The sequence below is a fragment of the Frondihabitans sp. GW821-FHT04F02 genome (assembly GCF_059420045.1).
The window spans coordinates 55349-168891 of sequence record NZ_JBWKSZ010000003.1 but is presented as its reverse complement, the minus strand read 5'-3'; the positions used below and the strand labels follow the sequence as shown (position 1 = coordinate 168891).

The following is a 113543-nucleotide window of genomic DNA, read 5'->3' as shown; positions in this document are numbered from 1 at the left end:
CCGAGCTGGGCTGGACGCCGGAGTTCGAGACGGACGCGACCCCGTGCATCCTGGACCCCCGTGTCATCGGCGACAGCCGTCGCAACGTCATCTCGGTGTACTCGCTGTCGAAGCAGTCGAACCTCGCCGGCTACCGCGCGGGCTTCATCGCCGGCTGCGGAGAGATCGTCGGCCAGCTGCTCGGCGTCCGCAAGCACGCGGGCCTCATGCCGCCGGCACCGGTGCAGCAGGCGATGATCGCCGCTCTCGCCGACGAGGAGCACGTGCGCGCCCAGAAGCGGCTCTACCGCGGCCGTCGCGACCGCCTGTCGGCCGCGCTCGTCGCCGCCGGCTTCCGCATCGACCACAGCGAGGCGGGCCTGTACCTCTGGGCCACGCGCGACGAAGACGCCTGGGCGACCGTCGCGTGGCTCGCCGAGCGCGGCATCCTCGTGGCGCCGGGCACCTTCTACGGCACTGACGGCGCCCGTCACGTGCGGGTCGCACTCACGACGACCGACGAGCGGATCGACGCAGCGGTCGAGCGCCTCTCCGCCTGAGGCGTGTCGTTCCGGCCTGCGCGCCTATTAGGCTGGACAGGTGACTGACACTGCCAATGACGCTCAGAAGGCCACGCTCTCTTTCCCGGGGGGATCAGCCGAGTTCCCGATCATCCCCGCGACCGCCGGGGCTTCGAGCGTCGACATCTCGACGTTCATGAAGCAGACCGGCTTCTCGACGCTCGACTCGGGCTTCGTCAACACGGCGGCCACCAAGAGCGCCATCACCTACATCGACGGCGACAAGGGCATCCTGCGCTACCGCGGCTACCCCATCGAGCAGGTCGCCGCGAACTCGACCTTCCTCGAGACGGCCTGGCTGCTGATCTACGGCGAGCTCCCGACGGCCGACGAGCTCGCCCGGTTCGACGCCCGGATCCGCCGCCACACGCTCCTCCACGAAGACCTGCGCCGCTTCTTCGACGCGCTCCCCGCGTCGGCGCACCCGATGTCGGTGCTCTCGTCGGCCGTCGGCGCTCTGTCGACGTTCTACGAGGACGACACCAACGTCCACGACCCGGAGCAGGTCGAGGTGCAGATGATCCGCCTGCTCGCCAAGCTCCCGGTGATCGCGGCCTACGCGCACAAGAAGAGCCTCGGCCAGGCGTTCCTCTACCCCGACAACAGCCTCTCGTTCGTCGACAACTTCCTGCGCCTCAACTTCGGCACCATGGCCGAGCCGTACGTCGTGAACCCCGTGCTGTCTAAGGCGCTCGAACGCCTGCTCATCCTGCACGAGGACCACGAGCAGAACGCCTCCACCTCGACCGTCCGGCTGGTCGGGTCGACCGAGGCCAACATCTACTCCTCGATCTCGGCCGGCATCTCCGCCCTCTACGGCCCGCTCCACGGCGGCGCGAACGAGGCGGTGCTCACGATGCTCGCCGAGATCCGCGACTCCGGCCAGGGCGTCGCCCGGTTCGTCGAGCGCGTGAAGAACAAGGAGGAGGGCGTCAAGCTCATGGGCTTCGGCCACCGGGTCTACAAGAACTACGACCCGCGCGCGAAGCTCGTGAAGGAGAGCGCCGACGAGGTGCTCGCCGCCCTGGGCGTGAAAGACGAGCTGCTCGACATCGCCCTCGAGCTCGAGCAGGTGGCCCTGTCGGACGAGTACTTCATCTCGCGCCGCCTCTACCCGAACGTCGACTTCTACACCGGCATCATCTACAAGGCGATGGGATTCCCGCCTCGCATGTTCACCGTGCTCTTCGCCATCGGGCGTCTGCCCGGGTGGATCGCGCACTGGCGTGAGATGAACCTCGACGCGTCGACGAAGATCGGCCGCCCGCAGCAGCTGTACACGGGCTCGCCGGCGCGCGACTGGCCCGAGGGCCGCTAGCGCGGCCTCGCTCGGCGCCGTCAGGCGTGCAGCGCCTCGTTAAGCGCGACGCCTGTGCCCTTGCGGGTCAGTACCTCGACGGCACCCGTCAGCGAGTTGCGGCGGAACAGCAGCCCCGGCCTGCCCGACAGCTCGACGGCTTTGACGGTCTGCGCCTTGCCGTTGCTGTCCGACGCCGAGCCCACGACGACGACCTTGGTGCCGGCGGTCACGTAGAGGCCGGCCTCGACGACGGTGTCGTCGCCGATCGAGATGCCGATGCCCGAGTTCGCGCCGAGCAGCGCGCGGTCGCCGATCGAGACGCGCTGGGTGCCGCCGCCCGAGAGCGTGCCCATGATCGACGCGCCGCCGCCGATGTCGGAGCCGTGGCCGACGACGACGCCCTGCGAGACGCGCCCCTCGACCATGGACTCGCCGAGCGTGCCGGCGTTGAAGTTGACGAAGCCCTCGTGCATCACCGTGGTGCCGGGCGCGAGGTGCGCGCCGAGGCGGACGCGCGAGGCGTCGGCGATGCGCACGCGCTCGGGCGTCACGTAGTCGAGCAGGCGCGGGAACTTGTCGATGCCGCTGGTGACGATGCCGGCGCGCTGGAGCGTCATCCGCAGGCGGCTGAAGTCGTCGGGGTGCACCGGCCCCGCGTTGGTCCAGGCGACGATCGGCAGGTGCCCGAAGATGCCGTCGAGGTTAATGGTGTTCGGCTTGACGAGCAGGTGGCTCAGCAGGTGCAGGCGGAGGTACGCATCCGGGGTCGAGGTGGGAGCGGCATCGAGGTCGATGCGGACGGTGAGCGGTTCGAGACGGACGGCCCGGCGCTCGTCGCGGCCGGCGAGCTCCTCGACCCAGGCGGGGGCGAGCTCGGGGTCGCGCTCGGCGGGGAAAGCGCCCAGGGTGGGCTCGGCGAACCAGGTGTCGAGCACGGTGCCGTTGTCGGCGACGGTGGCGAGGCCGTAGCCCCAGGCGCGGGTGGCGGCAGTGTCGTCAGGACTCATGGCAACGACTGTACCGGTGGAGGCAGGCTCTTCAGGTTCGTTGTCGGGCCCCGCAGGTTCGATGCGGGGAGCCCCGGATAGGCTGTGCCCATGGCAGCTCTCGACCTCTCCGTCTCGTCGACCGACCTCACGCGCCAGCTGTGCGACATCCCCTCCGAGTCGGGCGACGAGAGGCGCGTCGCCGACGACATCTGGGACGTCCTGTCGGGTGTCGCGCACCTCGAGCTGTTCCGGGACGGCGACGCGATCGTGGCCAAGACGAACCTCGGTCGCGACAAGCGCGTCGTGATCGCCGGGCACATCGACACGGTTCCCATCAACGACAACGTCCCGACCCGCTACGAGACGATCGACGGCGTCGACTACCTCTGGGGCCGCGGCACGGTCGACATGAAGGCCGGCTGCGCCGTCGCGCTCACGCTGGCCGTCGAGCTGTCCGAGCCCGCCGTCGACGTGACCTGGGTCTGGTACGACCACGAAGAGGTCTCCGACGCCCTCAACGGCCTCGGGCGCCTCACGCGCGAGTTCCCCGACATGCTGCTCGGCGACTTCGCCATCCTGATGGAGCCCTCGAACTCCAGCGTCGAAGGCGGCTGCAACGGCAACCTCCGGGCCGAGATCCGCACCTTCGGCCTCCGATCGCACAGCGCCCGCTCCTGGATCGGCGACAACGCTATCCACAAGGCCGCCCCCATCCTCGACCGACTGGCCGCGTACGAGCCCCGCCAGGTCGAGGTCGACGGCCTCGTCTACCGCGAGGGCCTGAACGCCGTGGGCATCTCCGGCGGCATCGCCGGCAACGTGATCCCCGACGAGTGCATGGTCCACATCAACTACCGCTTCGCCCCGAGCCGCACGGCCGACGAGGCCGTCGCGCACATCCACGAGGTCTTCGGCGAGTACGACGTCACGATCGTCGACCTCGCCCAGGGTGCCCGGCCCGGTCTCGACGCGCCCCTCGCGCAGGAGTTCCTGGCCGCCGTCGGCGGCGAGGCCAAGCCGAAGTACGGCTGGACCGACGTCGCGCGCTTCGCCGGCCTCGGCATCCCGGCCGTCAACTACGGCCCCGGCGACCCGATGAAGGCGCACGCCGACGACGAGCGCGTCGCAGTGGAGCAGATCGTCGAGTGCGAGCGCGGGCTGCGGGCGTGGCTGACGGCCTGATCACCGGACGGCCGGGGGTGGCCGACGAGGTCGAGGCGCCCGAGCGGCCGATGCGCGAGAAGGCGGGCGAGTTCCTGCGCGCGCTGCCGTGGTGGGTCCGCGTGCTAGCGATCTTCGCGGCCTCGCGGCTGGTCAGCACGGCGCTGCTGCTGGGGTTCGCACGGGTTCAGGCCAACAACGCGTGGACCCTGGCGCACCCCGTCTACGCCGACTACGCCAAGATCTGGGACGGCCAGTGGTACTACATCGTCTCGCAGGTGGGGTATCCGACGACTCTGCCGCTGACCGACGCCGGCCAGGTCGCGCAGAACGCCTGGGCCTTCCTACCTGTGTTCCCGATGCTGATCAAGGGGCTGATGGTGCTCACGGGCGCCGCGTTCGCGCCGACGGCAGTCGTCGTCTCGGTCGCGGCGGCGGCGGTCACGTGCGTGGTGTTCTTCCGGATCCTGCGCCGGTTTCTGCCGGCGTCGACCTCGTACTTCGCCGTGCTGCTGTTCTGCGTCGCTCCGCTGTCGCCGCTGCTCCAGGTCGCCTATGCCGAGTCGCTCTTCCTGCTGCTGATCGCGGTGGCCCTCTGGCTGCTTCTCGAGAGGCAGTACTGGCTGATGCTGGCCGTGCTGGCCGTCGCGTCGTTCACCCGGCCGGGCGTCGTCGCCTTCGCGCTGGCGCTGGCGCTGCACTGGGGGCACCGGTGGCTGGTGCGCGAGCGCGAGCCGTTCCCGCCCGCGGAGCGCCTGAAGGTGGGCATCGTCGCCGTGGCGACGGGCCTGCTGGGCTTCGCCTGGCCGGTCGTCGCAGCGCTCGCCACAGGACGCCTCGACGCGTACACGGCTACCGAGCTCTCGTGGCGGGCCGACTACGTCGGGTACGGGCACCTGCTGCCGTTCACGCCGTGGGTGCAGGGTGCGAACTGGTGGGTGCCGGGCGGCGCGGGCATCGTCTTCCTCGTGGTGGCCGTGGCGTTGTTCGTGCTGCTGATGCTGTCGCCGTGGGTGCGCCGGCTGCCGCTCGACCTGCGCTTCTGGATCGTCGCCTACGTGGTCTACCTGCTCGCCGTCTTCTTTCCGCAGTCGTCGACCTTCCGCGTGCTGATGCCGATCTTCCCGCTGCTCGGAGCCCTGGCGATCCCGCGCTCGCGCGTCTACCGGGTGCTGATCGTGGCCGGCGGCATCGTCGGCCAGTTCGCGTGGCTGTACATCTGCTGGTGGGTGAACGGCTACGACTGGACCCCGCCGTGAGCGGGCGGTTCCGCCGAGATCACCCCCTTCGTTTAGGGATAGTCAGCTAAATCATCGATAATGGTACGAAGCATTCCGCGAAAGGGGACTATCTGATGGCAGCCATGAAGCCGAGAACCGGCGACGGACCAATGGAGGCTGTCAAGGAGGGTCGGCTCATCATCGTGCGGGTTCCGCTCGAGGGTGGTGGGCGACTTGTGGTCTCGGTCAACGACGACGAGGCCAAAGAACTGCACGACGCCCTCGCCGGCGTCGTGAAGGCCGCCTCCTAGGCATCCCACCGACGCCCCGTCTCTCACCCTCGCGGGTGGGCGGCGGGGCGTCGCTCGTTGAGGCGACGTGAGAATCGGGCGCCGGAACTGCCCGACCATCGCCCGGCTCAGCGCTTGACGAGCTGCAGCAGGCCGTCGCCCGCGGTCGCCAGGGCGCTGAACACGGCGGGTGACGTCGACACCTCCGTGAGGAGGGTCCGGAAGCCCGTCGTGGTGGCCTCGCGCGCCGCCGGGTTCGCGACGCGGCCGTTCCACAGGGCGTGCGCGACGAGCACGACGCCGCCGGTCCGGGCCAGGCGGAGCCCGTGCTCGACGTACTCGATGACGCCGTCGGGGTCGGCATCGATCAGCACCACGTCGTAGGCGCTCTCGTTCATTCGCGGGAGCACCTCGGAGGCGCGGCCGGTGATCATGCGCACCCGGTTGGCCGGGATGCCGGCGAGCACGTAGCTCTCGCGGGCGGTCTGCTGGTGGTCGACCTCGATGTCGATCGAGGTGAGGGTCGCGCCGGGCGCGCCCTGCATCAGCCAGAGGCCCGAGACGCCGAGACCGGTGCCGATCTCGATGATGCTCTTGGCCGACACGAGGGCGGTCGTGAGGGCGAGCTGAGCGCCGACTCCGGGGGAGACCGCGTCGACGCCGGCCTCCAGGGAGTGCTGCCGCGCGAGGCCGATCGCGTCGACCTCGGTGACCAGTTCTTCGGCGAACTTCCAGCTGGACTCTTTGTGTGGCACTCGTCACTCCTTGTCGCCCAAGTCTAGGGCGCGTTTTGAAGCGAAAGCGGTTACTCTCATCACGTGCCTGCCGGATTCGACAAACTGATAGTGATCGCGCTGATAGCGGTCCTGCTCCTCGGTCCGGCGCGCCTTCCGATCTACGCGTCGAAGCTGGCGCAGCTGGTCAAGACCGTCCGCGGCATGGCCGACACCGCCCGAGCCCGCATGCGCGAGGAGATGGGCGACGAGTTCGACGACGTCGACTGGCAGAAGCTCGATCCGCGCCAGTACGACCCGCGGCGGATCATCCGCGACGCTCTGCTCGAAGAGCCCACGACGGCCATCAGCACGCCGGCCTCGGCGGCTGCCGCGGTGAGCGCCGGGCTTCCGGCCTCGGCGCACGTCCGGTCGGCCATGGTGCCGCTCGCCGCGGGCGAGACGCCGCCGTACGACAACGAGGCGACGTAGGGCAGTTCCTGCGCTGTGGCTCGGCCGTCTGGCCGCTCGGCGAGATGCCCGGACCTGGGTGTTCTCGGCGGCGAGATGGCCTGATCTGGGGAAGTGGCGCGGTCAGATGGTGCCGTGCAGCGCCGCCACCCGCGTGGCCTCGGCCCGGAGGGCGTCGACGACGCGCCGGACCGACGGCCGCTCCGCCCGGTCGGGCCGCATGAGCACCGACAGATAGCGGACGGCGCGGATCCCCTCGAGCGGCGTGAGGACCATGTCGTCGCGCACGCCGGACGACGTGAAGCGGGGGAGCACGGCGATGCCGAGGCCGGCCCCGACGAGCGACTCGGTGATCCGGGTGTCGCTGAACCGCTGCGACACCCGGGGTGCGGAGCCGGTGACGCGCTCGATCTCTCGGTAGATCCAGTCGTAGGGGTAGCCGTCGGGCACGCCGACCCAGGTCTCGCCGACGAGGTCGGCGGGCGTGAGAGCCGGTCGGCCGGCGAGGCGGTGGTCGGCGGGCAGGGCGACGTCGAGAGGCTCCCGGAGCAGCGGGACGACCATGAGGTCGCGGCTCTTCCAGCTCCGGTCGCCATCGGGGGAGTGGGCGATGACGACGTCGTGATCTCCGGTGAGGTCGGGGAACGCGGCCGTCGCGGGGTCGTGGTCGGTCGCCCGCACGACCAGGCCGGGGGTCTCGGAGACCGTGCGCAGCAGGCCCGGGAGCAGCATCTGGCCGGCCGTCGGGAACGTGGCCAGGGTCACTTCGCCCTGCGGCGCCACCACGAAGTCGTCCCACACCGCCTGTGCGCGTTCGAGGGCGACTGCGACGTCGGTCGCCGTCTGAGCGAGCACGCGCCCGGAGCCGGTCAGCACGATGCCGCGCCCCACGCGCTCGGTGAGGCGCGTACCGGCCTCGCGCTCGAGCACCTTGAGCTGCTGCGAGACGGCCGACGGCGTGCGGTGCGTGGCCTTCGCGACGGCGGCGATGCTGCCCCGCTCGGCGAGCTCGCGAAGCAGTTCGAGGCGCTTGACATCCATGAAGTAAAACTACATTATCGGGCGAGAAAAGATCGATTGTTCTTTATTGTCGATGAATTCATACTCGTATTACACAGTTTGAATCAACCCCCAGGAGCACTCATGTTCATCGGTCTCGGCATCTTCATCGCCGCTGCCGTCGCTGCCGTCGCCGGCACCGTCGTCAGCACCGCCCGCGACGGCTACCACCGTCAGCCCACGCGCCTCTTCGACTGAGAGGTCGGCGCGCGCCTGGCCCGTTCGGGTCGGCGCACCAGCATCAGGCGACCCTCGCATCTGCGGGAGGTCGCCTTCGCTGTCTCCCGGCGTCTGCCGGGGCGCGCGGTCAAGTCGGCAGACCGATGGGGCGCAGGAACTCCGGCTAGCCGACGCTCAACCCGAGCTTGCGACCGGCCAGGCCCCGCTCGCGCACGGACAGACGCGCCGCCAGCCGGTCGATGGCCTGCGCCGCGGGGTCGGCAGGCTCTCCGAGGACGACGGGCACGCCCTCGTCGCCGCCGGTGCGGAGCCCCACGCTGAGCGGCACGCTCGCGAGCAGCTCGACGGGGGCGTCCTGTCCCGCCGAGAGGCGACGGGCCGTCTCGGCGCCGCCTCCGGTGCCGAACAGCTCGAGAACGCTGCCATCGGGCTGGACGAGCCCTGCCATGTTCTCGACGACGCCCAGGATCTTCTGGCCGGTCTGGCGAGCGACGAGGCCCGAGCGCTCGGCCACGTCGGCGGCGGCCGGCTGCGGGGTCGTCACGACCAGCACCTCGGCGTTGGGGAGCAGCTGCCCGACCGAGATGGCGACGTCGCCGGTTCCCGGGGGCAGATCGAGCAGGAGCACGTCGAGGTCGCCGAAGTAGACGTCGGTCAGGAACTGCTGGATGGTCCGGTGCAGCATCGGCCCGCGCCACGCCACCGCCGTCGACGTGTCGTCGACGAACATCCCGATCGAGATCACCTTCACCCCGTGCGCGACCGGGGGCAGGATCATGTCGTCGACCTGCGTCGGCTTCACGCTGGCGCCAGAGGCATCGACGAGGCCGAGCAGGCCGGGGATCGAGAAGCCGTACACGTCGGCGTCGACGATGCCGACCGCGAGGCCGCGTGCGGCGAGGGCGACGGCGAGGTTCGCGGTGACGGTCGACTTGCCGACGCCGCCCTTGCCGCTGGTCACGGCGTAGACGCGGGTCAGCGAGTCGGGGCCGAACGGCATGACGCGGCCGGCGCGACCGCCCTTCAGCTTCGCGGTCAGCGCGGCCCGCTCGTCGCGGGTCATGACGGTGACCCGGACGTCGACCTCGCTGACGCCCTCGACCGATGCCGTCGCGTCGCGGACGTCGCGCTCGATGGTGTCGGCGGCGGGGCAGCCCACGATGGTGAGCTTGACGCCCACGGTGGCGGTGCCGTCGGCCGTGACCTCGACCTCCCCGACCATGTCGAGCTCGGTGATGGGCTTGCGGATCTCAGGGTCGATGACGCGGGCGAGCGCCGTGCGGATCCGCGTGGCGACCGCGTCAGGCACGGGCCGGGCTCTCGCCTCCGGGCTCGTCGCGGCGGTCGAGCTCTTCGAGGAGGGAGCGGAGCTCGTCGCGGATGAAGTCCTTGGAGGCCATGTCCTTCATCGCGAGGCGGAGCGCGACGACCTCGCGCGCGAGGTACTCGGTGTCGGCGAGGTTGCGTTCCGCCCGCTGGCGGTCCTGCTCGACCTGGACCCGGTCGCGGTCGTCCTGGCGGTTCTGCGCCAGCAGGATGAGGGGAGCGGCGTAGGAGGCCTGCAGCGAGAGCACGAGGGTGAGCGCCGTGTAGCCGTTGGCGGCGGAGTCGAAGCGCACGGAGAGCGGAGCCAGCGTGTTGAAGGCGATCCAGACGAGGCAGAAGAGCGTCAGCGCGATCAGGAAGTACGGCGTCCCCATGCCGCGGGCGATCGCCTCGGTGGCTCGACCGAAGCTGTCGCGACTCTGGCGGCCACGGCCTGGAAGCACGCGGACGCGGAGGCCCTTGGGGGAGTCGAGACGGACGTCGCTGCGGCTATCGCGTGCCATTGGGCGTCCTCCTTCCGGTTGGGGTCACGGGTGCTCTTCTGAGGCGGGGCCGCGTTCGGCCCAGCGGTTGCTCGGGATCCTGGCTGCGCCAGTCGTCGGGCAGCACGTGGTCGAGGACGTCGTCGATTGTCACCACCCCGACCAGTCGGTGGTTGTCGTCGACGACGGGGACGCTGACAAGGTTGTACCGCGCCATGACGCGCGTCACCTCGAGCGCGGAGGCCCCCACGTGGACCGGTTCGGTCTGGGCGTCGAGAAGCGTGCCCAGACGCTCGTTCGGCGGATACCGGAGCATCCGCTGGAAGTGCACCATGCCCAGGAACCGGCCGGTGGGCGGCTCGTAGGGCGGCAGGACGACGCACACGGCCGCGCCGAGCGCGGGAGCGATCTCATGCCGTCGGATCATCGCGAGCCCCTCGGCCACGGTGGCGTCGCCCGACACGATCACCGGCTCGGTGGTCATCAGACCGCCGGCGGTGTCGGAGTCGTAGCTGAGCAGCATGCGGACGTCTTCGGCCTCGTCGGGCTCCATGAGGCCGAGGAGCGCCTCGCCGCGCTCGTCGGAGAGCTGGGCGATCAGGTCGGCGGCGTCGTCGGGCTGCATCTGGTCGAGCACGTCGGCCGCGCGGCTGTCGTCGAGCCGGTTGAGGATCGACACCTGCTCGTCTTCGGGCATCTCCTCGAGCACGTCGGCGAGCCGGTCGTCCGAGAGCTCCTCGGCCACCTCGAAGCGGCGCTCCTCAGAGAGGTCGAGCAGCGTGTTCGCGAGGTCGGCCGGCAGGAGATCGGAGTAGGCCGCGATCACGTGCTCGGCGCTCTGCGCCTCGCCGTCGGCGGTCTCTTCGGTGACATCGCTCCAGGCCGCGAACATCGTCGGACCCTTGCCGAACGGCGACGGGCTGGTCTTGGGCTTGCGGACGAAGACCTGGCCGATCTCCCAGCCGCCGTCGGCGGTCTCGTCGATCGCGACGTCCTCGATGGTGGCGCGGGCGTTGTCGTGGCGCAGTCGGACTCGTCGGCCGAGGAGCTCGGCGATGACTCGCACCTCCCCGCCGCGCTGCTCGAAGCGGCGCAGGGTGATCGTGCCGGTCGTGATGATCTGGCCGGAGCCGATGCTGGTGACGCGCCCGATCGAGACGAAGACGCGGCGTTTGCCCGGGACCTCGACCACGAACCCCACGACTCTCGGGGACTCGTCGGCCCGGTACACCACGAGGACGTCGCGCACCTTGCCGACCCTGTCGCCCGCGGGGTCGAAAACGGAGCACCCGGCGAGCCGGGCGACGAAGACTCTCGTGGCGCTCACGGAACCAATTTAGCCTGTGCGGGAGGGCGACCCGCGCAGATCGTCAGGTTGAGCCGACTTAATGGCGCCCGGCGATCCACGCCTCGACGTCGGACGCCGTGCGGGGGATCGACACCGAGAGGTTCTCGGCGCCGTCGGCGGTGACGAGGATGTCGTCCTCGATGCGGACGCCGATGCCTCGGAACTCGGCGGGCACGCTCAGGTCGTCGGGCTGGAAGTAGAGGCCCGGCTCGATGGTGAAGACCATGCCCTCCTCCAGGACGCCGTCGAGGTAGAGGTCGCGGCGGGCGGCGGCGCAGTCGTGAACGTCGATGCCGAGGTGGTGGCTGGTGCCGTGGACCATGTAACGGCGGTGGAACTGGTTCTCGGGCTTGATCGATTCGGCGGCGCTGACGGGCAGGAAGCCCCACTCGGCCGTCTTCTCGGCGATGACGGCCATCGCGGTGGCGTGGATCTCGCGGAACCTGATTCCGGGCCTCACGATGGCGAAGGCGGCGTCCGCCGCCTCGAGCACGGCGTCGTAGACGAGACGCTGGATCTCGGAGAAGCGGCCCGAGACCGGGAGGGTGCGGGTGATGTCGGCCGTGTACAGGCTGTCGAGCTCGATGCCGGCATCGATCAGGATCAGGTCGCCGGGGCTCACGTGACCGTCGTTGCGCGTCCAGTGCAGGATGCAGGCGTGGTCGCCCGACGCGGCGATGGTGTCGTAGCCCACCGTGTTGCCGTCGGCACGGGCGCGCCGGTTGAAGGTGCCCTCCACGATCCGCTCGCCGCGGGGGTGGGCGAGCACCTCGTCGAAGTCGGCGATGATGTCGCGGAAGCCGTCTTTCGTCGCGGCGACGGCGGCCCGCATCTGCGCGACCTCGTACGCGTCTTTCACGAGGCGGAGCTCGCCGAGGTCGCGGGTCAGGACGTCGAGACTCGCTGCGCGGTCGGCGACGGTGTCGACGCTCTCGTCGGCGGGCTCTGTGGGCAGAAGCGCGTCGAGGCGGCGGGTCAGGTCGGGGTCGGCGTCGCGGACGAGCATCGTCTCGGCGTCCGAGGTCGTGACGACCTCGTCGAAGTCGGCGAGGTCGCGCGTGGCGACGCCGAGGTCGACGGCGACGTCGGCGAGCGACGGACGAGGCCCGATCCAGAACTCGCCGATCTCGGGGTTGGCGTAGAACTCGTCGGAGTCGCGGCCGGCGCTGGCGCGCAGGTAGAGGGTGGCCTCGTGGCCGGAGTCGGCGGGCTCGAGCACGAGCACCGAGCCGGGCACGGTGTCGGAGGCCCAGCCGGTGAGGTGCGAGAAGGCGGAGTGCGCGCGGTAAGGGTAGTCGGTGTCGTTCGACCGGACCTTGGCCTGGCCGGCCGGGATCACGAGGCGCTTTCCCGGGTGCAGGACCGAGAGCGCCGCCCGGCGCTGGGCGGCGTACGGCGACTGCTCGCGGGGCTCGGTGACGGTGTCGGGACGCTCGGCCCACTGCGACGAGATGTACTCCTTGAAGGCATCGGAGCCGGGAGTGGTGGAGCGGTTCGAAGTGGCGCGCGGTGCCTTCTGATCAGCCATGCTCACCATTATGCAGGCGCCGCACTGAACGAGCCGTGGCTGATCCTGCCGGCTACTGGTTCTTCGAGACCAGCTGCGCCAGCACGGGCCGGTGGTCGCTGCCGGCATCGTCGCGGCCGCCGATCACCTTGAAGCCGGTGACCTTCCAGTCGGGGGTCGCCATGACGTGGTCGATCGGCGTGGCGAGGAGCTCCGGAACGTTCGTCGGCCACGTGCCGACCGCGGCGTTGCCCGTCGCCTTGGCGGCGTCGCGGCAGCTGCCGAGGGCCGACGTCGCGTCCTTGCCGAGGCCGGACTCGTGGTCGAGCGTCGAGTTGAAGTCGCCCGCCATGATCATGCTCTCGCCGGAGCAGAGCTTCGCGAGGTACTTGAGGTCTTTGCTCCAGGCGGCCATGTGCGCCTTGACGGGGGCTACCGGGTGCGCGGCGACGATGACGGGGCCCGTGCCGTCGGCGGGTCGGGCGACCACGGTGGGAAGCACATCGGTCGTCGTCTTGTCGGTGGAGGTCGTGTACGAGCCGAGCTTCGTCGAGATGAGGAGCGACGTCGAGTCGGCCGACGACGTCTGGTCGTAGGCGAGCACCAGCACTCTCATCGGGCGCCCCGCCTTCTTCATAGCGGCGGCCACAGCTGCGGCGGTCTTCTTCTGCGTCTCGGGGAGGCTGACGATGTCGGCCTTGGTCGAGATGGCGAGCGAGGCGATCGCGGCGGCGCCGGGTGCCGCACCGCGCGTGTTCCAGGCGAGGACGCGCAGGTCGCCGGTCTGGCGCTTCGCGAACTCCGTCGACCCCGTGCCGCGCTCGATCAAGACGCCCGCCGACACCGCCGCGAACGCGACGAGCAGCACGGTGACGCCTGTGAAGAGGCGGCGGAGCGGGCGCGCGGCGAGCCCGACGACGAGCAGGATCACCGCCAGGACGAGCGCCACCACGCCCATGACGCCCCGGAAGGCGATGATCTGGGCGACGTAGTAGTGCTGCTGGAGGCCGAGGGCCTGGGGGAATGCGGCCACAGCGAGCACCGCCGCCACAGCGAGCAGGAGGACGAGGGTCACGAATCGGCGAAGCACAGTGGACCGATCCTAACGGCTGCGGCCCCCGGGACTCGCGGCGCTTACGATGGGGGAATGTCTTCCGGTCCGATCGACCTGCACACTCACAGCAGTGTCTCGGACGGCACCGAGACCCCGCGCGAGCTCGTTGACTCGGCGGTCCGCGCGGGGCTCGGCACCGTCGCACTCACCGACCACGACTCGACCAGCGGCTGGGCCGAGGCCGCCGAGGCGGTCGAAGGAACCGGTCTCACGCTGATCCGCGGCATGGAGCTGTCCACCCGCGTCGGCTACAACAGCGTCCACATGCTCGCCTACCTGTTCGATCCGACTGCCTCGGGTCTCGTCCGCGAGACCGAGCGGCTTCGCGAGGACCGCCTGCACCGGGCCGAGCGCATGGTCGCGCGCATCGGCGCCGACTACGACCTCGAGTGGGGCGACGTGCTCGCGCAGGCGACCGTGGGCGCTACGCTCGGCCGCCCCCACATCGCCGACGCACTCGTCGCGAAGGGGTACGCGCGCGACCGCAGCGCCGCCTTCGCCGGCATCCTCCACTGGCGCAGCGGGTACTACGAGCCGCACGAGGCGCCGAGCCCGCTGACCGGGGTCCGTCTGATCCGCGAGGCCGGCGGCGTGCCGGTCCTCGCCCACCCGGCGACCCGTGGTCGGGATGCGAACCTGCCGATGACCGACCTCCTCGAGCTGATCGAGGCGGGGCTCGGCGGGGTCGAGGTCGGCCACCGGGAGAACACGGATGCGGGCCGCGAGTTCCTGCGCCGGCTTGCTCGCGAGCACGATCTCATCATGACGGGCTCGAGCGACTACCACGGCGACGGCAAGCCGAACCGGCTCGGCGAGAACTCCACCGAGCCGTCGCAGCTCGCGCGCATCGTCGAGCAGGCGACCGGCGCCGCGCCCGTCGTCGGCTAGCAGGGCCCGCGGCGCATGCGAAAGCCCCGCACCCCTCGTGGCGAGGAGATGCGGGGCCGGCAGGACTGCGACTAGGCCTGAGCCGGTGACGAGCCCTCGCCGGAGGGCCGGCGGCGACGGTTGCGGCTGCGGTTGCGGGGCGGCCGCGACTCGCCGTCGGCGGTCGACTGCGACGGGGCGGTGGTCGACGCGGAAGCCTCGGACGACGAGCCCGTCTCCGACCCCTGGCCGCCGCGGGTGCGACCCCGGCCGCCACCGTCACCGGCGGAGCGCTGGCCGTCGCCCGATGAGCGCTGGCCCTCGCCCGATGAGCGCTGGCCCGAGCGGCCGGACGACGAGCGGCCGGAGGAGGCGGGTGCCTGCGTGCGGGGAGCGGCCTCGCGCGAGGTCGGCTTGAGGCGGCCACGCGTGCCGGCCGGGATGTCGAGGTCGCTGAACAGGTGCGGGCTCGACGAGTAGGTCTCGACGGGCTCCGGCATGTTCATCTCGAGCGCGCGGTTGATGAGGGCCCACTTGTGCAGGTCGTCCCAGTCGACGAAGGTGACCGCGATTCCGGTCTTGCCCGCGCGGCCGGTGCGGCCGGCGCGGTGCAGGTAGGTGTCGTGGTCGTCGGGCACCGTGTGGTTGATCACGTGGGTGACGTCGTTCACGTCGATGCCGCGAGCCGCGACGTCGGTGGCGATCAGGATGTCTTTCTTGCCGGCCTTGAACGCGGCCATGGCGCGCTCGCGCTGCTCCTGGTTGAGATCGCCGTGCACGGCGGCGGCGTTGAAGCCGCGGTCGTTCAGCTCTTCGACCAGCTTGGCCGCCGCGCGCTTGGTCCGCGTGAAGATGACGGTCTTGCCGCGGCCCTCGGCCTGCAGGATCCGGGCGATGACCTCGTCTTTGTCGAGGTTGTGCGCGCGGTAGACGACGTGCTTGATGTTCGCCTGCGTCAGGCCCTCGTCGGGGTCGGTCGCGCGGATGTGGATCGGCTTCGACATGAACCGGCGAGCCAGGGCCACGATCGGGCCGGGCATCGTGGCCGAGAACAGCATGGTGTGCCGGGTCGGGGGGATCTGAGCGAAGATCTTCTCGATGTCCGAGAGGAAGCCGAGGTCGAGCATCTTGTCGGCCTCGTCGAGCACGACCTCCGTGACCTTCTTCAGGTCGAGGAGGCGCTGGCCCGCGAGGTCGAGGAGACGGCCGGGCGTGCCGACGACGATCTGGGCGCCGTCTTTGATCTGCTCGACCTGGCCCTCGTAGGCCTTGCCGCCGTAGATGGAGACGATCTTCACGTCGGGGCGGTTGGCGATGGCGGTCTGCAGGTCTTCCGTGACCTGGACGCAGAGCTCGCGGGTCGGGACGACGACGAGCACCTGCACGCCGGTCGTCGGGTGGAGGCCGATGCGCTGGATGATCGGGAGGCCGAAGCCGAAGGTCTTGCCGGTGCCGGTCTTCGCCTGGCCGATGATGTCCTGGCCGGAGAGGGCGAGGGGAATGGTCTGGGTCTGGATGGGGAAAGGCTCGATGATCCCCTTGGACGCCAGTGCGTCGACGATGTCTTCGTCGATCGAGAGGTCGCTGAATGTCAAGTGTGGCCCTGTTTCAAATAGAGGGGTAAGCCTGTAGTTTAGCCGGTCCTCGTCCGGGGCCGACTGTCCTCGCCCGGCCGACCCTCTAAGGTGGTGCCGTGGTGTCGTGGAAGGGGTTCCGAGTCGGTCGTTCGAAGACCGCTGGTTCCCGCCCCCGGCAGACCCCCCGCCCGCTCCCCGTCAGCCGGGTCGAGCTGGGCGACTTCACTCCGGATCTCGACGTCTACCTCGGTCTCGTGGCCTACCTGCAGCTCGCGCTCTTCGAGTCGCTCGGCCGCGCGTCGAGCATCACGCCGAGCACGCGCGCCAAGGCCCTGACCGGGGTCGTCGCGACCTCCACCCTCGAGCGCCACAAGGCCCTGCTGGCCGAGATCGAGCGCCAGGGCGGCGACGCGGCCGACGTCATGCAGCCGCACTCGGCGCTCATCGACGACTTCCAGCGGCGCACCGGGGGAGGCGACTGGCACGAGTCCATGCTCGCCACCTACGTGGCGGCCGGTCTCCTGAACGACGTCTTCATCCGTCTCGCAGCCGGGCTCTCCGGCGACTACCGGGAGCGTGTCGTCGCTGCCCTCGAGCTCGGTGCCGAGACCGACGAGAGAGAACTCGTGGCCGAGCTGTCCCTCGCCATCGGCGCCGACCCGAAGCTGGCGTCGCGCCTGGCGCTCTGGGGGCGCCGTCTCGTCGGCGACACCCTCCTCGTGGCGCGGGCGGCGATCTCGGCGTCGCACCAGTCGGCCGACGACGAGCGCCTCGAGCCGGTCTTCACCGAGCTGATCGCCGCCCATACGCGCCGCATGGACGCGCTGGGGCTGACGGCGTAGCGAACCGCCGCGCGCGGCGAGGCTGCGTAGGGAACCGCCGCGCTCGGCGTGGCCGCGGAGCGGGCCGCTCTACGCGGCCTGGCCGCGCAGCAGCCCGTCGAACAGCTCGCGGTCCCGGTCGGCACGGCGACGAGCGCTGATCCGGGCCACGGCGGCGCCGGTGAGGGCGGCGACGACCAGGGTGACGGCCCAGATCCATCCCCTGTCGGACTTCCACTCGAGCCAGGTCAAGGCCTCCCACACGACGATCGCCGCGCAGGTCGCCCAGCCGGCCGTCCAGAACAGCCCGCGGCTGTCTTGGCCCGGGAGGGCGAAGTGGACGATCAGGCCGAGGATCGCGCCGCCGAGCGCCGCGAACAGGAGTTCCATGTCGTGCCTAGTTGACGAAGCCGACGCGGCCGCGCTCGACGCTTCCGACCTCGACGTAGGCGAGGCCCGCGGTCGGGATCAGGTAGACCTTGCCCTTGTTGTCCTTCAGGGTGAAGTAGGTCTTCGAGCCGTCGAGGGCGTCTGCGATGACCTTCTCGACGTCTGCAGGCGAATCCGTCGACTCGATTGCGATCTCACGGGGGCTGTTGGCGATACCGATGCGAATGTCCACGTCATGACGATATCCGACTTCGCGAAGCGCGTGCGCGGGCGTTCACTGTCGGCAGATTTTCGTCGGCTACCGGGCGCAGGAACTCCCTGCCGGCTCCCCCGAGCGACGGTGGCTCCGACTAGCGTCGTTCCCGTGACGCCGACACCTGCCGCCCTCGACCCCTTCCAGCGCGCTGTCGTCGCTCTCGGCGACGGCGAGTCGGCCGCCGTCATCGGGGCACCCGGGTCGGGCAAGACCACGGCCCTCGTCGCCTTCGTCCTCGATCGGGTCCACCGCGAGGGATGGGGGCCGCAGGCGGTCGTCGCCCTCGCGCCGACCCGTGCCTCGGCGACGGCGCTGCGCGACGTGCTGGCCGCCGGGGTGGCTGTGCCGACGCCCGGCCCGCTCGCCCGCAGCGTGGCCTCGCTCGCCTTCGACATCGTCGGCCACGCCGCCCGCCTCGCGTCGGCCCAGGCGCCGACGCTCCTGACCGGCGGCGAGCAGGACACCCTGATCCGCGACCTTCTGCAGGGCCACCTCGACGAGGGCGCGGGGCCGGTCTGGCCCGAGCACCTCGGCGCGTCGGTCCGCGAGCTGCGCGGCTTCCGCACCGAGCTGCGCGAGCTGATGATGCGTGCCACCGAGCACGGAATCACGTCCGACCGGCTGCGGCAGCTCGCCGTCTCGGCAGAGCGGCCCGAGTGGGCGGCCGCCGCCGACTTCCGCGACGAGTACCTCCGCGTGGTCGACGGTCTGCAGGGCGCCGCACTCGACTCGGCCGAGCTCGTCGACTTCGCCGTCGCCGCACTGGACCGCGGCGAGTCGTCGCCGCTCGTCGAGCCGCTCCGCGCCGTGGTGGTCGACGACGCGCAGGAGGCGACCGAGTCGACGCTGTCGCTGCTGCGGGCTCTCTCCCGCCGAGGGGTGACAGTCGTCGCGTTCGGCGACCCCGATCTGGCGACGACGGCCTTCCGCGGGGGATCGCCGGACGTCCTCGGCCGTCTGGCCGTGCGCCTCGGCCTGCCGTCTGTCACGACCCTGCACCTCGGCGCCGTGCACCGCCACGGTCCTGCGGTGCGGGCGCTCGTCGGATCCGCGACGGAGCGCATCGGCGCCGCCGGAGCCGGCCGCCAGCATGCCGCGGGATCCGCCGTGGCCGACGTCGGCGGCGTTCAGCCGATGGTGCGGATCGAGTCCGACAGCCCGGCGCACGAGACCGCCGCCGTGGCTCGCCTGCTGCGCGAGCACCATCTGTTCCGCGACGTGCCGTGGTCGCGGATGCTCGTCGTGGTCCGCAACGGCGCCCTCGTGCCGACGGTGGCCCGGGCGCTGCAGCTGGCCGAGGTACCCACGCGCACGCCGGTCGCCGGCCGCGCGGTCCGCGACGAGTACGGCGCCCGTCACCTCCTGCTCGCGGCGTCCGTGGCGACCGGTCGCGTCGAGCTGACGGCCGACGTCGCCGGCGACCTCCTCTCGGGGCCGCTCGCCGGCTTCGACTCTCTCTCGCTCCGCCGACTGCGCCTCGCGCTCCGTGCCGAGGAGCTCGCCGGCGGCGGCTCGCGCTCCAGCGACGACCTCCTCGTCGAGGCGCTCGCCGGCCCGGGGCGCTTCGCCACCATCGACTCGCGGTTCGCCGCGCGCGCCGGCCGCTTCGCCGCGAGCCTCGACACCGCCCGGGGCGACGCCCAGGGAGGCGCGACCATCGAGGAGATCCTCTGGGGCCTGTGGGAGCGCAGCGGGCTGGCCGACGAGTGGAGCACCCGCTCGGCCGGTCACGGCATCCTCGCGGCCGAGGCCGATCGCCACCTCGACGGGGTCGTCGCCCTCTTCACGTCGGCGAAGCGCTTCGTCGAGCGCTCGCCGGAAGCCGAGCCGGAGGAGTTCCTGGCCGCGATGCTCGACGCCGACGTGCCCGAAGACACGCTGTCTCCGCAGGCGCTGGCCGAGTCCGTGCTGGTGTGCACGCCGAACGGCGCCATCGGCCTGGAGGCCGACGTGGTGGTGGTGGCTCGCCTGCAGGACGGCGTGTGGCCCAACCTCCGGGTCCGCGGCGGCCTCCTCGGCCCCGACGATCTGGTCGATGCGGCGGACGGCCTCGTCTCCGACCTCAGTCCCGTCGACCGGCGCGCCGGGGTCCTGTCCGACGAGCTGCGCATGTTCACCCTCGCCGTCTCGCGGGCGACCACCCAGGTCGTGCTGGCCTGCACGGCGAACGACGACGAGTCGCCGTCGATGTTCCTGCGCCTGCTGCCCACCGACCTCGAGCCCACCGAGGTACGGCCGCCGCTGTCGCTGCGCGGGCTCGTCGGCCACCTCCGGCACGTGGCCACCACCGCCGAGCCCGGCGGCGTCCGCGGAGCCGAGGCGGCGGGCGGCTTGGCCCGACTAGCCGAGGCCGGCGTGACCGGGGCGTCGCCCGACGACTGGTACGGACTCCTGGAGCCGACGACCGTCGACCCGCTCGTCGACCTCGCCGCCGACCCCGAGGCCCGCGTGCGCGTCTCGCCGTCGGCCATCGAGTCGTTCGAGACCTGCCCCCTGCACTGGTTCCTCGATCGCTTCGGCGGCACGCAGGCCACGTCGGCCATGGGCATCGGCACCGTGATCCACGACGTCATGGAGCATGCGACCGACATCGACCCCGATTCGCTCTGGGCCCAGGTGGAGGCGCGCTGGGGCGAGCTCCAGTTCGAGTCGCCGTGGATGTCGGCGGCCGAGAAGCGGAAGGCGCGAGTACTCACCGAGGGTCTCTCGGGCTACCTGCGCGACTTCCGAGCGGCCGGTGCGACCCTGCTCGGCGCCGAGACGGAGTTCACGCTGTCCGTCGGCCAGGCCGAGCTCCGCGGCAAGATCGACCGCGTCGAGCAGCAGGCCGATGGCAGGGTCGTCATCGTCGACCTGAAGACCGGCCGCAAGACCTTCACTGCGATGGAGATCGAGGAGCACGCTCAGCTGGCCGCCTACCAGCTGGCTCTCGCCGAAGGGCAGGTCGACTCGGCCCCGGAGGTGCACGAGCCCGGCGGCGCGAAGCTCGTCATCGTGTCGTCCGGCGTCAGGGGCAAGGCGTATCGAGAGCCCGCCCAGGCCACCTACGGTCCCGAGGAGCTGGAGGCGTTCCGCATCCGCGTGCAGGGTGACGCGGCCGGGATGGCGGGGCGCACCTTCGTCGCCCGCGTCGAAGACCACTGCCTCGGCCGCCTGGGCGGCTCATGCCGAATCCACGTCGTCGGAGAGGTGACCCAGTGAGCGCGACCCCGATGGCGCCCCGTGCGGCGCTCTCGGCCCTCGACATCGCCGAGGTGCTGGGCCTGCCCGCACCCACGCCCGAGCAGCAGGCCGTCATCGAGGCGCCGCTCGAGCCCGCGCTCGTCGTGGCCGGTGCCGGGAGCGGCAAGACCGAGACCATGGCCGGCCGCGTCGTCTGGCTCCTGGCCAACGGCCACGTCTCGGTCTCCGAGATCCTCGGTCTCACGTTCACGCGCAAGGCCGCCGGCGAGCTCCAGAAGCGGATCGAGAAGAGGATCGCCCTCTTGAGCGAGCGCGGACTGGTCGGTGCCGACCCCGACCCGTTCGACGCGCCGACGGTGTCGACGTACAACTCGTTCGCGAGCACGATCTTCCGCGACAACGCCCTGCTCGTCGGCCGGGAGAGCGAGTCGCAGGTGCTGAGCGAGGCGTCCGCCTGGCAGATCGCGCGTGCCCTCGTGGTCACCAGTGGCGACGAGCGCCTCGCGTTCCTCGACCGCTCGGTCGACGCCATCACTCAGGCCGTCATCGACCTCAGCCACGCGCTCGCCGAGAACGTCGCGTCCTCCGACGACGTCCGGCGCATGGCGCGGCAGTTCGAGAGGCTGATCGACCTCCCCGCGACCAAGGCGTCGCCCTACAAGAGCGTCGTCGACGCGGTGGCCGACGTCGGCTCGCTGGCGCCCTTGCTCGACCTCGCCGACGCGTTCGCCCGCGAGAAGGCCCGCCGCGGGCTCGTCGAGTTCAGCGACCAGGTCGCGCTGGCTCTCGCCGTCTGCGAGACGGCGCCGCGCGTCGTCGAGGAGCTGCGCACCCGCTTCCGCGTCATCCTGCTCGACGAGTACCAGGACACGAGCGTCGTCCAGACGCGTCTCCTGGCACGGCTGTTCGCCCGCACCGGGGTGATGGCCGTCGGCGACCCGCACCAGTCGATCTACGGGTTCCGCGGTGCGAGCGCCGCCAACCTGGGCCGCTTCCCGGTCGACTTCGGCGCCGGTGCCGGTGCGCACTACACGCTGTCGACCAGCTGGCGGAACGCGAAGGTCATCCTCGACTCGGCCAACGCGGTGGTGCACGAGCTGGCTGCGGGCGCCGGCGTCGGCGCGCTCACCGCGCGGCCGGGCGCACCGGACGGCCGCATCGACATCGCGTACGAAGAGACCCTCGTCGACGAGGCGGCCGCCGTGGCCGACTGGTTCGCCCGCGAGCTGGAGACCCGCACCGCCGAGGGCCACCTCAAGACCGCGGCACTGCTGTTCCGCTCGAAGAAGACCGTGTCCGTGTTCGCCGACGCCCTGCGCGATCGCGGCGTCCGCTACCGGATCCTCGGGGTCGGCGGCCTGCTGCAGCGCCCGGAGGTCGTCGACCTGGTCAGCTGCCTGCGGGTCCTCGGCGACCCGGCGGCCGGCTCGGAGATGATCCGCCTTCTCGTGGGGGCTCGCTGGCGGGTCGGCCTGCGCGACATCGCGGCGCTCCGTGATGTGGCCTCCTGGCTGTTCCGGCACGATCACGCCCAGAAGCTCCTCGACGACGACGTGGCCATGGCGCTGCGGTCGTCGGTCGCACCCGGCGAGCAGGGCTCGATCGTCGATGCGGTGGACTTCGTGGCGACCGCGCCCGCGACGCACCGTCAGCTCGCCGGGTTCACCCCGGCGGGGGTCGAGCGGATCCGCACGCTGGGGCGGCACCTCGCGTTCCTGCGCAATCGCATCGGGCTGGACCTCGTCGACCTCGTCACCCTCGTGCAACAGGAGATGCTGCTCGACGTCGAGGTGGCTGCGGCCGGCGGATCGCTTCGCGGAGGCGCCTACCTGCAGGCGTTCGACGACGAGGTCGCGGGCTACGTGGCCACCGACGAGTCGGCGAGCCTGCAGGGGTTCCTCTCGTGGCTCTCGGCCGCCGAGCGCCGCGACGACATGGGCCCGCGCTCGGACGAGGGCGAGGACGGCGTCGTCCAGCTGCTCACCATCCACGGGTCCAAGGGGCTCGAGTGGGACCTCGTCGGCGTTCCGCGGCTCGTCGCCGACGAGCTGCCGGGAGCCTCGCGCGCCGGCAGGGGCTGGCTCAACTTCGGGCAGCTGCCCTACGAGTTCCGCGGGGACTCCGCCGAGCTCCCGGCGCTCGCCTGGCGCGGCGTCGACGACCAGAAGCAGTTCGACCAGGGCAAGCAGGCGTTCGAGGCCGAGCTGAGGGCGCGCCACTACGACGAGGAGCGCCGCCTCGCCTATGTCGCCTTCACCCGCGCCAAGGAGGCTCTGCTGCTCAGCGGCTCGTTCTGGGCGACCCAGTCGAAGCCGCGGGCACCCAGCCGCTACCTCGTCGACCTTGTCGAGGCGGGCGTCGTGCTGCCCGACGCCCTGCCCGACGCGCCCCGCTCCGACGAGAACCCGCTGAGCGAGAGCAGCCTCACCCTGAGCTGGCCCGTCGACCCGCTGTCGACCCGGCGCGACGCGGTCGAGTACGCGGCGGCCCTCGTCCGCACGACGGGCGCTGCCGGTGGTGCGCGGTCGGCCGACATCGACCTGCTGCTCGCCGAGCGCGACTCCTCTCGCGACCGCGCCCTCCAGGTCGCGCTGCCGCAGCGCATCCCCGCATCGCGCTTCAAGGACTACGTCGACGACGCCGCCGCCGTGGCGAGGTCGCTGCGGCGGCCGCTGCCCGAGCGCCCCTACCGCGCCACCCGGCTCGGCACGCTTTTCCACGCCTGGGTCGAAAACCGCTACCAGCCCACGGGAGCCGGCGAGACGCTCGACGCCGCCGCGTTCGACCAGGAGGCCGCCTTCGCGCTCGACTACGACGCCGACGAGGCGGCGCCTCTGGGCGGCGGTCGGAGCGGGCCGGTCGACCCGGACGACGCGCGACGCCTGGCCGAGCTGCAGGCGACCTTCGAGGCGTCCGAGTGGGCCGACCTCGATCCGGTCGACGTCGAGCTCGAGATCCACCTGCCCCTCGGGCCGCGCACGGTCATCTGCAAGATCGACGCCGTGTTCGTGCGCGACGGGCGATACCAGGTCGTCGACTGGAAGACCGGCAAGGCGCCGCGCGACGCCGACGACCTGCGGCTGAAGCAGCTGCAGCTGGCGCTGTACCGCGAGGCGTATGCGTCCTACCGCTCGATCGACCCCGCGATCATCGATGCCGTCTTCTACTTCGTGGCTGACGACGAGGTGGTCCGGCCCGAGAACGTCAGCAGCCGGGCGGAGCTGGAGCGGCTGTGGGCCGGGGTCGAGGGCGGCCTGGCTGGGTAGCCCTGCCGGTCCGGGCTGGCCCCGCCGGTCCGGGTTGGCCCCGCCGGTTCGGGTTGGCCCCGCCGGTTCGGGTTGGCCCCGCCGGTTCGGGTTGGCCCCGCCGGTTCGGCACCGCCGATTCGGTTCAGTCCCGCCGATTTGCGCGGGCGACCCGCCGAATCGGCAGGATCCCGCCGAACCTTCTGCGGGGTTGTGCCGATTCGGCGGGCGTGGCGGAGGCGGGTTCCGCGGCGGCGGGTACGGCGACGGCGGGCCGGCGACGGCGGGCCGGCGACGGCGGGCCGGCCGCCGGCAGCGGCGAACGGCGGCGACGCCGACCCGCTACGGCCGGTGGCGCTCCGTCGCCGCGAGCAGGTCAGCCACCCCGTCGACGTCGAGCGCCTCGGTGGTGCCGACGACGAGCGGGCGCTCCTCGTCGTGCTGGACCGCGTCGACCAGGCGCGACATCATCTCGACGGCGTCGTCGACGACGTCGGCGTTCTTCGTGTGCGTCCCGTGGAGCAGCCACTTCGCGAGGTCGAGCTCGTGGTAGAGCGTCGCGCGGTTCCGGAGCTGCCGCTCGCTGGTGCCGCGGGCCGCGGCGTAGGCGTCGAAGACGGCGTCCACGGCGTCGGTCGTCGGGGCGCCGAGCACCCAGGCGAGGTCCTTGGCAGGGTCGGCGATCTGGAGTTCCTGCCAGCCGAGGATCCCGGTGATGCGATCGCCCGACACGAGCACCGACGACGACTCGAGCGAGCCGTTGATGACGGTGGGCTGGAACTGCCACAGCTGGGAGTCCTGGATCGCCGTCTCCCAGCGCTCGAGGAGAGCCGCCGGGAGCAGGCCCGTGGAGGCGGCGCGGTCGACGACGCTGGCCGACGACCGCATCGCCTCGAACGGCGTGTGGCTGGTCAGTCCGGCGTCGGTGACGAAGCTCGTGGGCAGGGAGTGGATCGCCGCGACGGCACCGCCGACGGCGGACGGCAGACCCGATCCGACGACGACGTCGGAGACCGACAGGGGCGAGCCGTCGACGAAGTCGTAGAGGATCGCACGGGTCTGAGCGACCGGCGCCTGGCCCCGGTACGCCGGCACCTGGAACGACAGGCGACCGCGGACGCCCGGGCTGAGAGCTCGGAGGGCGACGAGGTCGGCCGACTGGACCGCCTCGGCACGCTGGGTGCGCGGAACGCGGATGATCCACTGCTCTCCGGCGCCGCCGGCGAGGCGCGCGGAGTCGAAGTCGCCCGCGCCGACTGAGCCGTGCGGCCCCGTCGATCGGACGTCGAGGTCGGCGACGGCTGCGGTCGCCAACGCGGCTAGAGTGAGGTGGGATCTGGCCATGCCGCAAGGGTAGGTCGGAGGACGCGATCTCCGGGCCTCCGCCACGCACGATCATCAAACAAGCACAGCCTCAAACAAGCACAGCTCGCGAATACAGCGAATCCCAGACGATTGGTGGTCGGATGCCTGCACGCCCCACGGTTCCGCAACGTGACTCCGGCTCCCAGGCGTCGTTCTCGGCGAAGCTCCCGCTCTCTCGGCACCAGATCGACCGCGACTACCTCGCGCGCGACGACGAGGAGCTCTTCGCCCGCCTGCTCGGCGACTCGGCGACGCGAGTGCTCCCGGTGTGGAAGGGACGAGCGCTGTTCCGCGGCGACGACGCCCTGGCCCTCCTGGCGCCGGCCGACGTTCCTGCGACCGCGCACTTCATCTACCTGGGGCTGTCGACGGCTGACGATGCACCGGAACCCGTGGGCACGCCGATTCTCGCCGCGATCCTCACCGACGAGCAGGCCGAGGCGGTGGCATCGGCCGACGAGTGGGGCAACCTGCGCATGTTCGCGACCGAGCTGAGCGACCGCGACGCCGGGCTCGCCACCGAGGCCATCGCGATCGCCAACTGGCACGCCTCGCACCGCTTCTCGCCGCGCACCGGGCGCCCGCTCGTCTCGACCAAGGGCGGGTGGGTGCTCGTCGACGCCGACGACGGCCACGAGATCTTCCCGCGCACCGACCCGGCGATCATCGTCGGCGTGACCGACGCCGACGACCGCCTGCTGCTCGGGTCGAACGCGATGTGGGAGAAGAACCGCTACTCGCTCCTCGCCGGGTTCGTCGAGCCCGGGGAGTCTCTCGAGCAGGCCGTCGAGCGCGAGATCTTCGAGGAGTCGGGCGTGCGCGTCCACGACGCCGTCTACCTCGGGTCGCAGCCGTGGCCGTTCCCGGCGTCGCTGATGCTGGGCTTCCGCGCCACCGTCGACGCGGCGAACCCCGGCAGCCTCGAGCCCGACGGCGCCGAGATCGTCGACCTGCGCTGGTTCACCCGCGACGAGCTGATCGCCGCCGGTGACGAGGTGATCCTGCCCGGCCGGTCGTCGATCGCCCGCGCGATCATCGAAGACTGGTACGGCTCCGAGATCGCCGACTGACGTGGAGGCCGCCGATCTCATCGCCGGCCTCGACGAGCAGCAGCGCCGCGCCGCCGAGACGCTCCTCGGGCCGGTCTGCATCCTCGCGGGCGCCGGCACCGGCAAGACGCGGGCCATCACGCACAGGATCGCCTACGGCGTCGCGACCGGCGTCTACGCGCCGAACCGCGTCATGGCGCTCACGTTCACCAAGCGGGCGGCGGGGGAGCTCCGCAGCCGTCTCCGCGCGCTCGGCGCCGGGGGTGTGAGCACCCGCACGTTCCACTCGGCCGCGCTGTCGCAGCTCGCCTACTTCTGGCCCGACACGATGGGCGGCACCATGCCGCGGCTCGTCGACGGCAAGGCCAAGCTCATCGCCCACGCCGCCGAGACGCTGCGCCTGCGCCTCGACACGGCGACTCTCCGCGACCTGGCGGCCGAGATCGAGTGGCGCAAGGTCTCGCGCCTCACCTACGAGGAGTACGAGGCGGCCCTGCCGACGCGCAGCCTGCCCCAGAACGTGTCGGTCGACCAGGCGGTGGCGGTGCACAAGGCCTACGAAGACCTGAAGGACAGCCGACGCCAGCTCGACTTCGAAGACGTCCTCCTCGCGACCGCCGGCATGCTCGAGCTCGAACCTCGGGTGGCGCAGCAGGTGCGCGAGCAGTACCGCTTCTTCGTCGTCGACGAGTACCAGGACGTCTCGCCGCTCCAGCACGACCTCCTCGACCTGTGGCTCGGCGATCGCAACGACCTCTGCGTCGTCGGCGACGCCAGCCAGACCATCTACTCGTTCGCCGGCGCCTCGGCCGACTACCTCCTCGGGTTCGGCTCGCGTCATCCCAACGCCGACGTGCTCCGCCTCGAGCAGAACTACCGCTCGGCCCGGCCCATCGTCGAGACCGCCAACCAGCTGATGCGGGGGAGGCCCGGTGCGCTGCACCTGCACCCCGTCGACACCGAGCCGGGGCCGGCGCCGCGAGTCACCGATCACGTCACCGACTCGGCCGAGGCACGGTTCGTCGCCGAGAGCATCGCGGCCGAGATCCGCGCCGGTGCCGCTCCCGAGAGCATCGCCGTGCTGTTCCGCGTCAACGTGCAGGCACCCGCTCTCGAGCGCGCCCTCGACGACCTGGGCGTCACCACCCGCCTCCACGGCAGCGCCCGCTTCTTCGACCTGGCCGAGGTCAAGCAGGCGATGATGATGCTGAAGGGCGCGGCGATCAGCATCGTCGACGAGCCGCTGTTCAAGACGGTCAGCGACGTGCTTCGCTCGCTGGGCTGGCTGCAGCAGGCTCCCGAGCAGCGCGGTGCCGTGCGCGACCGATGGGAGTCGCTCAACGCCCTCATGGGCCTCGCCGAGGCCGCCGGCCCGCAGACCACCCTCCGCCAGTTCGTCGACGAGCTCTTCGCCCGCCAGGCCAGCCAGCACGAGCCGACGATGGCGGCGGTCACGCTCGCGACCCTGCACTCGGCCAAGGGGCTCGAGTGGGAGAGCGTCTACATCGTCGGCCTCACCGAGGGGCTGCTGCCGATCAGCTACGCCCAGACGTTCGAGGCGGTCGACGAGGAGCGACGCCTGCTGTACGTCGGGGTCACGCGAGCGCGCCGGCGGCTGAGCCTGTCGTGGGCGCGGCAGGGGCAGAGCCGAGCGACGATGGAGCGCCGGCCGAGTCGTTTTCTGGAAGAGCTGCGCATCCGCACGCCGGATGGGGTCGGCTCGTCGATTGCGTGACACGGCCCGTGTCGAGCTCGACCATCTCGAGATCGGCGCGATCCACGTCGGGCGGCCCGTCGCCATCGCCCACCTCGGCGAGAACGCGCCGCGCGATCTTCGACGAGAGCTCCCTCCGCAGCACTGGCCCCGGCGCGGTGCCGCGTCGACCCCAGAGCTGAGCGGCGATCACGCCCCACCTGTCGTCCACCTCGGCGCGGAAGAGGTCGAGGCAGTGGGCGCAGGCCGTCTCGCCCGGCACGACGACCGGGCCGACGCGGCACAGGGAGTCGCCGACCACGACCTGCAGGTGCGGGACATCGCGCCGTAGCCAGGCCCCCGAGACCACGGGGTCGTGCACGTGGTCGCCGATGGCGATTCCGAGCGCAGGAACGGGCCACCCCTCACCGAGGTCACCCGACCGGCGACGTACCTCCAGGCCGCACTCGCCCAGCACTTCCGCGACATCGTCCGCCACGTCGCCGGCGCCGGCGAGCTCGACGACCGGCGCCGGCACCGCGCGCGTCGTGACCAGCGCGGGCGCCAGCTGCTCGAGCAGCTCGACGACCGCGCGTCGTGACCAGCGCGGGCGCCAGCTGCTCGAGCAGCTCGACGACCTCGCGTTCCAGGCAGCCGATCTGCTGGGCCAGAACGGCTGTGCCGGCTCGCCCGTGGCCGGACGCGATCGCGGCGACGATCCGCTCGTCGCGCGCGGTCAGGTCGGCGACGACCACGCGGGGGCGGTCGACGCCGATCTGCAGGGTCTGCGGGTCGCGCCAGACGAGGGTGAGGCGGGGGTCGAAGCGGATGTCCATCCGAGAATGGTGGCCCGGATCCTGCCCGCGCCGCTCCGTCTGTCCACAGGCCCCGCGGCGTGCGCTTGGGCTACGCCTTGGGCTCCTCGGCCGATCCGTCGTCGCCTTCGCGCGGTCGGTCGTCGCTGACGTCGTTGAGGAGGTCCTCGATGGCGCGGTCGACGTCGTCGAGTGCCGGCTCCGTCGAGGTCAGGCGAGCGATCAGACCGGTCGGCGAGTCGATGTCGTCGCTCGTCGGCACGATGTCGGGGTGCGCCCAGAGGGCGTCGCGCGCCTCGCCGCCGACGGCGTCGGACACGGCCTGCCACATGGCGGCCGCCTCGCGCAGGCGTCGCGGCCGCAGCTCGAGGCCGACGAGCGTGGCGAACGCCGACTCGGCGGGGCCGCCGGCCGCGCGGCGGCGGCGGACCATCTCGGCGATGGCGTCGGACTTCGGCAGTCGCTCGGTCGCCTTGGCCGTGACGACGTCGACCCACCCCTCGATGAGAGCGAGGGTCGTCTCGAGGCGCGCCAGGGCAGCCATCTGCTCGTCGGTCTTCGGCGGGATCAGCGCACCGGAGGCCATGGCCTCGCGCAGCTCCTCGGGGTTCGAGGGATCGAAGTCGGCGGCCAGCTCTTCGAGTCGGCTGGTGTCGATCGAGATGCCCTGGGCGAACTCGCGGATCGACGAGATGAGGTGCAGGCGCAGCCACCGGGCGTGGCGGAAGAGCCGAGCGTGGGCGAGCTCGCGCACCGCCAGGTAGAGCTGCACCTGGTCGGAGGGCACGTCGAGGCCCTCGCCGAAGGCGAGGACGTTCTGGGGCAGGAGCGCGGCCTGCTGGTCGTCGAGGAGGGGGATGCCGACGTCGCCGCCCGAGACCACCTCGGTCGACAGCTGCCCGACGACCTGGCCGAGCTGCATGGCGAACAGGGCGCCGCCCACGTTCCGCATGACCTGGCTGGCGCCGGTCAGCATCTCTCGCATCTCTTCGGGGGCCTGGTCGCGGAGGACGGTCGTCAGGGAGTCGGCGATCGAGTCGGCCACCGGCTCGGAGAGCTGGCTCCACACGGGCATGGTCGCCGCGGCCCACTCGGCGCGCGTCATGAGTCGGGGGGCCACGGTGAGCTCGGCCACGTAGGCGACCTCGTCGAGCCAGAGGGCCGCGACGTGGAAGGCCTGCTCGAGTGCCGAGGTGGTGCCGGGCGCGGTGGCCACGGCGGACTTCGAGCCGATGCCCGAGGCCTGCTCGGTCGCGAGCGACCAGTCGATGCCGTCGCCCGACCGGCTCACCGCGGCCTGGAGCTGGCTCATCAGCCGGGCCATGAACGCCGGGTCGTTGGGCAGGCCCGCCGCCCCGACCAGCTTGGCGGGGTCGATCTCGGAATCGCCGGACAGGAACTGCCGCAGCATGTCGCGGAACTCGTCGTCCGGCCCCGGCTGCGCATCTTCAGACATGGCAACTACGCTAGCCTCTGGCCACTCGATGAGCCTGGGATTCCACCGCTTCTCGGGGCCCGAGACTGCGCCCACGGCGAACACGCCGGAGCCTCCCGAGGCGGGCCACAGCTCGTCTCGAACCCGTGTGTCCTGAAAGGCAGCATCCGACTTGGCTCGTTTCACCGCCCCCGCCTCCGCTCCCAGCGCCCCGCGGCGTCGTCGGGGAGTCCTGGGGCCGGCGCTTCTGGGCGGCGCCGTCGTGCTCGCGGTCGTGCTGTCCGTCCTGCCCGCGCCCTACCTGATCGAGCAGCCGGGGCCGGTCTTCAACACCCTCGGCACCAACGAGTTCGACGGCAAGCAGACTCCGCTGATCTCGGTGAGCGGCCACCCGACCTACCCGACCGGCGGCACCCTCGACCTCCTGACGGTGAGCGTCGTCGGCAACCAGACGCAGCGCCCCAACTGGGCTGAGATCGTCGGCGCCTGGTTCGACCCCAGCAAGGCCGTCATCCCGGTCGAGGCGATCTACCCGACGGGCGTCTCGAACACGCAGGTCGACCAGCAGAACACCATCGACATGGAGCAGAGCCAGAAGTCGGCCGTCACGGCCGCCCTCGTCCACGAGGGCTACGACGTCGGCACCTCCATCTCGGTCAGCACCGTCTCGAAGGGCAGCCCCGCCGACGGCGTCCTGAAGAAAGGCGACGTGATCCGCTCGATCAACGGCGTCGACCTGACCGAGAACAGCGACGTCGACAGCCTCCGTGCGCTCGTCGCGAAGAACAAGAGCGCGAAGGCGACGATCACCTACACGACCGGGGGCTCGACCGACCCCGGCCCGGTCAAGACCGTAAAGATCGCGCCCGAAGAGGTGCAGGGCAGCTACCTGCTCGGCATCGGCGCCACCGTCGCCTACACCTTCCCCTTCTCCGTGACCCTCAAGCTCGCCGACGTGGGCGGCCCCAGCGCCGGCCAGATGTTCGCCCTCGGCGTCATCGACAAGGTCACCCCCGGCGAGCTCAACGGCGGCAAGAAGGTCGCAGGAACGGGCACGATCACCGCCAGCGGCACCATCGGGGCGATCGGCGGCATCCGCCAGAAGATGTACGGCGCCCGAGACGCCGGCGCCACCGTCTTCCTCGCTCCCGAGAGCAACTGCAACGAGGTGACCGGCCACATCCCGTTGGGTCTGTCGGTCTACGCCGTCAAGACGCTCGACGACTCGGTGACCGTGCTCGAGACGGTCGCCTCGAAGGGCGACACGTCGAAGCTGCCGACCTGCCCCGCGTCCTGACACACGGCTCGTCCAGGGGTTGTCCACAGGCTGACGTACGCCCGGACTGACATGGAGGTTGGGCACATAGGATGACAGCTCATCCTCTCCACCAGCCAGGAGCACCCTCTTGACTTCCTCTGCATCAGCTCCGTCCGGGCCTGCGCGTTCATCGTCGACGCGACCCGGGCGCCGCTCGCCCCGGGTCCCCGTCCTCGTCACCATCGCGATCCTCGCGGCGTTGGTGATCCTCTTCTTCATCTTCTCGGGGCTGGCCACCGACTACCTGTGGTACCAGCAGCTCGGCTACACGCGCGTCATCATGACCCAGTGGATCACCGGCGTCTCGCTGTTCTTCATCGGCTTCCTCGGCATGGCCGTCCCGGTCTACGTGAGCATCGACATCGCGTTCCGCTTCCGCCCTGTCTACGCGAAGCTGAACTCCCAGCTCGACCGCTACCAGCAGGTCATCGAGCCACTCCGCCGCACGGTCATGCTCGGCATCCCGATCATCCTCGGCCTCTTCGGCGGCATCGCCGCCTCCAGCCACTGGTCGATGATCCTGCAGTGGATCAACCGCACGCCGTTCGGCAAGGTCGACCCGCAGTTCCACCTCGACATCGGCTTCTACGTCTTCTCGCTGCCCTTCTACCAGGGCATCGTCGGCTTCGCCTCGGCCGTCGTGCTGCTCTCGGCGATCGCCGCGCTCGCGACGAGCTACCTGTACGGCGCGCTGCGCTTCTCGGGTCGCGAGGTCCGCATCTCGAAGGTGGCGCGCATCCAGATCGCCGTCACGGCCGGTCTGTACCTGGCCCTCCAGGCCGTCAGCCTCTGGCTCGACCAGTACGCGACGCTGACCGACGGCTCCAACAAGCGCTTCGTCGGCGCCACCTACACCGACGTGTTCGCAGGCATCCCGGGCAAGCAGATCCTGGCCTACGCCGCCGCCGTCGTCGCGATCCTCTTCATCGTCACCGCGGTCATCGGCCGCTGGCGCCTGCCCGTCATCGGCACCGCGCTGCTGATCATCATCAGCCTCATCATCGGCGCGATCTACCCGTGGATCGTCCAGCGCTTCACCGTCGACCCCTCGGCCAAGACGGTCGAGTCGTCGTACATCCAGCGGAACATCAACGCGACGAGAGACGCATACGGGGTCTCGGACGTGAAGGAGGAGACCTACCAGGCGAAGTCCGACGCCACCGAGGGGGCTCTGGCGAGCGACGCCGTCACCACGGAGAACATCCGTATCATCGACCCGTCCCTCGTCACGGAGACATTCGCCCAGCTCCAGCAGCTGCGCCAGTACTACTCGTTCCCCGACGACCTCGACGTCGACCGCTACACGATCGACGGCAAGGTGCAAGACACCGTCATCGGAGTCCGCGAGCTGAACACGCAGGGCCTGGGCTCGGCGAACAACGCCTACAACTCGACCTTCGTCTACACCCACGGCTACGGAGTCGTCGCGGCCTACGGCAACGAGCGCGCCTCGGACGGCACGCCCGTGTTCCTCGAGTCCGACATCCCGGTGAAGGGCAAGCTCGGAGACGCCTCCGACTACGAGCCCCGCATCTACTTCGGCGAGCAGAACCCGGCCTACTCGATCGTCGGCGGCAACTCCAAGAAGCAGATCGAGCTCGACTACCCCTCGGGTACGTCCGACGACACCGGCAACCCGACGACGAACTACACCGGCGACGGCGGTCCGAAGCTCGACAGCATCTTCAAGCGCCTCATCTACGCGATCAAGTTCCAGTCGGAGCAGGTCGTGCTGTCGAACGCGGTCAACAACGACTCGCAGATCCTCTACGACCGCGACCCCAAGACGCGCGTGCAGAAGGTCGCCCCGTACCTCACTCTCGACAGCGACCCGTATCCTGCGGTCGTCAACGGGCACGTGGTCTGGATCGTCGACGGCTACACGACGTCGAACGACTACCCGTACTCCGACCAGCAGAGCCTGACGAACACGGTCGCGGGCACGACGACCGCGCAGAGCGCGTTCGCGTCCGATCAGATCAACTACATCCGCAACTCGGTGAAGGCGACCGTCGACGCGTACTCGGGCAAGGTGACCCTCTACGCGTGGGACAAGACCGATCCCATCCTGAAGACGTGGGAGAAGGTCTTCCCGACCACGGTCAAGCCCATGGCCGACATGAGCGGCACGCTGCTCAGCCACGTCCGGTACCCCGAAGACCTCTTCAAGATGCAGCGGTCGATCCTCGCCACGTACCACGTGACCGACGCCGGGTCGTTCTTCTCGGGCGACGACGCGTGGGCAATCCCCAGCGACGCGTCCGACTCGACGAGCACCGCCTCGGCCGAGCAGCAGCCGTACTACCTCACGATGAAGCTGCCCGATCAAGACGCCGCGTTCCAGCTGTATACGACGTATATCCCGCAGCAGTCCTCTGAGGCGAACGCGCGGAACGTCTTGACGGGCTATCTCGCGGCCAACTCCGATGCCGGCAACACCAAGGGCAGCGTCTCGAGCGACTACGGAAAGCTCACGCTCCTGACCCTGCCGAAGGACGACAACGTCGCAGGCCCCAACCAGGTGCAGGCGAGCTTCAACTCCGACACCGACGTGGCGAACGCGCTCGCGCTCCTGCGCCAGGGCGACACGTCGGTCAAGAAGGGCAACCTGCTCACACTCCCGGTCGGAGGCGGGCTGCTCTACGTGCAGCCGGTGTACGTCCAGTCGAATTCGAGCGGGTCGTACCCGATCCTGCAGAAGGTCCTGGTCTCGTTCGGTGGTCAGATCGAGTTCGAGGACACCCTGCAGGAGGCGCTCGACAAGCTGTTCGGCGGCAATGCCGGTGCGTCGGCCGGTGACAGCGGCGTGCCGTCGGCTGGCGACGGCACGGGCACAGGGACGGGGAGCGGCTCGAACACCGGCTCTGGCACGGGCTCAGGCTCCGGTTCGGGTTCTGGCACCGGCTCCGGTTCTGGCGGCACGTCCAGCGCGGCCCTCAAGGCGGCCCTGGCGGACGCGCAGACGGCTCTCGACGATCGTGCTGCGGCCTACAAGGCCAACGACCTGGTGGCCGCCGCCGAGGCCGACAAGGCGCTTCAGACCGCCATCGAGGCCGCAGTGAAGGCGTCGCAGTAGGCCTCGATTAGACCGAATCCAATCCGCGTGATAGAGTCATTTCTTGTGCCGCGGGGTGGAGCAGTTCGGTAGCTCGCTGGGCTCATAACCCAGAGGTCGTAGGTTCAAATCCTGCCCCCGCAACAAGAGAAAGGCCCCCTGATCAGGTGATACCTGATCAGGGGGCCCTTCGTCTTTCCCCGCCGCCGCGCTCATCCGGAGCGCGGAGCGCGGTGGTCAGACGATGTCGACGGTCGGGTCGGGGCCGTCGAACTCGAGTCGCGTGGTGGCCAGATACCAGGTGCGTCCGTCGTCGGGATTGCCTTGGAACGTGAGGTACTCCTGGCCGTCGTGGTCGCGGAGGTACCCGGGGTGGCCTGACTCCGAGCTGTTCCACTCGCCGTCTCGGCCGGCGGGGATGAGCGGTTCGTCAGAACCGCGGGTCCACGTGCGGCCGTCGGGGCTCGTCGCCCAGCCGATCTGCTGGGGCCGGTTGTTGTAGGCGCCGGCGTAGAACATCGTGAAGGTCGTGCCGTCCCACCGGAGGGCGGGCGCCTCGATGCACTCCTGCTCCCAGGGCAGCTCGGGGGCGAGAGCGGGCCCGTCGACGGACAGCTGCTCCCAGTCCTCCGGCCCGTATGCGCTGCCGAGCGGTGCTCTCGCGGTTCCGACCATCTGGATTCGCATCTCGGGATCCCGAGTGACCCAGGCCATCAGGAGGTGGTCGCCGGCTACTACCAGGTCGGCGTCGATGGCGCGCCCGCAGGTCCAAGCGCCCGTGGGGGAGAACACGGGGTTCTGCGGGTTCGCGGTGAAGACGGTTCCGTCGTCGCTCGCGGCATGGCAGATCGCGTCGTCTCGGCCGTTTCCGTAGGTCTGGAAGAACAGGTGGACCCTGCCGTCGATGACGACCGCTCCGGGAGCCGCAGCACCGGTGGCGTCGTAGTCGCCGAACGGGGGCAGGACGGCGATCGTGTTCCAGGCCACGAGGTCGTCGCTCTCAGCCACGGCCACTGACCATCCCTCAGCGCGGTCGTCGTCCTGCGACGGCAGCGAGAAGTACATCAGGTAGCGGCCCTGGAAGCGGACGACCGACGGGTCCTTGGCGTAGGGGCGTCCTCGTCGTGAGCTGTCGCCCCAGGGAGCCCCCAAGATCCGAACGGATCCAGCCCGGTTGAAAGTCGCCTCGTCGTCGATGTGCATGCCTTCCAGCATGCGCCGGCCCCTCGCAGAAAGGCCCTCTCAACACGAGTCGTCTCGGTGAGGGGGCCTTTCTCGTTCTCGCGGGGTCGACGCCGCGCCCGTCTCAGGACTCAGGCGGCCTTGCCGTCCAGGTACCCGTTGGGGTTGAGCACGTACTTCGTCGCGGCTCCCGCGTCGAACTCCTTGTAGCCGCGGGGGGCGTCCTCGAGGGTGATCGCCGTGGCGTTCACGTTCTTGGCGATGTGGACGCGATCGTGCAGGATCGCGTTCATCAGCCCGCGGTTGTACTTCATGACGGGGCACTGGCCGGTCGTGAACGAGAGAGACTTCGCCCACCCCGTGCCGAGTGACAGCGAGAGGGAGCCCTTCTTTGCCGCCTCGTCGGACGCACCCGGGTCGCCGGTCACGTACAGCCCGGGAATGCCCATCGCACCGCCGGCGGCCGTGATGTCCATGAGCGAGTTCAGGACGGTCGCCGGCGCCTCCTTGGCGTCGTGTCCATGCCCCTTCGCCTCGAACCCGACCGCGTCCACCGCGCAGTCGACCTCGGGTACCCCGAGGATCTGCTCGATCTGCTCGGCCGGGCCGCCCTGGCTCAGGTCGACCGTCTCGCAGCCGAAGCTCCTGGCCTGGGCGAGCCTGCCCTCGTTCATGTCGCCGACGATGACGGCTGCGGCGCCCAGGAGCAGCGCGCTGGTCGCCGCGGCCAGGCCGACGGGACCGGCGCCGGCGACGTAGACGGTGGAGCCCACGCCGACACCCGCGGTGACAGCGCCGTGGAACCCGGTCGGGAAGATGTCGGACAGCATCGTGAGGTCCATGATCTTCTCGAGCGCCTGGTCCTTGTCGGGGAACTTCAGCAGGTTCCAGTCGGCGTACGGCACGAGCACGTACTCGGCCTGCCCGCCGACCCACCCGCCCATGTCGACGTAGCCGTAGGCACTGCCGGGTCTGTCCGGGTTGACGTTCAGGCAGATGCCGGTCTTCCGCTCGATGCAGTTCTTGCAGCGCCCGCACGAGATGTTGAACGGCACTGAGACGAGGTCGCCGACCTTGATGAACTCGACTCCCGGCCCGACCTCGACCACTTCGCCGGTGATCTCGTGCCCGAGCACGAGGTTCGCAGGTGCTGTGGTGCGACCTCGGACCATGTGCTGGTCCGAGCCGCAGATGTTCGTGGCGACCGTGCGCAGAATGGCGCCGTGCGGCACCTTGCGGCCCACGTTGGCCGGGTTCACCCCCGGTCCGTCCTTGAGCTCGAACTCGGGGTAGTCGGTGTCGATGACCTCGACCTCGCCCGGGCCCTTGTAGGCGACTGCTCTGTTTCCTGACATGAATCCTCCTTGATCCATCGGCCTCTGACGGCCGTCGCGCTGATGCTACGTCCGCTGCCGACATGTTCGCCGGTTTCCTCCCAGGTCCGCTGGCAGACGGATGGAGCCAGACAGCGAGCCTGCAGGCGAGCAGGATGGGTCACATGTCCCTCGCGTTCGACGCCGTCCTCCTCGCCGGAGGCCGGGCGTCCCGCGTCGGCGGTCTCGACAAGACGGCATTCACGACCGGCGGGTCGACTCTGCTCGATCTGGCGGTCGAGGCGGCGGGTGCTGCGGCCGCTCGAGTCGTCGTGGGGTTGCGCGACGGCCGCGAGACGCCGGCCGGTTCGGTGGCGACCCGGGAGCACCCGCCGTGGTCGGGCCCGGTCGCCGCCGTCGCCGCGGGTCTCGCGGCGGTGCCCGAGGCGGCGTCGGAGTTCGTCCTCGTGCTGGCGTGCGACCTGCCCCGCGCGCCGGAGGCGGTACGGGTGCTCCTGGACGGCGCGTCTGCGGGATCCGACGGCGGGATGGCCGACGGCTGGATCGCCGTCGACGACGATGTCCGCCGTCAGCCCCTCCTCGCCCTCTACCGCCGGGCTGAGCTCGACGAGCGCCTCGCCGCTCTGTCCAGCTCGGTCGGCCTCGCGAACCTCTCCCTTCGTCGCATGCTCGACGGCGTCGGACTGATCGACGTCGCGGTGCCGACCGAATTGTGCGCCGACGTCGACACGGTCGACGATGCCCGGCGATGGGGTGTCGTGGGCGCGCCCGAGTCGACGGCTGGTTAGGTGGAGGCCATGACCGAGACACCTGCCGAGCTCGAGGCGTGGGCGAAGACGCTCACCGAGGCTCTCCCTCTGCCGCCCGGCTTCGCCGCCGACATCCCCGCCGTGCTCGACCTGGCCCGGGATGCAGCGCACGGCGTCGCGCGCCCGGCCGCACCTCTGACGACATTCCTCGTCGGTCTCGCAGCCGGTCTGGACGGCGGCTCACCGGAGGCCCTCGACCGCGCGTTCGCGACCGCGCGGCGCCTGGCCACGGCCGACCCGGAGTGACGCTGGCGGGCGGTACGTGGAGCGAGGTTCGCTGCGCGGCCTTCGATGCAGGATCAGCCCTCCGGGCCACCGCCGAGACGGTTCCCCTGACCTCAGCGGCCTTCCGCACCCTCGCCGCCCCTCTGCGCTCGCCCGGGCTCGTGCCGGGCTTCGATGCCGCCGCCATGGACGGCTGGGCCGTCTCGGCTGCCGGGCCCTGGATTCTCGGCGAGCCGATCGTCGCCGGTCCCGTGATCGACTCCCGACCGCTGGCGCCTGGCGTCGCTCGCCCCATCACGACAGGAGCAGCCGTTCCCCTCGGCGCGGAACGCGTCCTGCGTTCGGAGTCCGGACGGATAGCCGACGGCCGTCTGGTCGACGACGGCCCTCCCGCGGCTCCGCGCCACATCCGCGTCGCGGGCGAGGAGACCACGCCCGGCGATCTGCTGTTCGAGACGGGTGTCGTCCTCACGCCTCCGCGCGTCGCGGTCGCCGCCGTCTGCGGGCTCGACACCGTGACCGTCGCGACCCCGCCTCGGGTGGGCATCGCGGTGCTCGGCGACGAGATCGTGTCTGAGGGCGTGCCCGCACCCGGTACCGTCCGGGACGTCTTCACCGTGCAGCTGCCCGATGTCCTGCGCCGTCTCGGCGCCGTTGCGGACTCGGCCGTCCGGGTCGCCGACGACCTCGATGCCACCGTCGCGGCTCTCGACCGCCCCGATCTCGCACTCGTCATCACGACCGGGGGCACGGCGCACAGCAGCACCGACCATGTCCGAGCGGCCCTCGCACGCCTCGGCGCCGAGCTCGTCGTCGACCGCGTCGCGATGCGCCCCGGCCAGCCGACGATGATCGCGCGCCGAGGCTCGACCCTGCACCTCTGCCTCCCCGGCAACCCGATGGCGGCCATGGTCGCCCTTGTCGTCGTCGGCGTACCGCTGATCGACGGCCTGCTCGGCCGTACGGTGGCCGTGCCGAGCACAGTGGACCTCGCCGCCGACGTCAGCCACCCGCGAGGGGGAGTGCTCGTGCAGGCCTACCGGCAGACGCTCGCAGGTGCGCTTCCGCAGCCCCGCCAGTCGTCGGCGATGCTCCGGGGGCTGGCCGACGCCGACGGGATCCTCCTGGTCCCCGAAGGCGGGGCCCGCGCGGGTGATTCCGTGCCCTCACTGGATCTTCCCTGGTGAGCCGTCTTCCCAGACCGTGCCCCGGAGGGGTAGACCATGAGTCATGGGACGCATCACCGCACGCAAGCACGTGACACGCCTGACCGTCGGCGGCGAGAGGCGTTCGACGACGGACACTCTCGCGGTCGAGGAGCCACTCGAGATCCGCGTCGGCGGGCAGTCGCTGGCCATCACCATGCGGACGCCCGGCCACGACTTCGACCTGGCTGCGGGTTTCCTGGTCTCGGAAGGCGTCATCTCGCGCGGAGACGAGTTCTCGGCGGCCCGCTACTGCGCCGGCGCGACCGACGAGGGCCTGAACACGTACAACGTGCTCGACGTGACTCTGGCACCGGGCGTTCCCGCCCCGGATCCCTCCCTCGAACGGGCCTTCTACACCACGAGCTCCTGCGGGCTGTGCGGCAAGGCGTCGATAGACGCGGTGCGGACGAAGTCGCAGCACGGCGTGCTGCACGACCCGCTCGTGGTCGACCCTGAGCTGCTCGCCACGTTCCCGGACCTCCTCCGGGCCGGTCAGGACGTGTTCGAGAAGACCGGAGGCCTCCATGCGGCAGCGCTCTTCGACGGGCGGACCGGACGCCTGCTGGTTCTCCGCGAGGACGTCGGCCGGCACAACGCTGTCGACAAGGTGGTCGGCTGGGCCGTCAAGGAGAACCTGCTGCCGCTGACCGGCATGGTGCTCATGGTGTCGGGACGAGCCTCGTTCGAGCTGACGCAGAAGGCGTCGATGGCGGGCATCCCGATGATGGCGGCTGTCTCCGCACCCTCGTCACTGGCCGTCGATCTGGCGACCGAGCTCGGCGTGACCATCGTCGGGTTCCTGCGCGGTGCGAGCATGGTCGTCTACTCCCGCCCCGATCGACTCGCCGCCACGGCGACTGCTGAAACTCGACCGATGGAGAGCATCGCATGACCGAGAAGCCTCCCGTCCACGACGTCAGCGACGACCACCTCGAAGTCGGGGAGCCCCGCGAGTGGGCCGCCGGAGTGCCGGGGGTGCTCCACTCGATGGAGCCGGCGATCAAGCAGCTCGGCCTCGCCCGCACCGTGAAGCTGATGACGTCCTTGAACCAGAAGGACGGCTTCGACTGCATGAGCTGCGCCTGGCCCGATCCTGCGCATCGCAAGGTGGCGGAATTCTGCGAGAACGGGGCCAAGGCGGTCACCTGGGAGGCGACGCCCGTCCTCGTGCCTTCGTCTTTCTGGGCGGAGCACTCCATCGACGACCTGCTCGACAAGTCGGAGTACTGGCTCGGGATGCAGGGACGCCTGTCGAAGCCGGTCTACAAGCCGGCCGACAGCGAGCACTACGAGGAGGTCAGCTGGGAGCGCGCCTTCGAGGTCATCGGCGAGAAGCTCAACTCGCTGGCGAGCCCGGATGAGGCTTCCTTCTACACCTCCGGTCGCACCTCGAACGAGGCCGCCTTCGCCTACCAGCTCTTCGTCCGCGCCTTCGGCACGAACAACCTCCCCGACTGCTCGAACATGTGCCACGAGTCGACGGGCACGGCGATGAGCGAGGTCGTCGGCATCGGCAAGTCGACCATCGCCTACGACGACTTCGAGAAGGCCGACCTCATCATCGTGATGGGCCAGAACCCGGGAACGAACCACCCGCGGATGCTCACCGCGCTCGAGGACGCCAAGCGGAACGGCGCGAAGATCGTCGCGGTGAACCCGCTCCCCGAGGCAGGTCTCCGCCGCTACAAGAACCCGCAGCGAGTGGCCGGCGTCCTGGGCCGCGGCACGGAGATGGCCGACCAGTTCGTGCAGATCCGGCTCGGAGGCGACATGGCCCTCCTGCAGGCCGTGTCCAAGCGCGTGCTCGCCGCCGAGGCGGCAGCGCCCGGGACCGTGCTCGACCACGACTTCATCGACGAGTACTGCGGAGGATTCGATGCGTTCGCGGAGCACATCGCCGCGGTGGACGACGACGAGGTGCTTCTCGCCACCGGCCTCTCGCTTGCGGAGATCGACGAGCTCGCCGACCGCTACATCCACTCGGAGCGCGTGATCATCACCTGGGCGATGGGCATCACCCAGCACCGGAAGGCCGTCGACACGATCAAGGAGATCCTGAACCTCCTGCTGCTCCGGGGCAACATCGGCAGGCCGGGCGCCGGCGCGTCGCCGATCCGCGGGCACAGCAACGTGCAGGGAGATCGCACGATGGGCATCTGGGAGCAGATGTCGGACACCTTCCTCGACGCCCTCCGCGACGAGTTCCACTTCGAGCCCCCGCGCAAGCACGGCGTCGACGCGCTCGACGGGATCAAGGCGATGCGCGACGGCGACATCAAGTTCTGGATGGGCCTCGGCGGAAACCTCGTCGCGGCCATCTCCGACACGCAGCTGGCCGAGAAGGCCATGCGGGGCACCGAGATGACCGTCCAGGTGTCGACGAAGCTGAACCGCTCGCACGCCGTCGTCGGTGCGGAGGCGCTCATCCTGCCCACCATGGGACGAACGGAGATCGACATCCAGAAGGCGGGCCCGCAGTTCGTGTCCGTGGAGGACACCGTCTGCTCCGTGCACGGCAGCCACGGCCAGGTGCCTCCGGTCGCGGCCGGCCTGCTCTCCGAGGTCGCCATCGTCGCCCGCCTCGCGCGGGCCACGCTCGCGGACCGCGTACCGGTCGACTGGCAGTCGTTCGAAGACGACTACGACGTGATCCGCGACCACATCAGCCGTGTCGTGCCCGGCTTCGAGCGGTACAGCGAGCGTGTCCGCAGCCGTGACGGCTTCGTGCTGCCGAACGGCCCGCGCGACTCCCGCACGTTCACGACCGCGAGCGGCAGGGCAGAGATCACGGTCAACCACCTCGAGCACGTCGAGCGGCCCGAGGGGCGGCTGCTGCTCCAGACCCTGCGGTCGCACGACCAGTACAACACGACCATCTACAGCCTCAACGACCGCTATCGCGGCATCAAGAAGGGCCGCGAGGTCGTGTTCGTCAACCCCGCCGACCTCGCCGACCTCGGCCTCGTCGACGGACAGCGCGTCGACGTCATCACCGACTGGCCCGACGACGTCGAGCGGGCTCTCCGCGGCTACCGGGCGGTCGCCTACCCGACCGCCCGCGGGTGCGCGGCCGCCTACTTCCCCGAGGCGAACGTGCTCGTGCCTCTCGACAGCGCCGCTCTCGGCAGCAACACCCCCGTGTCGAAAGCCGTGCTGGTCAGCGTCGTGGCGTCCTCCGACTAGACGGGCTCCGGCCGGGCCGGCCCGAGGGCGACCGGCGATCCGGCCGTCGCCTCAGCGCGGCCGCGAGGCCGATGCTCGGCCGCCAACGAGTTCGGGAAACTGGCCGTCGCGCCACTCGTCGGCCAACGGCTCGCCACCGGCTAGCGCCGCCTGCTCTTCGCGGTCGCGCAGCTCCACTCGGCGGATCTTGCCCGAGATCGTCTTCGGCAGCGGCCCGAACTCGACCCGCCGCACCCGCTCGTAGGCGGGGAGGGCCGTCCGGGCGTGGCTGAGGACTGCGAGAGCGGTCTCCGCGCTCGGTTCCCAGCCCGCCGCCAGAGTCACGTACGCCTTTACCACGTTCAACTTGACGTCGTCGGGTGCGGGCACGACCGCCGACTCGGCCACCGCGGGGTGCTCGAGCAGGACGCTCTCCACCTCGAAGGGCGACACCTTGTAGTCGGACGACTTGAAGATGTCGTCGGTGCGGCCGATGAACGTGATGAATCCGTCCTCGTCGCGTGACGCGACGTCGCCGGTGTGGAAGAACCCGTCGCGCATCGAGTCGGAGGTGCGCGCAGGATCGCCGAAGTAGCCCGCCATGAGGTTGAGGGGCCGATCGGCGAGATCGAGGCAGACCTCGCCCTCGTCGCCGGGCTCGCCGGTGAGCGGGTCCAGGAGGGTCACCGTCACGCCGGGGAGCGGGAGTCCCATCGAGCCGGGCTTGACGGCCGACCCCGGCGGGTTGCCGATGATGGCGGTCGTCTCGGTCTGTCCGTAGCCGTCGCGAATCGTCAGACCCCACGCGTCGCCCACGCGGGCGATGACCTCCGGGTTGAGGGGCTCGCCGGCCGACACGATCTCGCGGAGAGCCGACGGGCGGGGGCCCAGGTCGGCCTGGATCAGGAGGCGCCAGACCGTCGGCGGCGCGCAGAACGTCGTCACCTGCGCGCGCTCGAGCTGCGCGAGGAGGCCCTTGGCGTCGAAGCGGCCGTAGTTGAAGACGAAGACGGTCGACTCGGCGATCCAGGGCGAGAAGAAGCAGCTCCACGCGTGCTTTCCCCAGCCGGGCGAGCTGATCGCCAGCTGCACGTCGCCCGGCGCGAGCCCCAGCCAGTACATGGTGCTGAGATGCCCCACGGGATACGACGTGTGGGTGTGGACGACCATCTTCGGCTTCGAGGTCGTGCCCGAGGTGAAGTAGATCAGGCACGGATCGTCGGCTCGGGTCAGGACGCTCGGGCGTGCGGGCCCCGCCTCATCCGGCTCGACGAGCGAATCGGGATAGTCGCTCCAGCCGTCGACTGCGCCGCCGATGACGATGCGGCCGAAGTCGCCGTCGACGGCATCGAACTTGGGGGCCTCGCCGACGGTGGTGATGACGTGGGCGACGCTCCCGCGGACGACGCGATCCTGCAGATCGTGCGCCTCGAGCATCGTCGACGTGGGCAGGATCACGGCGCCCAGCTTCATGACGGCGAGCATGGTCTCCCAGAGCTCCGCCTGATTGCCGAGCATCAGCAGCACGTGGTCGCCCTGAGCGACGCCGAGACGGCTCAGGTGCGTGGCCAGCCGGTCGGAGCGCCGGGCCATCTCGGCGAACGTGTTCGTCGACTCGGTGCCGTCCTCCTCGACGATCCAGAGCGCGACTCGGTCGTTGCCGTCGGCGATGACGTCGAACCAGTCGGTGGCCCAGTTGAACTCGGGGCCGACGTCGGGCCAGCGGAAGCTCGCGGGCGTGCCCTCGTCGAGGGCGCGGAGGAGCTGATCTCGGGCGGCGCGGTAGGCATCGGTGCTCGGTACGGAACGCATGGAACGATCATGCTCCAGGAACGATGGGAGCTCGCGAGCCCGACGAGGTCGTAACCTGATCCGATGCTGCCGACCCGATCCGCCCGCCTCGTGACGGCCGCGCTCGCCGCCCTCGTCGTTCTGACCGCCGGCTGCTCCAGCGCCCAGGCCGCCACCCCGCCCCAGGTCGTCGGGTACGCCGAGGCGGGCTCGACCAGCACGGCGAAGCTCGACGCGAGCCGGTCGGCGCTGACGACGATCGGCATCGACGGCGTGAACGTCACCTCCGACGGGGGCTCGATCACGCCGGTGTCGACCGAGGCGCTCGACCTCGTGAAGGCCGCTCACGCCCGCTCCGAGAAGGCCGAGCTGCTGGTGGGCAACTTCGACGGCGATCTCGGAGACTTCTCGCCCGCCATCGGCGACGCCCTCCTCGGCTCCCGCACGCACATCGACGCAGTGGTCGGCGACCTGGCGGCCGAGGTCAGGGCCCACGGCTGGGACGGCGTCACGGTCGACCTCGAGAGCCTCTCCGACGCGCACGCGGCCGGTCTGACGCGGTTCGTGTCCGAGTTGAACAAGGCCCTGGGTGCCGGCACGAGCGTCTCGGTCTGCATCATGGCGTCGACCGGCGGGTACGCCGCCCTCGGCTACGACATGGCGCCCCTCGGGCGCGCCGCCGACCACATCGTGCTGATGGCCTACGACGAGCACGGACCCGGCTGGTCGGGCGCCGGCGCCGTCGGCGGCCTGCCGTGGGTGAAGGAGTCGCTGGCGCCCCTCCGCAAGGCCGTGCCGGCCTCGAAGCTCCAGCTCGGCATCGCGGGCTACGGCTACACCTGGCCGAAGCATGGCGACGGCGAGCAGCTCTCGGACGCCCGCGCCCGCGCCATCGTGAAGCGCGACCGCGCCACCGCGAAGTGGAGCGCCGCGCAGGCCGAGTGGCACGCCACGCTGTCCAGCGGCACCACGATCTGGTGGTCCGACGCCAGGTCGTACCGAGCGCGCCTGGCGTACGCGAAGCACCTGAAGCTCGGCGGCGTCGCGGTCTGGAGCCTGGGGCTCTCGGACGCCCTCACCCGCTGACCGCGACGGCACTCTCGCCGTCTTGCCCCGACGGCTACAGTGGCCGCATGAGCGTCGATCCCCGATCCAGCGACAGCATGCTCGTAGCCGTCGGGCAGTTCGCCCCCGGCGCGGACCCCGAGGAGAACCTCGCCGAGATCGAGCGGCTGGCCGAGCGGGCAGCGGCCCGCGGCGCCGCCATCGCGGTCTTCCCCGAGTACTCGTCGTTCTTCGAACCCGATCTGGGGCCGCGCTACATCGAGCTCGCGCAGCCGCTCGACGGGCCGTTCGTCACGGGGCTGGGGCGGATCGCAGCCCGTCTCGGCATCCACGTCGTCGCCGGTCTCGTCCAGTCGACCGGCACCGACCGGTTCTCGAACACGCTCGTCGCGGTCGCTCCCACCGGCTCGGTCGTGGCGACGTACCGCAAGCTGCACCTCTACGACGCGTTCGGATCGACGGAGTCCGACTGGGTCGTCCCGGGCGACATCGAAGCGCCCGAGACGTTCGAGGTCGGCGGCTTCATCGTGGGGCTGCAGACCTGCTACGACATCCGCTTCCCCGAGGTGACGCGCACGCTCGTCGACGCCGGAGTCGAGGTGGTGCTGCTGCCCGCCGAGTGGGTCCGCGGCCCGCTCAAGGAGCACCACTGGCGCACGCTCGTCACTGCGCGGGCCATCGAGAACACCGTGTACATCGCGGCCGCCGACCACGTGCCCCCGGTCGGCGTCGGCAACAGCATGGTCGTCGATCCGTTCGGCGTCGAGATCGCCGCGATCGGCGACGAGGCCGGCATCGCGCTCGGCGAGGTGACTCGCGCGCGGATCGACGGCGTGCGCCGGGTGAACCCCGCTCTCGCGCTGCGACGGTTCCGGGTCGTCGAAGGCGCGCCCGTCGTCACGGGGTAGCCCCGAGATGCGACGCAGGAACCCGAGTTCCTGCGTCCCGAAGAAGACCTACCCGCCGAGCGAGGCGAGCTGCCGAGCAGCCTGCTCGAGCACCTCCGTGCGCTTGCAGAACGCGAACCTCACCAGCGACGAGTACTCGTCGGCCAGGTCGGCGTGGCAGAACGCCGAGATCGGCACCCCGACGACGCCGGCGAGCTCGGGCAGGCGGCGGCAGAGGTCGACCGCGTCGGTGTAGCCGAGCGGGCGGGCGTCGGCGACGACGAAGTAGGAGCCCTGGGGGCGCGACACCGTGAACCCCGCGGCCTCGAGGCCCGTGCGCAGCAGGTCTCGCTTGTGCTGGAGCGTGGCGGCGAGCTGGTCGAAGTAGGAGTCGGGGAGGCCGAGGCCGACCGCGATCGCGGGCTGGAACGGGGCGCCGTTGACGTAGGTGAGGAACTGCTTGACCGCGAGGATCTGGCTGACGAGCTCGGGTCGAGCGCTGAGCCAGCCGATCTTCCAGCCCGTCGTCGAGAACGACTTGCCCCCGCTCGAGATCGTGACGGTGCGCTCGGCGGCGCCCGGGAGAGTGGAGATCGGCACGTGCTTCGCGCCGTCGAACAGGAGGTGCTCGTAGACCTCGTCCGAGACGATGGTGACGTCGTGGCGGTTCGCCAGCTCGACGATGAGCGCCCTCGTGTCGGCGTCGAGCACGGAGCCGGTCGGGTTGTGCGGGTCGTTGACCAGGATCACCTTCGTCTTGTCGGTGATCGCGCGGCGCAGCTCGTCGGGATCGACCCGGAACTCGTCACCCCGGAGCGGGACGGTGCGGTGCTCGCCGCGGGCCAGGCCGATGACCGCGCCGTACGAGTCGTAGAACGGCTCGAGCGTGACCACCTCGTCGCCGGCGTCGACCAGGGCGAGGAGGGTCGCCGCGATGGCCTCGGTCGCGCCCGCTGTGACCAGCACCTCGCTGCCCGGATCGACCTCGATGCCGTAGAAGCGCTTCTGGTGCGCCGCCACCGCTTCGAGGAGGACGGGCATGCCGCGCCCCGGCGGGTACTGGTTGATGCCGTCCGTGATCGCCTGACGAGCGGCCTCGAGCACCTCGGCCGGGCCGTCCTCGTCGGGGAACCCCTGCCCCAGGTTGAGGGAGCCGGTCGCCTGCGCCAGCGCCGACATCTCGGCGAAGATCGTGGGGGCCATGCGGCCGGACGAATCGAGGAGCATGGCGCCACGGGCTGCGCGCTCCCAGGGGGCGAGAGTGGTCATCTGCCCACCGTAACGTCCTTCTCGGCTGACCCTTACGCAGCCCGCCTATGATGTGGCACCATGACCGATCCCACCGATCCGCAGACCCCCGACAACGCCGCCGGCAGCGAAGCGGGCAAGGGCTCAGAGAACGGTCGGAACGCCTGGCAGGCACCTCACGAGGCCTCTCGTCAGACGGGGGAGCAGCCGACGGCCGCGCCCGGGGCCGAGCAGCCGACCGAGCCGATTGCAGGCGAGACGCCGACCGGGCCCGCCGAGCCGACCGCACCGCCGGCCCTCGGCGCCCCGCCGCTTCCCGGCGAGACCCCGGCGCCCCTCGCCGACACGAAGCCGTACACGGGCTTCGCCGCGCCCGACGGCGCGCACCACGCCCCGCCGTCGCTCGACCACGCCGCCTACGCCGGCTCGAACTCGGCCGCGTACGCCGGACTGTCGAACTCCCCGCAGGCCGACGTGAACCCGGCCGCCCCGGGTGCCTGGTCGTACGACGCCGCGACGGCCTCGGCCGCGCCCTCCGGCTGGCAGGCGCCCGACGCCCGCCGTCCCCGCCGCCGCGGCCTGGGCGGCTTCGTCGCCGTCGCCGTCGTCGCCGCGGTGATCGGCGCCCTCGTCGCCACCGGCGGCTACGCGCTGTTCGGCGCACGCGGCTCGAACGACGCCACCGGCGGCACCTCCGACACGCTCTCGATCGGCCACTACAAAGACGCCTCGCTCATCACGGCCGTGGCGGCGAAGGCGACCCCGTCGGTCGTGACGATCGACGTCGCCGCCGGAACCTCCGCCGGCACCGGCTCGGGCGTGGTCCTCACCGGCGACGGCTACATCGTGACGAACACGCATGTCGTCACGCTCGACGGCGCCAGCGCCAAGGGCACCATCCGGGTCACGACCTCGGGCGGCCAGCTCTACTCGGGAAAGCTCATCGGCACCGACCCCCTCGTCGACCTCGCCGTCATCAAGATCGACGCGACCGGGCTCACCCCGATCGCCTTCGCCGACTCGTCGAAGCTCAACGTCGGCGACACCACCGTCGCTATCGGGGCTCCTCTCGGCCTCTCGAACACCGTCACCGACGGCATCGTGTCGACGCTCAACCGCAGCATCACGGTCGCATCGTCGGCCGCACCCGACTCGAGCGACGACTCGTCGTCCGGCAGCGAGAACAACGGCCAGGGCCCGTTCAGCTTCGACAACGGCAGCGGCTCGTCGACCTCGACCAGCTCGACCATCTCGCTCCCCGTCATCCAGACCGACGCCAGCATCAACCCCGGCAACTCGGGCGGCGCCCTGCTCGACACCGACGGCAAGCTGATCGGCATCAACGTCGCGATCGCGAGCGCGGGCAGCTCGAGCTCGTCGTCGAGCGCCTCGGGCAGCATCGGCGTCGGCTTCTCGATCCCGGCCAACCTGGTCGAGCGCGTGGCCAACGACATCAAGGACACCGGGTCAGCCACTCACGGACTCCTCGGCGCGAGCGTCGACGACGCGACCAACGACACCTCGGCCACTCACACCGGCGCCCTCATCAAGTCGCTGACGTCGGGCGGCGCCGCCGAGACCGCCGGCCTGCGCGCGGGCGACATCGTCACCAAGTTCGACGGCATCCCGATCACCGGGGCGACCGACCTCACCGCGCAGGTGCGCACGCTGGCGGGCGGCTCGACGGCGTCGCTGACGTACATCCGCGACGGCCGCACGAAGTCGCTCACGGTCGACCTGGGAACCCTCAAGGCCTGAGGCGTCCTGATAGGCTCGTCCGGATTTCCGCGGACGGCGACCGGCCGGTCGCGTGGTCCATGCCCGCGCCGCCGCCTGGTCGCGCTTCGAATCCCAGGACGCCATGAGCAGTGAAGACAGCCGCACAGTCGGGGTCTCGTACGTCATGCCCGTTCTGAACGAGGTCCGCGAGATCGAGTCCGCTGTCGCGAGCCTGGTGGCGCAGGATCACGACGGCCCCTTCGAGGTCATCCTCGCGCTCGGCCCGAGCGTCGACGGCACGAACGAGGTCGTCGCGCGTCTCGCCGCCTCCGACCCGCGCATCCGCAGCATCCCGAACCCCGTCGGGTCGACGCCGGCCGGTCTCAACGTCGCCATCGAGGCGTCGAAGCACCCGGTGACCATCCGCGTCGACGCCCACTCGGTGCTGCCGACCGATTACACGCGCGTCGCAGTCGAGACGCTCCTGCGCTCCGGCGCCGACAACGTCGGCGGCATCATGCGCGCCGAGGGCCGCACGCCGTTCGAGAAGGCCGTCGCCCGCGCCTACGGCAGCCGCGTCGGGCTGGGCGGCACTCCGCACCACGTCGGCGGCAAGGAGGGCCCGGCCGAGACGGCCTACCTGGGCGTCTTCCAGCGCCATCGCCTGATCGAGGTCGGCCTGTTCGACGAGAACATCAAGCGCGGCCAGGACTGGGAGCTCAACCGGCGCCTCCGGGCGACCGGCGGCACGGTGTGGTTCACCCCGCACCTGACGGTCACCTACCGCCCTCGCCCGAGCCTGCGCACCCTCGTGCGGCAGTTCGTCGCGACCGGCATCTGGCGCGGCGAGCTCGTGCGGCGCTTCCCCTCGTCGAGCTCCCTGCGGTACCTCGTGCCTCCGGTCATGGTCGCTGCCGTGACCGTGGGCCTGATCGCCGGCCTCGTCGGGATCGTGGGCGCAGCCACGGCTTCGTGGGCCGGCTGGCTCCTCCTCGGCTTCGTCGCGCCCGCCGTCTACGCCGTCTTCGTCGTGGCGGCGACCTTCACCGCCGCCCGAGACGAGAGCGGCCGGGCCAAGCTCTGGTTTCTCGTAGTCTTGCCGTGCATCCACTTCGGGTGGGGAACGGGCTTCTTCGCCGGGTTCCTGAAACTCACCAAGAACATCACCGCGCACGTCGGAAGATAAGCAAGCATGTCGACACCCACACGATCGAGACCGTCGTCGATCGCCGAGCTCAAGCGCGTCGCGCAGCCGCCCGAGGTCCGCAGCCGGGCGAACGCCGAGCACTGGACCGCGTCGCTCTACCTCCGCGACGTGTCGCCCTACCTCACCTGGGTCTTCCTGAAGACGAGCATCACGGCGAACGGCGTCACCGGCTTCATGATCCTCGCCGGCTGGGCGACCGCCTTCTCGCTGCTCATCCCCGGCATCGCCGGTCCGGCGCTCGCGCTGGTGCTCGGCCAGGTGCAGATGCTCATCGACTGCTGCGACGGCGAGGTCGCGCGCTGGCGCAGCACGTCGTCGCCGGCGGGCGTCTTCCTCGACAAGGTCGGCCACTACACGACCGAGGCGCTGATCCCCGTGATGCTGGGCATCCGCGCGGCGGGCTTCCCGTTCCAGGTCCCGGCCGACTACCGCTGGACCACCCTGGGCCTCGCCCTGGCGCTCATCATCGTGCTGAACAAGGCCCTGAACGACATGGTCCACGTCGCCCGTGCGAACGCCGGGCTCGACAAGCTCGAAGACAAGCGCGGCGGCATCACCGTCCCCAGCGGGCGCCTGCTGGCCCGGGCGCGTTCGGTCGCGCGCTTCGTGCCGTTCCACCGCCTGTACCACTCGGTCGAGCTCACGATCATCATCTTCGCGATCTCGGTCGTCGGCCTGTTCGCCGGCCAGATGACGGTCGACCGCATCGCCCTCCAGGTGCTCGTGCCGCTGTCGCTGCTCGCCCTGCTCGGCCACTTCGTCGCGATCATGTCGTCGAAGCGGGTGCGCTCCTGACCCCTGTCGCAGGGCGGCCCTCGATCGGCGTGGTCAGCCTGACGCAGGGTCGCCGACCCGACGACCTCCTCCGGGGCCTCGCGTCGGTGCAGTCGCAGGAGGGCGTCGAGCTCGACGTGGTCTGCGTGGGCAACGGCGCAGGAACGGGGCCGCTGCCCGCCGGAGTCCGCGCCCTGGTCCTTCCCGACAACGTCGGCATCCCCGGCGGGCGCAACCGCGGCGCCGAGACCGTGTCAGGCGACTGGATCTTCTTCCTCGACGACGACGCCTCGCTCTCGTCGCCGACCTTCCTCGCCGATGCCGTTCGCCTCGTCGAGAGGGCGGGCGATATCGGACTCCTCCAGCCCCGGGTCACCGACCCGGCGGGAGCGGGAGACCCGAGGCGTTGGATCCCGCGACTGCGGAAGGGCTCCGCCACCGATTCGAGCGACGTGTTCTCGGTGTGGGAGGGCGCGACCCTGATGCCGCGAGCCGTGTTCGACGCCTGCGGCGGCTGGGGCGAGCCGTACTTCTACGCGCACGAGGGAGTCGAGCTCGCCTGGCGCGTCTGGGCCCAGGGCAAGCGGGTCTGGTACGCCGGCGATCTGACCGCGCACCACCCGGCCATCGATCCTGCCCGCCACAGCCAGTACTACCGCCTCAACGCGCGCAACCGCGTCTGGCTCGCCAAGCGCAACCTGCCGTGGCCGCTCGTGCCCGTCTACGTGGCGTCCTGGACGGGCGTGCAGGTGCTCCGTTGGGCGCGCCGCCCCGATCTCCTGGGCCCGTGGTTCGCGGGCTGGCGCGAGGGCTGGGCGACCTCCCCGGGTGGACGGCGTTCCATGGGGTGGCGGACCGTCCTCCGAATGGCCCGCGCAGGCCGCCCGCCCGTTCTGTGACGACCCACCCCGCCGTCCCCACCACCGCCCGCTGACACCCCCGATTCGAACGGAGCCCCAGTGCCTCTTCTCCGAGATCTCGGACTCGGCATCGGTCTCGCCCGACGCCTGCTCGTCTCGCGCAGGAACCGCCGCGATCTGGCCCGCCGCGACGTCCGGGCTGTCGCGCCCGCGCCGGGGACGGTCCGCGTCGCCGTCTACTTCGCCGACGGCGCCGTGAACATGTACCAGATCCGCCAGTGGTACGGACCTCTCGCGCATCTGGCCGAGACCGTGCCGGTGGCCATCGTCGTGCGCAATCCTGCCACCATGCTGGCCCTCGTCGACGAGTCGCCGGTGCCGGTCGTCTACGCCCGCCAGGTCGTCGACCTCGAGGCATTCGTCGAGGCCCACCCGATCGCCATGACGCTGTACGTCAACCAGAACTCCCGCAACTTCCAGATGATGCGGTACGGGCGCATGTGGCACGTCTTCGTCAACCACGGCGAGAGCGACAAGATGTACATGACGACGAACCAGTTCAAGGCGTACGACTATGCGTTCGTCGCCGGAAAGGCGGCTCTGCAGCGCCTCGGCGCGAAGCTCTGGGACTACGACCTCGACCGCAGGGCGATCATGATCGGCCGCCCGCAGGCCGACCACTTCGCCGGCGTCCTGCCGTTCACAGCCGACGACCGCATCGTCGTGCTCTACGCGCCGACGTGGGAGGGCGACCGCGCAGCGGCCGCCTACGGGTCGATCGCGACCCACGCGGCGCTCGTGCCCGCCCTGCTCGCAACAGGACGCCATCGCGTCGTCTACCGCCCTCATCCGCGCAGCGGCGTCCTCGACGCCGGGTACAAGGCCGCTCACGAGGGCATCGTCCGGGCGATCGATGACGCCAACCGCCGTGATCCGGCCGCCCAGCACGTCTACGACGACGGCCCGGAGCTCGGCTGGCAGCTCGCCGTGGCCGACGTCGCCATCACCGACATCTCGGCGATGGTCTACGACCGGCTCGCGACCGGCAAGCCCCTCCTCGTCACGCGGCCGGTCTCGCCGGCGGCAGAAGTCGACGAGGGCGGCTACCTCGGCTCGGCGGAGTGGGTCGCCGCCGACCAGGCCGGCGATATCGAGCAGCTCGTCGCGGCCGTCCTCGGCGACGAGGACGCCCGCTCGCGCCTCGACTTCTGGGCTGAGCACCACTTCGGCGACACGTCCCCAGGTGAGGCCACCCGGCGCTTCGAGGCGGCCGTCGCCGTTCTCATCGACCGCTGGAGCGAGTACGACCGTGCCCAGCCCCTGGCGGACGACGCGGCAGGATCGGAGATCGGCACCGGCGAGGATTTCCTGGCACGCGGCGATGACGATCTCGACTCTCTCTGATTTCTCCTTGATAGGGCATATATAAATGAGGCATGAAGCGCCTAATTTTATATCGTCTGGACATGCGAAAGCCAGTCGCGTATCCATGGGGTGTGCCTGATCCAGCGTCTGAAGCCTCGCGACTGTTCGGTGAGCGTGTTCGCACTGAGCGCCTCCGCCTCGGCCTGAGCCAGGACGAGGTGGCGCACCTCGCCGGCATGAACGTCTCGAACTACGGCAAGATCGAGCGCGGCATCGGCAACCCGGTCCTCCACACGATCGTGCGGCTCGCCGCAGTCCTCGACGCCGACCCGGCCGCGTTCGTCTCCGGGCTCGGCGCCGACCACCTGCCGCCCCTTCTCGAGGCGTTCAGCGCCGCCGACTACGTCCGCGAGCAGCGCCGCCGCCGCTCCTGAGCGTGCAGCAGACGAGGACTCGGCGCGCTCACGCCGCTCCCGCCGCAGACTCCACGCCCCCGGTGGCCCGCGTCTCGCGCCCCTAGAACGCGAATCGCCACACGTACTCGTCGCCGTCGGGCCGAAACCAGCGCACCACAGCGATCGAGTCGCGGCTGTCGACGGCCAGGAGCGTCAACGTCAGCGTGCGCCCCGGCGGCAGAGGCCGGGGGTCCACGGGCACGAGGTGGCCCGACCCGAGCAGCGTCACGCGGACGCCCCGGACAGGCTCGTCGCCGAGGTTGACGAGTCGATAGACGTGGGGTTCATCAGTGCGGTCGACCCAGAAGGGCACGGCGTAGGCCGAAGGAAGAGTGCTCATGACCGAGACCCTAGGAGGGGCATCCGACGTCGCGACCACGGACCCTGTGGACAACGTCCGATCGGTGGATAACCCCGGTCGAACGGCACCTGTGGAGGAGCAGTCGGCGCTACTGGTCGGCGTCGCCGCGGCGCCTGCGTCCGATCGGGAACGGGAGCCGCTGGAGCAGCGATCGGTGCTCGGGCTTCGACTCGAGCTCGCTCGGGAAGGCGGCCGGCGCGGGGCCGAATGCGGTCCGCGAGCTGGTGACGACCTTGCGGCCGAGCGTGTGGTTGCCCACGCCGCCGACGACGGCGCCGATGCCGAAGGGAATCGCCCGGCCCACGATGGTGGCGCTCTGCATACGGACGAAGCGCTTCGTGAACTCCTTGCGGACCATCCCCGACAGGTTCGACATGGCCGCCTGCGGGAGGCGCTTCGCGACGAGGTCGCCCCAGAAGGCCGAGCGGGCCGGGCCCGTGCCCATGGCCTCGCCGGCGAGCTGGCGTACGAGCTCGCTCCCGGGGCCTCCCAGCATCATGGCCATGACGATCGTCCGCGCACGCTCGGGCTCGGTGACGGCGATTCCGTGCACCTCGGTGACGGACTGCGCGAACAGGGCGGTGGCCTCCAGGAAGTAGGCCGTCTCGGCGCCCGACAGGGCCAGCGAGACGCCGATGCCGACGCCGGGGATGACGGCGCTCGCACCGACGGCGGCCCCGCCGGTCGTGACTGCCGTCAGGTACTCGCGCTCGAGGGTATGCAGAATCTGCTCGGGGGAGTGGTCGGGGTGGCGGCGGCGGAGCGCCCGCACGTGCGACTCGACCACGGGGTGCTGGACGGCGAGGACCCGGTTCAGGCTTCGCTGCCAGACGGGGCTGTCGACGTCGGCCGTGAGCTCGCGCCCGGTCTCGCGCAGCGCCTCGCCCTTCAGCGGCAGGGCCTTCTCGAGGTCGGTCGTCTCGGGCTGGTCGACCGGAGGATTCTTGGAACGTCGCATTGCGCGACCCTACGCCTGAGACTTGCGAGCGAGATCGGCGTTGTACCTCGCCAGCGCCTCGTCGATCGGCCCGTCGAAGACGAGGGCTCCCTTGTCGAGGTAGAGACCGCGCGTGCAGAAGCGACGGAGGTCCTTCTCGTTGTGCGAGACGAAGAACAGCGTGCGGCCTGCTGTGAGGAGCTCCTCGATGCGGCGGTAGCACTTCTCGCGGAAGGCGCGGTCGCCGACGGCCAGGACCTCGTCGACCAGGATGATCGGCTCGTCGAGGCGGGAGATGACCGCGAACGCGATCCTGACCTTCATTCCGCTCGACAGGTGCTTGTACGGCGTGTCGATGAACGACTCGATCTCGGCGAAGCCGATGATCTCGTCGAAGGCCTCGTCGATCTCGGTGCGGGACATGCCGTGGAGACCGGCGGTCAGGTAGACGTTGTCGCGGACGCTGAGATCGCCGACGAAGCCGCCGGTGATCTCGATCAGGGGGGCCACTCCGTCGGCGACCGCGATCGCGCCCTCGTCGGGCAGCATGACCTCCGCCACGAGCTTGAGCAGGGTCGACTTGCCCTGGCCATTCCGGCCGACGACGCCGATCGACTCGCCGGGCTGCACGTCGAACGTGACGCCCCGGAGGGCCCAGAACTCGCCCGGCCGCGAACGCCGGCTGCTGTCGGCGAAGAGGTCCTTGAACGACCGGCGCGCCCTCTTGTTGCGACGGAAGCGGATGCCGGCATCGGCCACGCGGATGACGGGAGACGTGGTCGACATCAGATCTCCTTCAGCACGGCGCGCTCGCACGCGCGGAACACCAGGACGCCGACGCCGAGGATGACGAACGAGAGCAGAGCGCCGATGACGACCTCCCACAGCGAGAGCTGGTCGGGGAAGAACGCCGACCGGTAGAGCCCGAAGATGCCGCTGAGCGGATTGAAGGCTGCGACGAGGTGAAACGATTCGGGAAGGCTCTTCGTGCTGTAGATGATCGGCGATGCGTAGAAGAGGAAGCGCAGGATCAGCTTCACCGCTCGCTCGAGGTCGCGGAAGAACACGACGAGCGGCGCGATGATGAGTCCGAGTCCGGTGACGAGGACCGCCTGCAGCACGATGGCCAGCGGGAAGTAGACGACCTGCCAGTGCACGGGCGCGCCCGTGACCAGGGCGAAGATGACGAGGACAGGCAGGCTCAGCAAGAACTCGATGCCCTTCGACATCACTATCCGGCCCATCCAGATGGTCCGCGGGATCTTCGTGGAGCGCACCAGCTTCGCATCGGACGTGAACGCCTTGGTGGCATCGGAGACGGTTCCGTTGAACCACTGCCAGGCGAGCAGGCCGCTCAGCAGGAACACGATGTACGGCTTCTCGCCCACGTTGCGGTGGAACACCTGCGTGAAGACGAAGAAGTAGATCCCGCTCATCAGCAGCGGGTCGAGGATCGACCACAGGTAGCCGAGCACGTTGGTCGAGTAGCGGACCTTGAGATCGCGCTTCGTCAGCAGCCACAGCACCTGGCGGTACCGCGTGAACCCCCGGGGTCGGGGGCGCGCGGGGGCGCTCGGCTGAAGGGTTGGTGCAGTCACGGGAGTCCTATTCGATCACGGGCACCCGCCGGGATCCGAGCGGAACCCGCATCGGACGGAGTCAGACGAACAGGTTGGCGCGCTCGAGATCTTCGGCGAAGTCGACCTCGACAGCGTAGAGGTCGGAGATGTCGACCGGGACGAACCGGAGGCCGTTCTGCTCGATGCCGAGCTCGATGCCGCGCTCGAAGTAGTCCTGGTTGTCGACGCGGCCGAGCTGGCGGACGAGGTCGGCCTTGTCGCGCTTCGACACGAAGTTGATGCCGACGGCCTCGCCGAGGCCGTTCTTGACCTGCTTGGAGAGCTCGTCGATGAATCCCTCGGCGTCGGTCGTGTACTTGACCTCCTCGTCGGAGACGCTGGAGGTGTTGACCGAGACGAACGACTGGTCGGAGGCGATGTACGGGGCGGCGCGCTTCAGCGCGGCCGGGTCGAAGACCACGTCGCCGTTCATCCACACGACGCTGGAGGAGCCGGTCGCCTTCAGGGCGCGCAACAGGCTCTTCGATGTGTTGGTCTGGTCGTACTGCTCGTTGTAGACGAAGCTCGCGGTCGGGAAGGCCTCGACGATGTGCTCGTACTTGTAGCCGACGACGACGGTGATCTTCACGTCGGCGCCGAACGCGCTGCGGATGTTCTCCATCTGCTGCTGCATGATCGTACGGCCGTCGGCGAGCTCGGTCAGGCACTTGGGCAGCGAGCGGCCGAGGCGCGTGCCCATGCCGGCTGCGAGAATCACGATCTGAGTGCTCACGGTTGTCTCCTCGTTCGAAGGCTGTTCATCGACTGTTCATCGTCGAGATGCCCCGGGTTGGTCGTCTGTGGCACGGCAGTGTGCGTTGCCACCATACGCCGGAACCCCTGGCAGATCGCGGATTGTCAGCCAGTCGTGTCCTTTTCGTGACACCCCCGGATTCGTGACACAGGGGTACGACGCGTCGTCCGGGACGGGGGACGGTTGGTACGGTTGTCCGACGAAGCGGCCATTCAGGGCGGCCGTTTCGGGCAAGGGGACGAAGTGACAGAAGCCGACGACGGTGACGACACCGTGATCGACGCGCCCGAGGCCGAGGGGAAGGCCGAGGCGGAGGCGAATCGGGGTACGCCGGCGCGCAAAACGACGCCGCGCACGCAGACGCCGCGCCCGCCGGCCCGCAAGCCCGCCGCGCCGGCGGCTCGGAAGACCGCGGCGACTGCGACTCGCAAACCCGCCCCCCGCAAACCGCCGGCGACTGGGCGGAAGAAGGCGCCCGTCGTGGTTCCCGAGCCCCCGAAGGCGCCCGAGGGCCCCGTCGTCCTCGCCATTCGCGGCCTCGGGAAGCGCTACGGCTCGACGGTGGCTGTCGAAAACCTCGACCTCGAGGTCCGAGCCGGCACGTTCTACGGCATCGTCGGCCCGAACGGCGCCGGCAAGACCACCACTCTGTCCATCGCGACGGGGCTGCTCCGGCCCGACAGCGGCACGGTCGAGATCCTCGGCAGCGACGTCTGGAGCAGCAAGGACTCCCGTCAGGCCAAGCGTTCGCTCGGCGTGCTGCCGGATCGCCTCCGCCTGTTCGACCGCCTCACGGGCGCGCAGTTCCTGTACTACGCCGGCACCCTCCGAGGGCTCGACGGCGCGACCGCGCGCAAGCGCTCCGCCGACCTGGCGGAGGCCTTCGGCCTCCAGGACGCACTCGGGCGCCTCGTCAGCGACTACTCCGTCGGCATGACCAAGAAGGTCGCGCTCGCGGCGGCCATCATCCACTCGCCGCGTGTGCTGGTGCTCGACGAGCCGTTCGAGTCGGTCGACCCGGTGTCGGCGGCGACCGTGACCGAGATCCTGCAGCGGTACGTCCGCGGGGGCGGCACGGTGCTGCTGTCGAGCCACAGCATGGACCTCGTCGAGCGCATCTGCGACAGCGTCGCGGTCATCGTCGACGGGCACGTGCTCGCGCAGGGCACGGTGCACGACGTCCGCGCGGGCCGCTCGCTGCAGGAGCGCTTCGTCGAGCTGGCCGGCGGGCAGGCCGCCACGGAGGGGATGGAATGGTTGCACTCCTTCTCCGACTGAGGGTCGCCGGAACTGCGAACCGCCTCCGCTTCGGCCTCCGACCCGCGTTCACCGCCGTCGTGGCCGCGCTCGTCGCCGTCCTGGCGTCCATCGCGGTGTCGACGCTGACCAGCCGCCTCCGGGACGACCCGCTCGGCGAGGTCCAGGCGCTCGTCGTCGGGGGAGGCGCGCTGCTGCTCGTGGGCTTCGTCGTAGCGCCCTTCGCGTCGTCGCGGCCGCCGTGGGGCGACCCGCGGCGCCTGTACGGCTACGGCGCGCCCGTCGACCATGCGGCCGTCGGCCTCGCCCTCGGCTCCGCTCTCGGCGTCCCCGCCCTCTGCCTGCTGATCCTCGGGGTGGGCTACGTCCGCTCGTTCGGGCTGGGGTCGGGCATCGCCTGGCTGGCCGTCCTCGGCGCCGTGCTCGCCGGAGCCACCGCCCTGCTGCTGGCGCTCGTCGCGGGGACCGTCAGCGCCTCGATCACCGGCCGCCGGGCCCGCGACTTCCTCGCCGCAGGCGGCGTCGTGGTCGGGCTGCTCATCATCCCGCTCGTCGTCGACCTCGTGCGCGTGCTCCTGCCCGGCGGATACCGGGGATCGGGGGTCGCCACCTCCGGTCTCGCCTGGACGCCCTTCGGCGCGGCGCTCGCCCTGCCGGGACACGCCGCCTCGGGTCAGACCGGGCGTGCGGTCGCGGACCTCCTCGTCGCCCTCGTGACCCTGGGTCTGCTGTGGTGGGCGTGGCGCACGCTCGTCGAGCGCGGCCTCCGTCGCCCTCCGGCTCCGGAGGTGGCGGCCGACCGCGTTGGGCTGGGCTGGTTCGACCTGCTCCCCGGCACCGCGAGCGGCGCCGTCGCCGGACGGAGCCTCACCTACTGGGTCCGCGACGCCCGTTACCGCTGGTCGCTGGTGATCCTGCCGTTCCTGCCGCTGCTGGTGATCCCGCTGGGGATCGCGGGGGTGGACTGGCGGATGCTCGCCCTGGCTCCGGTGCCGCTGATGTGCCTGATCCTGGGCTTCCTGCCGCACAACGACGTCGCGTACGACAACACGGCGCTGTGGATGCACGTGTCGGCCAACACGCGGGGCCTCGCCGACCGGCTCGGACGCCTGGCGCCGGCGCTCGTGATCGGCGTGCCGCTTGCGCTCGTCGGGTCGTTCGCCGCGGTCGTCCTGCACGACGACATCGCCGTCTTCGGAGCCGAGTTCGGCGTCGCGATCGCCCTGCTCCTCACCGGCCTCGGCCTCGCGAGCATCCTGTCGGCGGCACTGCCCTACGCTGCGGTCCGGCCGGGCGACGACCCGTTCCAGCAGCCGCAGAGCACCGGCGCGGCTGCGGGCTGGTCGCAGTCGCTGATGATCGGCGGAGCGGCGCTGCTCAGTGCCCCGACGGGGATCCTCGCCGTCATGGCCGCCGTCGAGGGGCGCACCGACCTGGTCGGCGCCGCGTTCTGGGCCGGGACCCTCACCGGGGTCGGCGTCCTGGTCGCCGGGGTCGCGATCGGCTCGGCCGTCTACTCGCGCCGCGCGCCCGAGCTGCTGGCGTTCGCGCTGCGCAGCTAGAGAAGGGCTGCGCAGCCGGTCGCCTCGGCGGGCAGGGCGCTGTCAGCGATCGCCCGGGTGTGCTCCGCCCGGTTCGGCGTACCATGGTGGCCATGAGCGACACGGGATTCCAGGGCGACGGCATCGGCGGAGGCACGGACGTGCTCGACCGCGAACTCGAGAAGCTCCTCAACGAGGAGGCGATCGAGCCGGGCGATCACGAGCGCTTCTCGCACTACGTGCCCAAGAACAAGATCATGGAGTCGGCCCTGAGCGGCAAGCCCGTCAAGGCGCTCTGCGGCAAGAAGTGGACGCCGGGCCGCGACCCCGAGAAGTTCCCGGTCTGCCCGAGCTGCAAGGCCATCTACGAGAAGATGAAGTCGGAGTAGTCCTTCATTCGTAACGGGTGGGGATGATCGCCTCGCCCCGACCGAGGCTGAAAGCCGCCTCCGGCAGCTCGCCGATCGCGGCCTCGCGGTGCTCGCGTGCCAGCAGCACTCCACCCGGGCCGGTCCAGCGCTCGTCGACCACTCCGGCCGTGACCAGGGGCACGAGCAGGGGCCGCTCCGACGGGCCGACCTCCTGCGAGCCGACCCGCAGGATCTCCTCGGCCGCGACCCCGCGGCGTCGCGATCGCACTGGGAACTTGCGCCCGCCGACTGTCGCCTTCTCGGCCGACTTCTTGCCGACCGACACCCATCTGCCGGCGCCGTCCTGGTGCGCCACGAGCTTGAACACCATCGACGCAGCCGGATGGCCCGAGCCCGTCACGACCGACGTGCCGACGCCGTAGCTGTCGACCGGAGCCGCGCGTAGGGCGGCGATCGTGAACTCGTCGAGGTCGTTGGTGACGGTGATCTTCGTGCCGGTCGCGCCGAGCGAGTCGAGCTGCGCGCGCACGGCGGCCACGAGCGAGGGCAGATCGCCCGAGTCGATTCGCACTGAGCCCAGCTCCGGGCCGGCGACCTTCACGGCCGTCTCGACCGCGGCCGCGATGTCGTAGGTGTCGACGAGGAGCGTCGTCGACGGGCCGAGGGCGGCCACCTGCGAGCGGAAGGCCTCCTCCTCGGTGTCGTAGAGCAGCGTGAACGCGTGGGCCGCGGTGCCCATCGTAGGCACGCCCCAGTGCCGACCGGCCTCGAGGTTGCTCGTGGCGCCGAATCCGGCGATGAACGCGGCCCGCGCGGCGGCGACGGCACTCCACTCGCCGGTGCGGCGCGAGCCCATCTCCGCGAGAGGCCGCCCGTCGGCGGCCGACACCATGCGCGCTGCGGCGCTGGCCACCGCGGAGTCGTAGTTGAAGACGCTCAGCGCGAGGGTCTCGAGCAGGACCGCCTCGGCGAAGGTGGACTCGACGACGAGGATGGGCGAGTTCGGAAAGAACACCTCGCCCTCGCGGTACCCGTGGATGTCGCCCGAGAAGCGGTAGTCGGCGAGCCAGTCGATGGTGGCCGAGTCGACGATGGCACCGGCGCGTAGCCACTCCAGCTCGGGCTCGCCGAAGCGGAAGCGGCCGAGCTCTTCGAGGAAGCGGCCGGTTCCTGCGACCACTCCGTACCGTCGCCCCGGTGGCAGGCGGCGGGTGAACACCTCGAACACGCTCCGCCGGAGGGCCGTCCCGTCGCGGAGACCCGCCTCGAGCATGGTGAGTTCGTACCGGTCGGTCAACAGCGCGCTGGTCACGCCGCCAGCCTAGGCCCGCCCGGCCCGGGTAGGCTTGACGATCGTGACGGACGCACCAATCGGAGTCTTCGACTCAGGCGTCGGCGGCCTGACGGTGTCGCGGGCTATCATCGACCAGCTTCCGCGCGAGTCGATCCTCTACGTCGGCGACACCCAGCACTCGCCCTACGGCCCCAAGCCGATCGCGGCCGTCCGCGAGTATGCGCTCGCCGTCATGGACGACCTCGTCGCGCAGGGCGTCAAGGCCCTCGTCATCGCCTGCAACACCGCCTCGTCGGCCGTGCTCCGCGACGCGCGCGAGCGCTACACCGGGGCGCACGGGATCCCCGTCGTCGAGGTCATCCAGCCCGCCGTCCGCGCCGCGATGAAGCAGACGCGCTCGAAGCGGGTCGGCGTCATCGGCACCGAGGGCACCATCAACTCGCGCGCCTACGAAGACGCCTTCGCCGCCGCCCCCGACCTCACCCTCTTCACGCAGGCCTGCCCCCGGTTCGTCGAGTTCGTCGAGGCCGGCGACACCTCCAGCCCGGAGCTGCGAGCCGTCGCCGAGGAGTACCTCGCTCCGCTCCGCGACGCCCGCGTCGACACGCTCGTGCTCGGCTGCACCCACTACCCGCTGATGTCTGCGGCCATCCAGTACGTCATGGGCCCCGGCGTCACGCTCGTCTCCAGTGCCGAAGAGACGGCGAACGACGTCTACTCGACCCTCGTCGCGCACGAGCTCGAGCGCCGCTCGGCCCGTGCGCCCACCTACGACTTCCAGGCGACCGGCCCCGATCAGCAGGGCTTCATCCGCCTGGCCAAGAGATTCCTCGGCCCCGAGGTGGCGACAGTGAGCCACCTCGAGACCGGCACGATCGACCTTCCCCCGGGCTTCCGGGTGACGAGAACCAAGGAGAGCACCCCATGACCGAACGCGCCGACGGACGACAGAACGACCAGCTCCGCGAGGTCACCATCGAGAAGGGCTGGTCGAGCCAGGCCGAGGGCAGCGCGCTCGTCAGCTTCGGCGACACCAAGGTGCTCTGCACCGCGTCCTTCACGAACGGCGTGCCGCGGTGGCTGACCGGCAAGGGCAAGGGCTGGGTCACCGCCGAGTACGCGATGCTGCCCCGCGCCACGAACTCGCGCAACGACCGCGAGAGCGTCAAGGGCAAGATCGGCGGCCGCACGCACGAGATCTCGCGCCTCATCGGCCGCAGCCTCCGTGCCGTCGTCGACATGAAGGCGCTCGGCGAGAACACCATCGTGCTCGACTGCGACGTGCTGCAGGCCGACGGCGGCACGCGAACCGCGGCGATCACCGGCGCCTACGTCGCGCTCGCCGAGGCCATCGAGTGGGGCCGCGCTAGCAAGTTCATCGCGCAGAAGGCGACGCCCCTCAGCGACAGCGTCTCGGCCGTCTCGGTCGGCATCATCGACGGTGTGCCGATGCTCGACCTGGCCTACGTCGAAGACGTCCGCGCCGAGACCGACATGAACGTCGTCGTCACGGGCTCGGGCAAGTTCGTCGAGGTCCAGGGCACGGCTGAGGGCGCGCCGTTCGACCGCGACGAGCTGAACTCGCTGCTCGACCTCGCCCTCGGCGGCGCCGTCGACCTCTCCCGCATCCAGCGCGAGACCCTGGGCCTCTGACCGTGCAGCGCGTCGTCCTCGCCACCCACAACGCTCACAAGGTCGACGAGCTCCGCCGCATCCTCGGTGACGCCCTCGAGGGGATCGAGCTGGTCGCCTACGACGGGCCCGAGCCGGTCGAAGACGCCGACACGTTCGAGGGCAACGCGCTGATCAAGGCCCGTGCGGCCGCAGCGCACACGGGGCTCCCGTCGCTGGCCGACGACTCCGGAATCTCGGTCGACGCCCTCGACGGCGCCCCCGGCATCCACTCGGCCCGCTACGCAGGAACTCGCGACGACACCGACAACCTCAACCTGCTCCTCGCCAACCTGGCTGCGGTGGGGCCCGACTCGGCTCGCGGCGCGACGTTCGTCTGCGCCGCCGCTCTCGTAGTGCCCCCGCGCGACGGAGCCGTCGGGCCCGACGGTCCGGCCGTCGCGGCCGAGTCGACCGAGCTCGTCGAGCTCGCCGAGTGGCGTGGCACCGTGCTCGACGCCCCCGCCGGAGCCGGCGGCTTCGGGTACGACCCGATCTTCCACCCCGACGGCGCGCCCGGCTCGGCCGCCGAGCTGTCGGTCGCCGAGAAGGACGCCACGAGCCACCGGTCGCAGGCGTTCCGGGCGCTGGCGCCGCGCCTGCGCGCCGCTTTGGGCACGTAGCGCGCCGGCGCCGGCGCGCCTCGTCCGCGAGATGGCCCTCGCCGTCGGGCCGCGCGGGCCGGTGCGACGTGCGCGGCCACCTCGCGGCCCCCGGCCGCCCACTTCGCAGCCGCCCGGCCGTCTCATTCGGCCGACGGGCCATGCGGCGTCCCGAGTGCGGATGCTGGGCGTCGTGCGGCCCCTCACCGGCGAGATGGCCCTCGCCGTCGGGCCCGGCGGGTCGGTGTGACGGGCGCGGCCACCTCGTGGCCCCGGCCGCCCACTTCGCGGCCGCCCGGCCAACCGCCTCCGGGCCGCCCGGCCGTCTGCCTCAGGCCGCCGGGCCACGTGGCGGCCCGTGGGCGCGCCGCGTGGCCTCTTGACGGCGAGATGGCCCTGGCCGTCGGGCCCGGCGGGTCGGTGTGACGGGCGCGGCCACCTCGAGGGTGGCGCCGGGGCGTCGGGGCCGCCGGGCCTCGGGGCCGCCGCGCCGTGCGTCCGCGAGATGGCCGGCGGCGTCGGGCGGGGTGTGCTGGCGCGACAGCTACGGCTACCTCGCGGCCGGCACGGGCGGGCGCGGGCGCCCCGGGCCCTGGGCCGAGCGGGACGGCCGCCGAAGCCCCTACGGCTGGGTGCGCGCCTCGCCGTTAGCCGGCGTGGACGACTCCGCCTCGGCCTTCTTCGCCTTGCGCGACGTGCTGAGCACCTTCACGAGCACCGGCACGACGGTCAGGACGACGGCTCCGAGCAGGATGATGTCGATGTAGTTCTCGACGAACGTGGCCACCGGCGGGATGTGCCCGATGCCGTAGCCGATCATCGTGATGCCGAAGCCCCAGGCGACGGCGCCGATGGCGTTGAACAGCGAGTACTTCTTGTAGCGCATGTGCGCCACACCCGCGGCGATGGGCAGGAACGTGCGGATCCCTGGCACGAACCGGGCCAAGATGACCGCGCCCGAGCCGAACCGCTCGAAGAACTGGTTCGTCTTCTTCACGTTCTCGGACGAGAAGATGCCGCTGTCTTTGCGCTCGAAGATGCGCGGGCCCACCTTGTGCCCGATGAGGTAGCCGAGCTCGCCGCCGAGGAACGCCGCGATGGCGATGAAGAACGCGATCAGCACGATCGGCATGCCGAGGCCGTAGCTGTCTTTGGCCGCGATGACGCCGGCGAGGATGAGCAGAGTGTCGCCCGGGAAGATGAAGCCGATGAGCAGGCCCGTCTCGGCGAAGATGATCGCGCAGATTCCGAGCACGGCCCACGGCCCGAAGGCGTGGATGAGGGCCTCGGGATCGAGGAAGGGAATTGCTGCGAGCGGGAGCATCGGTGTTTCTCCAGGGAAGCGACCCGGAGCCGACTGAGTGCGAGCTTCGTGATCGGTGCCAGCGTAACCGACGGACGTGAGCGGTTCTCTGGGGGTAGCCACCCAGTCCGCGGGGGCCATCGCCCCTGCGCGGGACGGAGCAGTCCCCTGCTTCGAGACGCAGCGGTCCCCTCGGCACGTCGGCGCGGCCCCGTCGGCGCGGAGACGCGGCCGCGGGCGACCTAGGATCGGGGACGACGAGGGGGTCGCGATGGACGACGGACGACAGGACGAGCGCACACGACTGGTGGAGCGGGCGTTCGGGCCGGAGGCGACGCGCGAGGACCGACAGGCGCTGGCCCGGTTCGACGGCGTGGAGGCCGAGCGGTCGGCGGCGGTGGAGCGGGCAGCGGCGGCGGAGCGCGCAGCGGCGGAGCGAGCGGCAGCGGCGGAGCGGGCGGCGGCGGCATCGCCAACGGCGGAGGCCGGGCAGACGGCCGAGGCCGATCCGGTTGCAGCCGCGCCCACGGAGCAGCCGCCCGGGGCGGGGCCCGGCGCGAGGAGGCCGAAGCGCCGGAGACTGGTTCTGGTCGCCGGGGCTGCCGCGTTCCTGCTGGCGGGATTCGGGGTCGGGCTGTCACTCGGCCAGCATCGGACGGCGGCCGACGCGCAGGCCGCCAGAGTCACAGCCGCCGAGAGAAACCTGCGGGCGGTGCAGACGCAGCTGCCGAAGGCCGACTTCTCGGACTGGTACGACACCCCGCAGTCGAACCTCGACGTGCCGAAGATCGACATCCCGGGGACGCTTGTGAAGACGTCGTTCCGCAGCGTCGGCATCACCGACGACTCGGCCGGCGTGCGCTACTACCTCGCGAAGGACACGTCGAACTACGACTGCCTGGTGGTCGTCCACGGCAACTCGCTGTCGTCGGCCTGCGTCTCGGAGCAGTACTTCCCGGCGAGCGGTCTCACGGTCGACTGGACGACCGACGGCCAGCCCGGCAGCATCACGTGGCTGCCCGATGGGAGCTTCGCCCCGGGTGTCGGCGGCTAGCCGCGACGGGAACCGGACGGGAACTGCCACCTCAGTGCGAGAACTGCCTACCTGGTGCGGGAGAAGGGACTTGAACCCTCACGCTCGAAAGCACAGGAACCTAAATCCTGCGTGTCTGCCAATTCCACCACTCCCGCGGGCCTGGCAATCCTAGCCGCGACCGGCGCCGGCTAGCGCTTCAGGTGCGGCTGGTGGGGCGAGTACCGGGGCACGTACCGCAGCAGGATCGCGGCCCCGACGAAGCCGAGGACGCCCATCACGCCCGACGCGAGCGAGATCGTCGCAATCGCGGTGATGCCCGAGATGAGCAGGGGAGCGGCGGCGCTGCCGAAGTCGCCCGTGAACCGCCAGGCGCCGAGGAACGGCGCGGGGTCGGACTTGTCGGCGAGATCGGCACCGAGCGTCATGAGGATGCCCGAGCCGACGCCGTTCGCCACCGACATGAACATCGCGACCCCGACGAACCAGGCGACGTTCGTCGGCAGCGCGTGGGTGAACGACAGCACGACGTACGAGATGCCGAGGCCCACCATGCAGGGCATGGCGCTCCACATGCGGCCCCAGCGGTCCATGATCTGGCCGCTCGTGTAGAAGAGGCCGAAGTCGATGGCGCCGGCGATGCCGATGATGAGGGCGGTCTCGCTCGACCCGATCCCGATCGAGACGGCCCACAGCGGCAGGATCACCTGGCGCCCGGCGCGCATGGCCCCGATCAGTGCTGCGCCGCTCCCGAGCTTCACCAGCACGCCGCGGTACTTCACCAGCGTCGCGAACAGCCCTTGGGCCTCGCGGCGCACCTCCTGCTCGCCGGGGGTCTCGGCGTGCGGGGCGCGGGGCGTCGGCCTCGCGAGCTTCGACGCGGGATCCTTGATGAACAGCAGCACGGCGGCGGCCGAGAGGCACCCGACGATGTGGATCCAGAACGCCGACTGCACCGAGCCGGTCAGGTGGATCAGGCCCGCCGACAGGAAGGGCCCGACGAAGTAGCCCAGACGGAAGACGCCGCCGAGGCTCGACAGCGCCCGGGCGCGGATCTCGGGCGGCACGAACGACGTCATGAACGCGTGCCGCGCCAGCGCGAACACCGCGGTCGAGAGGCCGATCAGGAAGACCCCGATCGCGAGCACGACGAAGTTCGGCGACACCAGGCAGACGACCAGCCCGATCACGCTCACCAGGGCCGCGCCGATCATGGCCCGGCGCTCGCCGACCCGCGAGACGAGCCAGCCGCTGGGGATGTCGCCGATGAGCTCGCCGACGAGGATCAGCGAGGCCACGAACGCCGACAGGGCCAGGGTCGCGCCGAGGTTGTCGCTGGCGACCGGGATGATCGGGATGATGGCGCCCTCGCCGATCGCGAAGAGCGCGGCGGGCAGGAACGCGGAGAGTGCGACGGACCGCATCGAGAAGGAGGCGGTCTGCTGAGTCATCGCTTTGGAGCCTAGACCCGACTCGAGCGCGGAATCGCGCGTTTACACTGGAGCACATGAAGGTTCTGGCAGCGATGAGCGGCGGCGTCGACTCCGCCGTGGCGGCAGCCCGGGCCGTCGATGCCGGCCACGACGTCGTCGGCGTGCACCTGGCGCTCAGCCGGATGCCGGGCACGCTCCGCACCGGCAGCCGCGGCTGCTGCACCATCGAGGACTCGATGGACGCCCAGCGCGCCGCCAACATGATCGGCATCCCGTACTACGTGTGGGACTTCTCGGAGCGCTTCAAGCTCGACGTCGTCGACGACTTCGTCGCCGAGTACTCAGCGGGCCGCACGCCGAACCCGTGCATGCGCTGCAACGAGAAGATCAAGTTCGCCGCCCTCCTCGAGAAGGCGATCGCCCTCGGCTTCGACGCGGTGGCGACCGGTCACTACGCCTCGATCGTCGCCGACGCCGACGGCAACAAGGAGCTCCACCGGGCAAGCGCCTGGGCGAAAGACCAGTCGTACGTCCTGGGCGTGCTGACCAAGGAGCAGATCGACCACTCGATGTTCCCGCTGGGCGCGACCCCGTCGAAGGCGGAGGTGCGCGCCGAGGCGGCCGCCCGCGGCTTCACGGTGGCCCAGAAGCCCGACAGCCACGACATCTGCTTCATCCCCGACGGCGACACCCGCGGCTGGCTGGCTGAGCGCGTCGGCGCCGCGCAGGGCGAGATCCTGGATCGCACGGGTGCCGTCGTCGGCACGCACGAGGGGGCTCACGCGTTCACCGTGGGCCAGCGCAAGGGCCTCAAGATCGGCTTCCCGTCAGACGACGGCAAGCCCCGCTTCGTGCTCGAGGTGCGTCCGAAAGACAACGCGGTCGTCGTCGGGCCCAAGGAGGCTCTCGACATCGCCGAGATCGCCGGCGAGAAGTTCTCGTGGGCAGGCCTCGCGCCGCTCGACCCGACCGAGGTGTTCGACTGCGACGTGCAGATCCGCGCGCACGCCGATCCGGTCCCCGCGGTTGCGCGAGTGTCGGTGGATGGCGATAGAACAGAGTTGGTCATCACCCCGCACGAGCCCTTCAACGGCGTCGCGCCCGGTCAGACCGCGGTCGTGTACCTGGGCACGCGAGTGCTCGGGCAGTGCACGATCGACCGCACCATCAGCGCGGTGCCTGTTCCCATCCCCGCATAACTCTCCGAGGAGCCCCGCATGACCACCTCCGACACCACTCTCGAGGCGGCACGCGACGAGGCGCAGGCGCTGACCACCCGGATCCTCGGGCTCCGCGACCAGTACTACGAGGGCAACGCGTCGACGGTCGCCGACTCCGAGTACGACGCTCTGGTGCGGCGCCTCGACGAGCTCGAACGCGAGCACCCCGAGCTGCAGTCGCCCGACAGCCCCACCCAGACGGTCGGCGGCCGTGCCGAGACGACGCAGTTCGCCCCCGTGCAGCACGCCGAGCGCATGCTGAGCCTCGACAACGTCTTCGACTTCGACGAGCTGCGCGAGTGGGCCGGCAAGGTCGAGCGTGACGCCGGTGCCGGCACGGTGCGATTCCTCTCCGAGCTCAAGATCGACGGTCTCGCCATCAACCTCCGGTACGAGAACGGAGTGCTCATCACCGCGGCGACGCGTGGCGACGGCGTCGTGGGGGAGGACGTCACCGGCAACGTGCTCACGATGGGCACGATCCCCGAGCGCCTGAAGGGCACCGGCCACCCGCCCCTCGTCGAGGTGCGGGGCGAGATCTTCTTCCCGGTCGCCGAGTTCGACGCGCTCAACGCCGCGCAGCGGGACGCCGGCGAGCGGCTCTTCGCCAACCCGCGCAACGCCGCAGCCGGCTCCCTCCGCCAGAAGGAGGAGGGCAAGAGCGTCGAGAAGAAGGCGCTGATGGTCCGGCGCCTCACGGGCCTGCGGATGCTCGTGCACGGCATCGGCGCCTGGCCGGTCCGCGAGCTCGAGGCCTCGACGGAGGTGACGAGCCAGTCCGAGATCTACGGCCTGCTCGGCTCGTGGGGCCTGCCGATCTCGACGCACTTCCGGGTGTTCGACACGATCGACGAGGTCGAGAGATTCATCACGCGCTACGGCGAGCAGCGCGCCTCGGTCGAGCACCAGATCGACGGCATCGTCATCAAGGTCGACGACCTCGGCCTGCACGAAGAGCTCGGCGCCACCAGCCGCGCCCCGCGCTGGGCGACAGCCTTCAAGTACCCGCCCGAAGAGGTCAACACCAAGCTCCTCGACATCATCGTCAGCGTCGGACGCACCGGTCGCGCGACGCCGTTCGCCGTCATGGAGAAGGTGGAGGTAGCGGGCTCCGAGGTGCGCCAGGCGACCCTGCACAACCAGCAGGTCGTCAAGGCGAAGGGCGTGCTGATCGGCGACACCGTCGTGCTCCGCAAGGCGGGCGACGTGATCCCCGAGGTGCTCGGCCCGGTCGTCGAGCTCCGCGACGGCACCGAGCGCGAGTTCGTCATGCCCGAGAACTGCCCGGAGTGCGGCACGAAGCTCGCTCCGGCCAAGGAGGGAGACATCGACCTCCGCTGCCCGAACAGCAAGAGCTGCCCGGCGCAGGTCCGCGGTCGCGTCGAGCACATCGCCTCTCGGGGTTCGCTCGACATCGAGGGCCTCGGCGAGGTCGCCGCGGCCGCGCTCACGCAGCCGCTCGAGCCGAAAGAGCCGCCGGTCGTCACCGAGGCCGGTCTGTTCGACCTGACGATCGACGACATCCTGCCGATCCGCGTCATCGTGCGCGACTCCGAGACGGGCATGGAGAAGCTCGAAGACGACGGCAAGCCGAAGGTGATGTCGCCGTTCCGCATCGCCAAGCTCCAGAACGACGGATCGCCGACGCCGTCGAAGCGGGCCGAGCTGCTCCTCGAGAACCTCGAGAAGGCGAAGACGAGCCCGCTCTGGCGGTTCCTCGTCGGGCTCAGCATCCGCCATGTCGGTCCGGTGGCGGCGCGAGCGCTCGCCGACTACTTCGGCTCGCTCGACGCCATCCGCGCCGCGTCGCGCGACGAGCTCGCCGCCGTCGACGGGGTCGGCGGCATCATCGCCGATGCCCTCCTCGCCTGGTTCGAGGTCGACTGGCACGTCGAGATCATCGACCGCTGGACAGCCGCCGGCGTGCAGTTCGCGACGCCCGGCCACCCGGGTCCGGGTGCCGCCGAAGCGGCCGGGGGAGTCCTCGCCGGGCTCACTGTCGTGGCCACCGGCTCGCTCGAGGGCTACAGCCGCGAGGGCGCGCAGGAGGCCATCCTCGCCGCCGGCGGCAAGGCCGGCAACAGCGTCAGCAAGAAGACCGACTACGTCGCGGCCGGACCGGGGGCCGGATCGAAGCTCACGAAGGCCGAAGCCCTCGGGGTACGGATCATCGACGCGGCAGAATTCGCACTCCTCGTCACTGTCGGGCCGAGCGCCCTCACTGCCCCCAGTGAGGGGGACGAAGCGGCCCCCATTTCGGGGGACGATTCCTGATGAATTCGGCCCATCACTGGTCAACCGGTCAGCGGGCCTCCTAGGATGTGTGCTAGCGCATCGATCTCGTCTGTAGGGGTACGGGACCCAGGTGCGCTAGTAGGGGAACCCCGACGTGCTGTTCTTTGCCGCAGCCATCCTGTATTCCTCGGTCAACGTGCTAGGCGTGACCGGGCCTGTTGCCGTGCCACCGCACGTCGACGTGGCGTCCGTGTCCGCGACCCAGCAGTCCTCCGAGTCGGTCCGGTCGCACGACGACGCGGCCTCCTCCGTCGACGTCACGGCCGGCGCCGACGTCGCGACCGCGGCTGACGTCACGACCGGCGCTGTCGCCACGACCGCGGCCGATGTCACGACCCCGGCGGACGTCTCGACGCACTCCGCAGCCGTCGAGGGCCTGCCGATCTCGTCGTTCGCGACGCTCCGCTCCTGCGGAGCCGACAGCGACGGCCGTGCGCCCGCGAGCCTCCCGGCCGATCTCGACGCCCCCGCCTGCCTCTCCGCTCTGGCCGGCGCGTCGTCTCTGACCCTCGGCGAGTTCGGGGAGTCGCTCGACGTCGACTCCGGTGCCGATCTGACCCTGGCGCAGGAACTCGGCGCCGGCGCCGACGAAGCCACCGCCGTTCGCGCCTGGTGGAGCACCGTCCCCACGGCCCAGCGCACCGTCCTCCTCGAGGCCGTCCCGAGCATCATCGGCAACCTCGAGGGCGTCCCGTACTCGCAGCGCAACCTCGCCAACCGCATCACGCTCAGCCGGACCATCGACGACCTCGAGCAGAACCCGGGCGGCACCGTCGTCGGCGCCCCGACCCAGGGGCAGCGCCTCGCCATGCTGCAGCAGGTGCAGCAGTCGCTCATACCCGGCTACGACGGCAACGACACCGCTCGCAGCCTCGTCTCGCTCGACACCGTCTACCCGGGTCGTGCCGCCGTCGCCATCGGCGATCTCGACACCGCGAAGAACGTCAGCCTCATGGTGCCGGGCATGATGTACACCGTCTCCACGCAGATGGTCTCGTTCACCAACGCCGCAGCGGCGGTCCAGAGCTCCGAGACCTTCTGGTCGAACACGCTTGCCACCACGACCTCCGCCCCCGAGTCGTCCGCCGTCGTCTCGTGGATGGGCTACCGCACCCCGGTCATGACGAACGTGCTCGGGCTGAGCCTCGCCGAGGCCGGCGCGGTGCACCTCGAGAACGCCGTCGAGGGCCTGGACGCCGTCCGCCTCGAGGACGAGCCCCGCACGACGATCATCGGCCACTCGTACGGCTCCACGACGGCCACCATCGCCCTGTCGTCGGGCACGATCCACGTCGACGACTTCGTGGCCCTCGGATCGCCCGGCAGCGTCGTGGCCGACGCCGGCGACCTCGCCGTCACCGCGGGCCACGTGTTCGCCGGAGCCGCGGCGCTCGACCCCGTCGCCGGCAGCGGCGTCTTCGGCGCCGACCCCGGCTCGGTGGTGTTCGGCTCGAAGCTCCTCAACCTCGGCTCGGCCGTCGACCCGTACACGTCCCAGAAGCTGACCGCCGTCGTCACGCACAACGAGTACTTCACGACCGGCAGCCACGCCATGCGCAGCCTCGCGCTCATCGGCATCGGCCGAGGCGACCTCGCCGACGGCCGCGACCCCGTGCCCGACGGGCCGCAGCTGGTGAACGGTCCGTCGCTGGAGTACGTGCGGCCCCAGGACGTCAGTCGCGAGTCCGTCCACAGCGCCTAGTCGCGCCGTTTCGACTCGAGGAGCCGGGCGCCCCGAGTTCCTGCGCCCAGCTTGTGTCCTGCAGGTTCTCAGACGGGCGCCGAATAGACTCGTGGGCATGTCTGAAATCACGCGCGAGCAGGTGGAGCACCTCGCAGGGCTCGCCCGGATCGCCCTCACCCCCGACGAGATCGACAAGCTGACGGGCGAGCTCGGCCACATCGTCGACAGCATCGCCAAGGTGTCCGAGGTCGCGAACGCCGACGTGCCGGCCACGAGCCACCCGATCCCTCTGTCGAACGTCTTCCGCGACGACGTGGTCGGCGAGACCCTCACGCAGGAGCAGGCGCTGGCGGGCGCGCCCGAGCACGACGGAACCCGCTTCAAGGTGAGCGCGATCCTGGGAGAAGAGCAGTGACCGACCTCATCCACCTGTCAGCCGCCGACCTGGCGTCGAAGCTCCAGAGCCGCGAGGTGTCGAGCGTCGAGGCGACGAAGGCGCACCTCGACCGCATCGCCGGCGTCGACGGCGACGTCCACGCGTTCCTGCACGTCAACGCCGAGGCCCTCGCCACCGCGAAGTCGATCGACGAGCGCCGGGCCGCGGGGGAGACCCTGGGCGAGCTCGCCGGCGTGCCGATCGCGGTCAAGGACGTCCTCTGCACCATCGGGATGCCGTCGACCTCGGGCTCGAAGATCCTCGAGGGCTGGATCCCGCCCTACGACGCGACCGCCGTCGCGAAGGTCCGTGCCGCCGGCCTGGTGCCGCTCGGCAAGACCAACATGGACGAGTTCGCGATGGGCTCGTCGACCGAGTTCTCGGCGTACGGCCCGACCCACAACCCGTGGAACCTCGACCGGATCCCCGGCGGCTCGGGTGGCGGCTCGGCTGCGGCCGTCGCGGCCTTCGAGGCGCCCCTCGCCCTCGGCAGCGACACCGGCGGCTCGATCCGCCAGCCCGGCGCGGTCACCGGCACGGTCGGCGTGAAGCCGACCTACGGCTCCGTCAGCCGCTACGGCGCGATCGCCCTGGCGTCGTCGCTCGATCAGATCGGCCCCGTCAGCCGCACCGTGCTCGACTCGGCGCTGCTGCACGACGTGATCAAGGGCCACGACCCCCGCGACTCCACGTCGCTTCGCGACGAGTGGCCGTCGTTCGCCGACGCCGCCCGCGCGGGACTCGCGCCCGGCTCGCTCCAGGGCGTCAAGGTCGGCATCGTCAAGGAGCTGAACGGCGACGGCTTCCAGGCCGGCGTCAAGGCCCGCTTCGCCGACGCCGTCGCGCTCCTCACCGCCGCAGGCGCTGAGATCGTCGAGGTCTCGGCCCCCAGCTTCGAGTACGCGATCAGCGCCTACTACCTGATCCTCCCCGCCGAGGCGTCGTCGAACCTCGCCAAGTTCGACTCCGTCCGGTTCGGGCTTCGCGTCACGCCCGAGGGCGGCGGAACCGTCGAGCAGGTCATGGCGGCCACGCGTGAGCAGGGCTTCGGCCCTGAGGTGAAGCGCCGCATCATCCTCGGCACCTACGCCCTCAGCGCCGGCTACTACGACGCGTACTACGGCTCGGCGCAGAAGGTGCGCACGCTCGTGCAGCGCGACTTCTCGCGCCTCTTCGACGAGGTCGACGTGCTCATCTCGCCGTCCGCGCCCACCACGGCGTTCCCGATCGGCGAGAAGATCGACGACCCGCTGGCGATGTATCTGAACGACCTCACGACGATCCCCGCGAACCTGGCCGGCATCCCCGGCCTGTCGCTGCCGATGGGCCTCGCCGACGAGGACGGCCTGCCGACCGGGATCCAGCTGATGGCGCCCGCCCGGGAGGACGCCCGCCTGTACACCTACGGCGCCGCGCTCGAGCAGCTCTTCGAGTCGACCTGGGGTCACACGCTCATCTCGAAGGCGCCGAGCCTCAGCGTCTCCGAACAGTCCGCCGCAACCGAAGGAGTGGTCTGATGGCCGCCCGCCCAGAACTGATGGACTACGACAAGGCGCTCGAGATGTTCGAGCCCGTCGTCGGGTTCGAGGTGCACGTCGAGCTGTCGACCGCGACGAAGATGTTCTCGGACGCCCCGAACGAGTTCGGCGGCGAGCCCAACACCAACATCACGCCGGTCGACCTGGGGCTGCCGGGGTCGCTCCCGGTCGTCAACGGCCAGGCCGTGAAGTACGCGATCAGCCTGGGCCTCGCGCTCGGCTGCTCGATCGCGCCCACCTCGCGCTTCGCCCGGAAGAACTACTTCTACCCCGACCTGGCCAAGAACTACCAGATCAGCCAGTCCGACGAGCCGATCGCCTTCGAGGGCTCGGTCGAGGTGGAGATGCCCGACGGCACGCTGTTCACGGTGCCCGTCGAGCGCGCCCACATGGAGGAGGACGCCGGCAAGCTCACGCACGTCGGCGGCTCCACCGGCCGCATCCAGGGCGCCGAGTACTCCCTGGTCGACTACAACCGCGCCGGCGTCCCGCTCGTCGAGATCGTCACGCACCCGATCATCGGCGCCGAGGCCCTCGCGCCCGAGCTGGGTGCCGCGTACGTCGAGACAATCCGCGACATCGTCCGCGGCCTCGGCATCTCGGAGGCGCGCATGGAGCGCGGCAACCTCCGCTGCGACGCCAACATCTCGCTGCGCCCCCGCGGCCAGGAGAAGCTCGGCACCCGCACCGAGACGAAGAACGTCAACTCGTTCCGCGCCGTCGAGCGCGCCATCCGCTACGAGATCCAGCGCCAGGCCGCCATCCTCGCCAAGGGCGGCACGATCACGCAGGAGACCCGCCACTGGCACGAAGACACCGGCCGCACCTCCGCCGGCCGCCCGAAGAGCGACGCCGACGACTACAGGTACTTCCCCGAGCCCGACCTCCTGCCGGTCGAGCCCTCGCTGGAGCTGATCCAGGAACTCCGTGCGGCTCTTCCCGAATCGCCGGCCATCATGCGCCGCCGCCTCAAGGCCCAGTGGGGCTTCACCGACCTCGAGTTCCAAGACGTCAAGAACGCGGGCCTGCTCACCGAGATCGTCGAGACGGTCGCCGCCGGATCGACTCCGGCCAGCGCGCGCAAGTGGTGGACGGGCGAGATCGCCCGTCTCGCGAACGCCGCCGAGGTGGACGCATCGTCGCTGGTGGAGCCGTCGCAGGTGGCCGAGCTGATCGCCCTGATCGACTCCGGAGAGCTGACCGACCGCCTGGCCCGTCAGGTGCTCGAGGGCGTCATCGCCGGCGAGGGCACTCCCGCCGAGGTCGTCGAGAAGCGCGGCCTCAAGGTCGTGTCGGACGACGGCGCGCTCATCGCCGCCATCGACGAGGCCCTGGCGTCGCAGCCCGACGTGCTCGAGAAGATCCGCGACGGCAAGGTCCAGGCCGCCGGTGCGGTCATCGGAGCGGTCATGAAGGCCATGAAGGGCCAGGCCGACGCTGCTCGCGTGCGCGAGCTCGTCCTCGAGAGAGCGCAGGCCTGACCTGGCTTCCGACGTGAGCTCCGGCACAGCGCGGGGAGCGGCATGGTGGCTCGCGCCCCTGCGGCCCGCGGCGATCGGCATGGCAGCCGTCGTCGTGGCGCTCCTCGTCGCCTCCCGGCAGCTGCCCGCGCACACGATCCTGATCTGGTCGTCGGCCGGGAAGAAGGGCCTCGCTGCCTCCCGGAGCGACCTCGAGATCGTGGTCGTGATCACCAGCCTGATCGTGATCGGCATCTGGGTGGTGGCGTCGGCCGCGCTCGCCTTCATGCCGGCACGCCACATCCTGGTTCCCCATGCCGACTACTGGAAAGGCGGCGGACGCGACCGCATCCGCGAGATGCGCCACCGGTTCGCGATCTACGTGTCGCGCGCCATCGGCATCACCTTCTGGTTCCTGGCGGCGGAGGTCGTGGCCGCACTGGTGTCGCAGAAGAACGGCCTGCTGGAGTCGCCGTGGCTGCCGGTGATCATCTCGATCCTCTACATCATCGCGCTCCTCGTGTTCGCGGTCTGGGCGTTCGCCGACGGCTTCCAACCTCCGTCGCGAGCCGCGCAGGAGCAGGCCCGGAGGCGCACGGCATGACCGACTTCGACCGCTACGGCGACGACGTCCTGGCGGGAGGCACCTGGAAGAAGTCGAAGCGACCGGAGCCCCGCGTCGTCGACGCCGTCCGCGACCTCGTGGTGGAGGAGACGGTCTCGGGCTTCACCGGCGCCGTCGTGCGCGTCGAGGCGCAGACGGTCGAGCTCGTCGACTGGAAGGATCGGGTGCGGGCCTTCCCGTTGACCGCGTCGTTCGCCATGGACGGCGAGCCGGTGCGCCTGCGCTACCCGCAGGCGGCCCCGCAGGGGCGCATGAGGTCGGCCTCCGGGTCGTTCGCCGTGCAGGACGCCAAGGCCCGTACAGCGCTCCCCAGTCGCATCTTCGTCGAGGGGCGACACGACGCCGAGCTGGTGGAGAAGGTCTGGGGCCACGACCTCCGGGTCGAGGGTGTCGCGGTCGAGTACCTGGAGGGCGTCGACAACCTCGCCGACGTGCTGAAGGAGTTCCGGCCCGGTCCCGGCCGTCGTGTCGGCGTGCTCGTCGACCACCTGGTGAAGGGCTCGAAGGAGAGCCGCATCGCCGCGGCCGTGTCGGATGCCAACGTGCTCGTGGTCGGGCACCCCTATGTCGACGTGTGGCAGTCGGTGAAGCCCGCCCGCGTCGGATTGGCGGAATGGCCGGTGATCCCGCGCTCGATCGAGTGGAAGCACGGCATCTGCCAGGCCCTCGGCTGGCCGCACGAGGAGCAGGCCGACATCGCCCGCGCGTGGCAGAGGATCCTCGGGCAGGTGCGCACATTCGCCGACCTCGAGCCTGACTTCCTCGGCCGCGTCGAGGAGCTCATCGACTTCGTGACGGCGCCCTAGCCCCCTGCCGGGCAGCCCCCCTGCCGGGCAGCCCCCTGTCGGCCAGCCCCCGTCGGCCAGCCGCGGCGGCTCGGTCCCGTCAGCTCTGGTCGCGCCGCGATCGGCGGATGCTGCGCGCCACGAGGAGCACGATCGCCGCGAACACGACGACGATGCCGGCGAGCACGAGCCACACCAGCGGGAATCCGCCCGCATCGGCCGTTGCCGGTGACGCGGGCGGCGTCGCGGCGGCCGCGCGGATCGCGTCGGCCGTCTGCGTCGCCAGGTACCGGGTGCCGCGCTCGTTCGGGTGCAGGGCTCCGTCGGCCAGAGTGATCGACGAGAACGTCGAGTCGGCTGACAGCGTGATGCCCTCGAGGTACGAGTCGGAGGTGGCGCAGGCGGAGTGCGCGTAGCTGCCGGCGAGAGTCGACACGTAGGTGAACCCGGCGCGCTGCGTGGCGGTGCGCAGAGCGCCGTCGAGGTGCGACTGCATGCCGCCGAGGAACGCGACGTCGGTCGTCGTGAAGGGGAACCCGTCGCCGACGAAGCCCGATCCGTCGGCCACCGACCGGAAGCACCCGCCAGCCGGGACGCTCGCGGCGTTCGGGAACAGCGCCGGATAACCCACGACGAACACTCGCGCGTTGGGCGCCGCACGAGCGATGTCGCGGAAAGCGGCACGCACCTTGGGCACGACCGTGTCGTCGATCGACCGGTTCAGCGTGTTCACCCCGTCTCTCTCGAGCGTCGCCTTGCAGCTGTCCTCGCCGGTGGAGAACACGGGGCCGTTCGCGGACACGGCGATGCATCGGGCGACGGTTCCGATCAGGTCGGCGTCGTTGCCGCCGATGGTGATGGTGACGAGCCTGGTGGAGTCGCTGAGGGCGGCGACCTGGGGCTGCGCGCCGAGCTGCCGCCGGCTGACCACGTCGGAGGTGGTGGCGCCGGCGCACGTGACGTCGGTCAGGGGGAGGGCCAGTTCTCGCGCCAGGAGATGCGGGTAGTCGAGACGCGACTGGCCGCATCCGGACACGGGCTCGCCGGTGGCCTCGGGGAGGCCGTAGCCCGACGCGTACGAGTCGCCCAGGGCGACGTAGGGGCCGGTGGCGGTGGCGGCGCTGGCCGACGCCGGAACCGCGACGACGGAGGTCATCACGAGGGCCGCGACGAACGCCGCCCATCGTCTCGCCACCATCAGGCCATTCTAGGTCGGCTAGCGGAGGGGGAGGTGCCCGCCCAGCTCGCTGTCGACCTCGGCCTCGGCCGGGTTGTGGAAGGGCGTCGTGTCTTCGGCGTCGACCGTGTCGACCTCGTCGGGGCTGTCGCCGTGCTCGGCGGCGGGGTCGGGCTCGGGGCGCTCGGCGTCGTGGCCGTGGATGTCGCTCATGGGGGCTCCTTCGATGGTGTCCCGCACGCTACGCTCCGTTCGCGGCGCGCGCCCCCACGGATTCCCGGGCGCGTCGGCCTACCATGAGGCATGGCCGATTCGATCGAGGGGCGCGTCCGCAGCGGCGTCGACGCCTTTCTCCGCTGGCTTCCGCGCTGGCAGGTCGGCACCTCCCGGGCGCGCACCCGCGTCTGCCGACAGTGCTTCGGCTCGCCGATCGCGACGGCCGCCGGCTTCGACCACGACGTGCCCCACGCCGTGCAGCACGCCCTGCTGAGCCGCATGCAGGCGATCATCGACGAGGCGGTCGACGACTACACCGCCAGGAACCTGCCCATGGTCGCGCGCGAGCTCGCCAAGGCGGCCGAGCCCGAGACCGGCGGCTACAAGCCCGACGAGGGTCTCGCCCTCGAATTCCAGGGCCTCGAGATCGATCCGGAGCCCGAGCCCGGCCAGCCCTTCCTCTTCACGCTCGCGGAGCTCGCCGAGAGAGACCGGCCCGTCGCTCCGCCCGCCGCCGAACCCCCCGCCCCCTACTCCGAAGAAGCGAAGAAGGCCTTGCGCACCGAACTCGAACTCGCCGACGACCACGCCCGTCAGGTCGGCACCTCCGTCTGCCTCGCCCTCGTCGAGCACCGCCGCCGGATCTCCGACGCCGTCGACCGCCTTGTCGAACCGCAGATCGACGAGCTCCTCGCCGAGCTCGCGCAGGCCCTCGAGAACCCGCGGTCGCGCTGATGATCCCGAAGTCGGTCTACCCCCGCGCGCCGTGGTGGTCGTTCGTGTTCGACCTCGCGCTCGTGCTCGCCTTCGTGCTGATCGGCCGCCGCAGCCACGACGAGTCGAACGCGCTCGTCGGCATCGCGACGACCGCGTGGCCGTTCGTCACCGGCCTCGTGATCGGCTGGCTCTTCGTGATCGGCTTCCGCTGGCCGTTCGTCACCGTCTACTCGGGCGCGATCATCTGGATCGCCACGGTTGTCGGCGGAATGCTGCTCCGCAACGTCAGCGACCAGGGCGTCGCGACGAGCTTCGTGATCGTCGCCCTCATCGTCAACGCCGTCTTCCTGATCGGCTGGCGCGCCCTGGCGATCGTGCTGAAGAAGAGGTCGGCCGCCCGCGCCTGATCGCGAGGCCGCGCGTTACGGCTTGGCGCTGTTGTCGAGCGACGGCTCGTCCGAGAGCACGAGGCCCGACGAGCTGTTGGCGCTCGCGGTCAGCTCGGCGAGCCAGCTGCGGCTGATCGACGGCACCCGGCCGCCGTTGTACTTGAAGTAGAGCGGGATGCCGGGGTCCATCCAGAGGCTGGAGCGGCCGTCGCCGACCTTCTGCGGGTCGCGCCACGAGAAGAAGAACGATTCGCGACGGCGGAGCTTCGTGGCGATGACGATCTGCAGGTGCTCGAGAGTGCGATCCTCGAACTCGATCTCGATCGAGGTGGAACCGTAGATGAGGGATCCCAATGTCTCTCCTTGCTGAACTGGGCGCTCCAGGGTCTCGGGAGTGCAAGCAGTAGAGCGTACCTTGCCAGACACGTCGTGCGTGCGTTAGGTGTGCCTATCCTGCTCGGGCGCAGCGCAGGGCCGTCGGCTACCGTGACCCGCATGACCGACTCGACGATCATCGCGAACCCCGACAGCCCCGACGTCGCCGTGCTCCTGCCCGGCACCGGCTACACCGCCCAGGCGCCTCTTCTCTACTGGTGCGGCCGGCTCCTCGCCGAGCGCGGGTGGCAGGTGCGGGCCGTGTCGTGGATCGTCCCGGACGACGTCGACCCCGTCTCGTTCGTCGAGCGGGCGACCGAGCAGGCCTTCGCCGGCGCGACCGCTCGGCGCCTCGTCGTCGCGAAGTCGTTCGGCTCGTTCGCGCTGCCGTGGGCCGTGCGCGAGAAGGTCCCCGGCATCTGGCTCACCCCGGTGATGACGGCCGAGGCCGTGACGGCGGCGATGCAGGAACTCGACACCACGGGCCTCGCCATCGGCGGCGACGCCGACGCGATGTGGCTGCCGGCCGAGGCCGGCGACGCTGCGGCCGACCTCATCACCATCAAGGGTGCCGACCACGCGCTCACGCACATCGACGGCTGGCGGTCGTCTCTCGACGCCCAGCGCCGAGTGCTCGACGCCGTGTCGCGCCATCTCGACGACATCGAGGCGGCTGCTACTTCTTGAGCAGCTGCTCTTTGACGTGGCGGCGGATCACCTTGCCGATGAGCGACTTCGGCAGGTCTTTCACGATGACGATGCGGCGCGGCACCTTGTAGGCGGCGAGGTTCTCGCGGGCGAACTCGCGCAGGCCAGCCTCGTCGAGCGTGACGCCGGGCTCGACGACGATGGCGGCGGTGACCTGCTCGTTCTCGCTGCTGCCGAGACCGACGACGGCGACGTCGGCCACACCGGGGAACTGCCGCAGAGTGTCTTCGACCTCGGAGGGCGAGACGTTGAAGCCGCCGGTGATGATGAGGTCCTTGATCCGGTCGACGATGGCGACGAATCCGTCGTCGTCGATCGTGATGATGTCGCCGGTGCGGAACCAGCCGTCGACGAAGACCTCGTCGGTCTCCTCGGGGCGGCGGTAGTAGCCGCTGAAGACCTGCGGCCCACGGACGATCAGCTCGCCGCGCTCGCCCTTGGGCACGTCGTGCGTCGGGTTCTCGGGATCGACGGCCCGGATCTCGGTGCTGGGGAGCGGCAGGCCCACGGTGCCGGCGCGTCGGGCGTCCGAGACCGGGTTGGCCATCAGCACCGGCGACGTCTCGCTGAGGCCGTAGCCCTCGATCAGCCACCCCCCGGAACGCTCCTCCCACGGCTCGACCACGGAGGCCGAGAGGGGCATGGCACCCGAGATCGCGATCTCGATGCCCTCGAGCGACGCGCCCGCGTCGTCGGCGGCGCGCTGCAGCCGCTGGTAGATCGGCGGCACGGCCGGAAGGAACGTCGGCGGGTGCTTCTTCATCGCGGCCAGCACGAGCGCGGGCTCGAAGGCGGGGAAGAGCACGAGGCGCGCCCCCATGCGCATGGCGAACGTGAGGCAGAGCGTGAGTCCGTAGGCGTGGAACATCGGCAGCACGGCGTAGACGACGCTCTCGCCCTCCTTGACCTGCGGGATCCACGCCTGGCACTGGGCCGCGTTGGCGAGCAGGTTGAAGTGCGACAGCATGGCGCCCTTGGGGCTGCCGGTCGTGCCGGACGTGTACTGGATGAGAGCGAGGTCGTCGGTGGCCGGACGAGGGTGGTCGGCCGAGATCCTCGGCGACGACATGAGCTTCTCGAAGGTCGTCGTGCCAGTGACCGTCGTGGTGAGGCGGGCGCGCGACTCGCGGGCGCGCTTCACCGGAAGGCGCAGGGCCAGCTGGGTCTTGAGCGGCATCGCCTTGGTCACGTCGACGGAGACGATCGCCTGGATCGGCACCTCGGCCGGGAACTTCTGAATGGTGGCCACCACCTTGTCCCACGCGATGGCGAACCGGGCGCCGTGGTCGACGAACTGGTGCTCGAGCTCGCGGGGCGTGTAGAGCGGGTTGTGCTCGACGACGATGGCGCCGAGGCGCAGGATCGCGTAGAACGCCACGATGTGCTGCGGGCAGTTCGGCAGGATCAGAGCGACCGTGTCGCCCTTCTTCACGCCCAGCTTCCGCAGGCCCTCGGCGGCCCGCTGGATCTGCTCGACCAGGCTGCTGTAGCTGGTCTCGGCGCCGAAGTACTCGAGCGCCGTGGCCGACGGGTACTTCGCGGCCGTGTCGCGCACGAGGTCGATGAGTGACCCCGTCGGCGGTTCGATGTCGTGCGGAATGCCGGGGGCGTAGCTGTCAAGCCAGGGACGCGCGCTGTCGATGGTCACCAGGCCACTCTAGAAGGTTCGGAGTGCAAGTTAGCGGAGCAGCGCCCAGCGTGCGGGAGTTGACTGCTCGAGGAACACCACCCGAGAGGACACATTGTGAGCAAGGTCTGGTTCATCACCGGAGCATCGAAGGGCTTCGGCCGCGAGTGGGCCGAGGCGGCCCTGGAGCGCGGCGACAGGGTCGCCGCGACGGCGCGCAAGATCGACACGCTCGACGAGCTGGTCGAGAAGTTCGGCGAGAACGTGCTGCCGCTGACGCTCGACGTCACCGACCGCGACGCCGACTTCGCAGCCGTCGCGCAGGCGGCCGAGCATTTCGGACGACTCGACGTCGTCATCAACAACGCCGGCTACGGCCACTTCGGAATGATCGAGGAGGTCACCGAGGAGGAGCTCCGCGCCCAGCTCGAGACGAACCTCTTCGGCGCCTTCTGGGTGACGCAGGCGGCTATTCCGATCATGCGCGAGCAGGGGTCGGGCCATGTCATCCAGGTCTCGAGCATCGGCGGCATCAGCGCCTTCCCGACGGTCGGCGCCTACCACGCCTCGAAGTGGGCCCTCGAGGGCTTCTCGCAGTCGCTCTCGCAGGAGGTCGCCGGCTTCGGCATCGACGTCACCCTGATCGAGCCCGGCGGCTTCTCGACCGACTGGTCGGGCCCGTCCGCCTCGCGCAGCGACGAGATCGCCGCCTACGCCGAGGTCCGGGAGGCCGCGTCGAAGCGTCCGTCGGCCGCCGACCCGGGCGACCCGAAGGCCACCCGCACGGCCATCCTGAAGGTCGTCGACGCCGACAAGCCGCCGCTCCGCATCTTCTTCGGCAAGGCACCCCTCGGCATCGCGACCAAGGACTACGAGTCGCGCCTCGCGACGTGGAACGACTGGAACGACGTCTCCGTCGAGGCCCACGGCGACTAGCGGTCGCGTTCTCCCAGGTGGCTGGCATTCACTGAGTGGGTGCCAGCCACCTCGTTCATGAAAGCGGCGACCGAGCCGATCCGCTCCCGCCTGCAGTTCACGTTCAACGGCCAGCGCACCGGAACCCCGCAATGGGTGCAGGATCTCGGCGACGGCGACGATCCCGGCCTCTTCGGCCCCGGCTCAGCTGTCTGGTCCGTTCACGGCGGAATGTCGACGATCCCCGCCGGTGTCCGCGCCCTCCTCGTGCAGGCCCTCCACCCGGGCGCGCTCGCCGGGGTCCACGACCACTCCCGCTACCGCGAAGACCCGCTCGGCCGCCTGGCGGGCACCATCCGCTGGATCTTCACGGTGTCGTACGGAAGCCGCGCCGACGCCGTGGCCGCCTCGAACTTCGTGCTCAAGATCCACGAGCGCGTCACCGGCTCGTACCACGACCGCCACGGGGTCTCGCACGACTACGCCGCCAACGACCAGGACCTCCTGTCGTGGGTGCACATGGCCTTCGCCGACTCCTTCCTGCAGGCGGCTCTGGCCTGGGGCGAGCCGATCCCCGGCGGGCCGGACGCCTACGTGCGCGAGTGGGCCGTCGCGGGCGAGCTGATGGGGGTGGAGAACCCGCCGCGCTCCGTCGACGAGATGCAGGCGCAGCTGGCCGGGTTCGACGAGCGCGGGGTGCTCGAGCGCAGCGGGCGGACCGACGACGTGGTGAAGTTCCTGCGCCGGCCGCCGCTCTTTCCGGTGCTGCGGGCCGGCTACCCGGTGCTCTTCGACGGCGCCGTGACGACCATCTCGCCACGTTTTCAGGAACTGCTCGGCGTGCGCCCCAACCGCGTGCTGCCCGGCCGTGCCGCGACCGGCGTCGTGCTGAAGGGCATCGGGGAGCTCCTCGGCCCGGAGCCCGTCGCCGCGAAGTACGCGCGGGCTCGGCGTGCGCGGCTCGGCATCGTCGATACGGACTGACGCGCGAGGGCCGTTCAGGTGGCGAGGCGGGGCGGCGTGGGCTCGAAGCCGATCCACCCGCACGCCGGACAGACCAGGAGAACCCGGTGCACCGAGAGGGCAGTGCCGTAGAACCGGTTGAGCTCTTTGCGGGTCGTGGCACCGCACGCCGAACAGGGTCGCGCCGGGGGAGCGGGCTCGCGAGCGGGCTCGCGAGTTGGACCGCGGCTCGAGGTCGGCGGCATGGAACGCTCCGTAACCGGGGACCGTCTGCGATCACCCTGCGACAACTCAATCAACCGCGGGGCGAAACGACACACCCCCGTGCTGGGGCTGTCCCGGGGCACGGCGATCAGGCACGCTGGAGTCTTCGATCCTGGGAGATACGCATGCTGTCACTCGTGTACACGAGCACCGCCGTCGACACCTTCGACGACGACACCCTCGCCACGCTCCTGATGAACAGCCGGTCGAACAACCGGCGCCTCGGCCTCACGGGCTTCCTCCTCTACCGGGACGGCCAGTTCATCCAGGTGCTCGAGGGAGACGACGAGGTCGTCCGCGATCGGCTGCGCGTCATCTCGGCCGACCCCCGCCACACCGACGTGTCGGTCCTGGTGGAAGACGAGGAGGCTGAGCGCCTCTTCCCGTCCTGGTCGATGGGCTACGAGCCCGCCTCGGACGACCTCGCCGACCAGATCCCCGGCTATCGAGCCACCTTCGACGACCTCGCCGACAGCACACCGGGCTTCGGCAATCAGCCGGCGCTGAGGCAGATGCTGCAGTGGTTCCAGATGCGGGCACCGCAGGCGGCTTAGAGCGCTCGCCGGACAGACGTCGTCGGGCGGATGATTCGACGTCGGGCGGGCCGCGCCTGGCCGTCAGTTGTCGCGGTCGGTGCTCGTCAGGTAGAGGCGGTGGCTGGTCACGATCAGCGACAGCCAGCCGGTGCCGGTGGTCCAGCCGACGGCGACGTCGGTGAACCAGTGCGCGCCGAGCAGGACTCGAGAGAGCCCCACGGTGACGGCGGTCGCGGCCGCCGCCCCGATGACGGCCGTCTGGGGTGCGTTGCGCTTCTGGTTCAGGGCGTACAGGTAGGCGACGGTGCCGAGCACCGTCGTGGCGTTCAGCGTGTGGCCCGACGGGAACGACGGCGACTTCTCGTACGGCGCGATCGCGTCGCGGCGGTGCGGGCGGTTGCGGTGGATGATGTTCTTGCCCGCGAGCGTCATCGCCAGCGAGCCGGCGCCGGCTGCCGTCATCAGGATCACCGGTGTCAGCTCGCGTCGTCGCGCGGCCAGCGCGGCGGCTGTGCCGAGCGCGAGGACGGGCATGCCGACGGGGCCGAAACCTCGGGCGATCGCCGCTGCGGCGGCGTTCGCCGCCGGTGACCGCAGGCTCTTCGCCAGCTTCAGCGCAGGCCCGTCGAGGCTCTCGATGCCGTTACGGCTGGTGACGCCGTCGTAGATCCAGGACGCGCCGACCGACGCGACGACTGCGACGCCGCCGCCGATCGCCAGCGTCGCGACGAGCGCTCGCCTCGCACCGACGCGGGACGCGAGGCGGTGGTGACGCTCGGCCAGCCGCCTGCCGGTCTTCGTGCGCCAGTCCCGGACGTCGCGGCGGCCGACCTTCCGGTCGTAGCGGTCGTCGTGCGTGGCTGCGTCGGTCGTCATCAGGACAGTGTCCCGCACCCTGTGCGGTGGTGGTCGCTCGTTCGTCAGTCTCTGAGGCGTGCGAGAACGGCGCCGTGCGGCCGCGGGCCGGGGTCGGGCCCGGTTCGCGTGTGCGTCTCGATCACCTCGAACCCGGCGTCGCGCAACTCGATGCCGAGAGCATCGGGAGGCCAGCGGTAGGCCGTCGTGATCGCGTGGTCGAACGCCTCGACCTCGGGCCCGGTGAAGAAGCCCACCAGGAGCGCGCCGCCGGGTCGCAGGACTCGGGCGAACTCATTCAGAGCCCGCTGGATGCTGCGGGGCTCGTGGTGGATCAGCGAGTACCAGGCGAGCACTCCCGCGTAGCTGTCAGGAGCGTCCGGGAGAGCATCGAGAGTGGCGACGACGAAGGGGATGTCGGGGGAGTTCCTGCGAGCATGGTCGATGAACTCGGGCACCTGGTCGACGCCGCGGACCTCGCATCCCTGGTCGGAGAGGTGCGCGGCCCAGTGACCGGGGCCGCATCCCGCGTCGAGGATGGGTCCGTTCAGCTCGACGGCCCACGACGTCACCAGGTGCGCGTCCGCCCGGTGGACCGCCCTCATCGTGCCCAGGTGCTCAGCGTATTCGACGGCCCGCCGCGAGTAGGAGGCCTGTGCGTCTGACACCACAGCGTGATCTTAGGAGCCGGCCCGCCTAGGGTCGGGTCATGAGTGGACACGGCGATTCGCCTGCGGACGACGATCGACTCGGCCGCGGTGCGCCTGTCGAGCACGAGCGATCGACCGGCCGGCCCCGCGCCGTCCTCCTCGATTTCCACAACACGACGGCGGTCGTGGGATCGATGGAGAACTGGATCGCCGAGGCGGGATCGCGCGTGGCGAGCCGCCCCGCGTCGACGTCGGTGGCCGTGGGGAGGATCCGGACGGTCTGGGGCGACGCGAGAGAGCTCTTCCCGACCCTGGACTGGGATCTCGATGCCGCAGCGCACAGGCACGCCTTCGTCTCGACGGTGACCCGCGGCGAGGCCATGCCGCTCGACTTCGCCGAGGCGCTCTACGAGACGATGCCGAATCAGTGGGTGCTCAACGACGGGGCCCGGGACTTCATCGTCCGGGCGTCCGGCGCAGGGATCCGTCTGGCGATCGTGTCGAACATTGCCCTCGACATCCGCCCCGCGTTGGCGGGCTGGGGGATCGCCTCCGCGCTCGACGCGGTCGTCCTGTCGTATGAGGTCGGCTCCGTGAAGCCCGATCCGCGGATCTTCCAGCTCGCGGCCGATCGGCTCGACAGCGACCCGCGAGAATGCCTGATGATCGGCGACTCCGCTCACGACGACGCCGGCGGCGCGGCCCTGGGGATGCCGTGCCTGATCGCCCGGCCCGATCAGATGTGGAGGGCGTTCGAGCTCGTGTGCCCGAGGTGAGGCCGGTCCTGCGGCCCTGGCCCCGGGAGCGCCAGGTCATCCGGACCTGCCGAGGGCATGGGGAGTGCAGTCATCGGCTCTGCCGTGAAGGTGCGAGCCGGTATGACCTACAGTGAGCACCGGCGAGGGAGCCCGAATCTTCCTCAGCTATCGAACTCGAAGGGGGAGTGCCATGTCTGATGGATCGCGTCCGGAGGTGGGCCCCGGGTGGTACCCGGATCCTGAAGGGGGTCCTGGCACCCGGTGGTGGGACGGAGTGGTGTGGACGGCTCCGACCGCTCCCGCCGGCGGGCCGCAGGCCGTGGCGATGGCGAACCCGGTGAGACCCGAGCTCGCGCCGGGTGCGCCGATCTACGGGGCGTTGATCTGGGTGATCGTTCTGCTGCCGCTCGTGGTGTGGCCGCTGACCCTGTCGTACCGGCCGAAGTTCCGGATCATCGAGGTCGGGCCGTCCGGCACGCCGACTGTCGATCCGTCGTCGATCTACACCCCGCAGTACATCGCCGTGCTCCTGGCCAGCCTTGCCCTGTACGGGGTGAGCGTCCTGCTCGCCGTGGCGGACTATCGGCGGCTGCTTCGAGTGGGCGTCGTGAGGCCGTTCCACTGGGCCTGGAGCTTCCTGTCGTCGCCCGTCTACGTGATCGGCCGGTCGGTGATCGTCCGCCGAGTCGCACCGGGCCGCGGGCTCTGGCCGGTGTGGGTGCTCATCCTCATCGAGGTCGTCGGTCTCGTGCTCAGCTCGATCAGTGCGGTCGGGTACTTCCAGCAGCTGACGGATGCGCTCCAGTCGCAGACCTGAGTCGAAGTCGCAGCTCTGTCGACGAGCCGCTCGGTCATGACCTCGCCTCGACCGGGTCTTGGCAATGGCTGTGCGCCTGATTACAGTCGTCTTTGAGCCAAGGCCGGCTCGTTGCGATCAGAGAGCAACGCGATGTCATCGACCGAAGCAGTGGATTCTCCGACCCCACCAGCGGAGAACGACCAGAGATACGGAAAAGCGATAGAGAGGCCTGACGGCCGGGATTTCCCGTTCTACAACGGTGTCCCGTTCGAGCTGGCGACCTGGAAGTGGATCGTCGTCATCCTCGGTTGCGCCGCAGGATTCGCGGTTCTCATCTTCTATCCGGCGACTAGCAACGTGCAGGCGCTGGTCTCGAGATGCCTTTTTCCGGCTGTCCAACTGGCTGTCTTCATTGCCTTCACCCGCCGCCAGTGGTCAAGCATCTTGCGGCGGATCCGGCCCCGCGACTTCGGCCTCATGGTCGTGTTCGCCGTGCTCAACTTCGTCGTGTCGTTCCTGGTCGGGATCATCGTGAAGGCGTTCTTCGGCGCGAACGCCAACCCGGCAGCGGACGGCATCCACAGTGCCGGGGAAGCATTCGCCTTCTACCTCGGAACAGCCGTGCAGATCTTCGGCGAGGAACTGTTCACGATCCTGCCGTTCCTGGCCGTCATGGCGTTCTGCACCAAGGCCGGTCTCTCGCGGAAGCGCGCGCTCCTCGTCGCCTGGCTCGTGACGGCCGCGTGGTTCGGCGCGGCGCACCTGCCGACGTACCAGTGGAACTTCGCTCAGGCGTTCCTCATCATCGGCGTCGCCCGGCTCGTGCTGACGCTGGCCTACATCCGGACGAAGAACATCCTCGTCAGCACGGGCGCCCACATCCTCAACGACTGGGCGATCTTCACTGTGGCGCTCCTCGCGGCATCGGCGGCGGCGGCGCGATGAGCGCGACGGCGACGCGAGAGGCCCGCGGACGGTGCGGTACGGTGCCGGTGGCTCCTAGAGGCCTCTCAGCGCGGGCGCGACGCGCCGGTCAGTCGTCGGAGGTGCTGGTCGACGTGGTCTCCTCGTGAGTCGTCGTCGTGGTCTTCTCGGTGGTGCCGTCGCCGTCCGAGGTGTGCGTGGTCGTGGTGGTCTTCTTGTCGTCGGTCATTGGTGCACCGTACTCGGTTCGTGACCATCGTCGTTCCCAGGCAGGCGCGCCGACGGCTCAGGCGCGCCGCGCGATGAGCTCCTCCCGCACCTGCCGGCGCAGCACCTTGCCGATGAGGTTGCGCGGCAGCTCGTCGACGACGAACAGGTGCCGCGGCACCTTGTAGCCGGCGAGGTGCTCGTGGAGTGCCGCCCGGGCGGCCGCCTCGTCGAAGCGCGCGCCCGGTTCGAGCACGACGACGGCGGTGACGTCCTCGCCTCCGGCGTCCTTCGGGAGCCCGACGACGGCGGCGTCGAGCACCCCGTCGAGGTTGCGGACGGCGTCCTCGACCTCGGAGGGCGCGACGTTGAAGCCACCGGTGACGATGAGCTCCTTGATCCGGTCGACGATGGTGACGTAGCCGTCGTCGCTCAGGGTGACGATGTCGCCGGTGCGGAACCAGCCGTCGCCGGGCAGCACGGCGGCGGTCTCGTCGGGGCGGCGCCAGTAGCCCTGGAACACCTGCGGTCCCTTGATCATCAGCTCGCCCGGCTCGCCGCACGGCAGCTCGACGGTGATGTCGTCGCGACGCACGACCTTGATGTCGGTCGACGGGAACGGCAGCCCGACGGTGCCGGGGCGCCGTGTCGGGCCGAGCGGGTTGCCGAGCGCCACCGGCGACGTCTCGGTGAGGCCGAATCCCTCGACGAGGATGCCGCCCGAGACCGCCTCCCACGCCGTGATCGTCGACGCGGGGAGGTTCATCGCGCCCGAGATCGCGACGCGGCACTTGCCGAGACGCGACCCCCGCGAGCCCGCCTCGTCGGCGAGCCTCTGGTAGATCGGCGGCACGGCGGGCAGGAACGTCGGCGGGTGCTTCTTCGCCGCCTTCAGCACGAGATCGACGTCGAACTTCGGGAACAGCACGAGCCGGGCGCCGATGCGCATGGCGAACGTCAGGCACAGCGTCAGCCCGTAGGCGTGGAAGAACGGCAGCACGCCGTAGATCGTCTCCGCGCCGTCTTTCAGCTCAGGCACCCAGGCGCGCCCCTGCTCGACGTTGCTCCGGAGGTTGCGGTGGCTGAGGATGGCGCCCTTCGGCAGACCGGTCGTGCCGCTCGTGTACTGGAGGAGGGCGACGTCGTCGAGCTTCGGGCGTTCGTGCCGCTTGCTGAGACGCCGGCCGCCGACGAGCTGCTCCCACGTCGAGAGGGGCCCGCGGGAGCGCACCGGCCGTGCCGTGGTCAGTGCGGCCCGGGATTCCCTTGCGCGTCGCACGGGGAGCCTCAGCGCCGCCCGGGTGGCTGCCGACATCTCGCGCGTGAGGTCGACGGCGACGACGCGGTCGAAAGCGAGGTCGTTGGGCATGGCGCGGAGGCGGTCGGAGAGCTTGTCCCAGGCGATCGCGACCTTGGCCTCGTGGTCTTCGAACAGGTGCCGCAGCTCGCGGTCGGTGTAGAGCGGGTTGTGCTCGACCACGATGGCCCCGAGCCGCAGCACCGCGTAGAACGCCACGACGTGCTGGGGGCTGTTGGGAAGCAGGATCGCGACCCTGTCGCCCCGCCGCACTCCGAGGCGCCGCAGCCCCTCGGCGGCCCGGAGGATGTCGTCGTGCAGCTCGCGGTAGGTGGTCTCGCGCCCGAAGAACTCCAGCGCCACGTGGCCGCGGTACCGGTCGGCCGCCCCGTCGATGAGATCGACGAGGGTGCCGACGACCGGCTCGATGTCGGCGGGCACGCCGTGGGCGTAGTGGGCGAGCCAGGGGCCGTCGGGCGAGCCGGCTTCGTTGTCGGTCATGCGCCCACCTAACCATGGAGGACTGAGGGTCAGCTCGCGTCGCGGCCCGTCAGCGCGAGCAGGCGGACCCGGAGCGACGCGTCGGCTGAGACGGGAACGACCGGCGCGTAGAGGCCGCTCGACGCGAGGGCGTCGGCCTGCGGCTCGAAGACGGTCCACACGGCGTCGACGAGGTCGTCGTCGAGGTCTTCGCTGGTTCCGGTGGCGCGGGCGAGGTCCCAGGTGTGGATCGTGACGTCGCCGACCTGCTCGGCGAGGTACTCCGAGGCGCGGACGGTGTCGTACGAGAGCTGGACGGCGCGGGCCAGGTCGACCGACTTCCAGGCGTCGAGGGCCGCGGGCGCGTACCGGCGCCACTCGGCGGCGAGGTCATCGCCCAGCGGGGCGATCGCGAGCTGCGCCTCGGCGTGCGACTTGCCGGCGAGCAGGAGCGGGACCCACTGCTGGTCCTCGACGACGTGCGCCACGAGGTCGCGGGTCGTCCAGTCGGTGTCGGGGGTAGGGGCGTCCCAGTCGCGGACGGCTGCGATGCGCGCGGCGAACTCGGAGTGCGCGGTGCGGAGGAGGGAGATCCAGTCGGTGTCCACGGGTGTCCTCTCGGGGGTGGGGCGGGATCAGGGACAACTCCGCCTGTGCGGAGTGTGTTCCCAGGTGCTGTTCGCTGTCGGCGGATGATCCGAGCTCGGGCACGCGAAAGGGCCCGCGCCGACGGCGCGGGCCCTTCGTGTGCGACTGCTTACGCCGAGGCGAGAACGACCTGGATCTCGAGGTCGAACGAGATGTCGTTTCCGAGCAGCACGCCGCCCTTCTCGAGGTTCTGGTTGAACGAGATGCCGAACTCGGTGCGGTCGATCTTGCCCTTGGCCGAGAAGCCGGCCTTGGTCTGGCCGTAGCCGTCCGTGACGATTCCGCCGAACTCGGCCTTGAGCGTGGTGGGCTTGGTGACGCCCTTCATCGTGAACTCGCCGTCGATGAGGAGGTCGTCGCCGTCTTCCGTGACCTTGGTCGACTTGAAGGTGGCGGTGGGGTGCGACTCGGTCGAGAAGAAGTCGTCGGAGTGCAGGTGGCCGTCGCGGTCGGCGTTGCCGGTCGAGATCGAGGCGATGTCGATGGTGGCCTCGACGGTCGAGTCGACGATCGACTCGCCGGTGGTCAGGGTGACGTCGAACTTCGAGAAGTTGCCCTTGACCTTCGAGATCGCGAGGTGGCGCACCGAGAAGGTGAGCTCGGAGTGCATCGGGTCGATGTTCCAGGTGCCGGCGACGTATCCGGGAATGGTTTCGGTGGTGATGGCCATGGGGGGCTCCAAACGTGTGAGGTGGTCTGAGGTCTCGTCGGTCGGTGTCATGTCACCGACCCACGAATACATGCAATCGTATCTATAGCCGGACTATTCCCGGTGACGCGAAACGGAACAGAGAGAAAAGACGACCCGGTTCAGGCGGGGCGCTGATCGGGCGACACGGTCTTGGCGGGGTCGCGCTCGGCGATCGATCCGACCGCGGCGTCGATCTTCGCGAGGACCTCGGCGGGCAGCTTCACGCCTGCGGCCTTGACGTTGTCGACGACCTGCTCGGGCCGCGAGGCGCCGATGATGGCCGACGCGACGTTGTCGTTCTGCAGCACCCAGGCGATGGCGAGCTGGGCCATCGTCATGCCGAGGTCGGCCGCGATCGGCTCGAGCCCCGCCACGGCGGTCAGCACGTCGTCGTTGAGGAAGCGCTTCATCGCGGAGGCGCCGCCCTTCTCGTCGGTGGCGCGGGAGCCGGCAGGAAGTTCCTGCCCCGGCTTGTACTTGCCCGAGAGGATGCCCTGCGCGACGGGAGACCACACGATCTGGGAGAGGCCGTACTGCTTCGACGCCGGCACGACCTCCGACTCGATGACGCGCCACAGCAGGGAGTACTGCGGCTGGTTCGAGATGAGCTGGATGCCGTGCTTCTGCGCGAGCTCGTGTCCGGCCTGGATCTGGGCCGCGGTCCACTCCGAGACGCCGATGTAGAGGGCCTTGCCCTGGCGAACCACGTCGGCGAACGCCTGCATCGTCTCTTCGAGAGGCGTCTCGGAGTCGTAGCGGTGCGCCTGGTAGAGGTCGACGTAGTCGGTTCCGAGGCGCTTCAGCGACCCGTCGATCGACTCGAGGATGTGCTTGCGGCTGAGTCCGGTGTCGTTGTGGCCGCGAGGTCCGGTCGGCCAGTAGACCTTCGTGAAGATCTCGAGCGACTCGCGGCGCTGGCCGTGGAGAGCGTCGCCCAGGACCTTCTCGGCGGCGGTGTTCGCGTAGGCGTCGGCCGTGTCGAACGTCGAGATGCCGACGTCGAGCGCCGCGCGCACGCAGGCGGTCGCCGCGTCGTTCTCGACCTGCGAGCCGTGGGTGAGCCAGTTGCCGTAGGTGATCTCGGAGATCTTGAGGCCGGAGTTGCCGAGGTATCTGAATTCCATAGGCCCAAACTACGCGCGCGTCGACCCGGGCCGCATGTGAACAGCTCGTGTCCGGTTTCTGGCAATCGCAAGAAAATGCCGTACCCCGACCAAACCCCTGCTCCGTGGCCCCCGAACGAGTCGCATACCCAAGGAGCGTCCCCCGAACAGGTGACGTGGCCCGGGGCCGGGACCCAGACCCGCCCCGCACACCCGAAGCACCACTCACAATCCACCCGAAGGAGAGTGACGCCCGTGTCCTTTGATCCGACACGCCTCACCACCCTCGCGGCAGCCGGCGACCCCGCACCGCTGCTCACCCCGCAGGCCCCTCAGGACGGCTCGTTCGTCCCCAACCGCGGCGCCTCCACCGGCGTCGACCCCTCGGCCGTCGGCTTCCATCTGCCGGCCTGGACCCCTCTCGAGTGGGTCGGCTACTCGGCCATGGTGATCGTGGCGCTCCTGCTGACCGCGGTCGCGGTGTCGACTCTCTGGTGGATGCTCCACGCCTGGCGCTCGAAGGACAACCTGTCGGGCACCGCCTTCAGCGAGAACCCGCTGAAGGCCGAGCACACCTTCACGCTGCTCGTTCCGGGCCGCCACGAGGAGGAGGTCATGGGCCAGACCCTCGACCGCCTCGCGCAGCAGGACCACCAGGGCTTCGAGATCATCGCGATCGTCGGGCACGACGACCCCGGCACCGAGCGGGTCGCCCGCGAGGCCGCCGCTCGCCACCCCGAGCTGATCCGCGTGATCGTCGACGACTCGGTGCCGAAGAACAAGCCGAAGGCGCTCAACCTGGCGCTCCAGACCGCCAAGGGCGAGATCGTCGGCGTGTTCGACGCCGAAGACGAGGTGCACCCGCGCCTGCTCAGCCTGGTCGACTCGAAGTTCACCGAGACCGGCGCCGACGTCGTCCAGGGCGGCGTGCAGCTGATGAACTTCCAGTCGTCGTGGTGGAGCCTCCGCAACGTGCTCGAGTACTACTTCTGGTTCCGCTCGCGCCTCCACTTCCACGCCAAGTCGAAGTTCATCCCGCTCGGCGGCAACACGGTCTTCGTGACCAAGAAGTGGCTCGACTGGTCCGAGGGCTGGGATGCCGGCTGCCTCGCGGAAGACTGCGAGCTCGGCGTGCGCCTCTCGAGCGCCGGAGCCAACGTCGTCGTGGCGTACACGCCTGAGGTCGTCACCCGAGAAGAGACCCCAGGCTCGTTCACGTCGCTCCTCAAGCAGCGCACCCGGTGGAACCAGGGCTTCATGCAGGTGCTCGGGAAGGGCGAGTGGAAGAAGCTCCCCACCTTCCGCCAGCGCTTCTACGCCCGCTACCTGCTGACGATGCCCTTCATCCAGGCGGTCACCGGCCTCCTGATCCCGGTGTCGATCATCCTGATGCTGACCGTGAAGGTGCCCACCGGCGTCGCGCTCATCTCGTTCATCCCGCTCGCGCCGACCCTGGTGCTCCTGGCTGTCGAGATCACCGGACTCGCCGAGTTCGGCCGCACGTACGGCACGAAGGTGCGCGCTCTCGACTACTTCCGCCTGATCTGGGGTCTCATTCCCTACCAGGTGTTCCTCGCCCTCGGAGCCGTCCGCGCGGTCTACCGCCAGCTCCGCGGCCAGAACGGCTGGGAGAAGACCGAGCACACCGGCGCCCACCGCGACGCCGACGTGCCGACCGAGACGGGTGCGACCGTCACGCCCATCGGCGCAGGCCGCACGGCCGAGCCCCAGCCCGCTTACGCCATGGCGTCAGGAGACGAGCGATGACGACGACGCAGGAACGCCCTTCGGTCCGCACCCTCCGCCCCGAGACCCCGCCCGTCGAGGTCCGGCCGCCGTCGCGCGCCGGCGGCTGGCTTCGCCGCCACGCGGCCTCCCTTCTCGTGCTGCTGCCGATCCTGGCGATCGGCGGCGTGGTGCAGCGCCTCAACATGGCGGGCTCCCCGCAGCGGATCGACGACGAGGGCACGTACACCGCCCAGGCGTGGGCGATCGGCCACCTCGGCGAGCTCACGCATTACACGTACTGGTACGACCACCCGCCGCTCGGCTGGATCCAGATCGCCGGCTACACAGGCCTGACGAACGCGTTCGCGCGCTACGACCAGGCGGTCATGGCGGGCCGCGAGGCGATGCTGTTCTTCACGCTCGTGTCGGCGATCCTGATCTGGCTGCTCTCGCGCCGTCTGAAGCTCAGCCGTGCCGCAGCCGGCGTCGCCACCGCCGTGTTCGCGCTGTCGCCGCTCGCCGTGCAGTTCCACCGCACCGTGTACCTCGACAATGTGGCCGTCCCGTGGCTGCTCCTCGCCTTCCTCCTGGCTCTGAGTCGCAAGAACCAGCTCGCGGGCTTCATCGGGTCGGCCTTCGCCTTCGGTGTCGCCGTCCTGACGAAAGAGACGTTCCTCCTCGCCCTGCCCTTCCTGGCCTGGGTCATGATCAGGAACTCCGACCGCTCGACGCGCCGCTACACGCTGGCGACCTCCGGCGCCGTCCTCGCCCTCGTCGGCCTGGCGTACGTCGTGTTCGCGGCCGTCCGCGGCGAGCTCATCCCGGGGCCCGGCCACACCAGCCTGATCTCCGGCCTCAGCTTCCAGCTCGGCACCCGCGACTCGAGCGGCTCGATCCTCGACACCGGCAGCCTGTTCTTCAAGGTCGTCAACCAGTGGTGGATCCTCGACCAGGTCTTCATCGTGATGGGGCTGCTGTCGGCGATCGTCGGCCTGTTCCTCCGTCGCACGCGACCGTTCGCCGTGCTCGTCCTGTTCGCCGTGGCGGTCATGTTCCGTCCGAACAGCTACGTGCCGGTGCCCTACGTCATCATGCTGCTGCCGTTCGGCGCGCTCCTCGTGGCCGCGGTCGGCGACACCGCGGTGAAGGCGTACCGCGCTCGCCGTGCCGGGGCGGTCACGACCTCGCTCACGCGCATCGGCGCGACCGCCTGGCTGGTGGCGTCCGCGGTCGCCATCGCCGCCCTCGTGCCGCTCTGGACCGTGCAGCTGCGAGGCTTCCTGCTCTCCGACCTCGACCAGCCGATGGTGAGCGCCGAGCAGTGGGTCGACGACAACGTGCCGCACGACTCCCGCCTCCTCGTCGACGACTCCATGTGGGTCGACCTCGTGAAGGACGGCTTCGCCCAGGACAACGTCATCTGGTTCTACAAGATCGACACCGACGGCGCCGTCGAGGCTCAGTCGCCCAACGGCTGGCGCGACAGCGACTACCTCGTCACGACCAACTCGGTCCGCACCTCGGCGGCCAACAGCCCCGACGTCCAGGACGCCCTGAAGAACTCCACCGTCGTCGCCTCCTTCGGCGAGGGCACGGAGCAGGTCGACGTGCGCCAGATCCACCCGCAGGGGGAGGCCGCCGCGAAGCAGACGGCCGAGACCGAGAACGCGGCGCAGATCGCAGCCGGCACGGAGATCGCCGCCAACCCGAACTTCACGGGCTCGGACGCGGTCAAGAAGCAGCTCGAAGCCGGCCAGCTCGACTCGCGGGCGCTGGTAGTCCTGAGCGAGCTGCTCGCGACCGGTCCGGTCGACATGAAGACGCTCGTCCCGCTGCCCGGCGAGGAGGGGCTGGACTTCCGCAGCCTCGTCATCACCTCGAGCGGGGCCGGCACGCCGGCCGAGCTCAAGACCTGGCTGACCTCGGTCGGCTCCAAGTACGCCCCGTCGACGGTCACCCAGACCAGCGGCGGCACCACGGTCGTGTTCCCGGCGATCGAACCCTCCGGTCTCCTGGGCTGACCCTCAGCCGCTACCGGGATTCCACCCGCACCACCGCACCACACCCGAGAAAGGTTCCGCCATGGCAACCCTGATCCACTCCTCCCGCTCGCCGAAGAGCGCGCCCCGAGACGAGGCCAAGCGCCTCGTCCGCCTCCAGCGCGTCGCGATCGTCCTCGCCCTGTTCGTCGCCGCAGCCCTCGCCCTGGGCTCCGCCCTGTTCGGCGGCTCGTCCGCCGACGCCGCCCCCGCCGCCGGCAAGGGCTGGGTGCGCGTCGGGCACCTCTCGCCCGACACCAAGGCCGTCGACGTGCGCCTCACGGCGTTCGCCGGAGGCCAGACCGTCTACGAGCTCGACGGCGTCAAGTACGGCCAGGTCAGCCCCTACAAGCAGCTCCCGACCGGCCGCTACACCGTCGCGATGACCGCGTCGGACGCCCCGAAGTCGGCCAAGCCGGTCATCAGCGCGTCGATCACGGTCGCGACCGACAAGCCGATCACCGTCGTCGCGTACGGCACCAACGACGACCTGCAGACGAACGTCTTCCAGGACGACCTGACGAAGCCGGCGGCCGACAAGGCTCGCGTGCGTCTCGTTCAGGCGGCCACGGTGTCGAAGACCGTCAGCGTCGCCACCAGCACGGGCACGGCGATTGCCGAGGACGCCGCGTTCGGCAGCGCCTCAGGCTACGCCTCCGTCGGCGCCGGCACGTGGAAGCTCGACCTGGACGGCCGTGACAAGAAGGCCGAGGCCACGAAGACGCTGAAGCTCGCCTCGGGCAGCATCAACACGCTGTTCGTGCTCGACAACGCCTCGAACGGCATCACGATCGTGCCCGTCGTCGACAGCGCCGCGACCACCACCACCCCGAAGGGCGGCGTCCAGACCGGCGGCGGCTACGAGGCCACGCACCCCGAGCTGATCCCGACCGCCCTCCCGTTCGAGGCGGTCGCGCCGTAGCCCCCGCGCGCAAGGTCCTGCTCGCCGTCGGCATCGCGGCGGCGCTGGTGGCGACGGCGACGGTGGCGGCCTTCGCGACCGGCGTGCTGCCGGGAGGCGGTGCGCCGGCGCCGGAGGCGGCCTCGACGCCGGGTTCTTCCGGCTCCGCAGTTCCTGCGCGGAGTGCCACCGAGATCGGCACGGCGTTCCTCGCCGACTACGTGCAGCAGGGCGGAGACGATGCCGGTCGCGTCGTGCGCCGCGACCAGGGCGACGACACGGTCAGCGAGGGGCAGGCCTACGGCATGCTCGTCGCGGCCGCTCTCGGCGACGAGAAGTCGTTCGCGTCGATCTGGACGTGGACGAAGACGAACCTCCAGCGATCGGACGGGCTCATGGCGTGGCAGTGGAAGGACGGCGCCGTCGTCGACCCGATGCCCGCGTCGGACGCCGACGTCGACATGGCGCACGCGCTCGTCATGGCGGGCGCCACCTTCGACCGCCCCTCGTGGACGACCGCAGGAGAGACGCTCGCCGGTCACATCATCGACGACCTGACGGTGCAGACGCCCGACGGGCGCATCCTGCTCCCGGGCCCCTGGGCGCAGGGCGACGGCCCCTGGTCGTACAACGCCTCGTACGCCGCACCGTCGAGCTTCCAGGCGCTCGCGAAGGCCACTGGAGACGACCGCTGGTCTCAGCTGCTCGCAGGAACTCGCACGGTCACCACGAAGATCCTCGATTCGAGCGCCCTCCCCAGCGACTGGTCGCAGGTCGCCGCCGACGGCTCGGTCACTCCGCTTCCCGGCCCCACGGGCTCGTCCGGGACCGTGCAGTACGGCTACGACGCCGGCCGCGTGGCCATCCGGTTCGCTCAGTCGTGCCAGCCCGCCGACACTGCGATCGCTGCCCGCCTGGCGGGACCGCTCGCCGACAAGGACCCCCTGCCCATGCAGCTCGACCTCGGCGGGACGGCCCTCAACAGCGACCAGAGCCCGCTCGGCTACGTGGCCCGTGCGGCCGCTCGCGCGAGCGGGTCGGACCGCGCCGGCGCGCAGGCCGACCTCGCGGCGGCCGACCGGCTCGCGCAGTCGACGCCGACCTACTACGGCGCCGCGTGGGACGCCCTCGGAGCGCTGTCGCTGCAGACGGACGCCATGGGCTCGTGCCCCCTCTTGAAAGGCGAATGACATGAGACTCCCTGCACGCGCGAGCGCCACGCTCGCCGCGGCCGCCCTGGTCGTCGCGGGCCTCGCGGCCTGCTCGACCGGCGCGACCACCGAGGCGGCGCCCACCGCGACCGCCACCTCGACGCCGACCCCCGGCCCCGGAGCCGCGGGACGCCTCCAGGACCCGGACGAGAGCTCGCTCTCGAGTGCTCCGGCGGCGGGCGTGGTGCCGACGAAGATCGCCATCGCGAAGCTCGGCGTGTCAGCGGGAATGCAAGACCTCGCGATCGGCGCCCAGGGGGAGCTCGACCCGCCCACCAACGCGACCGACGCCGGCTGGTACGCCAAGGGCGTCGTGCCCGGGGCTGTCGGACCAGCCATCATCGCCGGTCACATCGACTCGACGACCGGGCCCGGTGTCTTCCTGCACCTGGCGCAGCTCGCCGCCGGCGACACCGTCAAGGTGACGCTCTCGTCGGGCGCCGTCCAGACGTGGAGCGTGACCGGAAGCCGCGACGCGCTCAAGTCGGAGTTCCCGACCAGCGACGTCTACGGCACGTCGCCGACGCCGCAGCTGCGCCTCATCACGTGCGGCGGTACCTTCGACGCCTCGATCGGGCACTACGACCAGAACACGATCGTGTTCGCCGACCTGGTGTCGACGACGGCCTAGCCGCCCGGCCCTCTACAGTTGCTGGCGTGTACCGCTTCCTGCGCTTCTTCGTCGTCCGGCCCGTCATGTTCGCGTTCTTCCGGGTGAGGGTGAGCGGCCTCCCGAACATCCCGAAGCGCGGGGGAGTGATCCTCGCCGGCAACCACATCGCCTTCATCGACTCGGTGTTCGTGCCGGCCGTCGTGCTCCGGCCGATGACCTACCTGACAGCCAGCGACTACTTCACGAAGACCGGGTTCGGCGGGCGACTGCTCGGCTGGTTCCTGACGCAGATCGGCCAGCTCCCCATCGACCGGGCGGGCGGCTCGGCCGCCAAGGCCGCGCTCCAGACCGGCCTCGGGGTCCTCGCCTCCGGCGGCGCCCTCGGCATCTACCCCGAGGGTTCCCGGAGCCGTGACGGCAGCCTGCACCGGGGCCGCACCGGGGTGGCGCGGATGGTGCTGTCGTCGGGCGTGCCGATCGTGCCGTTCGGCATCCAGGGGAGCGACCAGGTGATGGTGAAGGGCTCGAAGCTGCCGAGGCGCGCGCGAGTCACGGTCGTCTTCGGCGAGCCGATCCACTTCGAGAAGGTCGAGGGCGACTACGACGCGACGCGGCTGCGTGCGGTCACCGACGAGGTGATGGCCGCGATCGCGGCGCTGACGCCGCAGGAGTACGTCGATTCGTACTCGACGGGTCGAGGAGCATAGGCGCAGCCTCGACGGGTCGAGGAGCATAGGCGCAGCCTCGACTGGTCGAGGAGCATGGGCGCAGCCTCGACGGGTCGAGGAGCATGGGCGCAGGGCGGCGCGGGCGGCGCGCCGCTCAGCGCACGACGGCGACCGAGTGCGGCGGCAGCGCGAGCGACCGGCCGGGCTCGACGGCGGCCGAGCTGGCGAAGAGCACCTGCTCGGAGCGGATCGGGAGCTCGCGGAGTTCCTGCGCGAAGTTCACCGCCACACGGAGGCTGCCGCGCGTGATGACCAGCCAGCGGGCCTTCTCGTCGAAGTCGACCGACAGCGTGGAGCCGCCGAGCGATGGGTCGGTCAGCTCGGGCTCGGCCCGCCGCAGCGCCAGGAGGGCGCGGTAGGCCTCGAGAACGACCGCATGGCGGCCCGACTCGACCTCGGTCCAGTCGAGCTTCGAGTCGGCGAACGTCGACTGCTCCTGCGGGTCGGGCACGGCGGACTCGTCCCAGCCCATGCGGGCGAACTCGGCGATGCGGCCTTTCGCGGTGGCCTCGCCGAGATCGTGCTCGGGGTGCGACGTGAAGAACTGCCACGGCGTCGAGGCCGCCCACTCCTCGCCCATGAAGAGCATCGGGGTGAACGGCGCGGTCAGCGTCAGGGCCGCGGCGATGATCAGCTGGCCGTCATCGAGCGTCGCGGCCAGGCGGTCGCCGATGGCGCGGTTGCCGATCTGATCGTGGTTCTGGTTCGCGACCACGAGGCGCCAGCCGGGCATGCGCTCGGTGTCGATCGGTCGGCCGTGGTACGCGTCGCGGAACGACGACCAGGTGCCGTCGTGGAAGAACCCGCGCGTGAGCACCTTGGCCAGGGCGCCGAGGTGCTCGAAGTCGGCGTAGTAGCCCGAGATCTCGCCGGTCAGCGCCACGTGCACCGAGTGGTGGAAGTCGTCGCTCCACTGCGCGTCGAGGCCGAAGGCCGAGCCTCCGCGACCGGCCGCCTCGCGGGGAGCGACGAGCGACACGTCGTTCTTGTCGCTCTCGGCGATGAGCCACTTCGGGCGGCCGACGTGGGCGGAGAGGCGGGCGGCGCGGATGCCGATCTCCTCGAGCAGGTGCACCGGCGAGTCGTCGACCAGGGCGTGAACGGCATCGAGTCGGAGACCGTCGACGTGGTAGTCGGCGAGCCACAGGGCGGTGTTGTCCGAGATGAACGAGCGCACCTCGTGCGACCCCGTGTCGTCGAGATTGACGCCGGTGCCCCAGGTCGAGGCGTGCTTGTCGGTGAGGTACGGACCGAGCTGCGGCAGGTAGTTGCCGCTCGGGCCGAGGTGGTTGTAGACGACGTCCTGGATGACTCCGAGTCCGCGGTCGTGAGCGGCGTCGACGAAGCGCTGGTAGGCCTCGGGGCCGCCGTAGTTCTCGGTGACGGCGAACCAGTCGACGCCGTCGTAGCCCCAGTTGTGCGTGCCGTTGAACGCATTGACCGGCAGCAGCTCGACGAAGTCGACGCCGAGGTCGACGAGATGGTCGAGGCGGTCGATCGCCGAGTCGAGAGTGCCGGTCGGCGTGAAGGTGCCGATGTGGAGCTCGTAGATCACGGCGCCGGCGAGCGGTCGCGAGGTCCACTCGTCGTCGGTCCACGCGAAGGCCGCCGGGTCGTAGGTCTCGCTCAGGCCGTGCACGCCGTCGGGCTGGCGCAAGGAGCGCGGATCCGGAATCGGCGTGGTCTGGTCGTCGAGCAGGAACCCGTAGCGGCGTCCCGCTGCGCGGTCGAGGCCGGCCGGGGCGCGCCACCATCCCTCGTCGTCCTGGGCGAGGTCGTAGACCTCGCCGTCGAGCTGGAGTCGGACGCGCGCTGGCAGCGGGGCCCAGACGTCGTAGAGAGCCACGGTCATACCTCGGAGTCGGGGGTGGATGAGTCGTCGGGAGCAGGGATCAGCAGCGCCACCGGGTACGTGGAGAGCACATCGGCGAGCCGCAGGCGCGAGCCCGAGTGCCGACGGCCGGTGAGCACGTCGATGCGGTCGCCGCCCGAGAGGTGCAGCACGGTGTCGCGCCAGCCGCCCGATTCGGCGAGCCCGACCGGGAGCCTCGTGGCGACGGCGATGGCCCCGCCGCGATCGACGGCGACGGCCGAGGAGGCCGCCTCGCCGAACACGGGCAGCGGCGCGTACCGCTCGAACAGCTCGGACCGGTCGCGGCGCAGCGTGAGCGCGCGGTGCGTGACGAGCAGCTTGGCGGCGCCGCTCTCGTCGACAGCCGGCGTCTCGCCCTCGTTGATCGCCGCGAGGTACAGGCGGCGCAGGTCGAAGTCGACGGCGCGGCGGTTGTCGGGGTCGACGAGCGAGTAGTCCCACAGCTCGCAGCCCTGGTAGACGTCGGGGGCTCCCGGGCCGGTGAGCTGCAGCAGCTGGAGGCTCAGCGAGTTGCTCCAGCCGGCATCGCGCACGAGATCGACGACGCGGTGCAGCTCGGCCTCGACGCGCTCGTCGTCGAAGCACGAGTCGACGAGGGCATGCATCTTCTCTTCGAACTCGGCGTTCTGGTCGGTCCAGGCGGTCGAGGTGCCGGCCTCCCGCGACGCCTTCTCGGCGTAGTCGTGAAGTCGTTCGCGCGACGCGGGCCAGACCCCGACGATGCTCTGCCAGAGGAGGTTCTCGAACGGCCCGTCGCCGAGCGGCGCCAGTTCGCGAAGGCGTCCGAGCGCGGCCGCCCACTCGACGGCGACTTCCGACAGCACGCTGATGCGGGCACGGACATCCGCCGACCGCTTGGTGTCGTGCGTCGACAGGGTCGTCATGGCGTGCGGGTACGTCGCGAGCCGCTTCTGCTGCCGCTGGTGGAACTCGGCCTGCGAGAGCGCGAAGACGTTCGGCTCGGCACCCACCTCGTTCAACGACACCAGGCGGCTGTAGCGGTAGAAGGCCGTGTCTTCGACGCCCTTGGCCATCACCATGCCGCTCGTCTGCTGGAAGCGCACGGCGGCGGGGTCGCTCGGGTCGCCCAGACGGGCCACGACGTCGGCGATCGCGTCGGTGAGGTCGGGGCGGGCCCGCTCTGCGATGGCCGCGGCTTCGGCGAGCTGCTCGCCGCCCTGCGGCAGATAGCTGCGGTACACGGGGAAGGCGGCGGCGAGCTCGGCCAGAGCTTCGACGGTCGCAGGAACCGGCGCGCCGCCATCGGGCGCGAGCATCCGCGCCAGCCGGTTGATCTCGCTCCCGAGGATCCCGTCGGCGATCCCGAGCTTCGTGCCCAGGATCATGTCGTGCCAGTCGACGGGCTGGCTGCCGTCACGGACGGACGCGTCGAGCGCGCCCAGCGCGGCGGCGCCGTCGGGGTCGACCAGCACGCGGTCGAACTCGCCGAGCGCGTCGTAGCCCGTCGTGCCGGCCGTGGCCCAGTCGTGAGGCAGCTCCTCCGGACCCTCGAGGATCTTCTCGACGAGCACGTGCGCGCCGCCGGTCAGCTCGCGCAGACGGTCGAGGTAGCCCGCGGGGTCGGCGAGGCCGTCCGGGTGGTCGACCCGGAGGCCGTCGGCGATCCCGTCGCGGAACCAGCGGCCGATCTCGGCGTGCGACTCGTCGAATACCCAGGGCTCCTCGACGCGGATGCCGGCGAGGGTGTTGACGGCGAAGAAGCGCCGGTAGTTCAGGTCGGAGTCGGCGCGCTTCCAGTACACGAGCTCGTAGTTCTGGCGAGCGTGGACGTCGACGGGGGAGTCGCCCTCCGAGAAGGTGCCGGGCGCCAGCGGGTAGCGGTTGTCGAAGTAGCGGAGCTCGTCGCCCTCGATCCTGAGGTCGTCGAGGCGGTCGTCGCCGCCGTCGCCGAGGACCGGTATGAGCACCTTGCCGCCGCCCGCCGCCCAGTCGACGTCGAAGGCGGTCGCGTAGCGCGAGTCGGTGCCGTGCTTCAAGAGGTCCCACCACCACGAGTTCGTCGCCGGCGAGGCGACTCCCATGTGGTTCGGCACGATGTCGATGAGCACGCCGAGCCCAAAGAGGTGCGCGCGGTCGGCCAGCGAGTGGAGGCCGACCTCGCCGCCGCGGGCGGGGTCGATGCGCGAGTGGTCGACGACGTCGTACCCGTGGTCGCTGCCCTTCTCGGCTTCGAGCACGGGCGACAGGTAGACCCAGTCGACGCCGAGGTCGCGGAGGTACTGCGTCACGTCGGCCGCGGCGGTCAGGTCGAACGACGCGCGGATCTGGAGCCGGTACGTGGAGAGCGGCCCGTGCTCGCGGGTCATCGGGCGACCTGCTCGATCGCGCGGAGGACCACCATCGAGCGGCCGGCGACAGGCAAGCTGTCGCCGGGCTTCACGGGCGTGGCGGGTCGCTTGGGCAGAACGGTGTCGATGACGACCTCCCATTTATCGGCGTACTCGTCCGTCGGGACGGTGAACGTCACTGTGTCGTCGTGGGCGTTGAAGTAGAGCAGGAAGTTCACGTCGGTGATCCGGCCGCCGCGGGAGTCGCGCCCGTGGATGCCGTTGCCGTTCAGGAACATCCCGATCGAGCGGCCGAAACCGGAGTCCCACTCCTCGGGCTGCATGGCGTCGCCCTCGGGCGTCAGCCAGACGATGTCGGGCAGCGGATCGCCCTCACCCCGGCGGACCGATCGGCCGTCGAAGTAGCGCTGGCGGCGGAACGTCGGGTGGTCGCGGCGAAGGTGGACAAGCTTGGTGGTGAATGCGATGAGGTCGTCGTCGGCGTTCTCCCAGTCGATCCAGCTGAGCTCGTTGTCCTGCGCGTACGTGTTGTTGTTGCCGAGCTGGGTGCGGCCGAGCTCGTCGCCGTGGACGAGCATCGGGACGCCCTGGCTGAGCATCAGCGTGGCGAGGAAGTTGCGGACGCGCTGGCGACGCAGCTGCTCCACCTTCTTGTCTTTGGTGGGGCCCTCCGCGCCGGAGTTCCACGACCGGTTGTGGCTCTCGCCGTCGTTGCCGTTCTCGCCGTTGGCGTCGTTGCGCTTCTCGTTGTACGACACCAGGTCGCGCATCGTGAAGCCGTCGTGCGCGGTGACGAAGTTGATCGACGCGATCGGGCGACGGCCGTCGCGCTGGTAGAGGTCTGCTGATCCTGTGATGCGAGAGGCGAACTCGCCGAGCGTCGCCGGCTCACCCCGCCAGAAGTCGCGCACGGTGTCGCGGTACTTGCCGTTCCACTCGGTCCACTGCGGCGGGAAGTTGCCGACCTGGTAGCCGCCGGGCCCGACGTCCCACGGCTCGGCGATGAGCTTGACCTGCGACACGATCGGATCCTGCTGCACGAGCTCGAAGAAGGTCGAGAGCCGGTCGACCTCGTAGAACTCGCGTGCGAGAGCCGCCGCGAGGTCGAAGCGGAAGCCGTCGACGTGCATCTCGGTGACCCAGTAGCGGAGGGAGTCCATGATCAGCTGGAGCGAGTGCGGGTGACGGACGTTGAGGCTGTTGCCGGTGCCCGTGTAGTCCATGTAGTACTGCTGGTCGTCTTCGACGAGCCGGTAGTAGGCGGCGTTGTCGATGCCCTTGAACGACAGCGTCGGGCCCAGGTGGTTGCCTTCGGCCGTGTGGTTGTAGACGACGTCGATGATGACCTCGATGCCCGCGTCGTGGAGCACGCGGACCATCGTCTTGAACTCCTGCACCTGCTGCCCGTGGTCGAGCACGGACGAGTACTGCTGGTGCGGCGCGAAGAAGCCGATCGTGTTGTAGCCCCAGTAGTTGCGGAGGCCCTTCTCGAGCAGCGTGTTGTCTTGCACGAACTGGTGCACCGGCATCAGCTCGATCGCCGTGACGCCGAGGCTCTTCAGGTGCTCGATGATCACCGGGTTCGCGACGCCGGCGTAGGTGCCGCGCTCGTGCTCGGGGATGCCGGGGTGCGTCTCCGTCAGGCCCTTGACGTGCGCCTCGTAGATGACCGACTCGTCGTAGCTGTACTTGGGCGGCCGGTCGCCCTGCCAGTCGAAGTACGGGTTGATGACGACGCCCATCATCATGTGCGGGGCGCTGTCCTTGTCGTTCCGGGAATCGGGCGCGCCGAAGTTGTACGCGAACAGCGCCTCGTCCCAGTCGATCTCGCCGGCCGTGGCCTTGGCGTACGGGTCGAGGAGCAGCTTGTTCGGGTTGGCCCGGTGCCCCGTGGCGGGGTCGTACTGGCCGTGGACGCGGTAGCCGTAGACCTGGCCGGGCTGCACGCTCGGCAGGTAGGCGTGCCACACGTAGGCGTCCACCTCGACGAGGTCGACGCGCGTCTCGACGCCCTGATCGTCGAACAGGCACAGCTGCACCAGATCTGCCGCTTCGGAGTAGATCGCGAAATTGGTACCGCTGCCGTCGTACGTCGCACCCAGGGGATAGGGGTTGCCGGGCCAGGTGATCATCGAACCTCCGTCAGGACTCGTTACAGCCTAGGGGCGTTGGCTGTGCCTGTCCGGGCGTATGGTCGGGTTCCGGACCGCGACACCCGCGCGTCGCATCCGTCGCGACGTGCTCGCGGCGCACGCGAAGGAGCTGGCATGAAGATCGTCGTCATCGGAGCAACGGGGCACGTCGGGGGCTATCTCGTGCCGAGGCTGGTGCTCGCCGGGCACGACGTCGTGGCCGTCAGCCGGGGCGTCAGCGCCCCCTACCGGTCGGACCCGGCGTGGAACCGCGTCGAGCGCATCGTCCTCGACCGCGAGGCCGACCCCGGCTTCTCCACCGCCATCCGCGACCTGGGTGCCGACGTCGTCATCGACATGGTCTGCTTCACGCCCGAGTCGGCCCAGCAGCTGGTCGACGCCCTTCGCGGCACCGGCGCGTTCCTGGTGCACTGCGGAACGATCTGGGTGCACGGGCCGAGCCTCGAGGTCCCGATCACCGAAGACGCCGAGCGGACGCCCTACGGGTCCTACGGCGTCGGCAAGGCCGCGATCGAGAAGCTCCTCCTCGCCGAGGCGCGCAGACCGGGCGGTCTCCGCTCGACCGTCCTGCACCCGGGTCACATCACCGGGCCGGGCTGGCCGATGATCAACGCGCAGGGCAATCTCGACCTCGGCGTCTGGAACGACCTCGCCGCTGGCCGCGAGGTAGCGATCCCGAACTTCGGCCTCGAGACCGTCCACCACGTCCACGCCGACGACGTCGCTCAGGCGTTCCAGCTCGCGGCTGAGCGGCAGCCGACCGGGGAGTCGTTCCACGTCGTCTCGGAGCGAGCGATGTCCCTCCGCGGCGTCGCGACCGGCATCGCCCGGTGGTACGGCGTCGAGCCGAACCTCACCTTCCTGCCGTTCCGCGACTTCCGCGCGACGACGACGGCCGAGCACGCCGACGCGAGCCACGAGCACATCGGGCGGAGCCACTCGGTCTCGATCGAGAAGGCGCGGCGGCTGCTCGGCTACGCACCCCGCTACACGTCGCTGCAGGCGATCCAGGAGGGGCTCGACTGGCTGAGGGCGGACGGACAGCTGGAACTGCAACCGGCCTGACGCGGCATCACTTCGCGAGGGAGCCGGCCTTCTCGGCCTTCTCCTCGACCGCCGCGGGGCTCTGCGGGTCGACGTACAGCCGCGCGAGCATCCACTTCCAGACCGGCTCGAACACGGGCGTGCCGTCGGCGTCGAGCGGGGTCGAGTCGGTGATGGTCCGCAGGTGCGAGAGGCGGCCGTCGCCGAGGTAGAGCGTGGTCACGAGGCGGTGCACGCCGGTATCGGAAGCGGCGGGGACCGGCACCCTCGAGCGAACCACGGGCCCGGCGAGGCCGAGTTCCTGCCAGGAATTCAGGATTCGCCCGTAGAACGCGTCGCCCCACGAGTCGAACCCGTACATGCGGCTGGCAGGGGTCGCGCTCCGGGTGTCGAGCCACGACGCCTTGGCGTCGGCGTCGGTGATGATCGGAGACGCGAACGTCAGCTGGCCCTTCACGTCGTGACGGTGGGCGATGTACGCCGACTCGCCGCCACCCTGGGAGTGGCCGGCGACGACGATGCTCTTCCACTTGATGAAGCCGTCGTCGCTGTACTGGCCCCAGCCGCCGTTCGGGTCGGCCTTCTGCAGGTACGCGAGGGACGCGCGGAGGCGCGCGAGCACCGAGTTGGCGGCGCCAATCTTGCTGAAGTGGTTGGGGGCGCTACCGTTGAAGCGGTTCTGCTGCACCATCGTGTAGCACCGGGCGTCGACCCCGCAGGTGGTGGCGACCGACTTGCCGCGATTGAAGTAGTCGAGCCCGAGCACGTGGTAGCCGGCCTCGGCCGCCGTCGTCAAGAACCTGCGGTAGTCGTTCGGGATGTGGCCGGTCGCGGGCAGGAAGAGCAGCAGCGGGCCGTCCGCGACCGAGCGCGCCGCCCAGTTGCGGGCGTCGGGCTCGACCACCGTGCCGGTGATCAGGCCGAGGCGGAAGCTGTACGGGTTGACGGTCAGCGCATCGCCGGCCGGGCCTGCGTCTCCCGCCGCGATGCTGCTCGATCCGCCGCCCGTCGCCACCTGCGACCGGTCGCTCTGCCGGTCACGCGATGCCGCCGGGGGAGCCGTCGTCGACGCGGTGGGCTCGCCCTCCGGCCCCGCGGCCGTGACGCCGCCCGCCTTGCGGCCGCCTGAGCCGGGCATCGGGAAGTCGGGCGTGGCCGGACCCGCGATCGCCAGGCCCGCGGGAAGCCCCGGCGCGTGGCCGGCGGTCTGCCGAGTGTCGGAGCCGGTCTCGACCGACACGAGCACCAGGCCCGCCACGCCGAGGACAGCGAGCAGAGCGAGACCGCGCGTCACCCTCCCCGACTTCATCCTCCATTGCTAACACAGCAAGGTGGACGCCCCATGGCCGGCGTGCGGCCTGGCGCGCGCTGGCCGGGCCTGGCGCTCGCCGGCCCGGTCGCTTCGGCGGGTGCTCGTCGGTCTCGGCGCGTCGCCGGGGACGCGCCCACGCCGACCGGCCCCCGCCGACCCTCCCGGATCAGTAGATCTGCCCGAAATTCCCGGGTGCCGATCCGCCGGAAGCAGCCGAGGCGTCCACTTCGAGAAGGTCGCCGGTGCGGGCGTCCACCGTGATCTGCGTCGAATTCGCGGCTACATGGTTCTCGAGCTGCGCCAGCGATCTCATGCTGGGGAGGCCCCTGACCATCACGCCTTCGATCGACTGCGTCGAGACAGCCGACGGCGCAGAGGAGTGCGGGCTCGGATCGGCAACGACGGGGGACGCGGCGGCTACGCAGAGGGCGGCGGCACATACCGCGACGAAAACGGTAGCGGGACGATTCATTCGATTCTCCTGGTCGGTTTCGGGTTGTGTGTACAGAACCTTACATTCAAATTCGATCTCAGGAACCACGGCGTGGCGAGCCGCGCTAGAGTGGGCGCCACAACACACGGGAGTCCGGTGAGCCGGGCTGAGAGGAAGCGATCCACGCTTCGACCGTCGAACCTGATCCGGATCATGCCGGCGCAGGGAGGAGATCTGACCATGTCTGTTTCTGCACGCACTCGCGAGGCGTCGACTGCCACGACCACGAAGCCCGCTCGCCGGTGGCGGGTCGTCGACATCGTCGTCGCCAGCGTCCTCGGAGTCGCCTCCGGCGTCATCTTCTGGGCGTGGGGCCTCGCCTGGACTCCGCTCAGCGGCGTCCTGGCCTTCTCGCCCGGGCTCGACGGTCTGCTCGCAGGCGGCTGGCTGTTCGCCGGCGTGCTCGGCGGGCTCGTCATCCGGAAGCCCGGCGCGGCGCTCTACACCGAGATTGTCGCCGCCGTGGTCTCGATGCTCGTCGGCACCCAGTGGGGATTCTCGACGCTCATCTGGGGCATCCTGGAGGGCCTCGGAGCCGAGCTCGTCCTCGCGCTGTTCCTGTACAAGTCGTGGCGTCTCGGGACCGCCCTCCTGGCCGGCGCTGGAGCGGGACTCGTGACCGGCCTGCTCGACACCAACTTCTCGAGCGTCGCCGCGCTCGCCGCCGAGTTCAAGGTCGTCTACATCGTCTCGGCCGTCGTCTCGGGCGTCGTGCTCGCCGGCCTCCTGTCGTGGCTCGCCGTCCGCGGCCTCGCCGCCTCGGGCGCCCTGTCGCGATTCGCGTCCGGGCGGTCGGCGAAGAAGCTGGTCTGACCGGTGGCCTCCGCAGGCGGGGGCGGGGGCTCCAGGGTCGAAGCGCGCGGCTGGTCGTGGCGGCATGCGGGCAGGCGAGTTCCTGCGGTCCGGGATCTCGACCTCGTGATCGAACCGGGGGAGCGCGTGCTGCTGCTGGGCGCGTCGGGCGCGGGGAAGTCGACCCTGCTCGCCGGGCTGGCGGGCGTGCTCGGCGGTGACGACGAGGGCGACGAGACGGGCTCGCTGACTCTCGACGGCGCGTCAGCCGCCTCGCAACGCGGGCGCGCCGGGCTCGTGCTGCAGGACCCGGACTCGCAGGTGATCCTCGCGCGTGTCGGCGACGACGTGGCGTTCGGGCCCGAGAACCTCGGGGTGCCGCGCGACGAGATCTGGCGTCGGGTGCGCTCGGCCCTCGATGCCGTCGGGCTCGACCTGCCGCTCGATCGCTCGACGTCGGAGCTCTCGGGCGGCCAGAAGCAGCGGCTCGCGCTCGCCGGAGCCCTCGCCATGCAGCCGGGCCTCCTGCTGCTCGATGAGCCGACGGCCAACCTCGATCCCGCCGGAGTCACCGAGGTGCGCGACGCCGTCGCCCGGGTCGTCGCGCGGACGGGAGCCACCCTGGTGGTCGTCGAGCACCGCGTGTCGGTCTGGCTGCCCGTCGTCGACCGGGTCGTCGTGCTCGCACCCGGCGGGGGAGTCGTCGCCGACGGCACTCCCGACGTGGTACTCGCCGCCCGCGTTGCCGAGCTCGCCGAGTCGGGCGTCTGGGTGCCCGGCGTCGCTCCCGCCTTACCGGCACGAGTTCCGTCGCCGTCGTCTCCGCTGCTCGAGATCGACCGCCTGTCGGTCGGCCGTCGACCTCGCGTCGCCGTCGCCGACGGCATCACCGCGACGGTCTCGTCGGGGCGCGCCCTCGCGGTCACCGGCCCGAACGGCGTCGGCAAGTCGACGCTCGCCCTCACTGCGGCCGGGCTCCTGCCACCCGTCGGCGGCCGGCTCCGCGCCTCCGGACCCCTCAGCCTCGGGACTTCCGACCACCCCATCGACTGGAAGTCGCGCGAGTTGCTGACGCGCATCGGCACCGTCTTCCAGGATCCCGAGCACCAGTTCTTAGCGTCGACGCTGCGGCAGGAACTGGCGACCGGACCACGGGCCCTCCGCCTCGCGCCGCGCGACATCGCCGACCGCACCGACGAGCTCCTCCACCGCCTGAGGCTCGACCACCTGGCCGAGGCCAACCCGTTCACGCTGTCGGGGGGCGAGAAGCGCCGGCTGTCGGTCGCCACCGTCCTTGCGACGAGACCGCGGATCGTCGTGCTCGACGAGCCGACCTTCGGGCAGGATGCCCGGACCTGGCGCGAGCTCGTCGCGCTGTGCGCCGAGCTGCTCGACACCGGCAGCGGCATCGTCGCCGTCACGCACGACGCCGAGTTCGTCGACTCGCTCGCTGACGAGGTGCTCGAGCTCGGGGGCGCCTCCGCCCACGCGGTCTCGCGCGTCTCGGCGTCGATCGGGGCGTCGGCATGACCGTGCTCGCGACCATCGCCACCCAGCGGGTTATCGGCCGCGTCAACCCGGTCGCGAAGCTGCTCGCCGCCGTCGTGCTCAGCCTCACGCTGCTGCTGTCGATAGACTGGGTGTCGGCCGGCGTCGCCCTCGTGCTCGAAGCCGGGCTGCTCGCATGGGCCGGCCTGACGCCCGGGCAGCTGCTCCGCCGTACGGCTCCGCTGTGGATCGCCGCGCCCC

The 113543-nt window shown here is 70.6% G+C and carries 102 protein-coding genes, 2 tRNA genes, 1 pseudogene and 1 riboswitch (2 of these 106 running past the window's edge); of the genes and pseudogenes, 63 read left to right on the top strand and 42 right to left on the bottom strand.

The window, feature by feature from the left end; genetic code table 11:
• Together dapC and AC07TY_RS09420 are read left to right on the top strand one after the other, a co-directional pair.
• Positions 1–539, top strand: the 3' end of a protein-coding gene (dapC, locus tag AC07TY_RS09425; RefSeq protein ID WP_494785147.1) for a succinyldiaminopimelate transaminase. 592 nt of this gene lie to the left of the window's left edge; the window shows 539 of its 1131 coding nt (coding positions 593–1131); its start codon lies beyond the left edge, outside the window; the stop codon is at positions 537–539.
• Between the two features lie 40 nt (positions 540–579).
• Positions 580–1878, top strand: coding sequence for a citrate synthase (locus tag AC07TY_RS09420; RefSeq protein ID WP_123506195.1), 1299 nt, complete (start codon positions 580–582; stop codon positions 1876–1878).
• 20 nt (positions 1879–1898) lie between these two features.
• Here AC07TY_RS09420 and dapD read toward each other — a convergent pair whose 3' ends face one another.
• Entirely contained in the window at positions 1899–2867 is a 969-nt protein-coding gene (gene dapD / locus AC07TY_RS09415) for a 2,3,4,5-tetrahydropyridine-2,6-dicarboxylate N-succinyltransferase (protein WP_123506194.1), read from the bottom strand.
• 90 nt (positions 2868–2957) lie between these two features.
• On the opposite strand from dapD, the gene dapE reads away from it, so the two are divergent.
• The 3 genes from dapE to AC07TY_RS09400 all read left to right on the top strand — a co-directional run bounded on the left by dapE (position 2958) and on the right by AC07TY_RS09400 (position 5541).
• Complete coding sequence (gene dapE / locus AC07TY_RS09410; RefSeq protein WP_494785146.1) at positions 2958–4031, top strand: succinyl-diaminopimelate desuccinylase; 1074 nt, start codon at positions 2958–2960, stop codon at positions 4029–4031.
• Complete coding sequence (locus AC07TY_RS09405) at positions 4016–5269, top strand: hypothetical protein (protein WP_488625755.1); 1254 nt, start codon at positions 4016–4018, stop codon at positions 5267–5269. Before dapE ends, AC07TY_RS09405 begins: the two co-directional genes overlap by 16 nt.
• Before the next feature lie 95 nt (positions 5270–5364).
• Complete coding sequence (locus tag AC07TY_RS09400) at positions 5365–5541, top strand: DUF3117 domain-containing protein (protein ID WP_084816223.1); 177 nt, start codon at positions 5365–5367, stop codon at positions 5539–5541.
• A gap of 107 nt (positions 5542–5648) precedes the next feature.
• Here AC07TY_RS09400 and AC07TY_RS09395 read toward each other — a convergent pair whose 3' ends face one another.
• Entirely contained in the window at positions 5649–6275 is a 627-nt protein-coding gene (locus tag AC07TY_RS09395) for an O-methyltransferase (protein ID WP_123506192.1), read from the bottom strand.
• Between the two features lie 63 nt (positions 6276–6338).
• On the opposite strand from AC07TY_RS09395, the gene AC07TY_RS09390 reads away from it, so the two are divergent.
• Complete coding sequence (locus AC07TY_RS09390; RefSeq protein WP_123506191.1) at positions 6339–6725, top strand: twin-arginine translocase TatA/TatE family subunit; 387 nt, start codon at positions 6339–6341, stop codon at positions 6723–6725.
• Positions 6726–6827: 102 nt separating this feature from the next.
• Here the strand turns inward: AC07TY_RS09390 and AC07TY_RS09385 are convergent, their stop codons facing one another.
• The 6 genes from AC07TY_RS09385 to AC07TY_RS09360 form a co-directional block, all read right to left on the bottom strand.
• On the bottom strand, positions 6828–7745 hold the full coding sequence (locus AC07TY_RS09385; RefSeq protein WP_123506190.1) for a LysR family transcriptional regulator: 918 nt from the start codon (positions 7743–7745) through the stop codon (positions 6828–6830).
• Positions 7746–8106: 361 nt separating this feature from the next.
• Positions 8107–9252 carry an Mrp/NBP35 family ATP-binding protein gene (locus AC07TY_RS09380; RefSeq protein WP_494785145.1) on the bottom strand — a complete coding sequence of 382 codons (1146 nt, stop codon included), beginning with the start codon at positions 9250–9252 and terminating at the stop codon, positions 8107–8109.
• Entirely contained in the window at positions 9245–9772 is a 528-nt protein-coding gene (locus AC07TY_RS09375; protein ID WP_488625757.1) for a DUF1003 domain-containing protein, read from the bottom strand. The genes AC07TY_RS09380 and AC07TY_RS09375 overlap by 8 nt, the downstream gene beginning before the upstream one ends.
• Positions 9759–11078: a magnesium transporter MgtE N-terminal domain-containing protein gene (locus AC07TY_RS09370; RefSeq protein WP_123506187.1), complete on the bottom strand. Its 1320-nt coding sequence runs from the start codon at positions 11076–11078 to the stop codon at positions 9759–9761. The genes AC07TY_RS09375 and AC07TY_RS09370 overlap by 14 nt, the downstream gene beginning before the upstream one ends.
• Positions 11079–11136: 58 nt before the next feature.
• Complete coding sequence (locus tag AC07TY_RS09365) at positions 11137–12627, bottom strand: aminopeptidase P family protein (RefSeq protein ID WP_494785144.1); 1491 nt, start codon at positions 12625–12627, stop codon at positions 11137–11139.
• A 52-nt stretch (positions 12628–12679) separates the two neighbouring features.
• Complete coding sequence (locus AC07TY_RS09360) at positions 12680–13696, bottom strand: endonuclease/exonuclease/phosphatase family protein (RefSeq protein ID WP_233579989.1); 1017 nt, start codon at positions 13694–13696, stop codon at positions 12680–12682.
• Positions 13697–13753: 57 nt separating this feature from the next.
• Here AC07TY_RS09360 and AC07TY_RS09355 point away from each other — a divergent pair, with 57 nt between their 5' ends.
• Positions 13754–14608 (top strand): PHP domain-containing protein, encoded by an 855-nt coding sequence (locus AC07TY_RS09355; protein WP_494785143.1) that lies wholly within the window; start codon positions 13754–13756, stop codon positions 14606–14608.
• 71 nt (positions 14609–14679) lie between these two features.
• On the opposite strand, the gene AC07TY_RS09350 is transcribed toward AC07TY_RS09355, so the two are convergent.
• The gene (locus tag AC07TY_RS09350; protein ID WP_494785142.1) at positions 14680–16182 is read right to left on the bottom strand and encodes a DEAD/DEAH box helicase; all 1503 of its coding nucleotides are present in this window, start codon (positions 16180–16182) and stop codon (positions 14680–14682) included.
• Between the two features lie 98 nt (positions 16183–16280).
• Here AC07TY_RS09350 and AC07TY_RS09345 point away from each other — a divergent pair, with 98 nt between their 5' ends.
• A complete protein-coding gene (locus AC07TY_RS09345; protein ID WP_488625761.1) occupies positions 16281–17006 on the top strand; it encodes a ferritin-like fold-containing protein in 726 nt (241 codons plus the stop codon).
• Positions 17007–17075: 69 nt separating this feature from the next.
• On the opposite strand, the gene AC07TY_RS09340 is transcribed toward AC07TY_RS09345, so the two are convergent.
• Both AC07TY_RS09340 and AC07TY_RS09335 read right to left on the bottom strand, forming a co-directional pair.
• Entirely contained in the window at positions 17076–17375 is a 300-nt protein-coding gene (locus AC07TY_RS09340; protein WP_494785141.1) for a hypothetical protein, read from the bottom strand.
• A gap of 7 nt (positions 17376–17382) precedes the next feature.
• On the bottom strand, positions 17383–17607 hold the full coding sequence (locus tag AC07TY_RS09335; protein WP_123506183.1) for a DUF3107 domain-containing protein: 225 nt from the start codon (positions 17605–17607) through the stop codon (positions 17383–17385).
• 132 nt (positions 17608–17739) lie between these two features.
• On the opposite strand from AC07TY_RS09335, the gene AC07TY_RS09330 reads away from it, so the two are divergent.
• Both AC07TY_RS09330 and AC07TY_RS09325 read left to right on the top strand, forming a co-directional pair.
• A complete protein-coding gene (locus AC07TY_RS09330) occupies positions 17740–20832 on the top strand; it encodes a PD-(D/E)XK nuclease family protein (protein ID WP_494785140.1) in 3093 nt (1030 codons plus the stop codon).
• Positions 20829–24080, top strand: a complete 3252-nt coding sequence (locus tag AC07TY_RS09325) for an ATP-dependent helicase (protein ID WP_494785139.1) — start codon at positions 20829–20831, stop codon at positions 24078–24080. Before AC07TY_RS09330 ends, AC07TY_RS09325 begins: the two co-directional genes overlap by 4 nt.
• A 321-nt stretch (positions 24081–24401) precedes the next feature.
• Here AC07TY_RS09325 and AC07TY_RS09320 read toward each other — a convergent pair whose 3' ends face one another.
• Positions 24402–25403, bottom strand: a complete 1002-nt coding sequence (locus AC07TY_RS09320) for a phosphotransferase (RefSeq protein ID WP_123506180.1) — start codon at positions 25401–25403, stop codon at positions 24402–24404.
• Between the two features lie 122 nt (positions 25404–25525).
• On the opposite strand from AC07TY_RS09320, the gene nudC reads away from it, so the two are divergent.
• Entirely contained in the window at positions 25526–26494 is a 969-nt protein-coding gene (nudC, locus tag AC07TY_RS09315) for an NAD(+) diphosphatase (RefSeq protein WP_123506179.1), read from the top strand.
• Position 26495: 1 nt separating this feature from the next.
• Positions 26496–28208 carry an ATP-dependent helicase gene (locus AC07TY_RS09310; RefSeq protein WP_123506178.1) on the top strand — a complete coding sequence of 571 codons (1713 nt, stop codon included), beginning with the start codon at positions 26496–26498 and terminating at the stop codon, positions 28206–28208.
• Here AC07TY_RS09310 and AC07TY_RS09305 read toward each other — a convergent pair.
• Positions 28165–28449, bottom strand: a pseudogene (locus AC07TY_RS09305) (hypothetical protein); the annotation flags it as partial. The gene AC07TY_RS09310 and the pseudogene AC07TY_RS09305 sit on opposite strands and share 44 nt — an antisense overlap.
• A gap of 99 nt (positions 28450–28548) precedes the next feature.
• On the opposite strand from AC07TY_RS09305, the gene AC07TY_RS09300 reads away from it, so the two are divergent.
• The gene (locus AC07TY_RS09300; protein WP_494785138.1) at positions 28549–28767 is read left to right on the top strand and encodes a hypothetical protein; all 219 of its coding nucleotides are present in this window, start codon (positions 28549–28551) and stop codon (positions 28765–28767) included.
• A 305-nt stretch (positions 28768–29072) separates the two neighbouring features.
• Here AC07TY_RS09300 and AC07TY_RS09295 read toward each other — a convergent pair whose 3' ends face one another.
• Positions 29073–30437: a zinc-dependent metalloprotease gene (locus tag AC07TY_RS09295; protein WP_494785137.1), complete on the bottom strand. Its 1365-nt coding sequence runs from the start codon at positions 30435–30437 to the stop codon at positions 29073–29075.
• 151 nt (positions 30438–30588) lie between these two features.
• Here AC07TY_RS09295 and AC07TY_RS09290 point away from each other — a divergent pair, with 151 nt between their 5' ends.
• The 3 genes from AC07TY_RS09290 (at position 30589) to AC07TY_RS09280 (ending at position 34933) form a co-directional block, all read left to right on the top strand.
• Positions 30589–31713: a YlbL family protein gene (locus AC07TY_RS09290; RefSeq protein WP_494785136.1), complete on the top strand. Its 1125-nt coding sequence runs from the start codon at positions 30589–30591 to the stop codon at positions 31711–31713.
• Positions 31714–31822: 109 nt separating this feature from the next.
• Positions 31823–34810, top strand: coding sequence for a UPF0182 family membrane protein (locus tag AC07TY_RS09285; RefSeq protein WP_494785135.1), 2988 nt, complete (start codon positions 31823–31825; stop codon positions 34808–34810).
• A 49-nt stretch (positions 34811–34859) separates the two neighbouring features.
• Positions 34860–34933 (top strand) — tRNA-Met (locus AC07TY_RS09280).
• 93 nt (positions 34934–35026) lie between these two features.
• Here AC07TY_RS09280 and AC07TY_RS09275 read toward each other — a convergent pair.
• A complete protein-coding gene (locus tag AC07TY_RS09275; RefSeq protein ID WP_494785134.1) occupies positions 35027–36004 on the bottom strand; it encodes a family 43 glycosylhydrolase in 978 nt (325 codons plus the stop codon).
• 98 nt (positions 36005–36102) lie between these two features.
• Positions 36103–37326 (bottom strand): formaldehyde dehydrogenase, glutathione-independent, encoded by a 1224-nt coding sequence (gene fdhA, locus AC07TY_RS09270; protein WP_123506174.1) that lies wholly within the window; start codon positions 37324–37326, stop codon positions 36103–36105.
• 143 nt (positions 37327–37469) lie between these two features.
• On the opposite strand from fdhA, the gene mobA reads away from it, so the two are divergent.
• Genes mobA through AC07TY_RS09245 form a run of 5 tightly spaced genes read left to right on the top strand, consistent with a single transcriptional unit; the run spans position 37470 to position 42730 of the window.
• A complete protein-coding gene (gene mobA, locus AC07TY_RS09265; protein ID WP_494785133.1) occupies positions 37470–38093 on the top strand; it encodes a molybdenum cofactor guanylyltransferase in 624 nt (207 codons plus the stop codon).
• 9 nt (positions 38094–38102) lie between these two features.
• Positions 38103–38360, top strand: coding sequence for a DUF6457 domain-containing protein (locus AC07TY_RS09260; RefSeq protein WP_158614211.1), 258 nt, complete (start codon positions 38103–38105; stop codon positions 38358–38360).
• Entirely contained in the window at positions 38357–39526 is a 1170-nt protein-coding gene (locus AC07TY_RS09255; RefSeq protein ID WP_494785132.1) for a molybdopterin molybdotransferase MoeA, read from the top strand. The genes AC07TY_RS09260 and AC07TY_RS09255 overlap by 4 nt, the downstream gene beginning before the upstream one ends.
• A gap of 43 nt (positions 39527–39569) precedes the next feature.
• Positions 39570–40439, top strand: coding sequence for a formate dehydrogenase accessory sulfurtransferase FdhD (gene fdhD / locus AC07TY_RS09250; RefSeq protein ID WP_488625773.1), 870 nt, complete (start codon positions 39570–39572; stop codon positions 40437–40439).
• A complete protein-coding gene (locus AC07TY_RS09245; protein WP_494785131.1) occupies positions 40436–42730 on the top strand; it encodes an FdhF/YdeP family oxidoreductase in 2295 nt (764 codons plus the stop codon). Before fdhD ends, AC07TY_RS09245 begins: the two co-directional genes overlap by 4 nt.
• 51 nt (positions 42731–42781) lie before the next feature.
• On the opposite strand, the gene AC07TY_RS09240 is transcribed toward AC07TY_RS09245, so the two are convergent.
• The gene (locus AC07TY_RS09240; RefSeq protein WP_494785130.1) at positions 42782–44521 is read right to left on the bottom strand and encodes an AMP-binding protein; all 1740 of its coding nucleotides are present in this window, start codon (positions 44519–44521) and stop codon (positions 42782–42784) included.
• A 63-nt stretch (positions 44522–44584) separates the two neighbouring features.
• On the opposite strand from AC07TY_RS09240, the gene AC07TY_RS09235 reads away from it, so the two are divergent.
• Positions 44585–45586: a glycosyl hydrolase family 18 protein gene (locus AC07TY_RS09235; protein WP_494785129.1), complete on the top strand. Its 1002-nt coding sequence runs from the start codon at positions 44585–44587 to the stop codon at positions 45584–45586.
• 47 nt (positions 45587–45633) lie between these two features.
• Complete coding sequence (locus tag AC07TY_RS09230) at positions 45634–46473, top strand: carbon-nitrogen hydrolase family protein (protein WP_494785128.1); 840 nt, start codon at positions 45634–45636, stop codon at positions 46471–46473.
• A gap of 48 nt (positions 46474–46521) precedes the next feature.
• Here AC07TY_RS09230 and AC07TY_RS09225 read toward each other — a convergent pair whose 3' ends face one another.
• Positions 46522–47721: a pyridoxal phosphate-dependent aminotransferase gene (locus tag AC07TY_RS09225; protein ID WP_494785127.1), complete on the bottom strand. Its 1200-nt coding sequence runs from the start codon at positions 47719–47721 to the stop codon at positions 46522–46524.
• Positions 47722–47781: 60 nt separating this feature from the next.
• Between AC07TY_RS09225 and AC07TY_RS09220 the strand changes: the two genes are divergently transcribed.
• The 6 genes from AC07TY_RS09220 (at position 47782) to AC07TY_RS09195 (ending at position 54059) form a co-directional block, all read left to right on the top strand.
• Positions 47782–49458: a S1C family serine protease gene (locus tag AC07TY_RS09220; RefSeq protein ID WP_494785126.1), complete on the top strand. Its 1677-nt coding sequence runs from the start codon at positions 47782–47784 to the stop codon at positions 49456–49458.
• Positions 49459–49561: 103 nt separating this feature from the next.
• Positions 49562–50605 carry a glycosyltransferase family 2 protein gene (locus tag AC07TY_RS09215; protein ID WP_494785125.1) on the top strand — a complete coding sequence of 348 codons (1044 nt, stop codon included), beginning with the start codon at positions 49562–49564 and terminating at the stop codon, positions 50603–50605.
• Positions 50606–50611: 6 nt separating this feature from the next.
• Positions 50612–51421, top strand: a complete 810-nt coding sequence (locus AC07TY_RS09210; RefSeq protein WP_488625781.1) for a CDP-alcohol phosphatidyltransferase family protein — start codon at positions 50612–50614, stop codon at positions 51419–51421.
• Positions 51422–51450: 29 nt separating this feature from the next.
• Entirely contained in the window at positions 51451–52299 is an 849-nt protein-coding gene (locus AC07TY_RS09205; RefSeq protein ID WP_494785124.1) for a glycosyltransferase family 2 protein, read from the top strand.
• Between the two features lie 60 nt (positions 52300–52359).
• Complete coding sequence (locus AC07TY_RS09200; RefSeq protein ID WP_494785123.1) at positions 52360–53664, top strand: CDP-glycerol glycerophosphotransferase family protein; 1305 nt, start codon at positions 52360–52362, stop codon at positions 53662–53664.
• 92 nt (positions 53665–53756) lie between these two features.
• On the top strand, positions 53757–54059 hold the full coding sequence (locus AC07TY_RS09195) for a helix-turn-helix domain-containing protein (RefSeq protein WP_158614209.1): 303 nt from the start codon (positions 53757–53759) through the stop codon (positions 54057–54059).
• A gap of 82 nt (positions 54060–54141) precedes the next feature.
• On the opposite strand, the gene AC07TY_RS09190 is transcribed toward AC07TY_RS09195, so the two are convergent.
• The 5 genes from AC07TY_RS09190 to AC07TY_RS09170 all read right to left on the bottom strand — a co-directional run bounded on the left by AC07TY_RS09190 (position 54142) and on the right by AC07TY_RS09170 (position 57730).
• Positions 54142–54420 carry a hypothetical protein gene (locus AC07TY_RS09190; protein WP_123506161.1) on the bottom strand — a complete coding sequence of 93 codons (279 nt, stop codon included), beginning with the start codon at positions 54418–54420 and terminating at the stop codon, positions 54142–54144.
• Between the two features lie 109 nt (positions 54421–54529).
• Positions 54530–55399: a hypothetical protein gene (locus AC07TY_RS09185; protein WP_233579982.1), complete on the bottom strand. Its 870-nt coding sequence runs from the start codon at positions 55397–55399 to the stop codon at positions 54530–54532.
• A gap of 9 nt (positions 55400–55408) precedes the next feature.
• Positions 55409–56164 carry an ABC transporter ATP-binding protein gene (locus tag AC07TY_RS09180; RefSeq protein ID WP_123506160.1) on the bottom strand — a complete coding sequence of 252 codons (756 nt, stop codon included), beginning with the start codon at positions 56162–56164 and terminating at the stop codon, positions 55409–55411.
• Entirely contained in the window at positions 56164–56976 is an 813-nt protein-coding gene (locus tag AC07TY_RS09175; RefSeq protein WP_494785122.1) for an ABC transporter permease, read from the bottom strand. The genes AC07TY_RS09180 and AC07TY_RS09175 overlap by 1 nt, the downstream gene beginning before the upstream one ends.
• Before the next feature lie 61 nt (positions 56977–57037).
• Entirely contained in the window at positions 57038–57730 is a 693-nt protein-coding gene (locus tag AC07TY_RS09170; protein ID WP_123506158.1) for a phosphocholine cytidylyltransferase family protein, read from the bottom strand.
• 264 nt (positions 57731–57994) lie between these two features.
• Between AC07TY_RS09170 and AC07TY_RS09165 the strand changes: the two genes are divergently transcribed.
• From AC07TY_RS09165 to AC07TY_RS09155, 3 genes are all read left to right on the top strand, one after another.
• Positions 57995–59029 (top strand): ABC transporter ATP-binding protein, encoded by a 1035-nt coding sequence (locus tag AC07TY_RS09165; RefSeq protein ID WP_494785121.1) that lies wholly within the window; start codon positions 57995–57997, stop codon positions 59027–59029.
• Positions 59005–60570 carry a hypothetical protein gene (locus tag AC07TY_RS09160; RefSeq protein WP_494785120.1) on the top strand — a complete coding sequence of 522 codons (1566 nt, stop codon included), beginning with the start codon at positions 59005–59007 and terminating at the stop codon, positions 60568–60570. Before AC07TY_RS09165 ends, AC07TY_RS09160 begins: the two co-directional genes overlap by 25 nt.
• A gap of 92 nt (positions 60571–60662) precedes the next feature.
• Positions 60663–60938 (top strand): DUF3039 domain-containing protein, encoded by a 276-nt coding sequence (locus tag AC07TY_RS09155; RefSeq protein WP_123506521.1) that lies wholly within the window; start codon positions 60663–60665, stop codon positions 60936–60938.
• 4 nt (positions 60939–60942) lie between these two features.
• On the opposite strand, the gene AC07TY_RS09150 is transcribed toward AC07TY_RS09155, so the two are convergent.
• Positions 60943–62193 (bottom strand): nicotinate phosphoribosyltransferase, encoded by a 1251-nt coding sequence (locus AC07TY_RS09150; RefSeq protein WP_494785431.1) that lies wholly within the window; start codon positions 62191–62193, stop codon positions 60943–60945.
• Between the two features lie 82 nt (positions 62194–62275).
• On the opposite strand from AC07TY_RS09150, the gene murI reads away from it, so the two are divergent.
• The 3 genes from murI to AC07TY_RS09135 are packed head-to-tail and all read left to right on the top strand — an operon-like array spanning position 62276 to position 64508.
• Complete coding sequence (murI, locus tag AC07TY_RS09145) at positions 62276–63142, top strand: glutamate racemase (RefSeq protein ID WP_494785119.1); 867 nt, start codon at positions 62276–62278, stop codon at positions 63140–63142.
• Positions 63139–63867, top strand: coding sequence for a ribonuclease PH (rph, locus tag AC07TY_RS09140; protein WP_488625789.1), 729 nt, complete (start codon positions 63139–63141; stop codon positions 63865–63867). The genes murI and rph overlap by 4 nt, the downstream gene beginning before the upstream one ends.
• Before the next feature lie 2 nt (positions 63868–63869).
• Positions 63870–64508: a non-canonical purine NTP pyrophosphatase gene (locus tag AC07TY_RS09135; protein WP_494785118.1), complete on the top strand. Its 639-nt coding sequence runs from the start codon at positions 63870–63872 to the stop codon at positions 64506–64508.
• A gap of 601 nt (positions 64509–65109) precedes the next feature.
• On the opposite strand, the gene AC07TY_RS09130 is transcribed toward AC07TY_RS09135, so the two are convergent.
• Positions 65110–65811 (bottom strand): DedA family protein, encoded by a 702-nt coding sequence (locus AC07TY_RS09130; RefSeq protein ID WP_494785117.1) that lies wholly within the window; start codon positions 65809–65811, stop codon positions 65110–65112.
• 250 nt (positions 65812–66061) lie between these two features.
• Between AC07TY_RS09130 and AC07TY_RS09125 the strand changes: the two genes are divergently transcribed.
• Positions 66062–66844 carry a hypothetical protein gene (locus AC07TY_RS09125; RefSeq protein ID WP_494785116.1) on the top strand — a complete coding sequence of 261 codons (783 nt, stop codon included), beginning with the start codon at positions 66062–66064 and terminating at the stop codon, positions 66842–66844.
• A gap of 52 nt (positions 66845–66896) precedes the next feature.
• On the opposite strand, the gene AC07TY_RS09120 is transcribed toward AC07TY_RS09125, so the two are convergent.
• Together AC07TY_RS09120 and AC07TY_RS09115 are read right to left on the bottom strand one after the other, a co-directional pair.
• Positions 66897–66981: transfer RNA gene (locus AC07TY_RS09120), tRNA-Leu, on the bottom strand.
• Between the two features lie 33 nt (positions 66982–67014).
• Positions 67015–68274, bottom strand: coding sequence for an MFS transporter (locus tag AC07TY_RS09115; RefSeq protein WP_494785115.1), 1260 nt, complete (start codon positions 68272–68274; stop codon positions 67015–67017).
• Between the two features lie 56 nt (positions 68275–68330).
• Between AC07TY_RS09115 and mnmA the strand changes: the two genes are divergently transcribed.
• The 8 genes from mnmA to AC07TY_RS09075 all read left to right on the top strand — a co-directional run bounded on the left by mnmA (position 68331) and on the right by AC07TY_RS09075 (position 78320).
• On the top strand, positions 68331–69455 hold the full coding sequence (gene mnmA / locus AC07TY_RS09110; protein WP_494785114.1) for a tRNA 2-thiouridine(34) synthase MnmA: 1125 nt from the start codon (positions 68331–68333) through the stop codon (positions 69453–69455).
• Between the two features lie 18 nt (positions 69456–69473).
• Positions 69474–71750 (top strand): NAD-dependent DNA ligase LigA, encoded by a 2277-nt coding sequence (gene ligA / locus AC07TY_RS09105; RefSeq protein WP_494785113.1) that lies wholly within the window; start codon positions 69474–69476, stop codon positions 71748–71750.
• A gap of 184 nt (positions 71751–71934) precedes the next feature.
• The gene (locus tag AC07TY_RS09100; RefSeq protein WP_494785112.1) at positions 71935–73473 is read left to right on the top strand and encodes an alpha/beta hydrolase; all 1539 of its coding nucleotides are present in this window, start codon (positions 71935–71937) and stop codon (positions 73471–73473) included.
• Between the two features lie 97 nt (positions 73474–73570).
• Complete coding sequence (gene gatC / locus AC07TY_RS09095) at positions 73571–73870, top strand: Asp-tRNA(Asn)/Glu-tRNA(Gln) amidotransferase subunit GatC (protein ID WP_123506146.1); 300 nt, start codon at positions 73571–73573, stop codon at positions 73868–73870.
• On the top strand, positions 73867–75408 hold the full coding sequence (gene gatA / locus AC07TY_RS09090) for an Asp-tRNA(Asn)/Glu-tRNA(Gln) amidotransferase subunit GatA (RefSeq protein WP_494785111.1): 1542 nt from the start codon (positions 73867–73869) through the stop codon (positions 75406–75408). Before gatC ends, gatA begins: the two co-directional genes overlap by 4 nt.
• Positions 75408–76910 (top strand): Asp-tRNA(Asn)/Glu-tRNA(Gln) amidotransferase subunit GatB, encoded by a 1503-nt coding sequence (gatB, locus tag AC07TY_RS09085; RefSeq protein ID WP_494785110.1) that lies wholly within the window; start codon positions 75408–75410, stop codon positions 76908–76910. The genes gatA and gatB overlap by 1 nt, the downstream gene beginning before the upstream one ends.
• Before the next feature lie 13 nt (positions 76911–76923).
• Positions 76924–77493: a hypothetical protein gene (locus AC07TY_RS09080; RefSeq protein WP_494785109.1), complete on the top strand. Its 570-nt coding sequence runs from the start codon at positions 76924–76926 to the stop codon at positions 77491–77493.
• Entirely contained in the window at positions 77490–78320 is an 831-nt protein-coding gene (locus AC07TY_RS09075) for a DUF3097 domain-containing protein (protein ID WP_494785108.1), read from the top strand. Before AC07TY_RS09080 ends, AC07TY_RS09075 begins: the two co-directional genes overlap by 4 nt.
• Before the next feature lie 79 nt (positions 78321–78399).
• Here AC07TY_RS09075 and AC07TY_RS09070 read toward each other — a convergent pair whose 3' ends face one another.
• Together AC07TY_RS09070 and AC07TY_RS09065 are read right to left on the bottom strand one after the other, a co-directional pair.
• Positions 78400–79497 carry an SGNH/GDSL hydrolase family protein gene (locus AC07TY_RS09070; RefSeq protein WP_494785107.1) on the bottom strand — a complete coding sequence of 366 codons (1098 nt, stop codon included), beginning with the start codon at positions 79495–79497 and terminating at the stop codon, positions 78400–78402.
• Between the two features lie 18 nt (positions 79498–79515).
• Positions 79516–79689, bottom strand: coding sequence for a hypothetical protein (locus AC07TY_RS09065; protein ID WP_488625802.1), 174 nt, complete (start codon positions 79687–79689; stop codon positions 79516–79518).
• Positions 79690–79779: 90 nt separating this feature from the next.
• Between AC07TY_RS09065 and AC07TY_RS09060 the strand changes: the two genes are divergently transcribed.
• On the top strand, positions 79780–80427 hold the full coding sequence (locus AC07TY_RS09060) for a spermidine/putrescine ABC transporter substrate-binding protein (protein WP_123506140.1): 648 nt from the start codon (positions 79780–79782) through the stop codon (positions 80425–80427).
• A complete protein-coding gene (locus tag AC07TY_RS09055; RefSeq protein ID WP_488625803.1) occupies positions 80427–80816 on the top strand; it encodes a DUF3054 domain-containing protein in 390 nt (129 codons plus the stop codon). The genes AC07TY_RS09060 and AC07TY_RS09055 overlap by 1 nt, the downstream gene beginning before the upstream one ends.
• Positions 80817–80831: 15 nt before the next feature.
• Here the strand turns inward: AC07TY_RS09055 and AC07TY_RS09050 are convergent, their stop codons facing one another.
• Positions 80832–81152 carry a DUF7882 family protein gene (locus AC07TY_RS09050; protein WP_123506138.1) on the bottom strand — a complete coding sequence of 107 codons (321 nt, stop codon included), beginning with the start codon at positions 81150–81152 and terminating at the stop codon, positions 80832–80834.
• Positions 81153–81293: 141 nt separating this feature from the next.
• Between AC07TY_RS09050 and AC07TY_RS09045 the strand changes: the two genes are divergently transcribed.
• The gene (locus AC07TY_RS09045; protein WP_494785106.1) at positions 81294–81860 is read left to right on the top strand and encodes a hypothetical protein; all 567 of its coding nucleotides are present in this window, start codon (positions 81294–81296) and stop codon (positions 81858–81860) included.
• Here the strand turns inward: AC07TY_RS09045 and AC07TY_RS09040 are convergent.
• On the bottom strand, positions 81850–83532 hold the full coding sequence (locus AC07TY_RS09040; RefSeq protein WP_494785430.1) for a long-chain-fatty-acid--CoA ligase: 1683 nt from the start codon (positions 83530–83532) through the stop codon (positions 81850–81852). The genes AC07TY_RS09045 and AC07TY_RS09040 overlap by 11 nt on opposite strands.
• Positions 83533–83625: 93 nt before the next feature.
• Here AC07TY_RS09040 and AC07TY_RS09035 point away from each other — a divergent pair, with 93 nt between their 5' ends.
• The 3 genes from AC07TY_RS09035 to AC07TY_RS09025 all read left to right on the top strand — a co-directional run bounded on the left by AC07TY_RS09035 (position 83626) and on the right by AC07TY_RS09025 (position 86204).
• Entirely contained in the window at positions 83626–84444 is an 819-nt protein-coding gene (locus AC07TY_RS09035) for an SDR family oxidoreductase (protein WP_199738258.1), read from the top strand.
• Positions 84445–84483: 39 nt separating this feature from the next.
• On the top strand, positions 84484–85407 hold the full coding sequence (locus AC07TY_RS09030) for an oxygenase MpaB family protein (protein WP_494785105.1): 924 nt from the start codon (positions 84484–84486) through the stop codon (positions 85405–85407).
• Positions 85408–85775: 368 nt separating this feature from the next.
• The gene (locus AC07TY_RS09025) at positions 85776–86204 is read left to right on the top strand and encodes a BLUF domain-containing protein (protein WP_123506133.1); all 429 of its coding nucleotides are present in this window, start codon (positions 85776–85778) and stop codon (positions 86202–86204) included.
• 63 nt (positions 86205–86267) lie between these two features.
• Here AC07TY_RS09025 and AC07TY_RS09020 read toward each other — a convergent pair whose 3' ends face one another.
• Both AC07TY_RS09020 and AC07TY_RS09015 read right to left on the bottom strand, forming a co-directional pair.
• Positions 86268–87062: a phosphatase PAP2 family protein gene (locus tag AC07TY_RS09020; protein ID WP_494785104.1), complete on the bottom strand. Its 795-nt coding sequence runs from the start codon at positions 87060–87062 to the stop codon at positions 86268–86270.
• 44 nt (positions 87063–87106) lie between these two features.
• Complete coding sequence (locus AC07TY_RS09015) at positions 87107–87712, bottom strand: class I SAM-dependent methyltransferase (protein ID WP_494785103.1); 606 nt, start codon at positions 87710–87712, stop codon at positions 87107–87109.
• A 38-nt stretch (positions 87713–87750) separates the two neighbouring features.
• Here AC07TY_RS09015 and AC07TY_RS09010 point away from each other — a divergent pair, with 38 nt between their 5' ends.
• From AC07TY_RS09010 to AC07TY_RS09000, 3 genes are all read left to right on the top strand, one after another.
• Complete coding sequence (locus AC07TY_RS09010) at positions 87751–88467, top strand: HAD family hydrolase (protein WP_494785102.1); 717 nt, start codon at positions 87751–87753, stop codon at positions 88465–88467.
• Positions 88468–88639: 172 nt separating this feature from the next.
• Complete coding sequence (locus AC07TY_RS09005) at positions 88640–89266, top strand: DUF2510 domain-containing protein (protein ID WP_123506130.1); 627 nt, start codon at positions 88640–88642, stop codon at positions 89264–89266.
• Positions 89267–89398: 132 nt separating this feature from the next.
• The gene (locus AC07TY_RS09000) at positions 89399–90193 is read left to right on the top strand and encodes a CPBP family intramembrane glutamic endopeptidase (RefSeq protein ID WP_494785101.1); all 795 of its coding nucleotides are present in this window, start codon (positions 89399–89401) and stop codon (positions 90191–90193) included.
• Between the two features lie 265 nt (positions 90194–90458).
• Here AC07TY_RS09000 and AC07TY_RS08995 read toward each other — a convergent pair whose 3' ends face one another.
• The 4 genes from AC07TY_RS08995 to AC07TY_RS08980 all read right to left on the bottom strand — a co-directional run bounded on the left by AC07TY_RS08995 (position 90459) and on the right by AC07TY_RS08980 (position 94619).
• A complete protein-coding gene (locus tag AC07TY_RS08995; RefSeq protein ID WP_494785100.1) occupies positions 90459–92177 on the bottom strand; it encodes a long-chain-fatty-acid--CoA ligase in 1719 nt (572 codons plus the stop codon).
• A gap of 29 nt (positions 92178–92206) precedes the next feature.
• A complete protein-coding gene (locus AC07TY_RS08990) occupies positions 92207–92764 on the bottom strand; it encodes a TIGR03086 family metal-binding protein (RefSeq protein ID WP_494785099.1) in 558 nt (185 codons plus the stop codon).
• A gap of 149 nt (positions 92765–92913) precedes the next feature.
• The gene (locus AC07TY_RS08985; protein WP_123506126.1) at positions 92914–93474 is read right to left on the bottom strand and encodes a YceI family protein; all 561 of its coding nucleotides are present in this window, start codon (positions 93472–93474) and stop codon (positions 92914–92916) included.
• A 140-nt stretch (positions 93475–93614) separates the two neighbouring features.
• Positions 93615–94619 (bottom strand): aldo/keto reductase family protein, encoded by a 1005-nt coding sequence (locus AC07TY_RS08980; protein ID WP_123506125.1) that lies wholly within the window; start codon positions 94617–94619, stop codon positions 93615–93617.
• Between the two features lie 234 nt (positions 94620–94853).
• Here AC07TY_RS08980 and AC07TY_RS08975 point away from each other — a divergent pair, with 234 nt between their 5' ends.
• From AC07TY_RS08975 to AC07TY_RS08950, 6 genes are all read left to right on the top strand, one after another.
• Entirely contained in the window at positions 94854–96365 is a 1512-nt protein-coding gene (locus AC07TY_RS08975; RefSeq protein WP_494785098.1) for a glycosyltransferase family 2 protein, read from the top strand.
• Positions 96362–98347 carry an ArnT family glycosyltransferase gene (locus tag AC07TY_RS08970; RefSeq protein WP_488625814.1) on the top strand — a complete coding sequence of 662 codons (1986 nt, stop codon included), beginning with the start codon at positions 96362–96364 and terminating at the stop codon, positions 98345–98347. Before AC07TY_RS08975 ends, AC07TY_RS08970 begins: the two co-directional genes overlap by 4 nt.
• 61 nt (positions 98348–98408) lie before the next feature.
• Positions 98409–99287 (top strand): DUF4397 domain-containing protein, encoded by an 879-nt coding sequence (locus AC07TY_RS08965; RefSeq protein ID WP_494785097.1) that lies wholly within the window; start codon positions 98409–98411, stop codon positions 99285–99287.
• A gap of 47 nt (positions 99288–99334) precedes the next feature.
• Entirely contained in the window at positions 99335–100456 is a 1122-nt protein-coding gene (locus AC07TY_RS08960; RefSeq protein WP_494785096.1) for a family 8 glycosyl hydrolase, read from the top strand.
• A 1-nt stretch (position 100457) separates the two neighbouring features.
• The gene (locus tag AC07TY_RS08955) at positions 100458–101108 is read left to right on the top strand and encodes a sortase domain-containing protein (protein ID WP_494785095.1); all 651 of its coding nucleotides are present in this window, start codon (positions 100458–100460) and stop codon (positions 101106–101108) included.
• Between the two features lie 26 nt (positions 101109–101134).
• Entirely contained in the window at positions 101135–101797 is a 663-nt protein-coding gene (locus tag AC07TY_RS08950) for a lysophospholipid acyltransferase family protein (protein WP_494785094.1), read from the top strand.
• A gap of 115 nt (positions 101798–101912) precedes the next feature.
• Here the strand turns inward: AC07TY_RS08950 and treZ are convergent, their stop codons facing one another.
• Genes treZ through glgX form a run of 3 tightly spaced genes read right to left on the bottom strand, consistent with a single transcriptional unit; the run spans position 101913 to position 108132 of the window.
• Positions 101913–103670: a malto-oligosyltrehalose trehalohydrolase gene (treZ, locus tag AC07TY_RS08945; RefSeq protein ID WP_494785093.1), complete on the bottom strand. Its 1758-nt coding sequence runs from the start codon at positions 103668–103670 to the stop codon at positions 101913–101915.
• Complete coding sequence (gene treY / locus AC07TY_RS08940; RefSeq protein WP_488625819.1) at positions 103667–106018, bottom strand: malto-oligosyltrehalose synthase; 2352 nt, start codon at positions 106016–106018, stop codon at positions 103667–103669. The genes treZ and treY overlap by 4 nt, the downstream gene beginning before the upstream one ends.
• The gene (gene glgX / locus AC07TY_RS08935) at positions 106015–108132 is read right to left on the bottom strand and encodes a glycogen debranching protein GlgX (protein WP_123506118.1); all 2118 of its coding nucleotides are present in this window, start codon (positions 108130–108132) and stop codon (positions 106015–106017) included. Before glgX ends, treY begins: the two co-directional genes overlap by 4 nt.
• Before the next feature lie 135 nt (positions 108133–108267).
• Here glgX and AC07TY_RS08930 point away from each other — a divergent pair, with 135 nt between their 5' ends.
• Positions 108268–109218 (top strand): NAD-dependent epimerase/dehydratase family protein, encoded by a 951-nt coding sequence (locus AC07TY_RS08930; RefSeq protein ID WP_488625820.1) that lies wholly within the window; start codon positions 108268–108270, stop codon positions 109216–109218.
• 7 nt (positions 109219–109225) lie between these two features.
• On the opposite strand, the gene AC07TY_RS08925 is transcribed toward AC07TY_RS08930, so the two are convergent.
• Both AC07TY_RS08925 and AC07TY_RS08920 read right to left on the bottom strand, forming a co-directional pair.
• Positions 109226–110506 (bottom strand): BPSS1187 family protein, encoded by a 1281-nt coding sequence (locus AC07TY_RS08925; RefSeq protein WP_494785092.1) that lies wholly within the window; start codon positions 110504–110506, stop codon positions 109226–109228.
• Positions 110507–110675: 169 nt separating this feature from the next.
• A complete protein-coding gene (locus AC07TY_RS08920) occupies positions 110676–110981 on the bottom strand; it encodes a hypothetical protein (protein WP_494785091.1) in 306 nt (101 codons plus the stop codon).
• A 96-nt stretch (positions 110982–111077) separates the two neighbouring features.
• Positions 111078–111188: riboswitch (TPP riboswitch) on the top strand.
• Between AC07TY_RS08920 and AC07TY_RS08915 the strand changes: the two genes are divergently transcribed.
• The 3 genes from AC07TY_RS08915 to AC07TY_RS08905 form a co-directional block, all read left to right on the top strand.
• On the top strand, positions 111183–111815 hold the full coding sequence (locus AC07TY_RS08915; RefSeq protein WP_488625823.1) for an ECF transporter S component: 633 nt from the start codon (positions 111183–111185) through the stop codon (positions 111813–111815). It overlaps the preceding riboswitch by 6 nt.
• A 3-nt stretch (positions 111816–111818) precedes the next feature.
• The gene (locus AC07TY_RS08910) at positions 111819–113324 is read left to right on the top strand and encodes an ABC transporter ATP-binding protein (protein WP_494785090.1); all 1506 of its coding nucleotides are present in this window, start codon (positions 111819–111821) and stop codon (positions 113322–113324) included.
• Positions 113321–113543 carry the 5' end (the start) of an energy-coupling factor transporter transmembrane component T family protein gene (locus AC07TY_RS08905; RefSeq protein ID WP_494785089.1) on the top strand. The gene runs 572 nt beyond the window's last position, so the window shows 223 of its 795 coding nt (coding positions 1–223); its start codon is at positions 113321–113323; its stop codon lies off the right edge, out of view. The genes AC07TY_RS08910 and AC07TY_RS08905 overlap by 4 nt, the downstream gene beginning before the upstream one ends.

Coding starts and splice junctions, on each gene's coding strand:
- dapD (WP_123506194.1), bottom strand. CDS start 2,867: ATGAGTCCTGACGACACTGCCGCCACCCGCGCCTGGGGCTACGGCCTC.
- dapE (WP_494785146.1), top strand. CDS start 2,958: ATGGCAGCTCTCGACCTCTCCGTCTCGTCGACCGACCTCACGCGCCAG.
- AC07TY_RS09400 (WP_084816223.1), top strand. CDS start 5,365: ATGGCAGCCATGAAGCCGAGAACCGGCGACGGACCAATGGAGGCTGTC.
- AC07TY_RS09385 (WP_123506190.1), bottom strand. CDS start 7,745: ATGGATGTCAAGCGCCTCGAACTGCTTCGCGAGCTCGCCGAGCGGGGC.
- AC07TY_RS09375 (WP_488625757.1), bottom strand. CDS start 9,772: ATGGCACGCGATAGCCGCAGCGACGTCCGTCTCGACTCCCCCAAGGGC.
- AC07TY_RS09365 (WP_494785144.1), bottom strand. CDS start 12,627: ATGGCTGATCAGAAGGCACCGCGCGCCACTTCGAACCGCTCCACCACT.
- AC07TY_RS09355 (WP_494785143.1), top strand. CDS start 13,754: ATGTCTTCCGGTCCGATCGACCTGCACACTCACAGCAGTGTCTCGGAC.
- AC07TY_RS09340 (WP_494785141.1), bottom strand. CDS start 17,375: ATGGAACTCCTGTTCGCGGCGCTCGGCGGCGCGATCCTCGGCCTGATC.
- AC07TY_RS09320 (WP_123506180.1), bottom strand. CDS start 25,403: ATGGCCAGATCCCACCTCACTCTAGCCGCGTTGGCGACCGCAGCCGTC.
- nudC (WP_123506179.1), top strand. CDS start 25,526: ATGCCTGCACGCCCCACGGTTCCGCAACGTGACTCCGGCTCCCAGGCG.
- AC07TY_RS09295 (WP_494785137.1), bottom strand. CDS start 30,437: ATGTCTGAAGATGCGCAGCCGGGGCCGGACGACGAGTTCCGCGACATG.
- AC07TY_RS09275 (WP_494785134.1), bottom strand. CDS start 36,004: ATGCTGGAAGGCATGCACATCGACGACGAGGCGACTTTCAACCGGGCT.
- fdhA (WP_123506174.1), bottom strand. CDS start 37,326: ATGTCAGGAAACAGAGCAGTCGCCTACAAGGGCCCGGGCGAGGTCGAG.
- mobA (WP_494785133.1), top strand. CDS start 37,470: ATGTCCCTCGCGTTCGACGCCGTCCTCCTCGCCGGAGGCCGGGCGTCC.
- AC07TY_RS09260 (WP_158614211.1), top strand. CDS start 38,103: ATGACCGAGACACCTGCCGAGCTCGAGGCGTGGGCGAAGACGCTCACC.
- fdhD (WP_488625773.1), top strand. CDS start 39,570: ATGGGACGCATCACCGCACGCAAGCACGTGACACGCCTGACCGTCGGC.
- AC07TY_RS09245 (WP_494785131.1), top strand. CDS start 40,436: ATGACCGAGAAGCCTCCCGTCCACGACGTCAGCGACGACCACCTCGAA.
- AC07TY_RS09240 (WP_494785130.1), bottom strand. CDS start 44,521: ATGCGTTCCGTACCGAGCACCGATGCCTACCGCGCCGCCCGAGATCAG.
- AC07TY_RS09235 (WP_494785129.1), top strand. CDS start 44,585: ATGCTGCCGACCCGATCCGCCCGCCTCGTGACGGCCGCGCTCGCCGCC.
- AC07TY_RS09230 (WP_494785128.1), top strand. CDS start 45,634: ATGAGCGTCGATCCCCGATCCAGCGACAGCATGCTCGTAGCCGTCGGG.
- AC07TY_RS09225 (WP_494785127.1), bottom strand. CDS start 47,721: ATGACCACTCTCGCCCCCTGGGAGCGCGCAGCCCGTGGCGCCATGCTC.
- AC07TY_RS09220 (WP_494785126.1), top strand. CDS start 47,782: ATGACCGATCCCACCGATCCGCAGACCCCCGACAACGCCGCCGGCAGC.
- AC07TY_RS09215 (WP_494785125.1), top strand. CDS start 49,562: ATGAGCAGTGAAGACAGCCGCACAGTCGGGGTCTCGTACGTCATGCCC.
- AC07TY_RS09210 (WP_488625781.1), top strand. CDS start 50,612: ATGTCGACACCCACACGATCGAGACCGTCGTCGATCGCCGAGCTCAAG.
- AC07TY_RS09190 (WP_123506161.1), bottom strand. CDS start 54,420: ATGAGCACTCTTCCTTCGGCCTACGCCGTGCCCTTCTGGGTCGACCGC.
- AC07TY_RS09185 (WP_233579982.1), bottom strand. CDS start 55,399: ATGCGACGTTCCAAGAATCCTCCGGTCGACCAGCCCGAGACGACCGAC.
- AC07TY_RS09180 (WP_123506160.1), bottom strand. CDS start 56,164: ATGTCGACCACGTCTCCCGTCATCCGCGTGGCCGATGCCGGCATCCGC.
- AC07TY_RS09160 (WP_494785120.1), top strand. CDS start 59,005: ATGGTTGCACTCCTTCTCCGACTGAGGGTCGCCGGAACTGCGAACCGC.
- AC07TY_RS09155 (WP_123506521.1), top strand. CDS start 60,663: ATGAGCGACACGGGATTCCAGGGCGACGGCATCGGCGGAGGCACGGAC.
- AC07TY_RS09150 (WP_494785431.1), bottom strand. CDS start 62,193: ATGCTCGAGGCGGGTCTCCGCGACGGGACGGCCCTCCGGCGGAGCGTG.
- rph (WP_488625789.1), top strand. CDS start 63,139: ATGACCGAACGCGCCGACGGACGACAGAACGACCAGCTCCGCGAGGTC.
- AC07TY_RS09130 (WP_494785117.1), bottom strand. CDS start 65,811: ATGCTCCCGCTCGCAGCAATTCCCTTCCTCGATCCCGAGGCCCTCATC.
- AC07TY_RS09125 (WP_494785116.1), top strand. CDS start 66,062: ATGGACGACGGACGACAGGACGAGCGCACACGACTGGTGGAGCGGGCG.
- AC07TY_RS09115 (WP_494785115.1), bottom strand. CDS start 68,274: ATGACTCAGCAGACCGCCTCCTTCTCGATGCGGTCCGTCGCACTCTCC.
- mnmA (WP_494785114.1), top strand. CDS start 68,331: ATGAAGGTTCTGGCAGCGATGAGCGGCGGCGTCGACTCCGCCGTGGCG.
- ligA (WP_494785113.1), top strand. CDS start 69,474: ATGACCACCTCCGACACCACTCTCGAGGCGGCACGCGACGAGGCGCAG.
- gatC (WP_123506146.1), top strand. CDS start 73,571: ATGTCTGAAATCACGCGCGAGCAGGTGGAGCACCTCGCAGGGCTCGCC.
- gatB (WP_494785110.1), top strand. CDS start 75,408: ATGGCCGCCCGCCCAGAACTGATGGACTACGACAAGGCGCTCGAGATG.
- AC07TY_RS09075 (WP_494785108.1), top strand. CDS start 77,490: ATGACCGACTTCGACCGCTACGGCGACGACGTCCTGGCGGGAGGCACC.
- AC07TY_RS09070 (WP_494785107.1), bottom strand. CDS start 79,497: ATGGTGGCGAGACGATGGGCGGCGTTCGTCGCGGCCCTCGTGATGACC.
- AC07TY_RS09065 (WP_488625802.1), bottom strand. CDS start 79,689: ATGAGCGACATCCACGGCCACGACGCCGAGCGCCCCGAGCCCGACCCC.
- AC07TY_RS09060 (WP_123506140.1), top strand. CDS start 79,780: ATGGCCGATTCGATCGAGGGGCGCGTCCGCAGCGGCGTCGACGCCTTT.
- AC07TY_RS09055 (WP_488625803.1), top strand. CDS start 80,427: ATGATCCCGAAGTCGGTCTACCCCCGCGCGCCGTGGTGGTCGTTCGTG.
- AC07TY_RS09045 (WP_494785106.1), top strand. CDS start 81,294: ATGACCGACTCGACGATCATCGCGAACCCCGACAGCCCCGACGTCGCC.
- AC07TY_RS09025 (WP_123506133.1), top strand. CDS start 85,776: ATGCTGTCACTCGTGTACACGAGCACCGCCGTCGACACCTTCGACGAC.
- AC07TY_RS09020 (WP_494785104.1), bottom strand. CDS start 87,062: ATGACGACCGACGCAGCCACGCACGACGACCGCTACGACCGGAAGGTC.
- AC07TY_RS09010 (WP_494785102.1), top strand. CDS start 87,751: ATGAGTGGACACGGCGATTCGCCTGCGGACGACGATCGACTCGGCCGC.
- AC07TY_RS09005 (WP_123506130.1), top strand. CDS start 88,640: ATGTCTGATGGATCGCGTCCGGAGGTGGGCCCCGGGTGGTACCCGGAT.
- AC07TY_RS09000 (WP_494785101.1), top strand. CDS start 89,399: ATGTCATCGACCGAAGCAGTGGATTCTCCGACCCCACCAGCGGAGAAC.
- AC07TY_RS08995 (WP_494785100.1), bottom strand. CDS start 92,177: ATGACCGACAACGAAGCCGGCTCGCCCGACGGCCCCTGGCTCGCCCAC.
- AC07TY_RS08985 (WP_123506126.1), bottom strand. CDS start 93,474: ATGGCCATCACCACCGAAACCATTCCCGGATACGTCGCCGGCACCTGG.
- AC07TY_RS08980 (WP_123506125.1), bottom strand. CDS start 94,619: ATGGAATTCAGATACCTCGGCAACTCCGGCCTCAAGATCTCCGAGATC.
- AC07TY_RS08970 (WP_488625814.1), top strand. CDS start 96,362: ATGACGACGACGCAGGAACGCCCTTCGGTCCGCACCCTCCGCCCCGAG.
- AC07TY_RS08965 (WP_494785097.1), top strand. CDS start 98,409: ATGGCAACCCTGATCCACTCCTCCCGCTCGCCGAAGAGCGCGCCCCGA.
- AC07TY_RS08955 (WP_494785095.1), top strand. CDS start 100,458: ATGAGACTCCCTGCACGCGCGAGCGCCACGCTCGCCGCGGCCGCCCTG.
- treZ (WP_494785093.1), bottom strand. CDS start 103,670: ATGACCGTGGCTCTCTACGACGTCTGGGCCCCGCTGCCAGCGCGCGTC.
- treY (WP_488625819.1), bottom strand. CDS start 106,018: ATGACCCGCGAGCACGGGCCGCTCTCCACGTACCGGCTCCAGATCCGC.
- glgX (WP_123506118.1), bottom strand. CDS start 108,132: ATGATCACCTGGCCCGGCAACCCCTATCCCCTGGGTGCGACGTACGAC.
- AC07TY_RS08930 (WP_488625820.1), top strand. CDS start 108,268: ATGAAGATCGTCGTCATCGGAGCAACGGGGCACGTCGGGGGCTATCTC.
- AC07TY_RS08925 (WP_494785092.1), bottom strand. CDS start 110,506: ATGAAGTCGGGGAGGGTGACGCGCGGTCTCGCTCTGCTCGCTGTCCTC.
- AC07TY_RS08920 (WP_494785091.1), bottom strand. CDS start 110,981: ATGAATCGTCCCGCTACCGTTTTCGTCGCGGTATGTGCCGCCGCCCTC.
- AC07TY_RS08915 (WP_488625823.1), top strand. CDS start 111,183: ATGTCTGTTTCTGCACGCACTCGCGAGGCGTCGACTGCCACGACCACG.